This is a genomic window from Hydrogenophaga sp. R2 (assembly GCF_049843595.1).
Taxonomy (GTDB): Bacteria; Pseudomonadota; Gammaproteobacteria; order Burkholderiales; family Burkholderiaceae_C; genus Hydrogenophaga.
The window spans coordinates 1-112,220 of record NZ_JBBHZN010000001.1 but is presented as its reverse complement, the minus strand read 5'-3'; the positions used below and the strand labels follow the sequence as shown (position 1 = coordinate 112,220).

The 112,220-nt window shown below is 68.9% G+C and carries 105 protein-coding genes, 2 tRNA genes, 2 pseudogenes and 1 riboswitch (1 of these 110 running past the window's edge); of the genes and pseudogenes, 52 read left to right on the top strand and 57 right to left on the bottom strand.

The window, feature by feature from the left end; translation table 11 throughout:
- The 4 genes in view from purF to folC are tightly spaced (at most 58 nt apart) and all read right to left on the bottom strand, a layout consistent with a single transcriptional unit that may run on beyond the window.
- Positions 1–616: the 5' end (the start) of an amidophosphoribosyltransferase gene (purF, locus tag WD026_RS00545; protein ID WP_425721683.1), read on the bottom strand. Its footprint begins 887 nt before the window's first position; the window shows 616 of its 1,503 coding nt (coding positions 1–616); the start codon lies at positions 614–616; its stop codon lies beyond the left edge, outside the window.
- A 21-nt stretch (positions 617–637) separates the two neighbouring features.
- On the bottom strand, positions 638–1,123 hold the full coding sequence (locus tag WD026_RS00540; protein WP_425721681.1) for a CvpA family protein: 486 nt from the start codon (positions 1,121–1,123) through the stop codon (positions 638–640).
- Between the two features lie 7 nt (positions 1,124–1,130).
- Positions 1,131–1,868 (bottom strand): SPOR domain-containing protein, encoded by a 738-nt coding sequence (locus WD026_RS00535; RefSeq protein WP_425721679.1) that lies wholly within the window; start codon positions 1,866–1,868, stop codon positions 1,131–1,133.
- 58 nt (positions 1,869–1,926) lie between these two features.
- The gene (gene folC / locus WD026_RS00530) at positions 1,927–3,288 is read right to left on the bottom strand and encodes a bifunctional tetrahydrofolate synthase/dihydrofolate synthase (protein WP_425721677.1); all 1,362 of its coding nucleotides are present in this window, start codon (positions 3,286–3,288) and stop codon (positions 1,927–1,929) included.
- A gap of 57 nt (positions 3,289–3,345) precedes the next feature.
- On the opposite strand from folC, the gene WD026_RS00525 reads away from it, so the two are divergent.
- The 3 genes from WD026_RS00525 to argG are packed head-to-tail and all read left to right on the top strand — an operon-like array spanning position 3,346 to position 5,436.
- Positions 3,346–3,708: an ArsC family reductase gene (locus WD026_RS00525; RefSeq protein ID WP_425721675.1), complete on the top strand. Its 363-nt coding sequence runs from the start codon at positions 3,346–3,348 to the stop codon at positions 3,706–3,708.
- Between the two features lie 54 nt (positions 3,709–3,762).
- Positions 3,763–4,080 (top strand): pyrimidine/purine nucleoside phosphorylase, encoded by a 318-nt coding sequence (locus tag WD026_RS00520; protein ID WP_425721673.1) that lies wholly within the window; start codon positions 3,763–3,765, stop codon positions 4,078–4,080.
- A 15-nt stretch (positions 4,081–4,095) separates the two neighbouring features.
- A complete protein-coding gene (gene argG / locus WD026_RS00515; protein WP_425721671.1) occupies positions 4,096–5,436 on the top strand; it encodes an argininosuccinate synthase in 1,341 nt (446 codons plus the stop codon).
- A gap of 441 nt (positions 5,437–5,877) precedes the next feature.
- Here argG and murB read toward each other — a convergent pair whose 3' ends face one another.
- Positions 5,878–6,930: a UDP-N-acetylmuramate dehydrogenase gene (murB, locus tag WD026_RS00510; protein WP_425721669.1), complete on the bottom strand. Its 1,053-nt coding sequence runs from the start codon at positions 6,928–6,930 to the stop codon at positions 5,878–5,880.
- Between the two features lie 88 nt (positions 6,931–7,018).
- On the opposite strand from murB, the gene WD026_RS00505 reads away from it, so the two are divergent.
- Positions 7,019–7,504, top strand: a complete 486-nt coding sequence (locus WD026_RS00505; protein ID WP_425721667.1) for a YajQ family cyclic di-GMP-binding protein — start codon at positions 7,019–7,021, stop codon at positions 7,502–7,504.
- 7 nt (positions 7,505–7,511) lie between these two features.
- Entirely contained in the window at positions 7,512–8,171 is a 660-nt protein-coding gene (locus tag WD026_RS00500; protein WP_425721665.1) for a retropepsin-like aspartic protease family protein, read from the top strand.
- 5 nt (positions 8,172–8,176) lie between these two features.
- Here the strand turns inward: WD026_RS00500 and WD026_RS00495 are convergent, their stop codons facing one another.
- From WD026_RS00495 to WD026_RS00480, 4 genes are read right to left on the bottom strand one after another with little or no spacing between them, the layout of a single operon-like run.
- On the bottom strand, positions 8,177–8,542 hold the full coding sequence (locus tag WD026_RS00495) for a RidA family protein (RefSeq protein WP_425721663.1): 366 nt from the start codon (positions 8,540–8,542) through the stop codon (positions 8,177–8,179).
- Between the two features lie 4 nt (positions 8,543–8,546).
- Positions 8,547–9,176 (bottom strand): glycerol-3-phosphate 1-O-acyltransferase PlsY, encoded by a 630-nt coding sequence (plsY, locus tag WD026_RS00490; RefSeq protein WP_425721661.1) that lies wholly within the window; start codon positions 9,174–9,176, stop codon positions 8,547–8,549.
- 60 nt (positions 9,177–9,236) lie between these two features.
- Positions 9,237–9,728 (bottom strand): aminoacyl-tRNA deacylase, encoded by a 492-nt coding sequence (locus WD026_RS00485; protein WP_425721659.1) that lies wholly within the window; start codon positions 9,726–9,728, stop codon positions 9,237–9,239.
- Between the two features lie 15 nt (positions 9,729–9,743).
- A complete protein-coding gene (locus WD026_RS00480) occupies positions 9,744–10,796 on the bottom strand; it encodes an aldo/keto reductase (protein ID WP_425721657.1) in 1,053 nt (350 codons plus the stop codon).
- A gap of 123 nt (positions 10,797–10,919) precedes the next feature.
- Here WD026_RS00480 and WD026_RS00475 point away from each other — a divergent pair, with 123 nt between their 5' ends.
- Positions 10,920–11,609 (top strand): OmpA family protein, encoded by a 690-nt coding sequence (locus tag WD026_RS00475; RefSeq protein ID WP_425721655.1) that lies wholly within the window; start codon positions 10,920–10,922, stop codon positions 11,607–11,609.
- Here the strand turns inward: WD026_RS00475 and WD026_RS00470 are convergent.
- Entirely contained in the window at positions 11,600–13,327 is a 1,728-nt protein-coding gene (locus WD026_RS00470; protein ID WP_425721653.1) for an acyl-CoA synthetase, read from the bottom strand. The two genes, WD026_RS00475 and WD026_RS00470, sit on opposite strands and share 10 nt — an antisense overlap.
- A 35-nt stretch (positions 13,328–13,362) precedes the next feature.
- Between WD026_RS00470 and WD026_RS00465 the strand changes: the two genes are divergently transcribed.
- From WD026_RS00465 to WD026_RS00425, 9 genes are all read left to right on the top strand, one after another.
- A complete protein-coding gene (locus WD026_RS00465) occupies positions 13,363–14,277 on the top strand; it encodes an alpha/beta fold hydrolase (protein WP_425721651.1) in 915 nt (304 codons plus the stop codon).
- 78 nt (positions 14,278–14,355) lie between these two features.
- On the top strand, positions 14,356–14,886 hold the full coding sequence (locus WD026_RS00460; protein ID WP_425721649.1) for a hypothetical protein: 531 nt from the start codon (positions 14,356–14,358) through the stop codon (positions 14,884–14,886).
- Between the two features lie 69 nt (positions 14,887–14,955).
- Positions 14,956–16,060 (top strand): peptide chain release factor 2 gene (prfB, locus tag WD026_RS00455; protein WP_425721647.1). Its coding sequence is split into 2 segments (ribosomal slippage): positions 14,956–15,036 and positions 15,038–16,060, totalling 1,104 coding nucleotides; the frame shifts between segments, so codons are not numbered across the junction.
- Between the two features lie 2 nt (positions 16,061–16,062).
- Entirely contained in the window at positions 16,063–18,735 is a 2,673-nt protein-coding gene (pepN, locus tag WD026_RS00450) for an aminopeptidase N (protein WP_425721645.1), read from the top strand.
- Positions 18,736–18,746: 11 nt separating this feature from the next.
- Positions 18,747–19,754 carry a class 1 fructose-bisphosphatase gene (locus WD026_RS00445; protein WP_425721643.1) on the top strand — a complete coding sequence of 336 codons (1,008 nt, stop codon included), beginning with the start codon at positions 18,747–18,749 and terminating at the stop codon, positions 19,752–19,754.
- 40 nt (positions 19,755–19,794) lie between these two features.
- Positions 19,795–19,870 (top strand) — tRNA-Thr (locus tag WD026_RS00440).
- 117 nt (positions 19,871–19,987) lie between these two features.
- The gene (locus WD026_RS00435) at positions 19,988–20,578 is read left to right on the top strand and encodes an NUDIX hydrolase (RefSeq protein WP_425721641.1); all 591 of its coding nucleotides are present in this window, start codon (positions 19,988–19,990) and stop codon (positions 20,576–20,578) included.
- Between the two features lie 84 nt (positions 20,579–20,662).
- A complete protein-coding gene (locus WD026_RS00430; protein ID WP_425721639.1) occupies positions 20,663–21,598 on the top strand; it encodes a demethoxyubiquinone hydroxylase family protein in 936 nt (311 codons plus the stop codon).
- An 18-nt stretch (positions 21,599–21,616) separates the two neighbouring features.
- On the top strand, positions 21,617–22,021 hold the full coding sequence (locus WD026_RS00425; protein ID WP_425721637.1) for a DUF4149 domain-containing protein: 405 nt from the start codon (positions 21,617–21,619) through the stop codon (positions 22,019–22,021).
- Here WD026_RS00425 and WD026_RS00420 read toward each other — a convergent pair.
- On the bottom strand, positions 21,957–22,382 hold the full coding sequence (locus WD026_RS00420) for a dihydroneopterin aldolase (RefSeq protein ID WP_425721635.1): 426 nt from the start codon (positions 22,380–22,382) through the stop codon (positions 21,957–21,959). The genes WD026_RS00425 and WD026_RS00420 overlap by 65 nt on opposite strands.
- 210 nt (positions 22,383–22,592) lie before the next feature.
- Between WD026_RS00420 and WD026_RS00415 the strand changes: the two genes are divergently transcribed.
- Positions 22,593–23,636 (top strand): porin, encoded by a 1,044-nt coding sequence (locus tag WD026_RS00415; protein WP_425721633.1) that lies wholly within the window; start codon positions 22,593–22,595, stop codon positions 23,634–23,636.
- 255 nt (positions 23,637–23,891) lie between these two features.
- On the top strand, positions 23,892–24,965 hold the full coding sequence (locus tag WD026_RS00410) for a porin (protein WP_425721631.1): 1,074 nt from the start codon (positions 23,892–23,894) through the stop codon (positions 24,963–24,965).
- Between the two features lie 76 nt (positions 24,966–25,041).
- On the opposite strand, the gene soxB is transcribed toward WD026_RS00410, so the two are convergent.
- From soxB to soxC, 7 genes are all read right to left on the bottom strand, one after another.
- Positions 25,042–26,763: a thiosulfohydrolase SoxB gene (gene soxB / locus WD026_RS00405; RefSeq protein WP_425721629.1), complete on the bottom strand. Its 1,722-nt coding sequence runs from the start codon at positions 26,761–26,763 to the stop codon at positions 25,042–25,044.
- 82 nt (positions 26,764–26,845) lie between these two features.
- Complete coding sequence (gene soxX, locus WD026_RS00400; RefSeq protein WP_425723171.1) at positions 26,846–27,457, bottom strand: sulfur oxidation c-type cytochrome SoxX; 612 nt, start codon at positions 27,455–27,457, stop codon at positions 26,846–26,848.
- A gap of 58 nt (positions 27,458–27,515) precedes the next feature.
- Positions 27,516–28,322 (bottom strand): sulfur oxidation c-type cytochrome SoxA, encoded by an 807-nt coding sequence (soxA, locus tag WD026_RS00395; RefSeq protein WP_425721627.1) that lies wholly within the window; start codon positions 28,320–28,322, stop codon positions 27,516–27,518.
- A 135-nt stretch (positions 28,323–28,457) separates the two neighbouring features.
- Positions 28,458–28,769 carry a thiosulfate oxidation carrier complex protein SoxZ gene (gene soxZ / locus WD026_RS00390; protein WP_425721625.1) on the bottom strand — a complete coding sequence of 104 codons (312 nt, stop codon included), beginning with the start codon at positions 28,767–28,769 and terminating at the stop codon, positions 28,458–28,460.
- Positions 28,770–28,821: 52 nt separating this feature from the next.
- Positions 28,822–29,277, bottom strand: coding sequence for a thiosulfate oxidation carrier protein SoxY (soxY, locus tag WD026_RS00385; protein WP_425721623.1), 456 nt, complete (start codon positions 29,275–29,277; stop codon positions 28,822–28,824).
- Between the two features lie 102 nt (positions 29,278–29,379).
- Complete coding sequence (locus WD026_RS00380) at positions 29,380–30,447, bottom strand: c-type cytochrome (protein ID WP_425721621.1); 1,068 nt, start codon at positions 30,445–30,447, stop codon at positions 29,380–29,382.
- Complete coding sequence (gene soxC, locus WD026_RS00375) at positions 30,447–31,787, bottom strand: sulfite dehydrogenase (RefSeq protein WP_425721619.1); 1,341 nt, start codon at positions 31,785–31,787, stop codon at positions 30,447–30,449. Before soxC ends, WD026_RS00380 begins: the two co-directional genes overlap by 1 nt.
- Positions 31,788–31,997: 210 nt before the next feature.
- On the opposite strand from soxC, the gene WD026_RS00370 reads away from it, so the two are divergent.
- The gene (locus WD026_RS00370) at positions 31,998–32,300 is read left to right on the top strand and encodes a c-type cytochrome (protein WP_425721617.1); all 303 of its coding nucleotides are present in this window, start codon (positions 31,998–32,000) and stop codon (positions 32,298–32,300) included.
- Positions 32,301–32,311: 11 nt separating this feature from the next.
- The gene (locus WD026_RS00365) at positions 32,312–33,589 is read left to right on the top strand and encodes an FCSD flavin-binding domain-containing protein (RefSeq protein WP_425721615.1); all 1,278 of its coding nucleotides are present in this window, start codon (positions 32,312–32,314) and stop codon (positions 33,587–33,589) included.
- Between the two features lie 15 nt (positions 33,590–33,604).
- Here the strand turns inward: WD026_RS00365 and WD026_RS00360 are convergent, their stop codons facing one another.
- A complete protein-coding gene (locus WD026_RS00360; RefSeq protein ID WP_425721613.1) occupies positions 33,605–34,669 on the bottom strand; it encodes a hypothetical protein in 1,065 nt (354 codons plus the stop codon).
- Between the two features lie 451 nt (positions 34,670–35,120).
- On the opposite strand from WD026_RS00360, the gene WD026_RS00355 reads away from it, so the two are divergent.
- Positions 35,121–36,343 (top strand): IS3 family transposase gene (locus WD026_RS00355; RefSeq protein ID WP_425721611.1). Its coding sequence is split into 2 segments (ribosomal slippage): positions 35,121–35,388 and positions 35,388–36,343, totalling 1,224 coding nucleotides; the frame shifts between segments, so codons are not numbered across the junction.
- Between the two features lie 376 nt (positions 36,344–36,719).
- On the opposite strand, the gene gph is transcribed toward WD026_RS00355, so the two are convergent.
- Genes gph through WD026_RS00325 form a run of 6 tightly spaced genes read right to left on the bottom strand, consistent with a single transcriptional unit; the run spans position 36,720 to position 42,327 of the window.
- Positions 36,720–37,391, bottom strand: coding sequence for a phosphoglycolate phosphatase (gph, locus tag WD026_RS00350; RefSeq protein ID WP_425721609.1), 672 nt, complete (start codon positions 37,389–37,391; stop codon positions 36,720–36,722).
- Positions 37,388–38,272: a phosphoribulokinase gene (locus WD026_RS00345; RefSeq protein WP_425721607.1), complete on the bottom strand. Its 885-nt coding sequence runs from the start codon at positions 38,270–38,272 to the stop codon at positions 37,388–37,390. Before WD026_RS00345 ends, gph begins: the two co-directional genes overlap by 4 nt.
- A 20-nt stretch (positions 38,273–38,292) precedes the next feature.
- Positions 38,293–39,378 carry a class 1 fructose-bisphosphatase gene (locus WD026_RS00340; RefSeq protein WP_425721605.1) on the bottom strand — a complete coding sequence of 362 codons (1,086 nt, stop codon included), beginning with the start codon at positions 39,376–39,378 and terminating at the stop codon, positions 38,293–38,295.
- A 34-nt stretch (positions 39,379–39,412) separates the two neighbouring features.
- Positions 39,413–40,375 carry a CbbX protein gene (cbbX, locus tag WD026_RS00335; RefSeq protein WP_425721603.1) on the bottom strand — a complete coding sequence of 321 codons (963 nt, stop codon included), beginning with the start codon at positions 40,373–40,375 and terminating at the stop codon, positions 39,413–39,415.
- On the bottom strand, positions 40,372–40,818 hold the full coding sequence (locus WD026_RS00330) for a ribulose bisphosphate carboxylase small subunit (protein WP_425721601.1): 447 nt from the start codon (positions 40,816–40,818) through the stop codon (positions 40,372–40,374). The genes cbbX and WD026_RS00330 overlap by 4 nt, the downstream gene beginning before the upstream one ends.
- A gap of 24 nt (positions 40,819–40,842) precedes the next feature.
- On the bottom strand, positions 40,843–42,327 hold the full coding sequence (locus WD026_RS00325) for a form I ribulose bisphosphate carboxylase large subunit (RefSeq protein ID WP_425721599.1): 1,485 nt from the start codon (positions 42,325–42,327) through the stop codon (positions 40,843–40,845).
- A 118-nt stretch (positions 42,328–42,445) separates the two neighbouring features.
- On the opposite strand from WD026_RS00325, the gene WD026_RS00320 reads away from it, so the two are divergent.
- Positions 42,446–43,375 (top strand): LysR family transcriptional regulator, encoded by a 930-nt coding sequence (locus WD026_RS00320; RefSeq protein ID WP_425721597.1) that lies wholly within the window; start codon positions 42,446–42,448, stop codon positions 43,373–43,375.
- Here WD026_RS00320 and WD026_RS00315 read toward each other — a convergent pair whose 3' ends face one another.
- Positions 43,376–44,098: an HAD-IA family hydrolase gene (locus WD026_RS00315; RefSeq protein ID WP_425721595.1), complete on the bottom strand. Its 723-nt coding sequence runs from the start codon at positions 44,096–44,098 to the stop codon at positions 43,376–43,378.
- A 145-nt stretch (positions 44,099–44,243) separates the two neighbouring features.
- On the opposite strand from WD026_RS00315, the gene WD026_RS00310 reads away from it, so the two are divergent.
- On the top strand, positions 44,244–44,462 hold the full coding sequence (locus WD026_RS00310) for a SlyX family protein (RefSeq protein ID WP_425721593.1): 219 nt from the start codon (positions 44,244–44,246) through the stop codon (positions 44,460–44,462).
- 27 nt (positions 44,463–44,489) lie between these two features.
- Here the strand turns inward: WD026_RS00310 and WD026_RS00305 are convergent, their stop codons facing one another.
- Complete coding sequence (locus WD026_RS00305; RefSeq protein ID WP_425721591.1) at positions 44,490–45,752, bottom strand: DUF5666 domain-containing protein; 1,263 nt, start codon at positions 45,750–45,752, stop codon at positions 44,490–44,492.
- Entirely contained in the window at positions 45,749–46,618 is an 870-nt protein-coding gene (locus WD026_RS00300; protein WP_425721589.1) for a DUF6502 family protein, read from the bottom strand. Before WD026_RS00300 ends, WD026_RS00305 begins: the two co-directional genes overlap by 4 nt.
- Positions 46,619–46,740: 122 nt before the next feature.
- Between WD026_RS00300 and WD026_RS00295 the strand changes: the two genes are divergently transcribed.
- A complete protein-coding gene (locus tag WD026_RS00295) occupies positions 46,741–47,178 on the top strand; it encodes a hypothetical protein (RefSeq protein ID WP_425721587.1) in 438 nt (145 codons plus the stop codon).
- Between the two features lie 10 nt (positions 47,179–47,188).
- Here WD026_RS00295 and WD026_RS00290 read toward each other — a convergent pair whose 3' ends face one another.
- Entirely contained in the window at positions 47,189–48,499 is a 1,311-nt protein-coding gene (locus WD026_RS00290; protein ID WP_425721585.1) for a hemolysin family protein, read from the bottom strand.
- Positions 48,500–48,508: 9 nt separating this feature from the next.
- Between WD026_RS00290 and WD026_RS00285 the strand changes: the two genes are divergently transcribed.
- Entirely contained in the window at positions 48,509–49,345 is an 837-nt protein-coding gene (locus WD026_RS00285; protein ID WP_425721583.1) for a symmetrical bis(5'-nucleosyl)-tetraphosphatase, read from the top strand.
- A 3-nt stretch (positions 49,346–49,348) separates the two neighbouring features.
- On the opposite strand, the gene WD026_RS00280 is transcribed toward WD026_RS00285, so the two are convergent.
- The 3 genes from WD026_RS00280 to dcd form a co-directional block, all read right to left on the bottom strand.
- A complete protein-coding gene (locus tag WD026_RS00280; RefSeq protein ID WP_425721581.1) occupies positions 49,349–50,842 on the bottom strand; it encodes a DEAD/DEAH box helicase in 1,494 nt (497 codons plus the stop codon).
- Between the two features lie 41 nt (positions 50,843–50,883).
- Entirely contained in the window at positions 50,884–51,978 is a 1,095-nt protein-coding gene (locus WD026_RS00275; RefSeq protein WP_425721579.1) for a fatty acid desaturase, read from the bottom strand.
- Positions 51,979–52,039: 61 nt separating this feature from the next.
- Positions 52,040–52,606, bottom strand: a complete 567-nt coding sequence (gene dcd, locus WD026_RS00270) for a dCTP deaminase (RefSeq protein WP_086119858.1) — start codon at positions 52,604–52,606, stop codon at positions 52,040–52,042.
- A gap of 94 nt (positions 52,607–52,700) precedes the next feature.
- Here dcd and WD026_RS00265 point away from each other — a divergent pair, with 94 nt between their 5' ends.
- Genes WD026_RS00265 through WD026_RS00255 form a run of 3 tightly spaced genes read left to right on the top strand, consistent with a single transcriptional unit; the run spans position 52,701 to position 55,673 of the window.
- The gene (locus WD026_RS00265) at positions 52,701–53,285 is read left to right on the top strand and encodes a GbsR/MarR family transcriptional regulator (protein WP_425723170.1); all 585 of its coding nucleotides are present in this window, start codon (positions 52,701–52,703) and stop codon (positions 53,283–53,285) included.
- 28 nt (positions 53,286–53,313) lie between these two features.
- A complete protein-coding gene (locus tag WD026_RS00260) occupies positions 53,314–54,672 on the top strand; it encodes a cytochrome ubiquinol oxidase subunit I (RefSeq protein WP_425721577.1) in 1,359 nt (452 codons plus the stop codon).
- Between the two features lie 2 nt (positions 54,673–54,674).
- Positions 54,675–55,673 carry a cytochrome d ubiquinol oxidase subunit II gene (locus WD026_RS00255; RefSeq protein ID WP_425721575.1) on the top strand — a complete coding sequence of 333 codons (999 nt, stop codon included), beginning with the start codon at positions 54,675–54,677 and terminating at the stop codon, positions 55,671–55,673.
- A 4-nt stretch (positions 55,674–55,677) separates the two neighbouring features.
- Here WD026_RS00255 and WD026_RS00250 read toward each other — a convergent pair whose 3' ends face one another.
- From WD026_RS00250 to WD026_RS00220, 7 genes are all read right to left on the bottom strand, one after another.
- Positions 55,678–55,869 (bottom strand): hypothetical protein, encoded by a 192-nt coding sequence (locus WD026_RS00250; protein WP_425721573.1) that lies wholly within the window; start codon positions 55,867–55,869, stop codon positions 55,678–55,680.
- A gap of 31 nt (positions 55,870–55,900) precedes the next feature.
- Positions 55,901–56,377 (bottom strand): type III secretion system chaperone, encoded by a 477-nt coding sequence (locus WD026_RS00245; protein WP_425721571.1) that lies wholly within the window; start codon positions 56,375–56,377, stop codon positions 55,901–55,903.
- Positions 56,378–56,463: 86 nt separating this feature from the next.
- On the bottom strand, positions 56,464–57,744 hold the full coding sequence (guaD, locus tag WD026_RS00240) for a guanine deaminase (RefSeq protein ID WP_425721569.1): 1,281 nt from the start codon (positions 57,742–57,744) through the stop codon (positions 56,464–56,466).
- A gap of 75 nt (positions 57,745–57,819) precedes the next feature.
- Entirely contained in the window at positions 57,820–58,965 is a 1,146-nt protein-coding gene (locus WD026_RS00235; RefSeq protein WP_425721567.1) for a BMP family ABC transporter substrate-binding protein, read from the bottom strand.
- Positions 58,966–59,018: 53 nt separating this feature from the next.
- The gene (locus WD026_RS00230) at positions 59,019–59,939 is read right to left on the bottom strand and encodes an ABC transporter permease (protein WP_425721565.1); all 921 of its coding nucleotides are present in this window, start codon (positions 59,937–59,939) and stop codon (positions 59,019–59,021) included.
- Between the two features lie 4 nt (positions 59,940–59,943).
- Entirely contained in the window at positions 59,944–61,002 is a 1,059-nt protein-coding gene (locus WD026_RS00225) for an ABC transporter permease (protein WP_425721563.1), read from the bottom strand.
- Positions 60,989–62,545 carry an ABC transporter ATP-binding protein gene (locus WD026_RS00220; protein ID WP_425721561.1) on the bottom strand — a complete coding sequence of 519 codons (1,557 nt, stop codon included), beginning with the start codon at positions 62,543–62,545 and terminating at the stop codon, positions 60,989–60,991. Before WD026_RS00220 ends, WD026_RS00225 begins: the two co-directional genes overlap by 14 nt.
- Before the next feature lie 201 nt (positions 62,546–62,746).
- Between WD026_RS00220 and WD026_RS00215 the strand changes: the two genes are divergently transcribed.
- On the top strand, positions 62,747–64,729 hold the full coding sequence (locus WD026_RS00215; protein ID WP_425721559.1) for a hybrid sensor histidine kinase/response regulator: 1,983 nt from the start codon (positions 62,747–62,749) through the stop codon (positions 64,727–64,729).
- Here the strand turns inward: WD026_RS00215 and WD026_RS00210 are convergent, their stop codons facing one another.
- A complete protein-coding gene (locus tag WD026_RS00210; RefSeq protein WP_425721556.1) occupies positions 64,730–65,410 on the bottom strand; it encodes a Fe2+-dependent dioxygenase in 681 nt (226 codons plus the stop codon). It abuts the gene before it with no gap.
- A gap of 8 nt (positions 65,411–65,418) precedes the next feature.
- Positions 65,419–67,656 carry a TonB-dependent receptor gene (locus WD026_RS00205; RefSeq protein ID WP_425721554.1) on the bottom strand — a complete coding sequence of 746 codons (2,238 nt, stop codon included), beginning with the start codon at positions 67,654–67,656 and terminating at the stop codon, positions 65,419–65,421.
- A gap of 156 nt (positions 67,657–67,812) precedes the next feature.
- On the opposite strand from WD026_RS00205, the gene WD026_RS00200 reads away from it, so the two are divergent.
- The 11 genes and pseudogenes from WD026_RS00200 (at position 67,813) to WD026_RS00150 (ending at position 77,460) form a co-directional block, all read left to right on the top strand.
- Positions 67,813–68,517, top strand: a complete 705-nt coding sequence (locus WD026_RS00200) for a PepSY domain-containing protein (RefSeq protein WP_425721552.1) — start codon at positions 67,813–67,815, stop codon at positions 68,515–68,517.
- The gene (locus tag WD026_RS00195) at positions 68,514–69,218 is read left to right on the top strand and encodes a response regulator transcription factor (RefSeq protein ID WP_425721550.1); all 705 of its coding nucleotides are present in this window, start codon (positions 68,514–68,516) and stop codon (positions 69,216–69,218) included. The genes WD026_RS00200 and WD026_RS00195 overlap by 4 nt, the downstream gene beginning before the upstream one ends.
- Positions 69,196–70,530, top strand: a complete 1,335-nt coding sequence (locus tag WD026_RS00190; RefSeq protein ID WP_425721548.1) for a sensor histidine kinase — start codon at positions 69,196–69,198, stop codon at positions 70,528–70,530. Before WD026_RS00195 ends, WD026_RS00190 begins: the two co-directional genes overlap by 23 nt.
- Before the next feature lie 9 nt (positions 70,531–70,539).
- Positions 70,540–70,650: riboswitch (TPP riboswitch) on the top strand.
- A gap of 103 nt (positions 70,651–70,753) precedes the next feature.
- On the top strand, positions 70,754–72,661 hold the full coding sequence (gene thiC / locus WD026_RS00185) for a phosphomethylpyrimidine synthase ThiC (protein ID WP_425721546.1): 1,908 nt from the start codon (positions 70,754–70,756) through the stop codon (positions 72,659–72,661).
- 3 nt (positions 72,662–72,664) lie between these two features.
- Positions 72,665–73,780, top strand: coding sequence for an FAD-dependent oxidoreductase (locus tag WD026_RS00180; RefSeq protein WP_425721544.1), 1,116 nt, complete (start codon positions 72,665–72,667; stop codon positions 73,778–73,780).
- The gene (gene thiS / locus WD026_RS00175; RefSeq protein ID WP_425721542.1) at positions 73,777–74,001 is read left to right on the top strand and encodes a sulfur carrier protein ThiS; all 225 of its coding nucleotides are present in this window, start codon (positions 73,777–73,779) and stop codon (positions 73,999–74,001) included. The genes WD026_RS00180 and thiS overlap by 4 nt, the downstream gene beginning before the upstream one ends.
- Before the next feature lie 2 nt (positions 74,002–74,003).
- A complete protein-coding gene (locus WD026_RS00170) occupies positions 74,004–74,825 on the top strand; it encodes a thiazole synthase (protein WP_425721540.1) in 822 nt (273 codons plus the stop codon).
- Between the two features lie 4 nt (positions 74,826–74,829).
- Entirely contained in the window at positions 74,830–76,416 is a 1,587-nt protein-coding gene (gene thiD, locus WD026_RS00165; RefSeq protein WP_425721538.1) for a bifunctional hydroxymethylpyrimidine kinase/phosphomethylpyrimidine kinase, read from the top strand.
- Positions 76,417–76,428: 12 nt separating this feature from the next.
- Positions 76,429–76,656 (top strand): annotated as a pseudogene (locus tag WD026_RS00160) (DUF1653 domain-containing protein); the annotation flags it as partial.
- Positions 76,636–76,890 carry an oxidoreductase-like domain-containing protein gene (locus WD026_RS00155; protein ID WP_425723169.1) on the top strand — a complete coding sequence of 85 codons (255 nt, stop codon included), beginning with the start codon at positions 76,636–76,638 and terminating at the stop codon, positions 76,888–76,890. The pseudogene WD026_RS00160 and the gene WD026_RS00155, both read left to right, overlap by 21 nt.
- 108 nt (positions 76,891–76,998) lie before the next feature.
- The gene (locus WD026_RS00150; RefSeq protein WP_425721536.1) at positions 76,999–77,460 is read left to right on the top strand and encodes a type III secretion system chaperone; all 462 of its coding nucleotides are present in this window, start codon (positions 76,999–77,001) and stop codon (positions 77,458–77,460) included.
- A gap of 7 nt (positions 77,461–77,467) precedes the next feature.
- Here WD026_RS00150 and WD026_RS00145 read toward each other — a convergent pair whose 3' ends face one another.
- The 3 genes from WD026_RS00145 to WD026_RS00135 are packed head-to-tail and all read right to left on the bottom strand — an operon-like array spanning position 77,468 to position 80,433.
- On the bottom strand, positions 77,468–78,544 hold the full coding sequence (locus tag WD026_RS00145; protein WP_425721534.1) for a PA0069 family radical SAM protein: 1,077 nt from the start codon (positions 78,542–78,544) through the stop codon (positions 77,468–77,470).
- A gap of 47 nt (positions 78,545–78,591) precedes the next feature.
- Positions 78,592–79,917, bottom strand: a complete 1,326-nt coding sequence (locus WD026_RS00140; protein ID WP_425721532.1) for a glycerate kinase type-2 family protein — start codon at positions 79,915–79,917, stop codon at positions 78,592–78,594.
- Positions 79,918–79,947: 30 nt separating this feature from the next.
- A complete protein-coding gene (locus WD026_RS00135) occupies positions 79,948–80,433 on the bottom strand; it encodes an Lrp/AsnC family transcriptional regulator (RefSeq protein WP_425721530.1) in 486 nt (161 codons plus the stop codon).
- 70 nt (positions 80,434–80,503) lie between these two features.
- Here WD026_RS00135 and WD026_RS00130 point away from each other — a divergent pair, with 70 nt between their 5' ends.
- A complete protein-coding gene (locus tag WD026_RS00130) occupies positions 80,504–81,454 on the top strand; it encodes an EamA family transporter (RefSeq protein WP_425721528.1) in 951 nt (316 codons plus the stop codon).
- Here the strand turns inward: WD026_RS00130 and WD026_RS00125 are convergent, their stop codons facing one another.
- The 6 genes from WD026_RS00125 to WD026_RS00100 are packed head-to-tail and all read right to left on the bottom strand — an operon-like array spanning position 81,455 to position 88,725.
- Positions 81,455–82,150: an alpha/beta hydrolase gene (locus WD026_RS00125; protein ID WP_425721526.1), complete on the bottom strand. Its 696-nt coding sequence runs from the start codon at positions 82,148–82,150 to the stop codon at positions 81,455–81,457.
- Positions 82,151–82,160: 10 nt separating this feature from the next.
- Complete coding sequence (locus WD026_RS00120) at positions 82,161–83,462, bottom strand: TRAP transporter large permease (RefSeq protein WP_425721524.1); 1,302 nt, start codon at positions 83,460–83,462, stop codon at positions 82,161–82,163.
- Positions 83,452–83,958 (bottom strand): TRAP transporter small permease, encoded by a 507-nt coding sequence (locus WD026_RS00115; protein ID WP_425721522.1) that lies wholly within the window; start codon positions 83,956–83,958, stop codon positions 83,452–83,454. The genes WD026_RS00120 and WD026_RS00115 overlap by 11 nt, the downstream gene beginning before the upstream one ends.
- A complete protein-coding gene (locus WD026_RS00110) occupies positions 83,958–84,998 on the bottom strand; it encodes a TRAP transporter substrate-binding protein (protein WP_425721520.1) in 1,041 nt (346 codons plus the stop codon). Before WD026_RS00110 ends, WD026_RS00115 begins: the two co-directional genes overlap by 1 nt.
- A gap of 46 nt (positions 84,999–85,044) precedes the next feature.
- Complete coding sequence (locus WD026_RS00105; protein WP_425721518.1) at positions 85,045–86,574, bottom strand: DUF6537 domain-containing protein; 1,530 nt, start codon at positions 86,572–86,574, stop codon at positions 85,045–85,047.
- 3 nt (positions 86,575–86,577) lie between these two features.
- Entirely contained in the window at positions 86,578–88,725 is a 2,148-nt protein-coding gene (locus tag WD026_RS00100; RefSeq protein WP_425721516.1) for a thiamine pyrophosphate-dependent enzyme, read from the bottom strand.
- A 119-nt stretch (positions 88,726–88,844) separates the two neighbouring features.
- Here WD026_RS00100 and WD026_RS00095 point away from each other — a divergent pair, with 119 nt between their 5' ends.
- From WD026_RS00095 to WD026_RS00085, 3 genes and pseudogenes are all read left to right on the top strand, one after another.
- Positions 88,845–89,789: a LysR family transcriptional regulator gene (locus tag WD026_RS00095; RefSeq protein ID WP_425721514.1), complete on the top strand. Its 945-nt coding sequence runs from the start codon at positions 88,845–88,847 to the stop codon at positions 89,787–89,789.
- A 16-nt stretch (positions 89,790–89,805) separates the two neighbouring features.
- Positions 89,806–90,645, top strand: a complete 840-nt coding sequence (locus tag WD026_RS00090; RefSeq protein ID WP_425721512.1) for a 2-keto-4-pentenoate hydratase — start codon at positions 89,806–89,808, stop codon at positions 90,643–90,645.
- 136 nt (positions 90,646–90,781) lie between these two features.
- A pseudogene (locus tag WD026_RS00085) lies at positions 90,782–91,945 on the top strand (AMP-binding protein); the annotation flags it as partial.
- A 610-nt stretch (positions 91,946–92,555) separates the two neighbouring features.
- Here WD026_RS00085 and WD026_RS00080 read toward each other — a convergent pair.
- Together WD026_RS00080 and WD026_RS00075 are read right to left on the bottom strand one after the other, a co-directional pair.
- Positions 92,556–92,864: an H-NS family nucleoid-associated regulatory protein gene (locus tag WD026_RS00080; RefSeq protein WP_086119831.1), complete on the bottom strand. Its 309-nt coding sequence runs from the start codon at positions 92,862–92,864 to the stop codon at positions 92,556–92,558.
- A gap of 106 nt (positions 92,865–92,970) precedes the next feature.
- Positions 92,971–93,948: an RluA family pseudouridine synthase gene (locus WD026_RS00075; protein ID WP_425721509.1), complete on the bottom strand. Its 978-nt coding sequence runs from the start codon at positions 93,946–93,948 to the stop codon at positions 92,971–92,973.
- Between the two features lie 604 nt (positions 93,949–94,552).
- On the opposite strand from WD026_RS00075, the gene WD026_RS00070 reads away from it, so the two are divergent.
- Positions 94,553–97,519, top strand: a complete 2,967-nt coding sequence (locus WD026_RS00070) for an Rne/Rng family ribonuclease (RefSeq protein ID WP_425721507.1) — start codon at positions 94,553–94,555, stop codon at positions 97,517–97,519.
- 74 nt (positions 97,520–97,593) lie between these two features.
- On the opposite strand, the gene WD026_RS00065 is transcribed toward WD026_RS00070, so the two are convergent.
- The 4 genes from WD026_RS00065 to hemC are packed head-to-tail and all read right to left on the bottom strand — an operon-like array spanning position 97,594 to position 101,861.
- Positions 97,594–98,889, bottom strand: coding sequence for a heme biosynthesis protein HemY (locus WD026_RS00065; RefSeq protein WP_425721505.1), 1,296 nt, complete (start codon positions 98,887–98,889; stop codon positions 97,594–97,596).
- Positions 98,889–100,034 carry a uroporphyrinogen-III C-methyltransferase gene (locus tag WD026_RS00060; RefSeq protein WP_425721503.1) on the bottom strand — a complete coding sequence of 382 codons (1,146 nt, stop codon included), beginning with the start codon at positions 100,032–100,034 and terminating at the stop codon, positions 98,889–98,891. Before WD026_RS00060 ends, WD026_RS00065 begins: the two co-directional genes overlap by 1 nt.
- Positions 100,031–100,894 (bottom strand): uroporphyrinogen-III synthase, encoded by an 864-nt coding sequence (locus WD026_RS00055; RefSeq protein WP_425721501.1) that lies wholly within the window; start codon positions 100,892–100,894, stop codon positions 100,031–100,033. The genes WD026_RS00060 and WD026_RS00055 overlap by 4 nt, the downstream gene beginning before the upstream one ends.
- 4 nt (positions 100,895–100,898) lie before the next feature.
- A complete protein-coding gene (hemC, locus tag WD026_RS00050) occupies positions 100,899–101,861 on the bottom strand; it encodes a hydroxymethylbilane synthase (RefSeq protein ID WP_425721499.1) in 963 nt (320 codons plus the stop codon).
- A gap of 76 nt (positions 101,862–101,937) precedes the next feature.
- Between hemC and ppc the strand changes: the two genes are divergently transcribed.
- From ppc to WD026_RS00015, 7 genes are all read left to right on the top strand, one after another.
- Complete coding sequence (gene ppc, locus WD026_RS00045; protein ID WP_425721497.1) at positions 101,938–104,793, top strand: phosphoenolpyruvate carboxylase; 2,856 nt, start codon at positions 101,938–101,940, stop codon at positions 104,791–104,793.
- 39 nt (positions 104,794–104,832) lie between these two features.
- Complete coding sequence (locus WD026_RS00040; protein ID WP_425721495.1) at positions 104,833–105,687, top strand: 3',5'-nucleoside bisphosphate phosphatase; 855 nt, start codon at positions 104,833–104,835, stop codon at positions 105,685–105,687.
- A complete protein-coding gene (locus tag WD026_RS00035; protein WP_425721493.1) occupies positions 105,687–106,592 on the top strand; it encodes a DMT family transporter in 906 nt (301 codons plus the stop codon). The genes WD026_RS00040 and WD026_RS00035 overlap by 1 nt, the downstream gene beginning before the upstream one ends.
- A 9-nt stretch (positions 106,593–106,601) precedes the next feature.
- On the top strand, positions 106,602–107,237 hold the full coding sequence (locus tag WD026_RS00030) for an L-threonylcarbamoyladenylate synthase (protein WP_425721491.1): 636 nt from the start codon (positions 106,602–106,604) through the stop codon (positions 107,235–107,237).
- 26 nt (positions 107,238–107,263) lie between these two features.
- Positions 107,264–107,932 carry a site-2 protease family protein gene (locus WD026_RS00025; protein ID WP_425721489.1) on the top strand — a complete coding sequence of 223 codons (669 nt, stop codon included), beginning with the start codon at positions 107,264–107,266 and terminating at the stop codon, positions 107,930–107,932.
- A gap of 20 nt (positions 107,933–107,952) precedes the next feature.
- Entirely contained in the window at positions 107,953–109,245 is a 1,293-nt protein-coding gene (locus WD026_RS00020) for a tryptophan--tRNA ligase (RefSeq protein ID WP_425721487.1), read from the top strand.
- A gap of 149 nt (positions 109,246–109,394) precedes the next feature.
- Positions 109,395–109,991 (top strand): LuxR C-terminal-related transcriptional regulator, encoded by a 597-nt coding sequence (locus WD026_RS00015; RefSeq protein WP_425721485.1) that lies wholly within the window; start codon positions 109,395–109,397, stop codon positions 109,989–109,991.
- Between the two features lie 27 nt (positions 109,992–110,018).
- Here WD026_RS00015 and WD026_RS00010 read toward each other — a convergent pair whose 3' ends face one another.
- Complete coding sequence (locus WD026_RS00010; protein ID WP_425721483.1) at positions 110,019–111,467, bottom strand: sensor histidine kinase; 1,449 nt, start codon at positions 111,465–111,467, stop codon at positions 110,019–110,021.
- 103 nt (positions 111,468–111,570) lie between these two features.
- Here WD026_RS00010 and WD026_RS00005 point away from each other — a divergent pair.
- Positions 111,571–111,662 (top strand) — tRNA-Ser (locus tag WD026_RS00005).
- Positions 111,663–112,220: the final 558 nt, after the last annotated feature.

The following is a 112,220-nucleotide window of genomic DNA, read 5'->3' as shown; positions in this document are numbered from 1 at the left end:
CGCTGGCCAGCATCACGCTGCCGCCCTGGCGGCCCAGGCACAGCGGCCGGATGCCGTAGGGGTCGCGGAAGGCCAGCAGGCCATGGCCGGCGATCAGCGCCACCACCGCATACGAGCCGCGCACCCGCTGGTGCACGCCGCGCACCGCGGCAAACACGTCGGCCGGCTTGAGGGTGAGGCCGCGGGTGACCTTCTCCAGCTCGTGCGCCAGCACGTTGAGCAGCACTTCGGAGTCGCTCTCGGTGTTGATGTGGCGGTGGTCGGTCTGGAACAGCTCCTGCTTGAGCGCATGGGCGTTGGTCAGGTTGCCGTTGTGCACCAGCACCAGGCCGAACGGCGCATTCACGTAGAAGGGCTGGGCCTCTTCCTCGCTGAAGGCATTGCCGGCGGTGGGGTAGCGCACCTGGCCCAGGCCGCAGTTGCCCGGCAGCGAGCGCATGTTGCGGGTGCGGAAGACGTCGCGCACCATGCCCTTGGCCTTGTGCATGAAGAACTTGCGCCCCTGCTGCGTGACGATGCCGGCCGCGTCCTGGCCACGGTGCTGCAGGAGCAGCAGCGCGTCATAGATGAGCTGATTGACCGGGTCCTGGCTGACCACACCCACGATTCCACACATGACGGATCCTTCGAAAAATCTTTACGGTATGTAGGCCGCCACGGTCTGTGGCAGCAGCGGGCGCAGTTCGTGCAGGGTGGCCGACAGCAGGCGTCCACCTTGTGACTCGGTCCACCAGACCGCGTCGTGCTGGCCCAGCATGTTGACCACCAGGGCCAGGGCCAGCAGCAGCACCGCACCACGGGCCAGACCGAAGCCGCCGCCCAGGATGCGGTCCACCGGGCGCAGGCCCACGCTGGAGACGGCCTTCTGCACCAGCCAGGCCACCAGCCCGCCGGCAAACACCACGACGATGAACACCAGCACGAAACCGATGGCCAGCCGCAGGTGTTCGGACAGGCTGTCGGCCGGCAGCCACGCGGCCACCTCGGCGGCATAGATGGGCGAGAGCACGAAAGCCGCCACCCAGCCCGCCACCACGATCACCTCGTACATCAGCCCCCGCCACAGTCCGATCAGGACCGACAGCAGCAGGATCAGCAGCATGACGATATCGAGGGCGACCATGGCAGCCTCAGAGCGTGAGCACGGCGGCCGGCAGGCCGAGCGCCTTGATGCGCGCCGCGGCCTTCTCGGCCTCGGCCCGGTTGTCGAACGGACCGACCCGCACCCGGGTGCGCTTGCCCTCGGGCAGCGTGGCCGTGTGCACATAGGTCTTCAGGCCGGCCTTCTCCAGCTTCTGGCGCACGTCGCGCACGCGGTCGTCTTCGGCGTACGCACCCACCTGCACCACCAGGCGGGCAGATGCGGTGGCAGCGGCGCTGGCCGACTTGGGATCGGCCTGGCCCTTGAGCAGGGCTTCGGCGCGGGCGGCGTCGGTGGGAGCCGGGCGGGCCGGGGCGGGTGCCGCAGGCTCGGACCTGGGCGCCTCGGCCTTCACCGGATCCGGCCTGGGCGCCTCGGCTTTGGGCGGCTCCACCTTGGCGGCTTCGGCCTTGGGCGCGTCGGCCTCCTCGGTGATCATGGGGAGCTTGCCGCCGGAGGCCGCGGCCGGTGCGGCGGCAGGCGCAGCCGGTGCAGGCGCTGCCGCCGGGGCCTTGGCCGCTGGCGAGGGCGTGTTGCGCGCCGGGATCTCGATGGGGATGTCCACCGGGATGGGGCGCGGCTGGGTGTCGAACAGCAGGGGGAAACCGATGACGCCGACCGCCACCAGCACGCTGGCGCCGATCAGGCGGTGGCGTGCGCGGCGGCGCACCGCATCGATGGTGGGGGTGGGGGCACTGCCTGCGGAGCCGGAGCGGGGGTTGACCATGCGGTGGGGGACCAATTCGCCATCAACGGCTGGCGGTGGCACGGGGCTGGCCGGGGCATCAGCCCTTCAGGTGCTTGGCGGCCAGCCGGGGCACCCCGTTCTGCAGCACGCCGCCCACCGTGTGGAAGGAACCAAAGACCACGATTCTATCAGCGGGGTCTGCCGCAGCCACGGCAGCGGCCAGGGCGGCGCGGGGGTCCGGGAAGGTGCCGGCCACCTTCGCCGCCGGGCCGGGGCGGCCCTGGATGGCCGAGGCCACCACGCGCGAGAGCTCGCTGGCCGGCAAGGCGCGCGGCAAGGGCAGATCGGTGACGTACCAGTGGTCGATCAGCGGGGCGACCCGTTCGATCATGGCGGTCAGGTCCTTGTCGGCCATGGCGCCGAACACCGCGTGGGTACCGGGGTAGAAGCCCATGGCGTCCAGGTTTTCGGCCAGGGCGGCCACCGAATGGGGGTTGTGGGCCACGTCCAGCACCAGGGTGGGGTTGCCGGGCACGATCTGGAAGCGGCCGGGCAGCTCCACCAGCGCCAGGCCGGTGCGCACCGCCTGGGCGGTGACCGGCAGGCGCGGGCGCAGCGCCTCGATGGCGGCCAGCACGCCCGACGCGTTGACCAGCTGGTTGGCCCCCCGCAGGGCCGGGTACGCCAGGCCCGGGTGGCGCCGGCCGCCCCGGTTGGGGTGGGTGGCCCAGCCCCACTGCTGCTGGTCGCCAGCGAAGTGGAAGTCCAGCCCCACGCGCCAGAGGTCGGCGCCGATCTCCAGCGCGCGGTCGAGCACGCTCTGCGGCGGCATGGGGTCGCTCACCACGACCGGGCGGCCGGTGCGCATGATGCCGGCCTTCTCGCGGCCGATGGATTCGCGGTCCGGCCCCAGCAGGGCCATGTGGTCCAGCGCGATGCAGGTGATGACGGCGCAGTCGGTGTCGATGATGTTCACCGCGTCCAGCCGGCCACCCAGCCCCACTTCCAGAATGGCCACATCGATGCCGGCGCGCGAGAGCGTGCGCAGGATGGCCAGGGTGGTGAATTCAAAATAGGTCAGGCTGATCTCGGGCTGGTCGTCGCCCTGGCCCCGCCGGGCCTGCTCCACCTCGGCCATGGCCGGCGCCAGCTCGGCGGCATCGACCGGGCGGCCATCGATGCGGCAACGCTCCTCGAAATGCACCAGGTGGGGCGAGGTGTAGAGGCCGGTGCGGTAACCGGCCTGGCCGTAGATGGCTTCCAGCATGGCGCAGGTGCTGCCCTTGCCGTTGGTACCGGCCACGGTGATGACCGGGCACGGCAGCTTCAGATCCATGCGGCGGGCCACGGCCTGCACGCGCTCCAGGCCCATGTCGATGGCCTGCGGGTGCAGGCGTTCGGCGTGGGCCAGCCAGTCGGCCAGGGTGACGGGGTGGTCGGGAACGGGGATGTGGAGCATGGGCAGAATTGTCCCATCGGCACGGAACGCGCCCGGGCGTCGGGGACAATCCGGGGCATGACGTCTTCCGCCTCCCCCACCACGGTGTTCGGCATTCCGAACTGCGACACGGTCAAGAAGGCACGCGCCTGGCTGCAGGCCCAGGGCGTGGACCACAGCTTCCACGACTTCAAGAAACAGGGCGTCCCGCCCGAGGCGCTGGACCGCTGGCTGGCCTCGGCCGGCTGGGAAGTGCTGGTCAACCGCAAGGGCACCACCTGGCGCGGCCTGGACGAATCGCTGCGCGCCGGCGTGACCGATGCCGCCTCCGCGCGCGCCCTGCTGCTGGCCCATGCCAGCGTGATCAAGCGGCCGGTGGTGGAGTGGGCCGATGGCCGCATCACCGTGGGCTTCGACCCGGCGGCCTGGGCGGCTGCCTAAAATCGTGGGTTTCGCCCCCTCCCAACCCGCCCCCAACCGCCACCCCCAGCCCCCATGAGCACCACCCAATTCAGCGGCGTGACCGTCGCCACCCAGGCCAATGTGTACTTCGACGGCAAGTGCGTGAGCCACGGCATCACCCTGGCCGACGGCACCAAGAAGTCGGTCGGCGTGATCCTGCCCGCCACCCTGACCTTCAACACCGGCGCCCCGGAAATCATGGAATGCGTGGCCGGCTCGTGCGAGTACCTGCTGGCCGGCAGCAGCACCTGGGTGAAAAGCAGCGCCGGCGAGCAGTTCGCCGTGCCCGGCAACAGCAGCTTCCAGATCCGCGTGACCGAGCCCTACCACTACATCTGCCACTTCGGCTGATCCACGGACCCGACCATGGCCACCATCCTCCAGAACCTCCCCCTGCAACAGAAAGTCGGCATCGCCTTCTCCGGCGGTCTCGACACCAGCGCCGCGCTGCTCTGGATGAAGCAGAAGGGTGCCATCCCCTACGCCTACACCGCCAACCTGGGCCAGCCCGACGAGCCGGACTACGACGAGATCCCGCGCAAGGCCCTGGCCTACGGCGCAGAGAAGGCCCGCCTGATCGACTGCCGCAGCCAGCTGGCCCACGAAGGCATTGCCGCCCTGCAGTGCGGCGCCTTCCACATCAGCACCGCCGGCGTGACCTACTTCAACACCACGCCGCTGGGCCGCGCCGTGACCGGCACCATGCTGGTGGCGGCCATGAAGGAAGACGACGTCAACATCTGGGGTGACGGTTCCACCTTCAAGGGCAACGACATCGAGCGCTTCTACCGCTACGGCCTGCTGACCAACCCCAGCCTGAAGATCTACAAGCCCTGGCTGGACCAGCGCTTCATCGACGAGCTGGGCGGCCGCGCCGAGATGAGCGCCTTCATGACGGCCAACGGCTTCGGCTACAAGATGAGCGCCGAAAAGGCCTACAGCACCGACAGCAACATGCTGGGCGCCACCCACGAGGCCAAGGACCTGGAACACCTGAACTCGGGCATCCGCATCGTCAATCCCATCATGGGCGTGCCGTTCTGGCGCGAGGACTGCGTGGTCAAGGCCGAAGAGGTGGCGGTGCGCTTCGAGGAAGGCCAGCCGGTCGCCCTGAACGGCCAGACCTTCGACAACCCGGTCGACCTGATCATGAAGGCCAACGAGATCGGTGGCCGCCACGGTCTGGGCATGAGCGACCAGATCGAGAACCGCATCATCGAGGCCAAGAGCCGCGGCATCTACGAGGCCCCCGGCCTGGCGCTGCTGTTCATTGCCTACGAGCGCCTGGTGACCGGCATCCACAACGAGGACACCATCGAGCAGTACCGCATCAACGGCCTGAAGCTGGGCCGCCTGCTGTACCAGGGCCGCTGGTTCGACCCGCAATCGATCATGCTGCGCGAGACGGCCCAGCGCTGGGTGGCCCGCGCCATCACCGGCGAGGTGACCATCGAGCTGCGCCGTGGCAACGACTACAGCATCCTCAACACCGACAGCCCGAACCTGACCTACGCGCCGGAGCGCCTGAGCATGGAGAAGGTGGAAGACGCGCCGTTCTCGCCGCTGGACCGCATCGGCCAGCTGACCATGCGCAACCTGGACATCACCGACACGCGCGGCAAGCTGGGCATTTATGCCAAGAGCGGCCTGCTGTCGCTGGGCGAAGGCGCGCAGATGCTCAAGCTGGAGGGTGGCAAGGGGGACTGAACTCCCCCGTTTGCTCCGAAAGGCCGCTCTGTTGGGCGGCCTTTTTTGTGGGCGTTCGTGGTGTCTGGCGGGCGGGGTGGCCGGTGGGGGCCTGGGCTATGGCCCACCTCGCGGGCGGCTGCTCGGGTGTTCATCTATTGCTTCATGAACACCGTGGTGGGAACGCTTGCTCTGTGGCAGCCGCGAATGGGGCCGGCGCCCAGGCCCCCACCGGCCACCCCGCTGAAGTAAAGCTGGCACACCAGCGGTCGCGTACCACCATCGCATGGACGGGCTGGGGCGGGTGCCGGTCCGCCGGCCCCATTCGCGGCTGCCACAGAGTCGGCGGACCCACGCAGCGTTGACGAAGAAACACCAGAGTACCCGGGCAGCCGCCCGCGAGGTGGGCCAGAGGCCCGGCACCCGCCCCAGCCCGTCAGAAGCAGCCGACGCAAAACAGATTCAGATCACCACCGGCTCAGGCTCCAGCCGGATCCCGAAGCGCTCGTACACGCTGGTCTGAATGGCCCCCGCCAGCGTCATCACCTCACCGCCCGTGGCGCCGCCCCGGTTCACCAGCACCAGCGCCTGCCTCTCGTACACCCCCGCATTGCCCACCCCCCGGCCCTTCCAGCCGCAGGCGTCGATCAGCCAGCCCGCCGCCAGCTTCACCGTGCCGTCCGGCATGGGGTAATGCACCACACGCGGCTCGCGGGCAATGATGTCGGCGCACTGCTCCGGCGTGACCGTGGGGTTCTTGAAGAAGCTGCCGGCATTGCCGATGACCGCCGGGTCCGGCAGCTTGGCGCGGCGGATGTCCACCACCCAGTCGAACAACGTGCGGGCGTCGGGCGATGCGATGCCCGTCTCGGCCATGCGGCGCTCGATGTCGGCATAACCCAGCACCGGCTGCCAGGGCTTGGGCAGCCAGAAGCGCACCCGGGTGATCAGGGCGCGGCCGGCCAGGCCCAGGCTGCGGGCATCGGCCGGCGCGTGTTTGAACACCGAGTCGCGGTAACCGAAGCCGCACTGCGCGGCATCCAGCGTGAAGGGCTCGCCGGTGTGCAGATCGACCGCGTCCAGCGAATGAAAACGGTCCTGCAGCTCCACCCCGTAGGCACCGATGTTCTGCACCGGCGAGGCGCCCACGGTACCCGGGATGAGCGCCATGTTCTCCAGCCCGGGCCAGCCCTGCTCGATGGTCCATTGCACGAAGCTGTGCCAGTTCTCGCCGGCACCGGCCTCCACCAGCCAGCCTTTGTCGGTCTCGCGCAGCAGGTGGCGGCCGGCGATCTCGACCTTGAGCACCAGCGGGCGCACGTCGCCGGTGATGACCAGGTTGCTGCCGCCGCCCAGCACGAAGGGCGGGTGGTCGGCGGTGAGGGCGGGCCACTGTGGATCGGCCCGCAGGTCGGCAATGTCGGCCTCGCTGCGGATGCGCGCCAGGTGCAGCGCGCGGGCCACGATGCCGAAGGTGTTGTGGGGCTGCAGGGGCACCTGCTTCTCGACTATCATCCGCCGATTCTCTCACCCGGGCCGCCGCGTCCGGCCCGGCCGCCACCGCCTGCGGCCCTTCCGAAGACCCTTTTTCCCGCCCACCACCATGCCTTCTTTCGACACCGTTCTCGAAGCCGATTTCGTCGAGGTCAAGAACGCCATCGACCAGGTCTCCCGAGAGATCGGCACCCGCTTCGACTTCAAGGGCACCAGCGCCGCCATCGAGCTCAAGGACAAGGAGATCACGCTGTTCGGCGACGCCGATTTCCAGCTGCAGCAGATCGACGATGTGCTGCGCAACAAGCTGGCCAAGCGCAATGTGGACGTGCGTTTCCTCGACGTGGGCAAGGTCGAGAAGGTGGGGGGCGACAAGGTGAAGCAGGTGGTCAAGGTGCGCAACGGCATCGCCACCGAGGACGGCAAGAAGATCCAGCAGGTCATCAAGGGCAGCAAGCTCAAGGTGCAGGCCGCCATCCAGGGCGATGCGGTGCGCGTGACCGGCGCCAAGCGCGACGACCTGCAGGCCGCCATGGCCCTGATCCGCAGCGAGCTGAAGGACCTGCCGCTGTCGTTCAACAATTTCCGCGACTGACCTCCCCATGCACCGCCCTGCCCTGCCGACCCTGCTGCTCGTGGCGGCCATGGGCCTGGGCTTGGCTGGTGCGGCCGTGGCCCAGCAGGTGTCCATCGGTGGTGTGTCGGGGTCGCGTGCCTTGCTCATCGTGGACGGTGGCGCGCCCCGCTTCGTGGCGGCCGGACAGTCCCACCAGGGCGTCAAGCTGCTGCGGGTGGACGGCGATACCGCCACGGTGGAGATCGAAGGGCGCCGCCAGACCCTGCGGGTGGGCGAAGCGCCGGTCAGCCTGGGCGGCGGCGGCGCACCGCAGGGCAGTGGCCGCGTGGTGATGACCGCCGACAGCCGAGGCCACTTCTCGCCGGCTGGCCAGATCAACGGCCGCGCAGTGCAGTTCCTGGTCGACACCGGAGCCACCGAGGTCATCCTCAGCGAGAGCGAAGCGAAGCGCATCAACCTCGACTTCGCCAAGGGTCAGCGCGTGACGGTGTCCACCGCCAATGGCCAGGTGAATGGCCACCGCATACAGCTCGATTCGGTGCGGGTGGGCGAGGCGCAGATCTTCGGCGTGAGCGCCATCGTGCTGCCGCAGCCCATGCCCTCGGTGCTGCTGGGCAACAGCTTCCTCAACCGCTTCCAGATGCAGCGCACCAACGACCAGCTCACGCTGGACCGGCGCTACTGAAACCTTCAGGCCACCGCGGCGGTGACCACGATCTCGATGCGCCAGGCTGGATCGGCCAGTGCGGCCTGCACCGTGGCCCGGGGTGGCGCCGCGCCGGGCACCACCCAGGCGTCCCACACCGCGTTCATGGCGCCGATGTCTGTGATGTCGGCCAGATAGATCTGCGCCCGCAGGATGCGCGACTTGTCGCTGCCGCACTCGATCAGACGCTGCTCCACCTGCGCCAGCACGTCGGCGGTCTGGCCGGCGATGTCGGCATCGCCCCGCTCCGGCACCATGCCGGCCAGGTAGACGACGCCCTGGAACACGGCGGCCTCGCTGTAGCGTTGGGCCATGCCGACGCGGTGGATGTAGCGCTGGGGTGAGCTCATGACTTCACTTCTTTTTGGCGCCCAGGCGGCTCTCGGTGCCGGCGAGCAGGCGGTTGATGTTCTCGGCATGGCGCCAGATCAGCAGCACGCCCATGACGGCCAGGGCCAGCACCATGACGCCCGGCGCCTCCCAGGCCACACCCCGGCCCAGCAGGAAATAGGCGGGTGCAAACACCGCCGTGACGATGGCCGCCAGCGACGAGTAGCGGAAGAAGTACGCCACGATGACCCAGGTGGCCAGCGAGGCCAGACCCAGCCAGGGGTTGAAGGCCAGGATGACGCCGGCCGCCGTGGCCACGCCCTTGCCGCCCTGGAAGCGGAAGAACACCGGGAACAGGTGGCCCAGGAAGGCCGCCAGGCCCACCAGCGCCACCGTGCCGGCGCCCAGACCCCAGGGCTCGCCCCAGCCCTGCACCAGCACCACCGGCAGCCAGCCCTTGAAGGCATCGAGCACCAGCGTCAGCACGGCCGCCTTGCGGTTGCCCGAACGCAGCACATTGGTGGCGCCAGGGTTCTTGCTGCCATAGGTGCGCGGATCGTTCAGGCCCATGAGGCGGCTCACCAGCACGGCGAACGACAACGAACCGATCAGGTAGCTGGCCACGGTGGCCAGCAACGGGTAGAGGAAGTCCAAGGAAATGCTCCGAAGCGGTCAGGGCAGCGGGGCCCGGAAGATGCGGTCTGTTCTGGCGGCTTATTCTGCCAGCGCGCACTGCACCGGCCGGGCACCCAGCGGGCCCGACAGCACGGCCGGATCGATGCCCACCAGAAAACCGCGCCGCCCGCCATTGATCCAGATGCGGGGCAAGGTCAGCACGGTCGCTTCCACGTACACCGGCATGTCGCGGCGCAGGCCGAAGGGCGAGGTGCCGCCCACCAGGTATCCGCTGTGGCGGTTGGCCACCTCGGGCTTGCAGGGCTCGATGGAGCGGACAGCCACCTGCCGGGCCAGGTTCTTGGTGGACACGGTGCGGTTGCCGTGCATGAGGATGGCCAGCGGCTTCGCGTCCTGGTCCTGCATGATCAAGGTCTTGACCACGGCAAACGGGTCCAGGCCCAGTACCTGCGCGCTGTGCTGGGCGCCGCCATGCTCCAGGTACTCGTAGGGATGCTCGGTGTAGGCCACGCCGTGGGCCTTGAGCCAGGCGGTGGCCGGGGTCTCGCTGACGTGGACCTTCTTGCCCATGGAAGAACGGTCAGGTCACTGCGCCGGGTCGCGCAGCTCCCAGCGGATCTGGTCGATGGCGGCCAGCAGTTCGGGCGAGAGCTGCACATCCCAGGCGTCGATGCATTCGTCGAGCTGGGACAGGCTGGTCACGCCGATGATGGTGCTGGCCACGCGCCAGTTGCGGTAGCAGAAGGCCAGTGCCAGCTGGGCCGGCGTGAGGCCATGTTCACGCGCCAGGGCGTTGTAGCGGCGGGCGGCGGTCAGCGATTCCGGGCGGCCCCAGCGCTGCTTGCGCATCGACTCGAAGATCGCCATGCGGCCGTGATCGCCCACCAGGCCGGTCTCGTCGTACTTGCCTGAGAGCAGACCAAAGCCCAGCGGCGAGTACGCCAGCAGCGACACGCCCAGGCGGTGGCAGGTCTCGTCCAGCGCGTTCTCGTACGACCGGTTGATCAGGCAGTACGGGTTCTGCACCGTGGCCACGCGCGGCAGGCCGCGCTGGTCCGCCAGGCGCACGAACTCGTGCACGCCCCAGGGCGACTCGTTGGACAGGCCCACGGCGCGCACCTTGCCGGCCTTGACCAGCGTGTCCAGGGCATCGAGCTGCTCGTCGATGGCCGCGCAGGCGCGGTCCTTGGACGGGTCGAAGTACAGGTTGCCGAACACCGGCACGTTGCGCGCCGGCCAGTGCAGCTGATAGAGATCGATCACCTCGGTCTGCAGGCGTCTGAGGCTGCCGTCGCAGGCGGCCACGATCTCGGCCTTGGTCAGGCCGGACTGGTCGCCCCGGATCCAGGGCATGCCGCGCGACGGACCGGCCACCTTGGTGGCCAGCACGATGCGCTGGCGCATGCCGGGGCGCGATGCCAGCCAGCGGCCGATGATGGTCTCGGTGGCACCACAGGTCTCGGCGCGGGCCGGCACCGGGTACATCTCGGCGGCGTCCAGGAAGTCGATGCCGCGCTCCACGGCGCGGTCGAGGATGCGGTGGGCGTCCGCCTCGGCGACCTGTTCGCCGAAGGTCATGGTGCCCAGGCAGATGGGCGATGCACGCAGCGGGCTCTGGCCCAGGGGGATGGGTGTCATGGAAAGATTTTGTAACGGTGCAGCGGGGCCAGCCCGGGATTTCTGACGAAGCGGATACAGAGGCGATACCGGTCAGGGGTATAAGTTTAGGTCCGCGCGAACAACGACCTTCAAGGAGAACCCATGAACCGCACCCAATCCCTGTCTGCCCGCCTGTCCCGCCCGACCCTGGGTGTCGTGGCCGTGGCGCTGGTCCTGTCCGGCTGCGCCAACATGAGCGAGACCCAGTCCGATTCGGCCAAGGGCGCCGGCATCGGTGCACTGGCCGGCGCCGTGCTGGGCGGCCTCACCGGCGGATCGAAAGGGGCCACGCAGGGCGCGGTGATCGGTGCCGGCGCTGGCGCACTGGGCGGCTACATCTGGTCGACCCGCATGCAGGAACAGAAGAAGGCCATGGAACAGGCCACGCAAGGCACCGGCATCGGCGTGAGCCAGACCGCCGACAACCGCCTCAAGCTCGATGTGCCGGCCGATGCCGGCTTCGCCGTGGGCCGCTCGGCCATCAGCCCCACGCTGGCCGGCGTGCTCAACCAGTTTGCCGGCACGCTGCAGCAGAACCAGGTGACGCAGGTCACCATCGTGGGCCACACCGACAACACCGGCAGCGACGCCATCAACAACCCGCTGTCGGTGGACCGGGCCAACGCCACCCGCGACTACCTGGTGGGCCGGGGCGTATCGGCCGCGCGCTTCACCACCGACGGCCGTGGCTCGCGCGAGCCGGTGGCCGACAACAGCAGCGCCACCGGCCGCGCCGCCAACCGCCGGGTCGAGATCTACGTGGCCGAGCCGGCCAACACCGCTCAGCGCTGAGCCTGACGCGCCCGCTCCTCTTCCTGCAGGCGCAGCACCCGGCGCTGCACCTTGCCGGTGGTGGTCATGGGCAGGGCGTCGATGAACTCGATCTCCTTGGGGTACTCGTAGGGCGCGAGCTGCCCCTTCACATGCGCCTGCAGCGAGGCCACCAGCGCCGGGTTGCCGGTGTGGCCCGGCGCCAGCACCACATAGGCCTTGACCACCGCGCCGCGCTCGGCGTCGGGCTTGGGCACCACCGCGGCGTTGGCCACGGCCGGGTGCTTGACCAGGCAGTTCTCGATCTCGCTCGGGCCGATGCGGTAGCCGGCGGCCTTGAACACGTCGTCGCTGCGGCCCTGGTACCAGAGGTAGCCGTCGGCGTCCTGCACCGCCAGGTCGCCGGTGCGGCACCAGCTGCTGGCCGGGTCGCCGGTGAACTTGCCCCGGGTGGCATGCTCGTTCTTCCAGTAGCCCAGGAAGAACACCGGGTCGGGGTCGCCGTGCACGTCGAGGCGGTGCACCGCCACGTCGCCCGGCGTTCCCGGCGGGCATTCGCGGCCCTCGTCGTCGATGACGGCCACCCGGTGGCCCGGGTAGGCTTTGCCCATGCTGCCGGCCCGCGCCGGGTAGAGCCGGTCGCAGTTGCCGACGATGTAGTTGATCTCGGTCTGGCCGAACATCTCGTTGACCACCACGCCCAGCTGCTCGCGGCAGTAGGCGAACACCGCATCGCCCACCGCCTCGCCGGCGCTCATGATGGCCTCGAGCCGGAAGCGGAACTGCTTCGATGGTTCAGGGAAGGCCTTCATCATGGCCTTGAGCGCGGTGGGGAACAGGAAGGTGTGGGTCACGCCATGGCGTTCGATCAGTTCGAAGGCCATCTGCGGGCCGAAGCGGCCGTTGTGGGCCACGATGGGCCGGCCGAAGTACAGCGTGGGCAGCAGCGCGTCCATGAGGCCACCGGTCCAGGCCCAGTCGGCCGGCGACCAGAAGACGGCCTTCGAGGGCTGGCGGGCATCGAAGGGATCGAAGCCGAACCAGTTCTGGCTGCACACGAAGCCGGTGAGGTTGCCGATGAGCGCACGGTGCGGGATGAGCGCGCCCTTGGGGTTGCCGGTGGTGCCGCTGGTGTAGATGAGCACGGCCGGGTCGTCGGCATGGGTGGCCACCAGGTCGAAGCGGTCATGGGCCTGGTCGCACAGGGCTCGCCAGTCGAGCACGCCGCCGTCGGCCGGCGCATCCACGCTGATCACACGGCGCAGCAGCGGGCTCTCCCCCGCCACCGCCTGAATGCCGGGCAGCGTGCCGGCGTCGCACAGCGCCACCACCGCCTCGCTGTCGTGCAGGCGGTACGACAGCGCCTCCGGGCCGAACAGCTGCGACAGCGGCATGCCCACCGCGCCCATCTGCAGCACCGCCATGTAGGCCACGGCGGTCTCGAAGCGCTGCGGCAGCACGATGGCCACCCGGTCGCCCCGGCGCACGCCCAGCGAGGCCAGCACATTGGACAACCGGTTGGCCTGGGCCTGCAGGTCGGCGTAGGTGAAGGCGCGGTCGGGCTGGCCGGGGGCGGTGTCGATCACCGCCGTGGCACGGGCGCGTGTCGGGTCGGCCGCCCAGCGCCGCGAACACACCTCGGCCATGTTGAACATCGCCGGCACCTGCCAGCCGAAGCGGCTGTGCAGGGCATGGTGCAGGTCGGGGCGCGGGGTGTCGCTGCCTTGACGTGGGGGCATCGTGTGTCTCCGTGGGCGTCTCTATGATCGGTCGAATGTACCAAGCACGACGCCCCTCCCGCAGCGAATTCCGGCCGGTTCGCGGCCTGTCCTATCACCTGCGCGTCTGGGGTGAACCCGACCCCCACACCCCGCCGCTGGTGCTGGTGCACGGCTGGATGGACGTGGGCGCATCGTGGCAGTTCATGGTGGATGCGCTGTCGCAGGACCGCTGGATCGTGGCCCCCGACTGGCGCGGTTTCGGACTGACGCGGCGCGACGGCCCGCCGGTGGACAGCTACTGGTTCCCCGACTACCTGGGCGATCTGGATGCCCTGCTCGATGACCTGTCGCCGCAGCAGCCGGTGGACCTGGTGGGCCACAGCATGGGTGGCAACGTGGCCACCATCTATGCCGGGGTGCGACCGGCCCGGGTGCGCCGCCTGGTCAACCTGGAGGGCTTCGGCATGCCCGCCACCCGGGCCGCGCAGGCGCCGGGACGCTACGCCCAGTGGCTCGACGAGATCCGCGACTGCCGCCAGGGCAGCAAGGGCCTGCAGACCTACGACGATGTGCACGGCGTGGCCCGCCGTCTCATGAAGACCAACCCGCGCCTGCCGGCCGACAAGGCCGAATGGCTGGCCCGCCACTGGGCCGCACCGGACGCGCAAGGCCGCTGGACCATCCTGGGTGACGCCGCCCACAAGGTGGTGAGTGCCTACCTGTACCGGGCCGACGAGGCGGTGGCGGTGTACGAACGCATCACGGCGCCCACCCTGTCGGTGACCGCCAACGACGACAGCCTGGCCCTGTGGTGGAAAGACCGCTACACCCTGGCCGACTACCGCGAACGCATCCGCCACATCCCGCAGCTGCAGGAGACCGAGCTGCCCGACTGCGGGCACATGCTGCACCACGATCAGCCGGCCGAACTGGCGCGGCGGGTGGAGGCTTTTCTGGCAGACGTCTGAGGCGGGCTGAAACACCTGGTTGCCGCTTGCCGGCGGACGCACACAAAAGCCTTAAGTCTGGGCAGGCACACTCGCGCGATGCCCTCCATCCAACGCACCCTCTCCTCCCTGGTGGCCCTGGCGGCCCTGGCCGCCGCTCCGCTGGCCCACGCCGGCGCGTCCGACACCCTGTGCCCGGGCCTCGGCGATGACGCCGAACCCACCCGCCCGAAGTACGAGCTGTTCTATTCCCCCTACACCCACCACTGGACCTACTCGCCCGAGCACCGCACGGTCCATGCGCTGAGCCTGAGCCGCCGGCTGGAGAACGGCCGCTTCTGCGGCTTCAGCCTGTTCAACAACTCCTTCGGTCAGCCTTCGGCCTATGTGTTCGTGGGCAAGGAATGGGAGGGCCTGCTGTCCTCGGTGCCACAGCTCAGCCTGGGCGTGAGCGCCGGCATCATCTATGGCTATGTGGGCCGCTACAAGGACAAGGTGCCCCTGAACGTGGGGGGCTTTGCGCCGGTGGTCATCCCCTCGGCCAGCTGGCGCCTGACCGACCGGGCCGCGCTGCAGGTGCAGCTGCTGGGCACGGCGGCCATCATGGTGGGCGGCACCTGGCGGTTCTGACCCGCTGCGTGGGGCGGCGGGGGCGTGAGAAAATCTCGCCTTTACCCAGAACACCGCAGGAAGAACGCCATGGAAGCCGAACGCAGCAACGCCATCCGAAGCCAGCTCGAAGACCTGACCGCACGGGTCGTCGAACTCCGGAGGTATCTTTGACTACGATGCCAAGGCCCTGAAACTCTCCGAGGTCTCCAGCGCGCTGGAAGACCCGACCGTCTGGGACAACCCCAAACGCGCCCAGGAACTGGGCAAGGAAAAGAAGTCGCTCGAAGACGTGGTGGTCGTGCTCGACCGCCTCACGCGTGAGCTGGCCGACAACCTCGAGCTGTTCGAGATGTCGGCCGCCGACGGCGACGACGCCGGCCTGGAAACCATCGAGGCCGAATCCGCGAACCTCAAGGCCGATGTCGAGAAGCTCGAATTCCGCCGGATGTTCAACAACCCGGCCGATCCGCTGAACTGCTTCGTCGACATCCAGGCCGGTGCCGGCGGCACCGAGGCCTGCGACTGGGCCAGCATGCTGCTGCGCCAGTACCTGAAGTACGCCGAACGCAAGGGCTTCAAGGCCACGGTGGAGGACGAGACCGCGGGCGACACCGCCGGCATCAAGAGCGCCACCATCAAGATCGAGGGCGAGTACGCCTTCGGCCTGCTGCGCACCGAGACCGGCGTGCACCGCCTGGTGCGCAAGAGCCCGTTCGACAGCTCGGGCGGTCGCCACACCAGCTTCGCCTCGCTGTTCGTCTACCCCGAGATCGACGACTCGATCGAAATCAACATCAACCCGGCCGACGTGCGCGTGGACACCTTCCGCGCCAGCGGAGCCGGTGGTCAGCACATCAACAAGACCGACTCGGCGGTGCGCCTGACCCACATCCCCACCGGCATCGTGGTGCAGTGCCAGGACGGCCGCAGCCAGCACAGCAACCGCGACGTCGCCTGGCAGCGCCTGCGTTCGCGCCTGTACGACTTCGAGATGCGCAAGCGCATGGAAGAACAGCAGAAGCTGGAAGACACCAAGACCGATGTGGGCTGGGGTCACCAGATCCGCTCCTATGTGCTCGACCAGAGCCGCATCAAGGACCTGCGTACCAACGTCGAGATCTCCAACACCCAGAAGGTGCTGGACGGCGATCTCGATCCCTTCATCGAAGCCTCCCTCAAGCAAGGGGTTTGAACATGATGTCCCTCCGTGAAGGCCCCAGCACCCTGGTGCGCCGCGAAGACTACGCCCCCCCGGCGTACTGGATCGACACCGTCGAACTCAGCTTCGACCTCGACCCGGTCAAGACCCGCGTGCTCAACCGCATGCGCCTGCGCCGCAACACCGCCGTGGCCGCCCAGCCGCTGCGGCTGGACGGTGAAGACCTCAACCTGGCCCGCGTGCTGGTCAATGGCGCCGGCTGCTCCTTCCGCATGGACGGTGGCCAGCTGGTGCTGGACAACCTGCCGGAGGGCGAGGCGCCCTTCGACCTGGAAATCTTCACCACCTGCGCGCCCGAGAAGAACACCCAGCTCATGGGCCTGTACGTGAGCCAGGGCACCTTCTTCACCCAGTGCGAGGCCGAGGGCTTCCGCCGCATCACCTACTTCCTGGACCGGCCGGACGTGATGGCCAGCTACACCGTGACGCTGCGCGCCGACAAGGCCCGTTACCCGGTGCTGCTGTCCAACGGCAACCTGGTCGACAGCGGCGAGCTGGACGATGGCCGTCACTTCGCCAAGTGGGTCGACCCGCACCGCAAGCCCTGCTACCTGTTCGCCCTGGTGGCCGGCAACCTGGTGGCGCGCGAGCAGCGCATCGTCTCGCGCAGCGGCACCGAACACCTGCTGCAGGTCTTCGTGCGCCCCGGCGACATGGACAAGACCGAACACGCCATGAATTCGCTCATGGCCAGCGTGGCCTGGGACGAGGCCCGTTTCGGCCTGCCGCTCGATCTGGAACGCTTCATGATCGTGGCCACGGCCGACTTCAACATGGGCGCCATGGAGAACAAGGGCCTGAACATCTTCAACACGAAGTACGTTCTGGCCAACAGCGCCACCGCCACCGACACCGACTTTGCGAACATCGAATCGGTGGTGGGCCACGAGTACTTCCACAACTGGACCGGCAACCGCGTGACCTGCCGCGACTGGTTCCAGCTCTCCCTCAAGGAAGGCCTGACCGTCTTCCGCGACCAGGAATTCAGCATGGACCTGTGCGCCGATCCGTCGGCGCGCGCGGTCAAGCGCATCGAGGACGTGCGCGTGCTGCGCACCGCCCAGTTCCCCGAGGACGCCGGCCCCATGGCCCACCCGGTGCGGCCCGACCAGTACGTGGAGATCAACAATTTCTACACGGTCACGGTCTACGAGAAGGGCGCCGAGGTCGTGCGCATGATGCAGACCCTCGTGGGACGCGATGGCTTTGCCAAGGGCATGAAGCTCTACTTCGAGCGCCACGACGGCCAGGCCGTCACCTGCGACGACTTCGCCCAGGCGATTGCCGACGCCAACCCCGACAGCACCCTGGCCCGCCTGCTGCCCCAGTTCAAGCGCTGGTACAGCCAGGCCGGCACGCCGCGCGTGAAGGTGCGCAGCGAGTGGAACGCCGCCGAGGGCAGCTACACCCTGCACTTCGCGCAGTCCTGCCCGCCCACGCCGGGCGCGGCGCTCAAGCAGCCCTTCGTCATTCCGGTGGCCGTGGGCCTGCTGGACGCCGACGGCCGCGACCTGCCGCTGACCGCCGAGCAGCGCCTGTTCGTGCTGACCGAGGCCGAGCAGAGCCTGCGCATCGACGGTCTGGCGGCCGAGCCGGTACCCTCGCTGCTGCGCGGCTTCTCGGCCCCGGTGGTGCTGGAACACGACTACACCGACGCGCAGCTGCTGGCCCTGCTGGCCCACGACAGCGACCCGTTCAACCGCTGGGAAGCGGGTCAGCGCCTGGTGCTGCGCCGCGCACTCGCGGCCATCGGCACGCCCGGCCCGGTCAATCCCATGCCGCTGGACCGCGCCGTCATCGACGCCCTGCGCGCCGTGCTGCGCCACGACAGCCTGGACGCCGCCTTCAAGGAACTGGTGCTCACCTTCCCGAGCGAGACCTACATGTCCGAGCAGCTCGATGTGGTCGACCCGCAGCGGGTGCACGCGGTGCGTGAGGCCATGCGCCAGCAACTGGCCACCGCCCTGTACGACGACTGGGTCTGGGCGCTCGACGCCCACAACGACAACGGGGGTTACCGCCCCGACCCGCGCAGCGCCGGCCGCCGCGCCCTGTGCGGCCTGGCCCTGACCATGCTGTGCCTGAGCGCCCGCGCCAGTGGCGACACCGTGTGGCCCGGCAAGACCTACCAGCGCTTCAAGGACGCCGGCAACATGACCGACCGCTTCAATGCGCTCTCGGCCCTGGTGATCAGCGACAGCCCGCTGGCGGCCGACGCCCTCACCCGCTTCCACACCCTGTTCCGCCACGAAGCCCTGGTGCTGGACAAGTGGTTCGCGCTGCAGGCCGGTGCGCCCGACCGGGGCGGCAACATCCTGCCGGCGGTGCGCCAGCTGCTCAACCACCCGGACTTCTCGCTGCGCAACCCCAACCGGGCCCGCAGCGTGATCTTCAGCTACTGCAGCGCCAACCCCGGCGCATTCCACCGCATGGATGCCGCCGGCTACGTGTTCTGGAGCGACCGAGTCATCGAGATCGACCGCTTCAACCCGCAGGTGGCCGCCCGCCTGGCACGCGCCCTGGACCGCTGGAAGAAGCTGGCCGAGCCCTACCGCAGCGCCGCCCGCGAGGCCATTGCCCGCGTGGCCGCGCAGACCGAACTCAGCAACGATGTGCGCGAGGTGGTCACCCGCGCGCTGGCCGACTGAAAGCCCACCCCATGAGCAAGAAGATTTCCCTCACCCGCTACCTGGTCGAACAGCAACGCGTCGACGGCAAGATCCCCGCCGAGCTGCGCCTGCTGCTTGAAGTGGTGGCCCGCGCCTGCAAGACCATCAGCCAGGCCGTCAACAAGGGCGACCTGGGCGGCGTGCTCGGCTCGGCCGACTCCGAGAACGTGCAGGGCGAAGTGCAGAAGCAGCTCGACATCATCGCCAACGAGGTGCTGATCGAGGCCAACGAATGGGGCGGCCATCTGGCTGCCATGGCCAGCGAAGAGATGGAGGGCATCTACCTGGTGCCCAACCGCTACCCGCAGGGCGAGTACCTGCTGCTGTTCGACCCGCTCGATGGCTCCAGCAACATCGACGTGAACGTGAGCATCGGCACCATCTTCAGCGTGCTGAAAAAGCCCGACGGCACCAGCGGCGTGAGCGAGCAGGACTTCCTGCAGCCCGGCGCCCAGCAGGTGGCGGCCGGCTACTGCGTGTACGGCCCGCAGACCACCCTGGTGCTGACCGTGGGCGACGGCGTGGCCATGTTCACCCTGGACCGCGAGCAGGGCTCGTTCGTGCTCACCCGCGAGAACGTGCAGATCCCGCCCGACACCAAGGAATTCGCCATCAACATGAGCAACATGCGCCACTGGGACGCCCCGGTGAAGCGGTATGTGGACGAATGCCTGGCCGGCAAGGAAGGCCCGCGCGGCAAGGACTTCAACATGCGCTGGATCGCCAGCATGGTGGCCGACGTGCACCGCATCCTCACCCGTGGCGGCATCTTCATGTACCCCTGGGACAAGCGCGAACCCGAGAAGGCCGGCAAGCTGCGCCTGATGTACGAGGCCAACCCCATGGGCTGGCTGGTGGAACAGGCTGGCGGCGCCGCCACCAACGGCCGCCAGCGCATCCTGGACATCGTGCCGACCAAGCTGCACGAACGCGTGAGCGTGATCCTGGGTTCGCGCAACGAGGTCGAGCGGGTCACCGGCTACCACCTGGAGCGCTGAGCCTGCCCGGGCAGGGTGGCTGGCTATAATCTCGGGCTGTGCCGGAATAGCTCAGTCGGTAGAGCAGCTCATTCGTAATGAGAAGGTCGGGGGTTCGATTCCTCTTTCCGGCACCAAGTAAATCAATGACTTAGCCCAGCTTAACCCGCTGGGCTTTTTTCATGGGCTCGGACTTGTCATCGGTCCTGCGTATGCTGGGTGCGTCCGCATCCGTCGCACCCACCGCCTTGCCCATGCCCGCCACCGCCCTGCTTCGAGCCGCCTTCATCGGCTTTGGCCTGCTGGCCCTGGTGGGCCCGTGGGCGGCCGCTGCGGCGCAGGCCGGGCCGCCCGCCGGCATTGCGGCGTACGCTTGCCGCGAGGGTTCGGCCCTGCACCTGCTGGCCTTCGATCCGGCGCCCGGCCGACAGGCCTGGGGTCATCTCGGGGGACAGGCCGAGGCCGGAGAAACCCCGGCCCGCACCGCGCTGCGGGAGTTCCACGAAGAGTCCAACTGCGCCTTCGGCGATCTGTCGGGCGTGCAGGCCGATCTGGTGGGGCCCTCGGTGGCGCCCGGGCGCTCGGGCTTTCACACCTATGGGCTGAGGCTGCCCTTCGTGCCGGCGGCGCAGATCGCTCAGCCGCGGCGCTGCGCCGATGTGGAGCGCAACCAGTGGGTCTGGGTGGACCACGACGAACTGCAGCAGGCGCTGGACTCGCCACAGGTGGTGCTGAAGACCGCCGACGGCGAGCCTTCGCAGGTCGTGTTGTGGAATGCGGCGCGCCTGGCCCTGCTGCAGGCCCGGCGGGACGGGGTTCTGCCGGTCCGGGACCCCTGCCGCTGATGCGGCCAAGGCAGCTGGCGGCCGTATTTCCCCAGTAACCCGACGCCCGCACGGGGCACCGGCTTGCCCTAGCATCCGCCCCGCATGAATGCCCGCCACCCCACCACCGATGACACGCTGACCGTGCTGTACGACGGCGGCTGCCCGCTGTGCCGGCGCGAGATCGCCCATGTGCAGGGACTGGCGCAGCGGCAGGGCGATGCCGCCCTGTGCTTCGTGGACATCAGCCAGACCACCGACCCCGCACTGCAGGCCGAACAGCAGCGCCTGCTGGCGCGCTTTCATGTGCAGCGGGCAGACGGTTCGCGCCTGGACGGCGCCGCCGCCTTCGCCGCCATGTGGGCACGACTGCCCGGCTGGCGCTGGCTGGCCCGCCTCTCGCGCCTGCCCGGCATGCTGTGGCTGATGGAGCGGTCGTACAACGGCTTTCTGCGGGTGCGGCCGACGCTGCAATCGCTGGCGCGGCGGATAGAGCCGCCGGCCGAGGTCAACGGACCGGGCTGGTCGCCGCACCTGGTGCGCGAGCTGCGCTCCGACCATGCGGGCGAGACCGGTGCGGTGGAAATTTATCGGGGCATCGCCGCCGTGGCCCGCTGGCGTGGCGATGCCGAACTGCTGGCATTCGCCGAGCGCCACGGCGCCACCGAATCCGAACATCTGCGGCTCATCGAAGGCTGGTTGCCCCCGACGCAACGCAGCCGTCTGCTGGGCCCCTGGCGGCTGGCCGGCTGGCTCACCGGCGCCCTGCCGGCGCTGGCGGGGCGGCGCGCGGTTTACGGGACGATTGCGGCGGTGGAAACCTTCGTCGACCACCACTACCAGCAGCAGATCGACCACATCCGCCAGCACGGTGGCCCGGACGGGCTGCTGCCCTTGCTGCTTCAATGCCAGGCCGACGAATGCCACCACCGCGACGAGGCCGCTGCACTGGCAGGTACAGCCCCCTGGCCGCTGCGCCTGTGGTGCCGCATCGTGGGCAGCGGATCGGCCGCTGCCGTGGTGCTGGCCCGCCGCATCTGACCCCCAACCCCGCCCACCATGCTCGACATCGCTGCTGTCCTGGTCGTTGCGCTGCTGTTTGGCGGCATGACGCTCTATTCCTTCGGCTTCGCCGCCTTCCTGTTCACCGCCCTGCCCATGCCGCAGGCGCGGTCCACCATCCGCGCAGCCTTCCCGCACTTCTACCTGTTCGTGCTGGGCACCGCGGCGATCGGGGCGGCCTTGTGCGTGGGCACCGACCGTTTCTCTGCCGTGCTGCTGGCCACCATCGCCATCACCGTGGTGCCCACCCGCCAGCTGCTCATGCCGGCCATCAACGTCGCCACCGATGCCGGCGAGAAAAAGCGCTTCGCATGGCTGCACGGCGCATCGGTGTTGATCACCCTGGCGCACATCGGTCTGGCCGGCTGGGTGCTGGCACGCTTCGCCATCGGTCCAGCGTAGGACCATCCACCGCCACGCGAACCCCCAGCGAACCCGACCCCTGCCGCACCGGCGTCTTGCGCAGCCCGATCTCCAGGGCCAGCACATCCGGGTATGCCGCACACGCCTGCACGATGCGGGTCATGAGGCGCTCCTGCGTCTCGTAGTGGCCGTCGCGGGCCAGCCGGTCGATCTCCACCACCAGCGGGTCGTAGTCGAAGACCCGGTCCATGCCGTCGGCATCGATGAGCACCTGCTCCGGGCGGATCACCAGCGTGAGGTCCAGCCAGTGGTGATCGGGCACCGTGTCGTCCGGGCCGTAAGTGCCGATGTCGGCTTCGATGCGCAGGTCGCGCAGCTCGATGGTGCTGTGCGTGTTCATGCGAGATGGCGGGCGCCAACCAATGTGTCAGACATATGAAAAGAAGCCGGGGGCATGAAGGGTGTCGTAAATCAGTGAATACCCCGTCTATTTTTTCCTCAACGACAAAATGTCCCGCGTGATTGGGGAAAATACCCTCCGTCCCCCTGCACGGTGCAGGAGACGAAGGCCTAGCGGCCTTGACCTCATTCCACACGGAGTCACATCCTCATGAAAAAGAGCCTGATTGCTCTGGCCGTTCTGGCCGCTTCCGGCGCCGCCATGGCGCAATCTTCCGTCACCGTTTACGGCCGTCTGGACGCATCGGTGGGTTCTGCCAAGGTGGGCGCCCCCGGCGCTGCCCTGACCAGCAACACCCAGATGTTCGCCAACAACCTGACCACCAGCCGCATCGGCTTCCGTGGTACCGAAGACCTGGGCGGTGGCCTGAGCGCCCTGTTCATCATCGAGACCGGCTTCGCTCCCGATGCACCGGCCGCCACCACCCTGGGTGACCGCGCTGCCGTGGTCGGCCTGTCCGGTGGCTTCGGCACCATCAAGCTGGGCCGTCACGACACCTCGTTCGACGACATCCGCGATCTGTCGGTGAGCAGCAACCTGTGGGACTCCACCCACCTGGCCTCCACCGAAACCATCGTGGGCGCCGGTGCCAACGGTGCCGTTCCCGCATCGCTGGGCGTCGGCCAGCTGGCCGACTACGGTGACCGCGCCAACAACCAGATCCGCTACGAGTCGCCCTCGTTCAGCGGCTTCACCTTCGGCGCCAGCTACGGTTTCGGCGAAGCCACCAAGCCCGCCAAGAGCGACGTGACCGCCTTCAACGTGCGCTACAAGGCCGGCGCCCTGGATGTCGGCTACGGCTACCAGGAAAACAAGAACATCAGCGCCGCGCTGGTGGACACCACCCTCGAGTACAACACCCTGGCCGCCGCCTACAACTTCGGCTCCTTCCGCGTCTCTGGCGGCTGGAACCAGGCCAAGAACCAGACCCAACGCAAGTCCAACACCTACAGCATCGGTGTGAACGTTCCGGTCAACGCGCTTGATTTCTCCCTGGGCTACAGCACCGCCAAGGCCAAGCAGGCAGGCGCCACCTTCGAAAAGGGTGATGCCTTCTCCGCCGGCGTGACCTACTCGCTGTCCAAGCGCACCCGCCTGTACGCAGCTCTGACCAACGGCGACATCGAGAACGCCGCTGGCGTGAAAGTGCGTCAGCGCGACATCTACGCCGTGGGCGTGACCCACACCTTCTGATCCTGACGGACCGGAACCCCGGTTCTTCAAGGCTCGTTGAAGCCCTCCGGCCGCAAGGCCGGGGGGCTTTTTTCATGGCCGCCGGGCAGGTGGGATTCCGGCATCGCACCGGAGTGTTGCGTCGATACCAAAAATGCACTGTACCCACCACGGTACCGCCGTTGAGGGGTTTCGATACTGCGCCAGCCGCGCGGCAAGGTGCCTGCGGTGCATGCATGCCGACCGGCATGACACAACCTCTGGAGTAACCCGGTAATGAACAGCAAGCAACTGATTGCAGTGGCCGCCATGGCCCTGTCGGGCGCCGCGATGGCGCAATCCTCGGTCACGGTCTATGGCCGCCTGGACGCTTCCATCGGCTCGGCCAAGGTCGGCAACATCACCAACGGTGCCGGCCCGGCCAACGTGACCCAGATGTTCTCGAACAACATCACCACCAGCCGCCTGGGCTTCCGTGGCACCGAAGATCTGGGTGGTGGCTTGAGTGCGCTGTTCATCATCGAGACCGGTTTCAGCCCTGATGCGCCCGGACAAACCGTTCTGGGTGACCGCGCTGCTGTCGTGGGTCTGTCCGGTGGCTTCGGCACTATCAAGCTCGGTCGTCACGATACGTCGTTCGACGACATCCGCGACTTGATGGTCAGCAGCAACCTGTGGGATTCAGGCAACTTGGCGTCTACCGAGACCGTTCTGAGCACCGGCGCCACTACCACAAATGGCGTCGGCGGCCTGCGTGACTACGGCGACCGTGCGAACAACCAGGTCCGATACGAATCGCCCTCGTTCAGCGGTCTGACCTTTGGCGTGAGCTACGGATTCGACGAAGAGGCGTCGCCCGTCAAGAAGGACGTGGTGGCCTACAACCTTCGCTACAAGGCAGGCAATCTTGATGTAGGTGTAGCCTATCAGGAAAACAGCCAGGCCGGGTTCAATGCCACCACCCCGGCCAACAGCTACCTGATCACCGACGACCTCAAGTACACCACCGTTGCTGCCGCGTACAACTTCGGCTTGTTCCGTGTCTCGGGCGGCTGGAACCAGGCCAAGGAGGTCAATGTTGCAACCCCGGTCAAAGCCAACACCTACACGGTGGGCGTGAACGTGCCGGTGGAAGCATGGGACTTCTCGGTCGGGTACAGCACCGCCAAAGCCAAACGCGCGGGTGCAGCCTTCGAAAAAGGCAGCGCCTTCTCTGTGGGCGCCACCTACTCGCTGTCCAAGCGCACCCGCGCCTATGCAGCGCTCACCAATGGCGACATCAAGGACGCAGCCGGCACCAAGATTCGCCAGCGCGACATCTACGCCCTGGGCCTGATCCACACCTTCTGACGCAGGCTTGAGGCGACCCGCCACCTGCGGGCGATTCGAGGCAAAGCCCGCCAGCCCACAAGGCCGGCGGGCTTTTTCATGCCAGCCCCGGGTTGCCCTTCATGCCGTCGATGCGGGGGCTGTTGATACGCACGCCCTTGACCACTTTCTTCTCGCGCAGGTAGCCGGCCACCACGTCCCAGATGGGTTCGCCCTGGGCGCCTTCCTGCACCGACGCCCAGCCGGCCACCTTGTACTTCTTGCCGGCCTCGATGGGCTTGCCCTTGAGCATCATGTTGTGGATGCGCTGGCCCATGGGCGCGGTGGGCTTGATGGTGTAGGTCATGCCGCCCACACGCACCATGTCGCCGCCCTGCTGGTAGTAGGGGTCGGGGTTGAAGATGTTGTCGGCCACGTCTTCCATGATGGTCTTGATCTGCTCGCCGCTGAACTCGTTGAGCGTGGTGGCCGGATAGGTCAGCGCCATCTGGTCCATCATGCGCTCGTAGGTGATGACGTCACCCGGCAGCAGCGACGTGCCCCAGCGCACGCCGGGCGAGAACGCGATCTCGGCGCCCTTGTTCTGCATGAGCGCGTCGCAGATGACCTGGTCCCAGGAGCCATTGAAGTTGCCGCGGCGGTAGAGCAGGTCTTCGGTGACGGCCAGCTTCTCGTCCAGCCGGGCCTTGTAGGGCGCACGCACACCGTCGATGTACGCCTGCATGGCCGCATCGGCCGGCAAGAGGTTGCTGAACACCGGCAAGAGCCGGTACTGGAAGCCCTGCACCTGGCCGCCGCGCACATCGAAGTCGAGCACGCCCAGGAACTTGCTGTTGGAGCCGGCGTTGGTGACCAGGGTCTGGCCACCGCCGTTGCGCACCACCACCGGGGCGGGCATGCCGTCGTGGGTGTGGCCACCCAGGATGGCGTCCACACCGCGCACGCGCGAGGCCATCTTGATGTCCACGTCCATGCCGTTGTGCGACAGCACGACCACCACCTTGGCACCCTCGGCGCGGGCCTGGTCGACCATCTTCTGCATGTGCTCGTCCTGGATGCCGAAGGTCCAGTCGGGCACCATGTAGCGCGGGTTGGCGATGGGCGTGTAGGGGAAGGCCTGGCCGATGACTGCCACCTTCACGCCATTCATCTCGCGCAAGGCGTAGGGCTTGAAGACGATGTCCTCGAAGTCGGTGGTCTTGATGTTCTGGGCCAGGAATTCCATGTGGCCCTTGAGATCCTTCTCGACGATCTCCTGCACCCGCCTGGCACCGAAGGTGTGCTCCCAGTGCGAGGTCATCATGTTCACGCCCAGCAGCTTGCAGGCGTCCACCATGTCCTGGGCATTGGTCCACAGCGAGGTGGCCGAACCCTGCCAGGTGTCGCCACCGTCCAGCAGTAGCGCATGCGGGCGGCTGGCACGCATATGCTTGACCAGCGTGGCCAGGTGCGCAAAGCCCCCCACCTTGCCGTAGGTGCGCGCCGCCTGGGTGAAGTCGAGGTAGCTGAAGGCGTGGGCGCTGGCGGTGCCCGGGCGGATGTTGAAGTGCTTGAGCAACTTCTCGCCCACCAGGTGCGGAGGACGGCCCACGGCGTCGGCCACGCCCAGGTTCACGCTCGGCTCGCGGAAATGGATGGGCGTGAGCTGGGCGTGGCAGTCGGTGAAGTGCAGGAAGCTGACGTTGCCGAAGGCCGGCACCTCGTACAGCTTCTCGCCGGCACCCGGCGCAGCGGCCAGCACGTCGCGATGGTCCAGGGCCATGCCGGTGGCACTGGCCACGGCCAGCATCTGCAGGAATTCACGGCGGCTCAAGCTCATGGGGTGGCCTTCTCAATCATCGATCACTGATATTTGCAGCAGAAAAAATCCCCGGGGGCGTTTGCCCACCGGGGATGGCGTGTCACTTGTTGACCGGGGACGCCGGGTCCAGCAGAAGGGCCATCACATGGCGCAGCTGGGTTTCGGTCAGGATGCCCTTGTGGCCCACGCGCGGCATCTGCGAGCAGGCGTTGTAGGCACGGGCATTCCACAGCTTGCCCCAGGTGTACTCCAGCATGGGCCTGGCGGCCGGGCTGTTCGGGTCGGTGACGCCGCGCAGCTTGCCGTACTGGTACAGGCTGGGCCCCAGGGTGCCGAAGGAGATTTCTTCCTTGCTGATCTGGTGGCAGTTGTAGCAGTTGCCTCCGTTGGCGTCTCCGGCCTTGTCGGTCCAGGTGAGGCCACGGCCGCTCTGGGCGATGGCCTCGCCCTGCTTCCAGTCGCCCAGGAACTTGCCGTCCGACGGCCACTTCACCGTCTTCATGTTGGCGTCTTCGATGGCCTTGGCCAGCTTCTCGTCCAGTGGCTTGCCTTCGATGTCGGCGGTGGCACAGGCGGCGTTGGCCTGGTCCTGGTCGAGGCGGTCCAGGGTGGCGATGCCGCGCGCCTGGAAGGACTGCTGCAGCATGGTGGCGGAGGCTTTCTCGACCTCGGCCGACGACGGGGAAAAGCTGCAGGCCGCCAGCAGCGTCATGCCGGCCAGCGATGCGGCGGTGAGAAGGGTTCGGTTGAACATCATGGGTTGTTTCCCTTCAGCGCTTGATGGCAGGCACGATGGACTCGGCCGACTTCGCATTCACGCCCATGTAGACCGACAGGGCCAGGGTGGCGTCGCTGCCGAACTTGGGCTCGGGCCAGCGCATCTGGCGGAAGCAGTCGTTCAGGCGCAGCTGCATGCCCCACATCTGCGAGTTGGACACGCGGTAGGCCGGCCAGGCGGCAAAGCCGATGCCGTCGCCCGGGTTCTTCGTAAGGTTGGGCAGGTCCTGCAGCCGGATGCGCTTGTCGTCGGCGCCGTGGCACGAAGCACACGAGAAGTCGTGCGTGCCGCCCCGCGTGAAGAACAGGCGCTTGCCGGTTTCGTACATCAGCTTTTCCTGCGCGTGGCTTTGCGGCAGGTTGAACTTCATGCCGCGCGAAGCGGTGGCCACATAAGTGGCCAGCGCGGTGACATTGGCCATCTCGCCACGGCCGAACGGGGTGCGCATGATCTCCTCGGCCTTGAAACCCTGCAGGGTTTCCATGCAGGTGATCAGGCGGGTCTCCAGGTCCTGCACACGGCCGGTGTCCTTGAAGTAACGCGGCAGCTCCACGAAGGCGCCAGCGATCACGCCCGGGCCCTTGCCCAGATCGCACTGCTCCAGCGACGCGTTCTTCGGACCCCGCTTCTGCTTCCAGAGCTCCTCGCCCTTCATCTCGAACAGCTCGGCGGGGTTGCCGTCCTGCAGCATCTCGCGGTACTTGGCGATGCCCTCGGCCGTGGACGACTGGGCCTGGACAGTGCCGGCCGCCAGAACGCCAAACAGCGCCCATGCAGCGCGTTGAAGGTTCAGTTTCATGGTTTGCCTCCTCCTTGTTGTCGGCGCCAGAGAGGCTGGCGTCGTGTGTCTCGATCCAGGGTCACCGTGGATCTGGCTCTGCCAGTCCACCGGTGACGCCCCCCTGGGGGGGTCGCGCGCAGCGCGGCGGGGGGGTCAGCTGATCACTGCTTCGTCGGTGCGCGTGTCGCCCTTGTTGTCGGTCCACTTGACCACGACCTTGTCGCCCTTGGCACCGCCCTTGAACTTGAAGGACAGGAAGGGGTTCTGGGCCACGGCGCCGCTGAACTGGGCCTGCAGCACCACCTTGCCGTTGTGGGTGGCCTGCACGTCCTTGATGTGGTGTGCCGGAATGGTGGCACCGCTGGCGTCCTTGCGGGTGCCGGTCTCCATGATGTGGGACATCAGCACGCGGACAGTGGTTTCGTCGCCGGCCACAGCGGCACGGATGCGCATCGGATCTGCCATGGGAATCTCCTGGGAATGTTCGGTGAAAGGTTCGGACTCGGAAGGCGGTGGATCAGCCGCCGCAGCCGCCGAGGGTGACCTTGGTTTCCTTGGTGGCCGAGTACAGCTTGCCGTCGGCCTTGACCACGGCGATCACGTTGGAGCTCTGGCCCATCTTGATGCGGGTCTGCACGTCGGCATTGGTGCCGGCGGGAATGGTGAAGGCCGCTGCCAGGGGCGAGGGGTTCTTCTCCACGATGATCATGATGTCGGTGGTGTTGGGCAGCTTGCTGACCGCGCCCACCGGCACCACGGCACCGTTCTCGGCGATGTCGGGGGCCACCACCGTGACCTGGTCGCTGCTGGCCGGCGTGCCGCCGATGGCCTTGAGGGCGTCACCGAGGTTCTTGGCTTCGAAGCCGGCAGCGCTGACGGCGGCCTGGGCCTGGCTCTGGGTAATGAGGCCCAGGGACACGAGGGTGGCAAAAGCGCCCGTGGACTGGAGGGCGACGCGGCGTGAGCGGTTCATGGGAGGCTCCTGTGGGAAAAAAGCGAAGGGCGAGTGTAGCGACGCGGTGGGCGGGTGGCGACTGTGGAAATTACGGGCGCACGGCGGGTGGGGACATGGACCTCAGCGCGCCCCGGCAGCGATCCAGCGGGCCAGGGCCTGCGCATCGGTGTCGGAGAGCTGGGGTTGCGCCGGCATGGGGACCGAGCCGAACACGCCGGAGCCGCCCGACTGGATCTTGCCGGCCAGGTACGTCTGGGCATCGGCACGGCCCTTGTAGCGCGCCGCAATCTCGTTGAAGCCCGGGCCCACCAGCTTGCTGGTCATGCCGTGGCAGGCGGTGCACGAGTTCTTCGACAGCAGCCCTTTCACATCAGGGCCGGTGGCGGCAGCAGCGGCCACCACCACGGGTGCAGCAGCGGCACCCTTGGGCAGGCTGGCCGGCGGCGGCTTCGTGGTGTCGGCGCCGCGCACCGGGCCGATGCCACGGTTCTGTTCAAGAATGTTGCCGTGGGCATCGCGGGCAAAGTCGGGCAGGAAGGAGCGAACGGTGGCCTCGGTGGGACAGTCCTTCATGCAGGCCACGTTCTTCACGTCGCCCTGACCGTTCACTTTCCAGAGCGGCTCGTAAAACACCATGCCGTTGCGGTTGGGCATGCGCTGCTGCACCTCGGCGATGTTCTTGTCACTCAGCGTGAAGTCGGCCGGCACCACCTCGGCCAGATTCAGGATGTAGGCCACCACGCCATACACCTCGTCGGTCTTGAGCGACTTGGGCGCGTTCCAGGGCATGGCGCGGTTGATGTAGTCCCACAGGGTGGACACGGTGGCCACCTTCATCATGGTGGTTTTCTGGGGGAAGGTGCTGCCCTCCTCCAGGTTTTTGACCCGGCCGCGGGCGATGTCGGCCTTGGTGGTGCCGCCGACGATGGGGGTGAACACCTCGTTCGATTCGCCGAAGACGCCATGGCAGGAAGCGCACTGGCTCTCCCACACCCGCTCGCCCAGCGACACGCTGCCGGCACCGGCCGGCAGACCCTTGAAGTCCGGGCGGACATCGATGTCCCAGGCCTTGATCTCGGCCTGGGTGGCCGGGCGACCCAGTTCATGCCAGGGTTGGGCCTGCGCGAATGCAGGAAGGCCGGCAGAGGATGCAACGAGTGCGATGGCAGCAAGGACGGGGCGGATCATCAGAACACCTGCACGTTGGAGACTTCGCCGTTCTCGGCCACCCGCCACGACTGGATCGCGTTCTGGTGGTAGACCGAGCGGGTGCCGCGCACCGCACGAAGCTGGTTGATCTTGGGCTGCACATAGCCGGTGCTGTCGATGGCGCGGCTCTGGAGGATGGCGGGCTTGCCGTCCCACACCCAGTCGATGTTGAAGCGCGTCAGCGCCTTGGGCAGGATGGGGCCTTCGAGCCGGGCGGTGCGCCAGTTGCGGCCGCCGTCCACGCTGACGTCCACCCGCTTGATGGCGCCCCGGCCCGACCAGGCCAGGCCGGTGACGTTGTAGTAGCCCTTGTCCAGCAGGGTCTGGCTGCCCGAGGGCGTGGTGATGACGCTCTTGCACTCCTGGATGCCGGTGTACTGGCGGTGGGTGCCGTCGGGCATGTGGTCGATGTAATGGATGGCCTCGTCCTTGGTGGCCCATTTCTGGTCGCCCACTTCCAGCCGGCGCAGGTACTTCACCCAGCTCACGCCCTGGATGCCCGGCACCACCAGGCGCAGCGGGTAGCCGTTCTCGGGTCGCAGCATCTCGCCGTTCATGGCCCAGGCCACGATGCAGTCGTCCATGGCGCGTTCGATGTCGATGGTGCGGGTCATGGACGAGCCATCGGCACCTTCGGCCAGCACGTAGCGCGCGATCTTCTTGTCGTAGCCGCACATCTCCAGCAGCGTGGACAGCAGCACGCCGGTGAACTCCGAGCAGCTCAGCATGCCGTGGGTGTACTGCACCGAGGGCAGTGCCACGTTGCCCCACTCGGGTGCCGAGTTGGCGCCGCATTCGATGAAATGGATGCGCGAGACACTGGGCAGGCGCATCAGGTCGTCCATGGTGAACACGCGCTCGCGCTTGACCATGCCATGCACCATGAGGCGGTGCTTCGAGGGATCGATGTCCCACCAGCCCTGGTGGTGGCGCTCGAAGTGCAGGCCGTTGGGCGTGATGATGCCGAACAGGCCTTGCAGCGGCGTGAAGCTCACCGAGGCCTGGTTGACCCGGGTCAGGCCCGGGCTCTGGCGGCGCTGCAGGTTCGATTCCCACTTGCTCGGCTTGCCATAGCCATCGGTGGCCACGCCCTGGCCCAGGCCGGTGGTGTGTTCGGGCAACTTGAGGATGGCGTCCTCGCCTTCGGCGCGGGCCGGCCGTGCTGCACCGGCGGCCGCTACCGCGCCGGCGCCCATGGCCAGTGCCTTGCCCATGAAGGACCGGCGAGCCTTGCGCGCTTCTTCCATGCGCGCGGCATCCAGGTGGTTTTCCGGAGCCGGCAGGATGCGGCCGATCACATGGCGGAGGTCGTCGGACACGGGGGTCTTCCTTGAAGAGGCGCTGAGGAGCGGGGGCCTGTACGGACACGCCCGTCGATGAACATGAATATATGAGTGATTGCTAATATTTGTATGGGTACAAACCCTCATCTCCAATACCCGCCTTCACGTGCATGGCCTGCCCCGGCCGGCCTGGGGTGTCTGCTACATTTTCCGAGGACCTTCCCCAACGAGATGCTGGAGACCACGATGCACACCACGTTGAAATGGCTGGCTGCGAGCACGCTGCTGGCCGCTTCCCTGGGCGCCCAAGCCCAAGTCAATCAAGTCAAGGTGTGGGCTGCGGCCTGCGCCAACTGCCACGGCACCGACGGCCGCGCCCAACAGGGTGGCTTCAACCTGGCCGGCCAGAACAAGGACGAGATGCTGGCCAAGCTGCTGGCCTACAAGAGCGGCCAGCGGCCCGCGACCATCATGCACCAGCTGACCAAGGGCTATACCGACGAGCAGCTGGCCCAGATCTCGGCCTACTTCGCCGCACAGAAACCCTGAGGAGCACCACCATGAAACGCCGTCAATTCGTCCAGACGCTGGGTGCCGGTTCCGCCGTGGCGGGCCTGGGTCTGCTGGGAGGCTGCGCCAGCACCGGTGGCAGCAGCGCCAAGGTGGTGGTCATCGGTGGCGGCTATGCCGGCGCCACCGCCGCCAAGTACGTGCGCATGTTCTCCGACTACCAGATCGACGTGACGCTGGTCGAGCCCAACGCCATGTTCGTGTCCTGCCCCATCTCCAACCTGGTGGTGGGCGGTCACAAGACCATGGCCGACATCACCACCCCGTACGACAACCTGAGCAAGCGCCACGGCGTGCGCCTGGTGCGCGACCGGGTGGACAGCATCGACGCCACCAAGCGCACCGTCAAGCTGGCCGGCGGCGCCGAGCTGCCCTACGACCGCCTGATCGTCTCGCCCGGCATCGACTTCCTCAATGACATCCCGGGCCTGAACAAGCCCGGCGCCCAGGACAAGGTGCTGCATGCCTGGAAGGCCGGCCCGCAGACCGCCGCCCTGCGCGCCCAGCTCGAAGCCATGCCCGACGGTGGCGTGTACGCCATGTCGATCCCCCTGGCCCCGTACCGTTGCCCGCCCGGCCCTTACGAGCGCGCCTGCATGGTGGCCAGCTACTTCAAGCAGGCCAAGCCGCGCAGCAAGGTGGTGATCTTCGACGCCAACGACGACATCACCTCCAAGAAGGGCCTGTTCATGAAGGCCTGGGACGAGCACTACAAGGGCATGATCGACTACCGCCCCAAGCACAAGGTGGTCGATGTGGACGTGGCCACCAACACCCTGAAGTTCGAGTTCAACGACGACTTCAAGGCTGCCGTGCTCAACGTCATCCCGAACCAGAGCGCCGGCAGCATCGCGGTGAAGACCGGTCTGGCCACCGCCAACAACCGCTGGTGCGAGGTGGACTTCCTGACCTTCGAATCCAAGGCCCAGAAGAACATCCACGTGCTGGGCGACGCCATCCAGGTGGCACCGCTCATGCCCAAGTCGGGCCACATGGCCAACCAGCATGGCAAGACCTGTGCGGCCGCCGTGGTGTCGCTGCTGCAGGGCAAGGAGCCGCCGGCCCTGCCGATCTATGCCAACACCTGCTACAGCTTCGTCACCGCCACCGACGTGGTGCACGTGGCCAGCGTGCACCGCTACGACGCCGAGAAGAAGACCATGCTGACCGTGCCCGGCTCGGGCGGCCTGTCGGCATCGGCCAGCGCCCTGGAAGGCCAGTACGCCATGGCCTGGGCGCGCAACATCTGGGCCGACACCCTGGCATGAAAGCCCCCTGGCAGCTCAGACCTGGTCTGAGTTGCCAGGGGCCAGCGGCGTCAACTGCTTGAAGAAGGGCGACGCCACCGACTGAGGGGTGCGGGCGTTCCAGTACCCCACCCACCGGTTGTAGTTCTGCCGGTTCAGTTGGGCCAGGGTCTGGCCGGCCCACCGCACGTCTGCAACCGACGAATCGTCATCCACCCCCAAGACAAAACGGGTCAGCTCGCTCGGAATGTTGCCGAGGGGGGAAGCGGAGTGGCGAACCATTTCGTTCGCGATGGACTCCGGAATGCTCTTGGCGAGGATCAGCCGCTTCCAGTCTTTATCCGCCTCGGGGTCAAAACTTGCCCATGAATCCAACCCATGGAAAACCAGGGAGGACAGGCGCGGGTGGGCGTCAATGGCAACGAGCAGATCGGAACGCACATCGTGAGCACTTGGCGCGCCCTGCTCCCCAGAGGAGCGGGCGAGTTCGTAATCGGAAATGTCCAGGACCAGGCGCTGCAAGCCGTCAATACGGTTCAACACCCCAGTGATGGCCTCGACTGGCGCACTGTCCCTTTCCCACTCGTCACAGCCCAGCTTGACGTGCAGCGAATGTATCGGCGCCGACTCCGAGAGTTCTTCCAGCATCGCTGTCTGGATCGATATGTCGACCTCGTCATCCGAGATCCATTCATCCGAGAATCCCGGTCTGCCCCTGTCTCCCGTTGAGGTCATGTGAAGATTGAAGGGCTCTGTTCGGGAGTTCAGGGCATCGCCCAGCATCCGACAGAAGTCCCGATAGCCTTCAATCTTCCCCAACTTCACTGTCACACAACCCGGGATACGGGCGACGAATTCGAAGAAGGTTTTCAGACCGTCATCCCAGGAGTGCAGTGTCTGCTCGCATGGATCCCAGGTAAGCCAGTCCGCCAGAACAATGGTGGCAATTGGGGGCGGGTTCTCTACCCATCTCCGCCACTGGGTCGACCCCACGAGGAAGCGGAGGTCATCAGACATCATGGACTTGATGACCAGCGTCTGCAGGTCCTTCAGGCCATCCAGCGCGTCGATGACCGTCGACAGGCAGTCGCCAGGGATCATCAATTTCTCCAGGTGAGGTGAACTCTTGATCAAGCTAGCCAATTCGCTATCACCCAGACACTTCAGACCACTGCAGTCCAGAACCTGCAGACCCCTTCGGTCCCACCATTGCCTATGGTCAGCCCCGTATGCCAGTTCGGCCCAGGCCTCCTGATTCAGATCGCATCCTCGGAAACCCAACTCTCGCAAACCAGGGTGGGCCATCAAGTAATTCAAACCCAACTCTCGCAAACCGAGGAGACACGGAAAAGGATGTTCATCGCAGTCCTCCGGCTTATGGCGTGGCCACTCGAGTTGAATCACGCAGTCAAGAAAAAGAATGGCCGGCAAGGCCACTCCCTCCGGAAGACATCTGCAAAAGGCCAACACCTCCTCGGTGTGGAGTTGGAGTTGGAGTTGGAGTTGACCCGGTTCTGTGGACACATCATTCTTTGTGTTCAAGGAGCCGCAAATGTCCAAGGTCAGACCGCCGTACCCGGCGGAGTTCAGACAGCAGATGGTCGAGCTGGTGCGTGCCGGGCGCACGCCGGCCGAACTCTCGCGCGAGTTCAACGTCACCGCGCAGTCCATCACCAACTGGGTCGGCCAGGCCGCCATCGACAGTGGCAAGCCGTTGCCCGGCAAGGAAGGCTTGAGCACGGCTGAGCGCGAGGAGCTCAGCCGGCTGCGCCGCCAGGTTCGCCAACTGCAGCAAGAGCGCGACATCCTGGCAAAGGCTACGGCCTGGTTTGCCGGTCGCAGCGATGCGACTTCGACGAAGTCTTCGGACTCGTGATGGCGAACCAGGCCGACTTCCCCGTGCGCACCATGTGCCGTGTCCTGGGCGTCTCTGCCAGCGGCTTCTATGCCTGGCGCGAGCGCGCTCCTTCCCAACGCAGCATCACCAACGCGGTGATGACCGAGCGCATCCGCCAGATTCACAAGGACTCCTACGAGTCCTACGGCATGCCGCGTGTGCGCGCCGAGCTCATCGAGCAAGGCGTTTGCATCAGCCGCCAGCGCGTGGCGCGTCTCATGCGAACAGCGGGCATCCGGGGCATCAGCCGCCGCCGGGGCTTCACCGTGACCACGCGGCGAGACAAACGTGACTCGCCGGCTCACGACCTGGTCAAGCGCCAGTTCCGGGCCAGTGGCCCCAATCAGCTCTGGGTAGCCGACATGACCTACGTGCCCACCTGGACAGGGTTCCTGTACCTGGCGGTGGTCATCGATGTGTGGAGCCGGCGTGTGGTGGGTTGGTCCATGGGCGAGCGCATGACGGCCGAGCTGGTGCTCTCGGCACTCAACATGGCGCTGACCCAGCGCAAGCCGCAAGCCGTCATCCATCACAGCGACCAAGGCAGCCAGTACACCAGCCTGGCCTTCGGCGAGCGCTGCCGTCAGATGGGCGTTCGCCCTTCGATGGGCACCGTGGGCGATGCCTACGACAACGCGATGGCCGAGAGCTTCTTCGCCAGCCTGGAGGCTGAGCTCATTGAGCGCCACAGCTTCGAGTCCAAGGCGCAGGCCCGCATGGCCGTCTTCACCTGGATTGAGGGTTGGTACAACCCCAGGCGCCGCCACAGCGGCCTTGGCTACCTCTCACCCCTGAACTTTGAAAGGAGCCAGCAGACCCGATTCAATGCGCCCGAGCATGACCCACAGCATGCTGACGGGACACCTCAGATGGTTTGAGAATCAAACCAGAAACCGTCCACCGGACCGGGTCAACTCCACCTGGGTGAAGTACGCCTGCCTTGCAACTGGTGTCGCGACCGAAGTTGCAAGGTCTGTATGGGATGCATCCGTTCCGTTTGAATGATGGGGCGCCACCGAACCGGGGGGCACACCCGTTCGGCCAGAAGTTGAAAAACTGAACATGGTTGGGGAGAAGAAAAGTGGCCGCCCAAAACGCTGCCGCCTGCGTGCAGCGCACCCTGACAGTTCCACCCCTTCAGCCGATGCCTCGCCAGCCATGCCGGCAGAGCGCCCGCAGGGGCAGAACTGCCACTCGGTCACCATCCGCAGCCCAAGCGCTGCACCACCGGTCTGCCTTCAGGCAATGGTGATGTCAGCCCGTCAGCGCGGACACATCCGCAATGACGCGGTCGGGGCTGCTGGCCTCGATCGGGCTGCCCATGTTGTAGCCATAGGGCAGTGCCCACACCGCAATGCCGCCGTTGCGGGCGGTGGCCACGTCGATGGACGAATCCCCCACGAACAGGGCGCGTTCGGGCGCGACATTGAACTCGCGCAGGCAGTGGTGGATGGCGGCGGGGTCGGGCTTTTTCACCGGCAGCGTGTCGCCGCTGATCACGCGGTCCAACATCGGCATCAGGCGGTGCGCGTCCAGCACGGTGCGGGTGTAGCGGTCTTCCTTGTTGGTCACCACCGCCAGCTTCACGCCCTGTGCGCGCAGTTCGGTCAGCGTCTCGCGCACCTGCGGGTACAGGTGGCTGCGCGTGCCGCAGCGGGCCAGGTAATGCCGGGCAAAGACGGCCTCGATGCCGGAGAAGTCGGCGCTGTGCCGCACCGCGTTGCTGGACGTGCCGTCGCACCAGGCCAGCGCCTGGATGAGCAGCTCGCGGGTACCATGGCCGATCCAGTCGTTCACCTGCTGCTGCGTGACCGACGCCTTGCCCACGGCGGCCAGCGTGTCGTTGACGGCATCAGCGATCTCGGGGGCGGTCTCGATGAGGGTGCCGTCCAGGTCGAACAGCACCAGGTCGAAGCGCCGCGTCATGCCAGGCCCAGCGCGCGCTGGCGCCGCTCCATCATGCGCCAGATGAAGGGCGTGAAGATGAGCTGCATGGCCAGTTCCATCTTGCCGCCGGGCACCACGATGGTGTTGGCGCGGCTCATCCACGACCCGTTGATCATGTTGAGCAGGTACTGGAAGTCGATGCCCTTGGGCTTGGCAAAACGGATGACCACCATGCTCTCGTCGGCGGTGGGCACGTCGCGCGACACGAAGGGGTTGGAGGTGTCCACCACCGGCACACGCTGGAAGTTCACATGCGTGTGCTGGAACTGCGGGCAGATGTAGTTCACGTAGTCGGGCATGCGGCGCAGGATGGTGTCGGTCACGGCCTCGGCGCTGTAGCCGCGCAGGTGCTTGTCTCGCCAGAGCTTCTGGATCCACTCCAGGTTGATGACCGGCACCACACCCACCAGCAGGTCGGGGTAACGGGCCACGTTCACCTCGGGCGTGACCACGGCGCCGTGCAGGCCTTCGTAGAACAGCATGGCGGTGTCGGGCGGCAGCGGCTCCCACTCTGTGAAGGTGCCGGGCTCCTGACCATAGGGCGCGGCCTCCTCGGCGTTGTGCAGGTACTTGCGGCTGCGGCCCCGGCCGGTGGCGGCGTAGTCGCGGAACAGGGTCTCGATCTCCTCGAACAGGTTGGCCTCGGCGCCGAAGTGGCTGAAGTTCATGTCGCCGGCGGCTTCGGCCTCGGCCATGCGCTGCTTCATGGCCTTGCGGTCGAAGCGGTGGTAGCTGTCGCCCTCGACGATGGCGGCGCTCACGCCCTCGCGCCGGAAGATGTTCTCGAAGGTGCGGGTGACGGTGGAGGTGCCGGCACCGCTGGAGCCGGTGATGGCGATGATGGGATGGCGTTCGGACATGGGTGGCCTTGGGCGATGGATCAGGCCGCGTCGCGGAACAGGCTGCGTTCGGCGAACAGCGGGTTGCTGTCTTTCCAGGACAGCGGCTCGGCGTGGTAACGCTCGATGCGCTCCACCTCGCTGCGCGAGCCGAACACCAGCCCGATGCGCTGGTGCAGCGAAGTGGGCTGCACCGTGAGCATGGGCTCGCGACCGGTGCTGGCGCGGCCACCGGCCTGCTCCATCAGGAAGGCGATCGGATTGGCCTCGTAGAGCAGGCGCAGCCGCCCGGCGCGGGACGGGTCCTTGCTGTCGCGCGGGTACAGGAACACGCCGCCGCGCATGAGGATGCGGTGCGCCTCGGCCACCATGCTGGCGATCCAGCGCATGTTGAAGTCCTTGCCGCGCACGCCGCTGCGCCCGGCCATGCATTCATCCACATAGCGCTTGACCGGCGCCTCCCAGAAGCGGCTGTTGGACGCGTTGATGGCGAACTCGTGCGTCTCTTCAGGAATGCGGATGAGCGGGTGGGTGAGCTTGAACTCGCCCAGGTTGGGGTCCAGCGTGAAGCCGTACACGCCGCTGCCCACCGTGAGCACCAGCATGGTGGTGGGGCCGTAGATGGCGTAGCCGGCGGCCACCTGCTGCACGCCGGGCTGCAGGAAATCGTCCACCGTCACGTCGCGGCCGGTGGCCAGCACGTCGGCCGGCGCGCGCAGCACGCTGAAGATGCTGCCCACCGACACGTTCACGTCGATGTTGCTAGACCCGTCGAGCGGGTCGAACACCAGCAGGTACTTGCCGCGCGGGAACTCGCGCGGCATGGGCCAGGGCAGCTCCATCTCCTCGGATGCCATGCCCGCCAGATGCCCGCCCCACTCGGTGGCGCGGATGAACATGTCGTTGCTCAGCACATCGAGTTTCTGCTGGGTCTCGCCCTGGACATTGGTGCTGCCGTGCGAACCCAGGATGTCGCCCAGGGCGCCGAAGGACACGCTGCGGGCAATGGCCTTGCAGGCCAGCGCCACGTTCAGGATGAGCGCGTTGAAGTCGCCACTGGCCTCGGGGTAACGGCGGCGTTCCTCGATGAGGAACTGGGTCAGGGTGGAGCGGCGGGAGAGCGGCATGGCAATGGACTCGGATCGTCGGGAAGGTGGGGAATCAGGGGGCGCCCACCGGCAGGGTGAACACGCGGCTGGCGCGGATGTCTTCCGGCATCAGCGTGACCAGGTCGTCTTCGGTCAGGGCACGGTCGCGGTCGGCGAACAGGCGGCTGGCCTGGCGCAGGCGGATGCGGTCCAGCGCATTGCGCACGCTGCGGGCGTTGGCGAAATGCGGCTGGGCCTGGCGACGCTGCAGGTACTCGGCAAAGGCCTCGCGGGCGCCGGGGGCCAGGCGGTAGTTCATGGCATCGAGCATGCGGTCGCCAATGGCCATCAGTTCCCCGTGGGCGTAGTCGGGGAAGTCCAGGTGGTGGGCCACGCGGCTGCTCATGCCCGGGTTGCTCTGGAAGAAGGTGTCCATGCGGTCCTTGTAGCCGGCCAGGATGACCACCAGGTCGTCGCGCTGGTTCTCCATGACCTGCAGCAGGATCTCGATGGCCTCCTGCCCGTAGTCGCGCTCGTTCTCGGGCTTGTAGAGGTAGTAGGCCTCGTCGATGAACAGCACGCCGCCCATGGCCTTCTTGAGCACCTCGCGGGTCTTGGGCGCGGTATGGCCGATGTACTGGCCCACCAGGTCGTCGCGCGTGACGGCCACCAGGTGGCCTTTGCGCACATAGCCCAGCCGGTGCAGGATGGTCGCCATGCGCAGCGCCACCGTGGTCTTGCCGGTGCCGGGGTTGCCGGTGAAGCACATGTGCAGCGACGGCGTCTGGGCCTGCAGGCCGTAGCCCATGCGCAGCCAGTCGATCACCAGCAGTGCGGCAATGTCGCGGATGCGCTGCTTGACCGGCTGTAGCCCCACCAGTTCGGCATCCAGCTCGGCCAGCACCGGCTCCACCTGGCTGTGGGCCAGCACCTCGCCCACGGTGCGCGGCGCGGACCGTGGCTCGGGCCGGCTGGGGGCGGGCGCCGCCTCGGCTTCGGCCGCCTGCGCACCGGGAATGGCATACAGCATGTTCATGCCGGGCCACCGTAGCGCTGGGCCTCGGGCTTGTCCGTGGCATAGCTGTGGATGGTGTAGCGGATCTGGCGGCCGTCGGCCTCCTGGCGCACCAGGCCGAAGCCGGGTTCGGTGGTGGGCCGGTTCACCATGAAGCTCATGGCAATGCTCTCGATGCCGCGCGTGCTGTCGAAGGCCATGAGGCGGATGTAGTGCTGCGGGAAGGTCTGGCGGCAGCTCGCCAGCTCCACCATCACGCCGGCGGCATCCTGCAGGTCGAACATGGGCATGCCGAACATCTCCCAGTAGGTGTTGCGTGGATGCGGGTCGTCGGTGTATTCGATGCTCCAGGCGTAGCCGCGCCCCAGGCCGTAGTCGATCTGGGCGCGGATCTCGGCGTCGGTGAGGTCGGGCAGGAAGCTGAACTGGCCCTGGGTCACGCGGCCGGTGGGGTTGGTCATCATGGCGGTGGCTCCTTTCGATTCCGTTCAGGCCACCGAGGGCGTGACGGCGTAGTCCGAGGTGTCGGTGGGCGTGTAGTTGAAGCTGATGTCGCCCCAGGTGTCGAGCGCCTGTTTCAGCGGCGTGCAGAAACGGGCGGCGGCCTTCAGGATGTCGGGGCCTTCGTTGATGATGTCGCGCCCTTCGTTGCGCGCCTTCACCATGCACTCCAGCGCCACCCGGTTGGCCACGCCACCGGCCTGGATGCCCGCGGGGTGGCCGATGGTGCCGCCGCCGAACTGCAGCACCACGTCGTCACCGAAGAGGTGCAGCAGCTGGTGCATCTGGCCGGCATGGATGCCGCCGCTGGCCACCGGCATCACCTTCTTCAGGTCGCACCAGTCCTGGTCGAAATGCAGGCCGCGCGGCAGGTCCTGGCGGGTGTAGGCATCCCGGCAGACGTTGTAGTAGCCCTGCACCGTGAGCGGATCGCCTTCGAGCTTTCCCACCGCGGTGCCGGTGTGCATGTGGTCCACGCCGGCCAGGCGCAGCCACTTGGCGATCACGCGGAAGCTCACGCCGTGGTTCTTCTGCCGGGTGTAGGTGCCGTGGCCCGCGCGGTGCAGGTGCAGGATCATGTCGTTGCGGCGGCACCATTCGCCCAGGCTCTGGATGCAGGGCCAGCCGACGATGAGGTCGATCATCACGATCACGCTGCCCAGGCTCTTGGCGAACTCGGCGCGCTCGTAGATGGCTTCCATGGTGCCGGCGGTCACGTTCAGGTAGCTGCCTTTCACCTCGCCAGTGGCCGCACTCGCCTTGTTCACGCCGTCCATCACGTACAGGAAGCGGTCGCGCCAGTGCATGAAAGGCTGCGAGTTGATGTTCTCGTCGTCCTTCATGAAGTCCAGCCCGCCCTTCAGGCCCTCGTAGATCACGCGGCCATAGTTGCGGGCCGACAGGCCCAGCTTGGGCTTGGTGGTGGCGCCCAGCAGCGGGCGACCGAACTTGTCCAGGCGCTCGCGCTCGACGATCAGGCCGGTGGGCGGGCCCTTGAAGGTCTTCACATAGGCCACCGGAATCTGGATGTCCTCCAGCCGCGCGGCCTTCAGGGGCTTGAAGCTGAACACGTTGCCGATCAGGCTGGCCGTCATGTTGGCGATCGAGCCTTCCTCGAACAGGATGATGTCGTAGGCCACCCAGGCAAAGTACTCGCCCGGACGGCCCGGCACCGGCTCCACCTGGAAGCATTTGGCGCGGTAGTTCTCGCAGGCGGTCAGGCGGTCGGTCCAGACCACGGTCCAGGTGGCGGTGCTGCTCTCGCCGGCCACGGCGGCACCTGCCTCGATCGGGTCCACGCCGTCCTGCGGCGTGATGCGGAACAGGCACACGGTGTCGGTGGCGCTGGGCTGGTAATCGGGCACCCAGTAGCCCATCTGGCGGTACTTGAGCACGCCGGCGCTGTAGCGCTTCTTGCTGTCGGTGATCTGGGTGGCGTCGGCCCTCAGGCCCGCGTCGACGGGTGCATTCATGGTGTCTCCTGGTGAGCGCCGCCGCCGGGATCGGGTCAGCACGGGTGCCATGGTGGGGTGGCACTGCTATAAAGGCCAGTCAAACTTTGTTGGCTTTCGATTCAGGAAAGGCTGAACCATGAACCTGAGCTTCAGGCAGTTGCGGGTCTTCCTGGAAGTGGCCCAACGGGGTGGCATCACGGCCGCCGCCAACGCCCTGCACCTCACACCACCGGCGGTGTCGATGCAGATCAAGGAACTGGAAAACCAGGTCGGGCTGCTGCTGTTCGACCGCCAGGGCCGCACCCTCACCCTGTCCACCGCCGGCGAATACTTCGTGGTGCATGCCAAGCGCATGCTGGGCGCCCTGCGCGACGCCGACAACGCCATGGCCCGCTTCAAAAAGCTCGAACACGGCCTGCTCACCGTGGGCATGGTGAGCACGGCCAAGTACTTCGTGCCGCGCCTGCTGGCGCTGTTCCGCGAGGAGCATCCGGGCATCGAGGTGCGGCTGACGGTCGCCAACAACCGCGAGGCGCTCATGGCGCAGATGGAGGCCGGCGAGGTCGATCTGTCCATCATGGGCCGGCCGCCGCCGGAGCTGTCCACCCGCAGCGAGGCCTTTGCCGCCCACCCGCTGGTGTTCGTGGCGCCACCGGGGCATCCGCTCATGCGCATCGGCCACCCGCCGCTCAAGGCGCTGGCGGGTTACCCCTTCATCGTGCGGGAACAGGGCTCTGGCACCCGCAGCGCCATGGAGAGTTTTTTTGCCGAGGACCGCTTCGAGCCGCAGATCACCATGGAGATGAGCAGCAACGAGGCCATCAAGCAGGCGGTGATGGCCGACATGGGCATCAGCTTCCTGTCGCTGCACACGGTGGGGCTGGAGCTGCGGCTGGGCCTGCTGCAGCGGCTGGATGTGGAGGGCACGCCGGTCATGCGCACCTGGCATGTGGTGCACCTGCAGAGCAAGGTGCTGTCACCGGCGGCCGAGGCCTTCCGCTACTTCGTCATCGAGCGCGGCGAGGCCCTGCTGGTGGAGCACGACACGCCGCTGCTCAAACCCTGATCAGGCGGCCACCGCCTGGCCCGCATGCCAGGCGCGCAGGTCGGCCACGGTCACGCCGTCCAGGTCGGGCAGCACGCGCAGGGCGCCATCGAACACATGGTGGCCGCTGAAGGCGGTCGGGGTGATCACCGTCTGCAGGCCGGCGGCCCGTGCCGCCAGCAGGCCATTGCGCGAATCCTCGAAGGCCAGGCAGCGCCCGGCCGGCATGTCCAGCTCGCGCAGCACCTGCAGATACACCTGTGGGTTGGGCTTCTTCACCGGGGCCGACGAGGCATCGCCCACGGCAGCAAAGTGGGTGCGCCAGTCCGGCCCCATGGCCGCGCGCAGCAGGGCCGCAATGTTGACCGGCGAGGTGGTGGTGGCAATGGCCAGCTGCAGACCGGCGCCCAGTGCTTCCTCGATCAGGGCCAGCACGCCGGGGCGCAGGCTCACCCGGCCCTCGAGCACCGCGCTCTCGTAGTACGCGGTCTTGATCTCGTGCAGCCGCTCGATGCGGGTGCGCACGGCACCGTGGTCGAGCTCGCGCAGCTCGGGGTAGCGCTCGTTCCAGAAGTGCAGCATGCGCTCCTTGCCGCCCGAGATCTCCAGCAGGTCGCGGTAACGGGCCTCGTCCCAATGCCAGTCCATGCCCTCCTCGGTGAAGGCATGGTTGAAGGCCTCCAGGTGCACACGCTCGGTATCGGCCAGGGTGCCGTCGACGTCGAAGATCAGGGCTTGCAGCATGGTGGGGCCTTTCGGTGACCGGCGTGCCGGCGGATGGAACAGCCGGCCAATGTAGGTCGCCGGCGACCCCAGGGGAATTCAGGAAAAGTACAGAAGGGCTTCAGCTTTTGCTGAACATGCCTGCGCCACGGTGTCCAATACGGCCATGAGCACGCCAGACCCCCTTGAACAGCGCCTGATCGATCTGGAGATCCGGTTCAGCTACGCCGACGACCTGCTGGACGCCCTCAATGCGCAGGTGGCCCGGCAGCAGGACCAGATCGACCGCCTCATGGCCGAAGTGGCCGAACTGCGCCGGCGCCGCGAAGACGAACCCGGCGGGGGCTTTCGCAGCCTGCGCGACGAACTGCCGCCGCACTACTGAGCGCCGGCCCGGGCTCGGCGGCCACCGTCACTTGCCGCCGCGTCCCCGGCCCTTGCCGCCGCCGGATGACCCCGACGAGCCGGACGAACCCGAACTGCCGCTGTCGCCCCCCGAGCTGCCGGAGCTGCCGCCGTCGTCACCGCCGCCGTCGCTGCCACGGCCCCGCCGGCCGCCACCGTCGTCACCGCCCCGCTCGCCACTGCTGCGGGCGCCGCGCCCGCTCTCGCGGCCCAGGTAGAGCTCGTCCACCCGCCAGCGTCCGTCGTCGCCCCGGCGCACCTTGACCTGCACCGGGCGGCCCGGCTGCAGCGCCTCCAGCGTTCCGCCGAACACCCGGGTGCTGGCCTGCAGCTCCACCTGCTCGTAGCCCAGCTGCACCACCGAGCCCTGGCGGGCCTGCACATAGCCCTGCAGCACCGCCTGCGCCGTGGTCTCGCCGATGGCACGGCGGATGGGCTGCACATCGACCTGGCTGGCCGCCAGCTGCTGACCGTCCCAGCGGCCGGCCACCAGCACCTCGTCGCCGGACAGGGCCAGCGGCGCACCCGGCGGCATCACCACCCGGGTGCCGGCCACCCGCACCTGCCCCTGGGCGTCGCGGGACAGACGGCCCAGCACCTGCGCGCGCGGCTCGGGGCCGGTCCAGCGGGCCAGGGCAGACGCGCGGACCTCGTCGTTCGATCCCCGGTGACCGCTGATGCGCACCCAGTCGCCGGGCGCAAGCCCGGCGGCGTCCGACGCGCTGAGCAGCACCACCCGCTGGCCCAGGGCCGTGAGTTCGCGCCGGGCCACATCCACCGTCTCGACCGGCGCGACCAGCGTGTCGATCACCTCGATGCGGCGGGCCGCCAGCTCGCGGCCCGAACCGGTGGCTGCAATGGCCACCAGCTGCCCCACCGCCAGCTCACGCGGCCCCACCGGCACGCCGTCCCGGCGCAACTGGGTGTCGGGCTGCAGCTCCACTTCCACCCCGTTGACGCAGACACTGGCAAAACCGGTCACCACCCCCACGATGCCGGTGCCACCCAGCCCGGGCGGGCCGGCATCCGCGCTGCGGCCGGTGCCGCCGATGCCGCCGCCTTCACCGGGCCGGGCGGCCGCCACCGCGCCGGTGCCGCCCATGCCACCGGGTGCGGCCAGAGCCGGGTTGGTCTGCGATGGCGCCACGCAGGCCGGCGCCGGGCGCGGCGCGGTCGGGTCGGCGCCCAGGCGCAGCCATGGCGCATCGATGGCAGCGCAGCCCGACAAGACAAGGGCGCACAGCAGCAAGGCAGATCGTTGGCCGGTCATCGCGGTGCTCCATCGGCCGGGGCATCGACCGTTTCGCTGAAGAAGTACACACCCAGCGTGAAGCGCTCCTGCGCCGGCGGGTGGTTCGGGTCGGCGGGGTCGTGGGCGGCCTGCAGGCGCTGCACCTCGTCATTGAGCACCAGCAGGGCCTGCATGCCCTGGGCGCGGGCCAGCTCGCGCAGCACCGCAACGTCGGCAGCGGTCAGGCCATCGGCATGCACGCAGCGGTCGAAATGCGGTTCGCCCCCGAGCAGGTTGTGCGTGGCGGCGGCCACATGGTCGTGCAGCTGGTGCACGAAGTAGTGCAGCTTCTCGCCCTCGTCGGCCGAAGGAACCAGGGCCTGCGGCTGCAGACAGACACGGTCCTGCTCGTCCAGCACCACCAGCCCCCGGTCCAGCCATTCGTCCAGCAGCACGCGGGGGCGGATGTCGGTGCTGATGCCGGCCACCAGCGCCTCGAAGGAGCGTTCGCCGCCGTCGCTGGCCAGCCGGGGCAGGGGCAAGGGCTGACCGCGCCGGTTGCGCCAGGCGGCATCGCCCACCCAGCGGGCAAACACCTGCGCCGTCAGCGGCACCGGAGCCGGCTGGGCCTGCGCCGGATCAATGCCGCGCAGCCGGCTCACATCCTTGCGGTGCACGCCGCTGAGAAGGGACACGCGGCTGTCGGTGGGCGGCTTGCCGTCGATGCGGAAGTCGGCATCGGCCACCTCCACGAAGAGCCCCTTGAGCAGATCGGCCAGGTAGGGGTAGGTGATGCCGCGCGCCACCATCAGCCGCACCAGCGGGCGCAGCAGCCGGCGCAGCCCGGCCGTGAGGGCGGCGGGAGGCTGGGGCGTGGACGGCGGATCGGGCGGGCGGGCTGACATCTGGACACGATGGTAACGCGGTACGTGGGAAAAAAACCCACAAAAACATTGACGTGGGAATTTTTCCCACAGATACTGAGTTCGTGGGAAAAATTCCCACACATCAACACAAGGAGCCATCCATGAAGACGTCGCGCCGCCCCCTGCTGGGAACCCTCATCACCGTACTCGTCCTGTCCCTCGGGTCGGGCATTGCACTGGCCAAGAACGGCGGCTCCGGCGGGGGGTCCGGTGGCGGCTCAGGCGGCGGCTCGGGTGGATCGGGCAGCAGCTCCGGCGGCGGCAAGGGCGGCAGCAGCTCCTCGTCGTCGTCTTCGTCGGGCGGGCACGGTCATGGCCATGGCCATGGCCGGGGTGGCGATGGCGCCGGTGACGGCGGGGGCGAAGGCGGTCACGGCCAGGGCCGTGGCCGCGGTCGGGGTGGCGACGACGGCGGCACCGCCGACGGTGGTGGCCGCAACCGGGGCGCCGACGATGGCGGTCGCACCCGAGGCGCAGACGACGGCGCCGGTGCCTCGCGCCGGGCACGCGGTTCGGACGACGGCCCGAACCACCGTTGATGGATCCCGCTCAGCCGTCGCCGTCGCTGCCGGCGTCGTCGGTGGCCAGCGGGGTGATCAGCACCCGCTCGATGCGGCGGCCGGCCAGCTCGGTCACCTCGAAGCGCCAGCCGGCGCAGTCGATGGCCTCGCCTTGCGCCAGCAGGGCGCCGGCCACCGTCTGCATCAAGCCGGCCACGGTGTTGTAGCGGCCCCGGTCCTCGTCCGGCAGTTCGTCGATGTCGAGCCGGGCCTTGAGCTCGGCCACCGGCATGGCGCCGTCCACCAGCCAGGCACCGTCCTCGCGGCGGGTGGCCCAGGCGTCCACCGGGGTCTCGGGCTTGAGCTCGCCGGTGATGGCCTCCAGCATGTCCAGGGGCGTGAGCAGGCCCTGCACCACGCCGTACTCGTCCACCACGAACACCATGCGGGTCGCGCGTGAGCGGAACTGCTCCAGCAGCTCCATACCGCTGAGGGTCTCGGGCACAAAGACCGCGGGCTGCACATGGCCGGCGATGGCATCCGTCACGCCTTCGGCCTGCAGGGCCAGCAGGCGCGGCAGGTGCACCACACCCACCACGTCGTCCAGACCGCCCCGACACACCGGGTACCAGGAGTGGCCGGTGGCCCAGGCCTTCTGCACCGCCTGATCGATGGTGTCCTGCGCATCCAGCCATTCGATGTCGGAGGCCGGGATCATGATGGAGGTGAGCTGGCGGTCGTCGAGCTGGAACACGTTGCGTACCATCTGGTGCTCGTGCTCCTCGATGATGCCGGCGTCCACGCCCTCCTCCAGACTGGCGTTGATCTCTTCCTCGGTCACGTGCTGCACGGCGTTGGTGTCGATGCGCAGCAGCTTGAGCACCCACTGCGTGGTGTGGGTGAGCAGCCACACGAAGGGCTTGGCGCCTTGGGCCACCCAGGCCATGGGGCGGGACACGAAGCGCGATACCGCTTCCGGGTACAGCTGACCGATGCGTTTGGGCACCAGCTCGCCGAACACGATGGTGATGAAGGTGATGACCACCACCACCACGGCCGTGGCCACGATGCCGGCCGTGCCTTCGGTCATGCCCATGCCCTGCAGCCACAGGCCCAGGTCGTCGCTGAAGGCGGCCTCGCCCACGATGCCGTTGAGCATGCCGATGGAGGTGATGCCCACCTGCACCGAAGACAGGAACTGCGTGGGGTTGTCCATCAGGTCCAGCGCGGTCTGGGCACCCTTGTCGCCGGCCTCGGCCATGGCCGCCAGGCGGGCCTTGCGGCTGGACGCCAGCGCCAGCTCCGACATGGCGAAGGCGCCATTGAGCACGGTCAGAAAGGCAATGAGCAGGAAATCCATAATCGGGCGATGGCTGTTTACGTGATCGGTGATGTGCAGGGCTGCGACGGTGCGCTGGGCCGGCTGCTGGACGAAGTGGGGTTCTCGGCGAGCCGGGACACCGCGTATGTGCTGGGCGATCTGGTCAACCGGGGCCCGCAGTCGCTGGCCACGGTGCGACGCCTGATGGCCCTGGGCAGTTCCGCCCACTGCCTGCTGGGCAACCACGACCTGCACCTGCTGGCGGTGTCGCAGGGCATCCGCCCGCCGCACCGCAGCGACACGGTGGACGACATCCTGCAATCACCCGACCGCCCTGCCCTGCTGGACTGGCTGCTGCAGCGGCCGCTGGCCCTGCAGGCCCACGGCTGGCTCATGGTGCATGCCGGGGTGCTGCCGGACTGGGACGCGGCAAAGACGCTCGCGCTGGCCGCCGAACTGGAGCAGGTGCTGCGCGGCCCCGACTGGGCCGGCTTCCTGCGCGAGATGTACGGCAACACACCGGACCGGTGGTCCGACGGTCTGCGCGGCAGCGACCGGCTGCGGGTGATCGTGAACGCGCTCACCCGGCTGCGTTTCTGCACGGCGGACGGCGTGATGGAGTTCAAGACCAAGGACAGCGCCGGCGCCGCACCCGAGGGCTTCATGCCCTGGTTCGATGTGCCCGGGCGGCGCAGCGCCTCCGAGCGGATTGCGTTCGGGCACTGGTCCACGCTGGGTGCGGTGGACCGGCCGGGCCTGCTGGCGCTGGACACCGGCTGTGTCTGGGGGGGATGTCTGACGGCGGCCCGCCTGGGCGGCGGGGGCTCTTCGGTGGAACGCATCTCGGTTCGCTGCGAACAGGCGGCGAAGCCCGGCAAGGGCTGAGGATCAGCCGGTCTGCCCGTCCGGGGCAGCGGCATCGTTGCCCGATGCCACCGGCTCCGGCTCGGCCGGGGGTGGGCTGCGGAACAGCGCCGGCACCTTGCGGCGGGTCTTGATGTTGGGGGACAGCCGTGCCGGCTGCTTCTGCGCGGTTTCCCACGGGGCCGGCGCAGCGGCCGCGCCGGCGGGCTCGTAGGGCTTGTCGAACAGCGGGTCGGACGGCGGACGCGGTGCGCGCACCGGACGCGTCGGCGCTGCACGCGGCTCGCGCGACTCGCGTGGGGCGCGGTCCTCGCGGTCGCCCTCGCGCTGCCAGGCCCGCTGGCCGTCGTTGAAGCGGCCGGCCGGGCGGCGGTCGGCCTCCAGCTCCAGGGCTTCGAGCTCGAACTTGCGGCCCAGCAGCTTCTCGATGTCGGCCATCTGGCGGGCATCGCGTCCGCTCACGAAGGAGACGGCCAGACCCGAGGCGCCGGCACGGCCGGTGCGGCCGATGCGGTGCACATAGTCTTCGGCGTTGAACGGGATGTCGATGTTGAACACCGCCGGCACGTCCTTGATGTCCAGGCCGCGGGCGGCCACGTCGGTGCAGATCAGCAGGTCGACCGCACCCGACTTGAAGGCCTCCAGCGCCTTGAGGCGTTCGTCCTGGCTCTTGTCGCCGTGCAGCGCCGTGGTGTTGAGACCGTCGCGCTCCAGGGCGCGGGCCAGCCGGGCGCAGCCCAGCTTGCTGTTGACGAACACGAAGGCCTGCTTGATGCCGCGTTCACGCACGATCTGGCGCAGCACGGCGCGCTTGTCGTCTTCGTCCACCCGGTAGAAATGCTGCTCCACCGTGGACGCCGTGGCGTTGGAACGGGCCACCTCGACCGTGATCGGGTCCTGCAGGTAGCTGTTGGCCAGGCGCTTGATCTCGGGCGAGAAGGTGGCCGAGAACAGCAGCGTGGTGCGCTGCTTGGGCAGGTACGACAGGATGCGCTGCAGGTCGGGCAGGAAACCGATGTCGAGCATGCGGTCGGCCTCGTCCAGCACCACGTACTCGACCTGGTTGAGCACCGCGTTCTTGGCCTCGATGTGGTCGAGCAGACGGCCCGGCGTGGCCACCAGCACCTCCACGCCCTTCTTGAGTTCGGCGGTCTGGGGCTTCATGTCCATGCCGCCGAACACCACCGTGCTGCGCAGCTGGGTGTACTTGGCATAGAGCTTGATCTGCTCGGCCACCTGGTCGGCCAGCTCACGGGTGGGCAGCAGCACCAGGGCGCGCACCGGGTGGCGGGCCGGGGAGGTGGAGGCGTTCTCGTGCTTGAGCAGGCGCTGCAGCAGCGGCAGGGAGAAGGCGGCCGTCTTGCCGGTGCCGGTCTGGGCCGCACCCATCACGTCGCGGCCGGTCAGCACGTGCGGAATGGCCTGCGCCTGGATGGGCGTCATGCTCTCGTAGCCCATTTCGGCCACGGCGCGCGCCAGGGAGGGCGACAGGTTCAGTTCGGAAAAGGATTGGGTCATTGCGGTCGGAGTTAGCCCCGTATTGTCGCACCGCAGGGTTTTCAGATCGAATTCGCGGCAGAACCGGTCCGTTGCCCCCCGAAATCCGTCCAGCACTGGCGCTCGAAGTCGTACAGCTTGCAGCGTCGTGCGGTGTCGAAGTACCAGCGCCAGGAAAAGCGCTGCACCACGATGCGGCCCGGCAGCGTCTGCTCCAGCAGCTGCTGGGCACCCTGCAGCCGGTAGAGCGGGATGCTCATGTCCACGTGGTGGGCGGTGTGTTCCATGATGTGGTGCATCAGCGCGCCGATGCGCCACGGAAACACCAGGTGCACCGTGGTCGACACGAAGGGCGCGGCACGGCCCCAGGCGGCCTTGTCGTCGTGCCACTGCACCGCCGTGTGGGTGTGGTGCACGTACACCACGAAACCGATCATGGCGTTCCAGAACACGAAGGGCACCACGAAGCCGTAACCCAGCATGGGCAGCACCGGCCGGCCCAGCGCCAGCGCGGCCGCCACCAGGCCGCCCACCCACAGCACGCCCGCCGCCAGCGCCAGCGAGCTGTCGAGCCAGAACTCGCGCCGGCGGGTGGCCATCCGTGCCCGGCTGGGGAAAAACATGCGCAGCCACCACATCTCGACGAAGTAGTACAGCGCCGGGCCCCACCCGCTGCGGTAGACGCGCTCCAGCCAGCGGCGTGCCGGGCCGAGCGCCAGGTACTCGGCGCGGGTGAGCGGCGCCCACACGAAATCCACGCCCTTGAGGTTGGTGTAGCCGTGGTGCACCACGTTGTGCCCCACCTCCCACAGGCTGTAGGGGGTGAGCGACGGCAGGAAGGCCAGCCGGCCCAGCCAGCGGTTCAGGCGCCGGTGCGGCGTGAAGCTCTGGTGGCAGGCGTCGTGGCCGATGATGAACAGCCGCCCGATCATGAAGCCCATGGCCAGACCGCACAGCAGACGGGCCCAGGACGCCTCCAGCAGGACCGTGCCGGCCAGCAGCGCGGCGTACAGCAGGAGATCGGTGAACAGCAGCCCCAGGGCCAGCAGGGTGCGGCGGTCGGCCCAGGGCGTGAGCCAGCCGCGGATCACCTTGCGGTGGGGCAGCGGCTGGTCGGAGGGAACGGCGGCGGGCAGGGGCGGGGGCAGCATCGACATGGGCCGGCATGCTAGGCGCCGGCCGCCCCGGTTGGCTTGACGCAGGTCAAGCCCTGTCGAATCAGGCCTTGGGCAGCGTCACGCCCACCTGGCCCTGGTACTTGCCGCCGCGGTCCTTGTAGGACACGTCGCACACCTCGTCGCTCTCGAAGAACAGCACCTGGGCACAGCCCTCGCCGGCATAGATCTTGGCCGGCAGCGGCGTGGTGTTGGAGAACTCCAGCGTCACATAGCCTTCCCATTCCGGCTCGAACGGGGTCACGTTGACGATGATGCCGCAGCGGGCATAGGTGCTCTTGCCCAGGCAGATGGTCAGCACGTTGCGCGGGATGCGGAAGTACTCCACCGTGCGGGCCAGCGCAAAGCTGTTGGGCGGGATGATGCAGACGTCGCTGTGGATGTCCACGAAGCTCTTCTCGTCGAAGTTCTTGGGGTCCACCACCGTGCTGTGGATGTTGGTGAACACCTTGAATTCGGGCGCGCAGCGGATGTCGTAGCCGTAGCTGCTGGTGCCGTAACTGATCACCTTGCGACCGTCCACCTGCCGCACCTGGTTGGGCTCGAAGGGCTCGATGAGGCCGTGCTGCTCGGCCATGCGGCGGATCCAGAGGTCGCTTTTGATGCTCATGGGCGGCGATTGTAGGGGGGCGTCGGAGCACCCAAAACCTTCTGAATTTTCAGTCTTTACTGAAAATTCAGCCATGACCGGTATCATGCCGGCCATGTCGCTACAAGACCAGCTTCCGCCCCTGAACCGCGAGTTCGTGGCCCATTTCGGCGAAATGGGCAGCAAGTGGGGCATCAACCGCACCGTGGGGCAGATCTATGCCTTGCTCTACATCTCGCCCCAGGCCCTGTGCGCCGACGAGATCGCCGAGACCCTGGGGTTCTCGCGGTCCAACGTGAGCATGGGCCTGAAGGAGCTGCAGGCCTGGCGCCTGGTGCGCTTGCGCCACCAGCCCGGTGACCGGCGCGAGTTCTTCGAGGCGCCGGCCGATGTGTGGGAAATCTTCCGGGTGCTGGCCGAGGAGCGCCGCCGGCGCGAGATCGAGCCCACGCTCTCGATGCTGCGCACCGCGCTGCTGGAAACCCCCAAGACCGAGGCCGAGCAGCACGCCCAGAACCGCATGCGCGAAATGCACGACCTGATCGACCGGCTCATGACCTGGTTCGACGACGTGCAGAAGCTCGCCCCCGAGACCGCCCTGCAGCTCATGGGCATGGGCGCGACCGTGACCCGCGTGCTTGAACTCAAGGACCGCCTGACCGGCCGGTCGTCCCGCCAGAACCCGCCTGCCGCCGCCTGAACGTTTCACTGCCTTCCGGAGCCCCGCCATGGACGCCCTCATCCTGTCGCGCATGCAGTTCGCGGCCAACATCAGCTTCCACATCCTGTTCCCGACCATCACCATCGCGCTGTGCTGGTTCCTGCTGTTCTTCCGCCTGCGCTTCGTGCAGACGCACGACCCGGCCTGGGAAGAGGCCTACTACTTCTGGACCAAGGTGTTCGCGCTGACCTTCGCCCTGGGCGTGGTCTCGGGCATCGTCATGAGCTTCCAGTTCGGCACCAACTGGCCGGGCTTCATGGAGAAGACCGGCAACATCGCCGGCCCGCTGCTGGGCTATGAGGTGCTGACCGCGTTCTTCCTGGAGGCCAGCTTCCTGGGGATCATGCTGTTCGGCCGTGGCCGGGTGAGCGAACGGGTGCACCTGATCGCCACCTTCCTGGTGGCCTTCGGCACCACCATGTCGGCCTTCTGGATCCTGAGCCTGAACTCCTGGATGCAGACCCCGGCGGGTTTCGAGATCGTCAATGGCGAGTTCATCCCGACCGACTGGCTGGCGGTCATCTTCAACCCGTCCTTCCCGTACCGGTTCGCGCACAAGCTGCTGGCCTCCACGCTGACCGCGTCCTTCCTGATCGCCGGCCTGTGCGCCTGGCAGTTGCTCAAGGGCAGCGCCACCCGCGGCACCCACAAGGCCATGCGCTCGGCCGTGGCGGTGGCCGTGGTGGCCATGCCGCTGCAGTTCCTGGCCGGTGACATGCACGGCCTGAACACGCTGGAGCACCAGCCGGCCAAGGTGGCCGCCATGGAAGGCATCTGGGAGACCGAGCGCGGCGCCCCGCTGACGCTGTTCGGCATCCCCGACAGCGAGGAAGGCACCACCCACTACGCCATCAAGATCCCCAAGCTCGCCAGCCTGATCCTCACGCACGACCTGAACGGCGAGATCAAGGGCATCAACGAGTTCAAGGACTCGGCGCCGCCGGTGGGCCCGGTGTTCTGGGGCTTCCGGGTGATGGTGGGTGTGGGCACGCTCATGATGCTGGTGGCCGCCGTGGCCGCATGGCAGCTGTGGAAGCGCCGGCGTGAGGCGCAGGTGCAGCTGCCCCGCCCGGTGCTGTGGAGCCTGGCCGGCATGACCTTTTCCGGCTGGGTGGCCACGCTGGCCGGCTGGTACGTGACCGAGATCGGCCGCCAGCCCTACATCGTGTACGGCGCCCTGCGCACCAGCGAGGTGGCCACCAGCGTGCCGCCACCCATGATCGCGCTCACCCTGACCGCCTATGTGATCGTCTACGGCCTGCTGCTGGTGACGTACATCGGTGTGCTCAAGTACATGGCCGAGAACCCGGTCAAGCACGCGCCGGTGCCGGTGACCGGTGCCGACCTCGGCAAGGCGGGGGTGTGACCATGAGCTGGGCCGAACTGCTTCCGCTGATCTTCCTCGCCGTCATGGGGCTGGCGCTGCTGGCCTATGTGGTGCTCGACGGCTACGACCTGGGCGTGGGCCTGCTGCTGCCGCTGGCCAGTGACGACCAGAAGGACACCATGATTGCCAGCATCGGCCCGTTCTGGGACGCCAACGAGACCTGGCTGGTGCTGGGTGTGGGTGTGCTGCTGGTGGCGTTCCCGCATGCGCACGGGCTGGTGCTGCAGGCCCTGTACCTGCCGGTGGCCATCATGCTGATCGGCCTGATCCTGCGGGGTGTGGCCTTCGACTTCCGGGTCAAGGCGCCGCTGCAGTACAAGGCCTTCTGGAACAAGGCGTTCTTTGGCGGCTCGCTGCTGGCCAGTGCGTCGCAGGGCTGGATGCTGGGCAGCTACATCACCGGCTTCGACCCGGGTTCGCTGGGCCTGGCCTTCAGCCTGGGCATCGCCGTCACCCTGCCGGCGGCCTACACCCTGCTGGGCGCCGGCTGGCTGATCATGAAGACCGAGGGCGCCCTGCAGGAGCGCGCCGTGTTCTGGGCGCGGCGGGTGCTGTGGCCCATGGGCGCCGCGCTGGTGGGCATCTCGGCGGCCACACCGCTGGTCAACCCGGCCGTGGTGGCCAAATGGTTCAGCTTCCCCATCGTGTTTGCGCTGCTTCCGGTGCCGCTGATGTGCGCGGTGGCCTTCTTTGCCGTGCGCTGGGTGGTGACCCGGCCCTCGGTGGTGAAGGCCGGCTATGGCTGGGTGGTGTTCGCCGCCACGGTGCTGATCTTCGTGCTGGCCTTCTTCGGCCTGTCGTACAGCATCTACCCCGACATCGTGATCGGCCGCATGACGGTGTGGCAGGCCGCCATCGGCACCGCATCGCTCAACGTGATCTTCGTGGGCGTGGCCATCACGCTGCCGGTGATCGTCCTGTACACCGCCTTCATGTACAAGGTCTTCTGGGGCAAGGCCAAGGCGCTGAGCTACCAGTGAGGCGTCAGGACAGGTCGACCTGACGGACCAGTTCGGCACTGGCCTGCATCTGGGTCCGATGGATCGACACGGCGGCACTCAGCCGGGGGATGGCACCGGGGTTGCGCGCGACCAGCACGCGGCCGACCGCGGTCGCCATCGGCCCGTCGGTGTGGATCCTGGGTTGAAGACGCATCGAGAGAGCCGGATTGCGCATGAATGCCTCCAGTGGTTTGAAGAGCGGTTGATCAGACCCGTTCGAAGCGGGCGTCGAGCACCACGGCTTCTTCAGGGCGTTCGCGGGTCTGCAGGAAGTACCACCATGCATGCGCGGCCCCCTGGATGTCGAGCACCGTGCGACGCAAGGCGTCACGGTCCAGGCCTTCGATGCGCTGCTGGCCCTTGAGCACGATCTGCTGACCGCTGAGCACGATGCTGCTCACCACCTCGTCCTGGGTGGCCAGCCAGGCATTGACCCGCAGCACGGTCTCGAACACCTCCAGCCGCTGGTCGGGCGGCACGTCGCCCAGGGCCATGCTGAAGACGAGCCGGTCGGGCTCGGGCAGGGCGTCGACCAGCAGGATGTCGCCCCCTTCGAAGGCCACGCCCCAGGACGCCGGAAACTCGGCGGTGGCCTCGTGGAAGGTGATGGCTTCGATGGTGGGCAGCTCCTGCGCCAGGGCAGTCCACAGGGCATCGATGCGTTGGGAGGCTTGAGGCGACACGGGCAGCTCCGTCGACGGAACGAGATGCTGTTGTGTGACCGGAGCACGCTGCGCGGTTCCGGGCCCTCGTCGCCGACAACCTGCCGTCAGGGCACGGCCAGCACGACCCGTTCCACCGCCCGCTCATCGCCCAGCACGATGAATGCGAACAGCAGCTCCTCCAGGCTGTCGGCTTGTGCCGTGCGTCGAGCCAGCAGCGGCGTGGCCTGGGGGTTCAGCACCACGAAGTCGGCCTCGTGCCCGGGCATGAGGTTGCCCACCACCCCCGGCAGCCCCAGCGCCTGCGCAGCACCGGCCGTGTGCAGCCACCACAGGTGCGACGGCGCCAGGCTCTCGCCCGGTTTGGTCTGCCCCTCGCGGCCCACGGTGTAGGCCGCCAGCATGGTGTGAAAAGGCGAGAAGCTGGTGCCACCACCCACGTCGCTGGCCAGGCCGTGGCGCATGCCGGCGGCGCGGGCGGCGGCAAAGTCGAAGAAGCCGCTGCCCAGGAACAGGTTGCTGGTGGGGCTGGCGGCCGCGGCCGCGCCGCTGGATGCCATCAGCGCACGGTCGGTGGCGTCCAGGTGGATGCAGTGGGCATACACGGCCCTCTCCCGCAGCAGGCCGAAGCCGGCATACACATCGAGGTAGCTGCGTGCCTGCGGGTACAGCTCGGTCACCCAGCGCACCTCGTCGCGGTTCTCGGCCACGTGGGACTGCACCCACACGTCGGCATGGCGCGCCGCCAGCTCACCCGCACCGCGCAGCTGCACGTCGGTGCTGGTGGGCGCAAAACGCGGCGTGATGGCGTAGCCCAGCCGGTCCCGGCCATGCCAGCGGCGGATCAGGGTGTCGGTGTCGATCAGGCTCTGCTCGGTGCTGTCGCGCACGCCGTCCGGGCTGTGGCGGTCCTGCAGCACCTTGCCGGTGATGAAGCGCAGGCCGCGCCGCTGCGCCTCGGCCATGGCGGCGTCCACCGAAGCCAGGTGCGAGGTGGCAAAGGTCAGCGCGGTGGTCACGCCATGGCGCAGCAGCTCGTCGAAGAAGAAGCGCGCCACCTCGGCCGCGTGCGCGGGGTCGGCAAACCGGGCCTCCTGCGGGAAGGTGTAACGCTCCAGCCAGGGCAGCAGGCCCTCGGCCGGCGAGCCGATGACATCGGTCTGCGGGTAGTGCAGGTGCAGGTCGATGAAGCCGGGCGCGATCAGCCGGCCCGGCCAGTGCGTGACCAGCACATCGGGGTGGCGCCGCGACACGTCGGTGTGGCTGCCGGCATCCACCACCCGGTTCCAGCCTTCAGGACCCGGACCGACCACCAGCAGGCCGTCGGCATCGAACAGGGGCTGGCCGTGGTCGTCGAAGCGCAGCAGGGAGGCGCGGTAGGCGTGCATGGTCGGATGATGCAATCAGGTGCGCCCAAAAACAAAGGGCTGCCCGAGGGCAGCCCTGGCTCGGCGCGGTGTGCGTCAGTTGGGGACCTTGCCCTCGACGCCCTTCACGTAGAACTTGATGCCGCCCAGGAAGGCGTCGTCGGCCTTGGCGTCCTTGGCCAGCACTTCCTTGCCGTCCTGGCCGACGATGGGGCCGGTCCAGGGGTGGAAGCTGCCGTCCTTCAGGCCGGCCTTGATGGTGTCGACCTTGGCCTTGATCTCGGCCGGCACGTCTTCGGCCACCGACACCATGTCGATGGCGCCCTCTTTGTGGCCCCACCAGACACCGCCGGTGGTCCAGGTCCCTTCCAGCGCGTCCTTGACGGCCTTCACGTAGTACGGACCCCAGTTGATGACGGCCGAACCCAGGTGGGCCTTGGGGCCGTAGGCGGTCATGTCGGAATCCCAGCCGAAGGCGCGCTTGCCCATCTTCTCGGCGGTCTGCAGCACGGCCGACGAGTCGGTGTTCTGGAACAGCACGTCGGCACCGCCGTTGATCAGCGAGGTGGCGGCTTCGGTTTCCTTCGGCGGATCGAACCAGCCGTTCACCCAGACCACCTTGGTCTTGATCTTGGGGTTCACGCTCTGGGCGCCCAGGGTGAAGCTGTTGATGTTGCGGATGACTTCCGGAATCGGGATCGAGGCCACCACGCCCAGGGTGTTGGTCTTGGTCATGGCACCGGCGATCACGCCGGCCATGTAGGCGCCTTCGTAGGTGCGGCTGTCGTAGGTGCGCATGTTCTCGGCGGTCTTGTAGCCGGTGGCATGCTCGAACTTCACGTCCTTGAAGTCGGCGGCGACCTTGAGCATGGGCTCCATGTAGCCGAAGGTGGTGCCGAAGATCAGCTTGTTGCCCTGTGCGGCCATGTCGCGGATCACGCGCTCGGCGTCGGCGCTCTCGGGCACGCTCTCGACGAAGCTGGTGGACACCTTGTCGCCGAACTCGACCTCGATGGCCTTGCGGCCGTTGTCGTGGGCGAAGGTCCAGCCGCCATCACCCACCGGGCCGACGTAGGCGAAGGCGATCTTCAGCGGCTCGGGCTTGGCCGGGGCCGGGGCGGCGGCAGGGGCCGGCGCCGGTGCAGCGGCTTCTTCCTTCTTGCCGCAGCCGATCAGGGCTGCGCTGGCCAGCGCGGTCAGCGCGGCGGCTTTCATCAGGGATCGTTTGCTCAGGTCGGTCATGGAGGGGCCTTGAGGATGGGTCGGTGGATACCGGGCGGGGTGTAAACCCGGAATTATGTCCCGGGGTGGAAGGGCTTCCCGAGCGAGCCGGGCATGTTCACCCGGATCCAGGTGGGATTGCGGGAGATCAGCACCAGCACCACGATGGTCGCCAGGTAGGGCAGCATGGTCAGGAACTGGCTCGGCAGCTGCACGCCCATGCCCTGCAGGTGGAACTGCAGCATGGTCACGCCGCCGAACAGGTAGGCCCCCAGCAAGACACGTGCCGGCCGCCAGGTCGCAAAGGTGGTCAGGGCCAGCGCGATCCAGCCCTTGCCGGCGATCATGCCCTCCACCCACAGGGGGGTGTAGACGGTGGAGACATAGGCCCCGGCCAGCCCGCACAGCGCGCCACCGGCCACCACCGCCAGCAGGCGGATGCGGCGCACCGGGTAGCCCAGGGCGTGCGCCGATTCGGGGCTCTCGCCCACGCTGCGCAGCACCAGACCGGCGCGCGAGCGGTACAGGAACCAGACCAGCCCCAGGGCCAGCGCCACGCTGGCGTACACCGTGGGATGGTGGCGGAACAGGGCCGCACCGACAAAGGGAATGTCGGCCAGCACCGGAATGGCGAACACCACCTGCTCGGGCAGCTTGTGCTGCACATAGCTGGTGCCGGCAAAGGCCGAGAAGCCGGCGCCGAACAGGCTGAGCGCCAGCCCGGTGGCGTACTGGTTGGTGTTGAGCCAGATCACCAGCACACCGAAGATGGCCGCCAGCAGCGCACCGGCGCCCATGCCGGCCACAAAGCCCAGCGCCGTGCTGCCGGTGTGCACCACGGTGGCAAACCCGGCCAGGGCGGCGCACAGCATCATGCCCTCGGCGCCCAGGTTGACGATGCCGGCCTTCTCGTTGATGAGCAGGCCGAGTGCCGCGATGGCCAGCACGGTGCCGGCATTGAAGGTGGCTGCCAGCAGCAGCGCGGTCGATTCCATGGGGTCAGGCCTTTCCGAAACGCACGCGGTAGGCAATGAGCGTGTCGCAGGCCAGCAGCGCGAACAGCAGCAGCCCCTGGAACACGCCGGTGATGGACTTGGGCAGGCCCAGGCGCGACTGCGCCAGTTCACCGCCGATGTAGAACATGCTCATGAGCAGGGCCGAGAACACGATGCCCACCGGGTGCAGCCGGCCCACGAAGGCCACGATGATGGCTGCAAAGCCGTAGCCGGCCGGCACATACGGCGTGAGCTGGCCGATGGGGCCGGCCACCTCCAGCGCACCGGCCAGGCCGGCGGCGCCACCCGAGAGCAGCAGCGCCGTCCAGAGCGCCCGGCGCGAGGAGAAGCCGGCGTAACGCGCCGCCGCCGGCGCCAGACCGCCCACCGTCTGCGCGTAGCCGGCGCGGGTGCGGAACAGGAACACCCAGATGGCGGCCACGCCGGCCAGCGCCATGACCAGGCCGATGTTCACCCGCGAGCCGTCCATGAGGCGCGGCATCTGCGCCACCTTCTCGAAGGTCCTGGTCTGCGGGAAGTTGTAGCCCTGGGGGTCCTTCCAGGGGCCGTAGACCAGGTAATTGAGCACCTGCACCGCCACATAGACCAGCATCAGGCTGACCAGGATCTCGTTGGCGCTGAAGCGGTCGCGCAGCAGCGCCGTGATGCCGGCCCACAGCATGCCGCCCACCACACCGGCGAGCAGCACCGCGCCCACGATCCAGGGGCCGGTCCCCGGGCCGGCCTGCAGCGCCACGCCGCTGGCCAGCACCGCGCCGATGATGTACTGCCCCTCGGCGCCGATGTTCCATACGTTGGAGCGGAAACACACCGCCAGCCCCAGCGCAATGATGAGCAGCGGCGTGGCCTTCACCAGCAGTTCGGAGATGGCGTAGGCGTTGCGCAGCGGCTCCACGAAGAACACCTGCAGCCCCCGCACCGGGTCCTTGCCCAGGGCGGAGAACAGGATCACACCAATCACGACCGTGATCAGCAGCGCCAGCACCGGCGAGGCCAGGCTCCACCAGCGCGAGGGCTGGGGACGGGGTTCAAGCCGCAGCATGGTCCACCTCCTGCGCGGCGCCGTCCCACAGGCCGGACATCCATTCGCCGATGCGCTCCACCGTGGCCTCGGTCCGGGGCAGCGGTGGCGACAGGCGCCCCTTGGCCAGCACCTGCAGGGTGTCGGCCATCTCGAAGAGTTCGTCGAGCTCCTCGCTCACCAGCAGCACGGCGCAGCCGGCATCGCGCAGGGCCAGGATGGCGGCGCGGATCTGGGCCGCCGCGCCCACGTCCACGCCCCAGGTCGGCTGGCTGACGATGAGCAGCCGGGCGCCATCGCGGGCCCGCAGGGCCTCGATCTCGCGCCCGACGATGAACTTCTGCAGGTTGCCGCCCGAGAGCGAGCGGGCCGCCGCGTCCGGCCCGTGGGCCTTGACCTGGTAGCGTGCGATCAGGTCGGCCGCCTGCCGGCGCAGCGCGCCCATGTTCAGCCAGCCCATGGGGCCCACGGCCTCGCGGCGCGACAGCAGCAGGTTGTGCGCCAGCGACAGGGTGGGCACCGCGCCGCGGCCCAGCCGCTCTTCGGGCACGAAATGCAGGCCCAGCGCGCGCCGCTGCTGCGGGCCCAGGGTCGACACATCCCGACCGGCCAGCCGGATGCTGCCGGCCGGGGCGCGGGTGTCCTCGCCCGAGAGCGCCATGAGCAGTTCGCGCTGGCCGTTGCCGGACACGCCGGCCAGCCCCAGCACCTCGCCACCCCGCACCTGCAGGGCGATGCCGGACAGCGCGGTGCCGAACGGATCGCTGCACGGCAGGTCCAGGCCCTGCACCTGCAGCACCGGCGCGCCGGGCGTGGCCGGGTGCGCCTGCAGCGGCGGCGGCTCGGCGCCGATCATCAGGCGCGAGAGCGATGCGTTGCTCTCGGTGCGCGGGTCGCAGGTGCCGCTGACCTTGCCGCCGCGCAGCACGGTGCAGGCGGTGCACAGGCTGCGGATCTCGTGCAGCTTGTGGCTGATGTAGAGGATGCTGCAGCCCTGCGCCGCGAGCTGGCGCAGCACCTCGAACAGACGCTCCACCGCCTGCGGGGTGAGCACCGAGGTGGGTTCGTCCAGGATCAGCAGCTGCGGGCGGCCCAGCAGCGCGCGGATGATCTCCACCCGCTGCATCTCGCCCACCGACAGGGTGTGCACCGGGCGCTCGGGGTCGATGTCCAGTCCGTACTCGGCGGCCTTGGCCGCGATGCTGGCGGTCACGTCGGCCAGGGTGAGGCTGCGCTCCAGGCCCAGCCACACGTTCTCGGCCACGGTCAGCGTCTCGAACAGGCTGAAATGCTGGAACACCATGCTGATGCCCAGCGCCCGCGCCTCCTGCGGGTTGCGCACCTGCACCGGCTGCCCGTTGAACAGCACCTGCCCGGCGTCGGGCTTGACGGTGCCGTAGATGATCTTCATGAGCGTGGATTTGCCGGCGCCGTTCTCGCCGAGCACGGCATGGATCTCGCCGGGCTGCACGGTCAGGGCGACGCCGTCGTTGGCCACCACGCCGGGGTAACGCTTGGTGATGCCGTCGAGCCGCAGGCGCGGAACAGGGGTGTGCGGTGTCATGGGGTGTGCGGGGGAAGCGACGGGCGGCTGGGCGCCCGGCGAAGCCGGGCAATGTAACACCCCACCGGGCAGGGCATACGGCCAGGGGCCCTGTCGCACAAAAACCGCCAAAAACACCCGGACATCGCACGCCCGGATACCCGTATCTGTAACACAATGAAGCGACGTGCCGCCACGCGCCACCGGCGCAGAGAGGACGATGTGTCCGCCTTCCTTGGCGCCGACCCTGGCGCCTTCGGCTCCTTTGCCGACCACCTGCCGGGGGCGTTCTTCCGCTCCCGCACCACACCCGATGGCCAGCGGCGGCTGGAGTACATGTCGCGCGGGTGTGTGGACGTGTGGGAAAAATCCCTGGAAGAGCTGGAGGCCGACATGACCTCCCTGTGGACCATGGTGGACCCGGCCGATCTGCCGGCCATGAAGGCCAGCATCGACGAGTGCGTGGCCACCGGTCGGGACTGGGACTGGGAATGGCGCATCTGCACACCATCGGGTCGGCGCAAATGGCTGCACGGGCTGGGTCGGGTGCAGCACGCCCCGGGCGGGGACATCATCTGGCACGTCTTCGTGGTGGACCAGACCGACAACCGGGTGGCACGGCAACGGCTGCGCGAGAGCGAGGACCGGCTGCGCCAGCTGATCGAGGGCATTCCTAACGTGGCCGTTCAGGGCTACGACGCCGACCTGATCTGCCGCTTCTGGAACAGCGCGTCGGAACGCCTGTACGGCTACAGCCGCGCCGAGGCGGTGGGTGCCAGCCTGCTCGATCTGATCATCCCCGAGGCCATGCGCCCCATGGTGGTCCAGGCGGTGGACACCATGCTGCGCTCCGGCCAGGCCATACCCAGCGAGACGCTCACGCTGCGCGCCCGCGACGGCTCGCCGGTGCAGGTGCATTCGGGCCATGTGCTGGTGGAAGTGCCGGGGCAGGCCCCCATGTTCTTCTGCATCGACTTCGACCTGTCGGAGCGGCTGGCCGCCGAAGCCACCCAGCGCGCCCTCACCGAACAGCTGCAGCAGGCCCAGAAGATGGAAGCGCTGGGCACCCTGGCCGGCGGCATCGCGCACGACTTCAACAACATCGTGGCGGCCATCCTGGGCAACGCCGAACTGGCCCTGGGCGACGTGCCCGTCGACTCCCCCGCCCACGTGAGCCTGAGCGAGATCCGCAAGGCGGCGCGCCGGGCACGCTCCCTGGTGCAGCAGATCCTCACCTTCGCGCGGCGCCAGGCCCAGGGCCGGACCGCGCTCGACCCCGGCGAGGTGCTGCGCGAGACCCACGGCATCCTGCGGTCCACGCTGCCGCCGGGGGTGCAGCTGCGTTTCTCGGTGCCGACCGAGCTGCCGGTGGTGCTGGGCAATGCCACCCAGCTGGCCCAGGTGTTCCTGAACCTGGTCACCAACGCGATCCAGGCCGCCCAGGGGCGGGACGGTGCCGAGGTGGTGCTGCAGGCCTCCGCCTGTGCCGGCCCGCCCGGTGCACCCGAGGGCAGCGTGGAGGTGATGGTGCCGCCCGACAGGACCCTGCGCCCCGGCCTGAAGGTGGAGGTGCACGACAACGGCCACGGCATCGACCCGGCCGCCCTGGGCCGCCTGTTCGAGCCCTTCTATTCCACCAAGCCCACCGGCCAGGGCTCGGGGCTGGGGCTGTCGGTGGTGCACGGCGTGCTGATGGAGCACGGCGCCAGCCTGCAGCTGCGCTCCCGCCCCGGCGAGGGCACCAGCTTCGTGCTGTGGCTGCCCGCCACGACCGAACGCCCGGTGCCCGCCGACGAAACCGTCCAGCCCGCGCTTCAGCCCTGCGGCCAGAGCCACACCCTGCTGTATGTGGACGACGACCAGGCGCTGATATCGGTCATGTCGCGCATGCTGGCCCGCCAGGGCTATGTGGTGGAGTCGCTGGACAACCCCCAGGAGGCCATCGACCGGCTGCGCGAACCCGGGCGCCGACCGGACGTGGTGATCGTGGACTACAACATGCCGCAGATGTCGGGCATCTCGCTGGCGCGGGCCATCCGCACCCTGGATGCACGGCTGCCCATCATCCTGACCTCGGGGCATGTGACCGACGAACTGCGCGAGCAGGCGCGGGCGGCCGGCATCGACCACGTCATCGAAAAGCCCGACACCAGCCGCGAACTGGCCGGGCTGATCGCCGGTCTGGCCAGCCGGCACGCCGGCTGATCAGCACACCGACCAGCGACGCACCAGGTTGTTGTACAGCCCGGTCAGGCGCACCAGGGCGGGATCGGCCTCACCGTGGCGCCGCCGCAGGTCCATCAGGGCCTGGTCCATCTCCCACAGGTGGCGGCGGCATTCGGCGTCCTGCACCGCACTCTGAAGGAACAGATAGCAGGCCAGGCGCTCGCCCCGGGTGACCGGCGTGACTTCGTGGATCGATCCCGACGGGTAGATCACCAGGCTGCCCGCCGGCAGCTTCACCCGGTGGCTGCCGTAGGTGTCCTCGATATGCAGCTCGCCACCGTCGTAATCGGCCGGGTCGCTCAGGAACAGCGTGGCCGAGATGTCGGTGCGAAGCAGGCTGCCGTCCGGCAGGTATCGCAGCGTGCTGTCGGCATGCCAGCCGTAGTGGCTGTGCTCGGGCGTGTAGCGGTTGAACTGCGGCGGCACCACCTTGTGCGGCAGTGCCGCCGACAGCAGCAGCGGTGAGCGGTTGAGCGCCCGCATGACCAGCCGCCGAAGTTCGGGCAGCGGGCCGAAGTCCTCCGGCAGCTGCTGGTTGCGCTTGGCCAGGAGTGCCTGCGGGCCGGCACTCAGGCCGCTGGCCCAGGGGGCCTGGGTCAGCAGCGCACGCACCGCCGAGAGTTCGTCCGCCGACAGGATGGCGTCGAAGGTCACCAGCATGGTCGACCTCAGAAGTCGTGACGCAGGGTCACGATGAACTGCCGGCCCGGGCCGGGAATGCCTTGCCCGCCGCCTTCTGCCAGCTGCTGGATGTAGCGCTTGTCGAAGGCATTGAACAGGTTCAGGCGCACCTGGGTCTTGGGGGAGAACTTGTAGGTGGCGTACAGATCGGCCACGGTGTACGCCGGGATGCGTACCACCCGGTTGGCGTTGCCCGCCGGCGGCGACGGCTCCACACCGCTGGTCTGTTCCGACACATGTTGCAGACCGCCACCCAGGGTCCACTGCGGTGTGACGTCGTAGGTGGTGAACAGGTTGAAGGTGTGCTGCGGCGTGCCGCCCAGCCCCTGGCCAACCGCGAACGGGTTGGTCGGTGCAGCGGTCACCTTCGAATCCAGGTAGGTGTAACCGCCATAGAGCTTCCAGCGCTTGCTCAGGTTGCCCGCGGCCAGCACCTCGAAACCGTTGATGTGGTACTCCACATTGGGGATGGTCACCGCACCCGGCACGGCGGCCGGGAATCGCCCCTCGGTGGTCTCGGTGCGGAACACCGCCATGTTCAGGTCCAGGTCGGAACCGATGTCCCACTTGGCGCCCAGCTCGATGGCCTGCACTTTCTCCGGCGGGGTGTTGAAGGTCGGGCCGACCACCGCTTCGGTGGCACCGCCGCCGGCCAGCTGCACCTGGTTGCGGTCGAAACTGCCGGAGATGTTGTACGCATTGCCGTAGGCCGCGTACAACGAGGTGTCGGGCCTCAGCTTGTAGACCAGGCCGGTGCTCCAGCTGAACTCGGTGTCCTTGCGCACATGGTCGGTGTTGTTGGCCGCCAGCGCGCCGGTGAAACCGCGCCGGTTGGCCTCGGCCCGCACGCTGTCCCAGCGCCCGCCCAGGCTCAGCTCCCAGCGGTCGGACAACTTCATGGTGTCCAGCGCATAGATGCCCAGCTCCTCGGTCTGGAAGCTGTAGACCGTGCCGTCGTACACCGGCGTGGCCGCACCCAGCACCCGCAGGGCCGGGTTGTAGAGCGAGGTGCTGGGGCCCTGGGTGTCGCGGCGGCGGCGGTTCTCGTAGGTGTAGCGGGCCACTTCCACGCCGGTGACCATGTCGTGCTGGACAGACCCGGTGGAAAAGCTCCACAGCAGGTCGGTCTGGTTGTTGAAGCCGTCGTCGGTCTGGTCGCGCGGCTTGGTGTCACCGCGCGCGGTGGTCAGGTTGACGATGCGCGGCGACGAGGTGATGGAGTCGTTCTTCACCTGGCTGATGCGGGTCTGGTTGCGCAGCACCAGGCCGTTCCCGAAACTGTGCTGCACCGACAGCCCGACCTGGTTCACGGTGACCTTCTTGTAGTCGTCCAGGTGGCCGTAAAAGTTGTCGAAGTCCAGCCCGGGCGGCAGCACACCGCCGTTGCCCAGCACATTGGTGCGGTCCAGCGGAAGGCCGGCATCGGGCAGGTCGTCCTGGCGGGTGTGCAGGAAGTCGGCGGTGATCTGGGTCGGGCCCTTGAAGCCCCAGGTGTAAGCGGCGTACAGGCCGTAGCGGCTCTCCTCCGCCACGTCGCGCCCCGGCTTGTCGCTCTGGTGGCGCATGAGGTTGATGCGCACCGCACTGTCGTCGTCGATCGGGCGGTTCAGGTCGGCGGTGGCGCGGAAGTAGCTGTCGGTGCCCACGCTGATCTCGGCCCGGTTGAAGGCCTCCAGGCTGGGCTTCTTGGTGACGAAGTTGATGGTGCCGCCGGCCGATCCCCGACCCGAGAAGGCCGAGTTCGGCCCCTTCACCACCTCCAGCTGATCGATGTAGAACGGGTCGCGGAAGTAGTTGCCCAGGTCGCGCGTGCCGTTCACATTCAGGTCGTCGCGGGCATTGAAGCCCCGGATCTTGAGCTGGTCGCCACCGGGCGGATTGCCCTCGCCGGCCTGCAGGCTGATGCCCGGAATGTTGCGCAGCGCGTCCTTGATGGAAGTGACGTTCTGCTCCTCCAGCAGGTCACTGGGCAGCACGCTGATGATGCGCGGGGTGTCCTTGAGATCGCGGGTGTACTTGATGCTGTCCATCTGCTGGCCCCGGAAATCGATGACTCGCACCTCCTCCAGCACCGAGCCTGCCGTCGCGGTCGGAGCGGGTACGGGGTTGGCGGTCTGGGCCAGGGCTGAGCCGGCCAGGCTGGCTGCGGCCAGGGCGACGGCGCGGGGGCGCAGGCGGTGAACACGGCGCGGTGCCACCGCGAAAGAAGCAAAGGACGAAGTCATGATTTCCCTTATGAATACAAAACGTGATGCGAATTGTTCGCATCCATATTATTAATTCAGATTTAACTCTTGACGCGATTGACGGTCTTTTGCCTAGGGACATCCCCAGCCGGTTTCACGCAGGAAGCCCCACCCCGCCGGGTATTCTTGCGACCCATGCGACTGCCATTCAGCCTGCTGCTTGCCCTGTCCTGCCTGGCGGCCCACGCCGGCGAGCAGGACGTGGTGCGCCGCGACGTGGAGGCCGGCCGGCTCAAGCCGCTGGCCGACATCCTGCAATCGGTGCAGGCCAGCCACCCCGGACGTCTGCTGGACGTTCAGCTGGTGCCGGGACCGGCCGGCCAGCGCTGGTATGTGCTGCGCCTGATGCAGAAGGACGGCTCGCGCACCGAGGTGCATGTGGACGCCGTCACCGGCCAGGAGGTGGCCACCCCCGCGCGGCGACCGGCCGGCGTGCTGTCCATGACCGAACTGCTGCGGCGCGCCGACGCCCTGCGCGGCGCCACCGTGCTGGAGATCGAGCTCGAATCGGCGCCGGACCAGCGCGCGGTGTACGAGGTGCGCGTGCTGCAGGCCAGCGGCCAGCGCCAGGTGCTGCGGCTGGATGCATACAGTGGCGCGACGCTGGACCTGCCGGTACCCGACCGCAGCGCGGTCGGGCGGCTCATGCCCCTGGCCAGCCTGCTGGAGCCGCTGGAGGCGCGCTATGCCGCCCGCGCGACCGAGCTGGAGTTGCGCCGCGAGCCGTCCGGCCGCCTGTACTACGACATGGCCCTGCTCACGGCGCAGGGTCGCCGCCTGACGCTGCTGGTGGATGCCACCACCGGCCAGATCATCAACGACACCGAGCCTCGCCGATGAAAGTATTGCTGGTGGAAGACGATGTGGCGCTGGCGCGCGGCATGAGCGAGGCCATGTCGCGCGAGGGCATGGTGGTGGAACACTGCCACGACGGCCCCTCGGCGCTGCAACGGGTGCACGACACGGGCGCGCCGGGCGCACCGGGTGCGGTGGACGTGGCCGTGCTCGACCTGGGCCTGCCGGGGCTGGACGGCCTGTCGGTGCTGCGCCAGTGGCGTTCGCGCGGCCGCAGCTTTTCGGTGCTGGTGCTCACCGCGCGGGGGCGCTGGAGCGACAAGCTCGAAGCCTTCCAGGCCGGTGCCGACGACTACCTCACCAAGCCCTTCCTGATGGAAGAAGTGGTCACCCGGCTGCGGGTGCTGCAGCGCCGCCAGGTGGGCCTGCCTCGCCCGGTGGTGCACCAGGGCCCGCTGAGCTACGACACCGTGGCCGCCACCTTCAGCCTGGACGGCCAGCCACTGGTCCTCACGGCGCAGGAGCAGCGCATCCTGGCCCATCTCATCACCCGCCCGGGCGCCCTGGTCACCCGCGACGAACTGGTGCGCCATGTGTATGCCCGCGACTTCGATCCGGACTCCAACAGCCTGGACGTGCTGATCGGCCGCATCCGCCGCAAGCTCGCCCCCCACGCCCTCATCCACACCGAGCGCGGGCGCGGCTACCGGCTGCAGCACGACCATGCCGGCCCCACGCCGGACTGAGCGGCTCAGCCTGGCCGGGCGCCTGACGGTGCTGGGCCTGCTGGCCGCGCTGCTGTGCTCGGGGGCCGCGGGCTGGTGGCTGCGCACCGAGCTGCACACCGTGGTGCTGCGCAGCCTGGAGGGCGAGCTGGCCGACCGGGCCGAACGCATCGAGGCCGAGCTGGTGGCCGACGGCCGCCTGAACGACCCCAGTTTCAGCAGCCAGCTGCTGGAGTTCAACGCCATCTTCTCGGGCTGGTACTGGACCATCGACCACCAGGGCGGGCAGCTGCGTTCGCGCTCGCTGTGGGACGCCACCCTGGCCGTGCCGCGCGACACCGCCGTGCCGGGGCGCTCCGGGCTGCTGCTGCAGGCCCACGGGCCGCGCCAGGAGCGCCTGCTGGTGCTGGAGCAGGACATCGATGCGCTGGGCATGCCGGCCACGCTGCGGGTGTTCGGGCCGATGGACCAGGTGCTGGTCGACCTGGACCGCATCGACCGGGTGCTGCTGCTGGCCCAGGTGCTGTTCCTGCTGGCCGTGGCGGTGGCCACCCGGGTGCAGGCGCGGCTGGGCCTGCGCCCCCTGCAGCGGCTGCAGCGCAGCCTGGGGGCGGTGCGCGAGGGGCGCCAGAAGGCGGTGTCGGACGAACCGGGCTTCGGCCCCGACCTGGACCCGCTGGCCCGCACGCTGGATGCGGTGCTGGAGCGCAACGCCCGGGTGGTGGAACGCGCCCGCCACCAGGCCGCCGACCTCAGCCACGCACTCAAGAAGCCACTGGCCGTGCTCTCGCTCGAAGCGCAGCGCAGCGCACCCGACCCGGCCGCGCTGCAGGCCCAGACCCGCGCCATGGAACGCGTGATCGACCGCCACCTGGCGCGCCTGGCCAGCGGGGCCGGCAGCGTGGAACGCACCGATGCCGGCGCTGCCGTGCGCCAGGTGCTCGCGCTGGTGCAGCGGCTGCACGCGCCACGGGGCCTGGCCTGGACCCTGCAGGCGGACGACGGGGTTTTCTGGAACGGATCGCCGGCCGACCTGGAGGAGATGCTGGGCAACCTGCTGGACAACGCCGGCAAGTGGGCCCGCAGCGCGGTCACCGTGGCGGTGACGCCGGCCGAGGGCGGCATCGTCGTGCGCATCGAGGACGACGGCCCCGGCCTGCCACCGCAGGCCCGCGACGCGGCGCTGCAGCGCGGCCAGCGTTTCGACCAGCAGGCCGAAGGCCATGGTCTGGGACTGGCCATCGTGAGCGACATTGCCGACACCTACGGCGGCAGTCTGAGCCTGGAAACCGCCCCGGCCGGCGGGCTTTGTGCGGTGCTGCAGCTGCCCTGAACTACACTTCGCCTCGCTCCGGGGTGCACGGACCGCAAGGTCCGGCGCTGAGACGGCATCTGCCGAACCCGTGAACTTGATCCGGTCAGTACCGGCGTAAGAAGAGCGCATGCCCTCCCGGGCATGTGGATGTGGTCCCGTCTGCGCGACGGGCCGCTCCACGGTCGGGCGGGTGGACCTCCGGAGCACCTTTGCCACCGCGTCGTCCACCCAGGAGCCCACCATGAACGCACCCGACCGCTTCCCCGTCGATGGCCCCGCCATCAGTCGCGAGCCCTTCCCGCAGTCCCGCAAGATCTTCGTGCCTGGCCAGCAGCCCGGCGTGCAGGTGCCCATGCGCGAGATCGCGCTCACCAACGGCGAACAGGTGGTGGTGTATGACACCTCCGGCCCCTACACCGACCCGTCGGTGAACATCGATGTGCGGCGGGGCCTGCCGCCGGTGCGGGCAGCCTGGGTCAACGCGCGCGGCGACACCGAAGCCTATGCCGGGCGCACGCCCCAGCAGCTCGACGACGGCGTGCGCGGCGAAGCACCCGACGCAGTGCAGCTGCAGCGCATGGCCGCCCTGCGCGAACAGGCCGCCGGTCTGCAACGCACCCCGCGCCGCGCCCGCAGCGGCGCCAACGTGACCCAGATGCACTACGCACGCCAGGGCATCGTCACGCCGGAGATGGAGTACATCGCCATCCGCGAGAACGGCCGGCGCGAATGGATGCAGCAGTACCTGGGCGATACCGCCCGCGAGGCTCGCTTGCGCGGCGACCCGCGCGGCGCGAGCATCCCCGATGTCATCACCCCCGAGTTCGTGCGCGACGAGGTGGCACGCGGCCGGGCCGTGATCCCGGCCAACATCAACCACACCGAGCTGGAGCCCATGGTCATCGGCCGCAACTTCAAGGTGAAGATCAACGCCAACATCGGCAACTCGGCGGTCACCTCCAGCATCGAGGAAGAGGTGGAAAAGCTGGTCTGGTCCATCCGCTGGGGTGGCGACACGGTCATGGACCTGTCCACCGGCCGCCACATCCACACCACGCGCGACTGGATCGTGCGCAACAGCCCGGTGCCCATCGGCACCGTACCCATCTACCAGGCACTCGAAAAGGTGGGTGGCGTCGCCGAAGACCTGAGCTGGCCGCTGTTCCGCGACACGCTGATCGAACAGGCCGAACAGGGGGTGGACTACTTCACCATCCATGCCGGGCTGCGGCTGGCCTTCATCCACCTCACCGCGAACCGGCGCACCGGCATCGTCAGCCGGGGCGGCTCCATCCTGGCCAAGTGGTGCATTGCCCACCACCGCGAGAACTTCCTGCACACGCACTTCGAAGAGATCTGCGAGATCATGAAGGCCTACGACGTGACCTTCTCGCTGGGTGACGGCCTGCGACCCGGCTCGCAGGCGGATGCCAACGACGAAGCCCAGTTCGCCGAACTGCGCACCCTGGGCGAGCTCACACAGATCGCCTGGAAGCACGATGTGCAGACCATGATCGAAGGCCCCGGCCATGTGCCCATGCACCTGATCCAGGCCAACATGGACGAGCAGCTCAAGCACTGCCACGAGGCACCCTTCTACACGCTGGGGCCGCTCACCATGGACATCGCCCCGGGCTACGACCACATCGCCAGCGCCATCGGCGCGGCCATGATCGGCTGGATGGGCACGGCCATGCTGTGCTACGTCACGCCCAAGGAACACCTGGGCCTGCCCGACCGCGACGATGTGAAGCAAGGCATCGTGGCGTACCGCATCGCAGCCCATGCCGCCGACCTGGCCAAGGGCCACCCTGGTGCCCGCGCCCGCGACGACGCCATGAGCCAGGCCCGATTCGAGTTCCGCTGGCGCGACCAGTTCGCCCTGGGCCTGGACCCGATGACGGCCGAGGCCTACCACGACGAAACGCTGCCCAAGGACGCCTCCAAGGAAGCGCACTTCTGCAGCATGTGCGGCCCCAAGTTCTGCTCCATGAAAATCACCCAGGACGTGCGCGACTACGCGGCTGCCAAGGGTCTGAGCGAACAGCAGGCGCTGAGCGACGGCATGGCGGCCAAGAGCGCCGAATTCCGGGCGGCTGGCGGCGAGTTTTACGTGCCGGTCGGTTCGATCACCCCGCGCAAGGACTGAACCATGGCCCGCATCGGCATTGCCGGCGCCGGCGTGCTGGGCCGGTTGCTGGCCTGGCAGCTGGCGCGCACCGGCCATGAGGTGTGTGTGGTCGATCCGGCGGCCGGGCCACAGGCACCGCCGCTATCGGCCTCGGGCGCAGGGGCCGTGTCGTCCGCGCAGCGGGCCGCCGGCTTCACCGCCGCCGGCATGCTCAGCCCGCTGGCCGAACTCGACCATGCCGATGACCGTATCGCGGCCCTGGGCTGGCGTTCCTTGCCCCTGTGGGCGGCGGTGGCCGAGGCCCTGCCGGCCAACCCACCGCTGCTGCGCTGCCACGGCAGCCTGCTGCTGGCCCACCGCAGCGACCTGGGCAGCGCGCAACGCGTGCTGGCCCGGCTGCAGGCCTCCGCCGGCAAGGATGCAGCGCAGGCCCTGAGCGCCGATGCCCTGCGGGCGCTGGAGCCGGCGCTGGCCAGCGGCCTGCAGGGCTGGCTGCTGCCGGGCGAAGGCCAGGTCATGCCGCGCGAGCTGCTGCAGGCGCTGGCCGAACACGCCGCGGGCGTGCAGTGGCACTGGGGCCGGCAGGCCACCGAGGTGCACCCGGGCGCCATCACCCTGGACGACGGCACCACCCTGCCCTGCGACCTGGCCATCGACGTGCGTGGCCTCGGCGCACGCAGCACCGGCCTCACGCTGCGCGGCGTGCGCGGCGAGATCCTGTGGCTGCACGCGCCCGGTGGGGTGCTGCACCGGCCTGTGCGGCTGCTGCACCCACGCCACCGCATCTACCTGGTGCCCCGACCCGGCGATGTGGTGGCGGTGGGCGCCAGCGAGATCGAGAGTGAGGACCGTTCCCCCATCAGCCTGCGCACCGCCGTAGAGCTGATGAGCGCGGCCCACAGCGTACTGCCCGAACTGGCCGAGGCCCGGTTGCTGCACCACGACACCCATCTGCGTCCGGCCACGCCCGACCACCTTCCGCATCTGCATCACCAGAGCGGCCTGCTGCAGATCAATGGTCTGTTCCGCCACGGCTGGCTGATCGCCCCGGCACTGGTACAGGACGCCCTGTGCATGGCCGGGTTGAGCACCGACGCGCTGCAGCCGGTCCATCCATCCGAAGGAGTCCCCGCATGAACCACCCTGCCCCTGCATTCAACACCGTCGAACTCGACGGCCATCCGCACACCGTGCCCGCCGGCACCACGCTGGCCGATCTGCTGGCCCTGCATGGCACGCCGCCCGATGCGGTGGCCACCGCCGTCAACCAGCGCTTCGTGCCGCGCACCGCGCGGGCCGGCACGGTGCTGGCGGCCGGCGACCGCGTCACCACCTTTGAAGCCATCACCGGAGGCTGACCATGCACCTCGACGATACGCCGCCCCGCGCCGACACCCCCTGGACGGTGTACGGCACCGCACTGCACAGCCGCCTGCTGCTGGGCACCGCCGGCTACCCCTCGCCCGCCGTGCTGGAGGTGGCCCTGCGCGCGGCCGGCACGCAGGTGGTCACCGTGGGCCTGCGCCGGGTGCTGGCCGGCGGTGGCGACAACGGCTTCATCGGCCAGCTGCTGCCCGGCCTGCGCGAGCGCGGCGCGCACCTGCTGCCCAATACCGCCGGCTGCCGCAGCGCCCGCGAGGCCGTTGCACTGGCCCACATGGCGCGCGAGCTGTACGGCACGCACTGGATCAAGCTGGAAGTGGTGGGCGACGAACACACCCTGCAGCCCGACCCCTGGGGCACGCTGGATGCCGCCGCCGAACTGGTGCGCGAGGGCTTTGCGGTGTTCCCCTACTGCACCGACGACCTGGTGAGCTGCCAGCGCCTGCTGGACGCCGGCTGCGAGGTGCTCATGCCGTGGGGGGCGCCCATCGGCTCCGGCCAAGGCCTGCTCAACCCGTGGGCCCTGCGCACGCTTCGCGAGCGGCTGCCCGATGCCACGCTTATCGTCGATGCCGGCATCGGCACCCCCAGCCATGCGGCACAGGCACTGGAGATGGGCTTCGACGCGGTGCTGCTCAATTCGGCCGTGGCCCAGGCCCGCGATCCGGTGGGCATGGCCCGGGCCTTTGCCCACGCGGTAAAGGCCGGGCGCCTGGCCTTCCAGAGCGGCACCCTGACGCCCCAGGCCATGGCCGTGGCCAGCACGCCGGTGGTCGGACGCCCGATGCTGATCGGATGACGCCATGAACCACCCACAGAACCCCTCGCCCACCGTGATCTGGAGCGTGGCTGGCCACGACAGCGGCGGCGGTGCCGGCCTGTCGGCCGACCAGCGCGCGGCCGATGCTTTTGGTGTGCATCTGTGCCCGGTACTGGCCGCCATCACCGCCCAGAGCACAACGGCAGTCACCCGCGTGGCAGCGGTCCCTGCCGATCTGTTCGAAGCCCAGCTCGACACGCTGCAGGCAGACCTGCCACCACGCGCGATCAAGACCGGCCTGCTGGGCGACCCCGACCAGGTGCAGGCGCTGGCCCGGCGCATCGACCGGCTGCGCGAACAAGGCCCGCTGCCGGTGGTGGTGGATCCGGTGCTGCGGGCCACCACCGGCGCCACCCTGGCCGACGACGCGCTCCGGCAAGCCCTGGTGCGCTGGCTGCTGCCCAGGGCCAGCCTGGCCACCCCCAACCGGCGCGAAGCGCTGGCCTTGCTCGGATTACCGCAGACCGATGCCACACCGGCCCCCGCACTCGCGGCTTCACTGCGGGCGCTGGGCGGCGAAGCCGTGCTGATCACCGGCGGCGACGACGGGGGTGATCTGTCGTGCGACTGGCTGGACACGCCACACGCCCGGGGCTGGCTGGCCCTGCCCCGGCTGGACACGCCGCACAACCATGGCACCGGCTGCACACTGGCCAGTGGCGCAGCAGCCGCCATGGCACTCGGCTGGGTGGGCACCGATGCCGCCGTGCTGGGCAAAATGTTGGCCACTCAAGCACTGCGCCACGCCCGGGCCGTAGGCCGCGGCGCCGGCCCGGTGATCGCCACCCGCGGTTTCGGCAGCGATCCCTCGCTGCTGCCGGTGCTCTCCATCGGCGACACCCTGCCACCGTGGGCCACCACGCCGGCCGGGACCACAGAGCGCCCGCAGGGCGTGTACGCCATCGTCGATACCGCTGAACGGGCGGAAGCCTGCATCGCCGGCGGCGCCGCCATGGTGCAGCTGCGCATCAAGACCGACGACGGCACCGCGGCACCCGAGCATCTGCGCGCCGAGCTGACCCGGGCCATCGCGGCCGGGCAGCGCAGCGGCGTGCCGGTGGTCATCAACGACCACTGGCGGCTGGCGCTGGAACTGGGTGCCGCGGCCCTGCACCTGGGCCAGGAGGATCTGCTCGCGCTGGACGCCGCCGACCACCACACCCTGGCACGGGCGCGCGCGGCCGGCGTGTCGCTGGGGCTGAGCTCGCACAGCCTGTGGGAGCTGTGCCGCGCGCGCTCCATGCAGCCGGACCTGATCGCCTGCGGTCCGGTATGGCCGACCACCACCAAGGCCATGCCGTGGCAGCCCCAGGGGCTGGACAACCTGGCCTGGTGGGCGCACATGGCGGGCACTGCTGTGGTGGGGATCGGCGGGGTGCTCACCCACGATCAGCTGGCGCAGGTGGCGCGCAGCGGTGCAGCAATGGGCTGCGTGGTGCGCGGGCTGGGCGACGACCCGGCACGCAGCCTGACCGAATGGTCGGCTGCCTGGGCACAGGGACGACTCGCAGCCCCGCTGCCGCTGCCTGCGCTGCCGCACCCGACGCTGGGGCAGAATCCGCCGGCCTGATACTGCCCCACCATGACCGACCACGACCTGCCCCCGCTCCAGCCCACGCCGCCCGGTCTGTACCGCCACTACAAGGGCGGCTGGTACGAGGTGATCGACACCGTGCGCTGCAGCGAGACCCTGCAGGGCATGACGCTGTACCGGGCGCTGTATGGCGGCTTCGGCCTGTGGGTGCGCCCGGCCGCCATGTTCGGCGAGACCGCCGAGTTCGAAGGCCGGGTGCAGCCCCGCTTCGTGCGCCACGACCTGGCCCGCCTGCAGACCACCGACCTGCCCGGTGCCCGCGCCCTGGTGGCCCACCTGCGGGGTCGGGCACAGCGCCAGGGCATCGACATCGATACCGAACTGCGGCCCCCGCCGCCCGAGCCCACCACCTGCTGCGGGCGCGGCTGCAACGGCTGCGTGTGGGAGGGCTTCCATGCCGCCCTGGGCCATTGGCGCGACGAAGTGCTGCCCAGGCTGGCGCCGGGCTGACGACAGGAATTCATCATGGCTGGACGGGGGGGTGGGCGGGAACCGCCGTCGACCGGGCGGTGACCCATGGACGGCGAGCCCGCCGATCCACCAGGGAGAGACCGAACCATGTCCTGCCAGCCCCTTTCACTGCCCCAGCCCGAACAGCTGCTGACCGAGCTGCTGGCCGTCGCGCCGCGGGTGCGCCTCAGCCCCACCCCCCAGGCCCACGAGTGGCAGCTGCAGCACGGCCCGTGCGCCATCCGGCTGCGTTGGCTGAACAACCCGATCCGCATCGAAATGGCCCTGCAGGCCGGTGAACTGCCGGCCGATGCACCGGTGGCGGTCTACCAGGCCCTGCTGGCCTACAACGGCCGGGCCGGGCTCGGCCGCAACCTGCGGGTGGGCACCGAAGGCGCCGGCCAGACGCTGTACGTGTTGTCGGACCAACCGGCCGGTCAGTGCTCGGCGGCCGAGCTGCAGGCCGCGCTGCTCGACCTGGTCGACGCGGCCCAGAGCGTGCAGATCTGGCTGCATGTGCAGCTCGACCGGGAGCTCGCCACCGCCGACGAGGCCTTGGCCATCCACTGAAACCGCTTCAGAACAGCCGCCCCTGCGCTGCGCTGCTGGCGGCGCTGAAGCGCTGTGTGTCCAGGGCCACCCGCTCGGTGGAGTGACCCAGGCGCCGGCACGCCCGCACAAAGCGCTGGCGCAGCAGGTCGGACCACAGGCCCTGGCCTTTCATGCGGTGGGCAAAGTCGGCGTCGTAATCGCGTCCGCCGTGCAGGTCCTGCACCCGGGCCATGACGCGCTCTGCCCGATCGGGCAGGTGCACCGACAGCCATTGCCGGAACAGCGGCGACAGCTCCCAGGGCAGGCGCAGCACCTGGTAGAAGGCCCGGCTGGCGCCGGCCTCGCGGGCCGCCTCGAGCACCTGTTCCATGTCGTCGTTCACGAACGGTATCTGCGGCGACACGCTCACGCCCACCGGTATGCCGGCCTCGGCCAGGGTGCGTATGGTGCGCAGGCGCCGGTGCGGTGCCGCGGCCCGGGGCTCCAGCGCACGGGCCAGCGAGGCGTCCAGCGTGGTGATGGTCACGTACACCGCCGCCAGCCCCTGCCCGGCCATGGAGGCCAGCAGGTCGATGTCGCGCTCCACGCCGCTGCCCTTGGTGACGATGGCCACCGGGTGCCGGGCCTGCGACAGGACCTCCAGCACGCTGCGGGTCAGGCGCAGTTCGCGCTCGATCGGCTGGTAGGCGTCGGTCACTGTGCCCAGGGCCAGCAGATCGGCCTGGTGGCGCGGGCGCGCCAGTTCGCGGCGCAGCACCTCGGCCAGGCCGCGCTTGGCGATCAGCCGGGTCTCGAAATCCAGCCCCGGCGAGAGGTTGAGGTAGCTGTGGGTCGGCCGGGCGTAACAGTAGATGCAGCCGTGCTCGCAGCCCCGGTACGGGTTGAGGCCGTAGCGGAAACCGATGTCGGGCGAGTCGTTGCGGGTGATGGCGCTGCGCGCGTCTTCCCAGGTGACGCTGGTGGCCGGCGGCGGGAGCGCCGGGCGGTCGGTCTCGGGCCAGCCGTCGTCGAAGGCTTCGCGGGCGTGGGCGGCAAACCGGTGCGGCTGCCAGCTGGCCGCGCCGCGCCCCTTGTGGATGTGGATGCCGTGAACCGTGCCCATGGCGCCTCCGGATACTGTGTATTCGTACAGTATACGGAAGCGCGTGCTCAGACGATCAGGATGGCCCGGAAATCGTTGACGTTGGTGTGGGTGGGGCCGGTCACCACCAGATCGTCCAGGGCCTGGAAGAAGCCGTGGGCATCGTTGCGGGCCAGGTGGTCGGTCACCTTCAGGCCCCGGGCCGCGGCGCGCTCCAGCGTGGTGGGATCGACCCGCGCACCGGCGTTCTCCTCCATGCCGTCGATGCCGTCGGTGTCGGCCGCCAGCGCCCAGATGCGCGGATGCCCGGCCAGCGACTGCACCAGGCCCAGGCAGAACTCGCCGGCCCGGCCGCCCTTGCCGCGGGTCTGGCCCGGCGGCAGCGGCCGCACGGTGACGGTGGTCTCGCCGCCGGTGAGCAGCACGCAGGGCGCCTGGAACGCGCTGCGGCCCATGGCCACCGAGCGGGCCAGGGCCGCATGCACCTTGCCGACCTCGCGCGATTCGCCTTCCACCTCGTCGCTCAGCACATGGGCCTGCAGGCCCATGGAGCGGGCGAGTTCGGCCGCGGCTTCCAGGCTCTGCTGCGGGGTGGCGATCATGCGCACCTCCTGGCCGGCAAAGCGCGGATCGTCCGGCTTGGGCGACTCCAGTGCACCGGCTTCCAGCTGCGCCCGCACCGCCGGCGGCAGCGCGATGCCGTAGCGATCCAGGATGGCCAGCGCGCCGGCGCAAGTGGTGGCGTCGGGCACGGTGGGGCCGCTGGCGATCACGCTGGGGTCGTCGCCCGGCACGTCGCTGATGGTCAGGGTGATCATGCGGGCCGGGGCACACAGCGTGGCCAGGCGACCGCCCTTGATGCGCGAGAGGTGCTTGCGCACCGTGTTCATCTCGCCGATGTGGGCGCCGCATTCCAGCAGCTCGCGGTTGATGCGCTGCTTGTCCTGCAGGGTCAGGCCTTCGCACGGCAGGGTCAGCAGGGCCGAGCCACCACCGGAGATCAGGCACAGCACCAGGTCGTCTTCGGTCAGGCCCTGCACGGCGGCCAGGATGCGCGCAGCCGCCGCCATGCCGGCCTCGTCCGGCACCGGGTGCGAGGCCTCCAACACCTCGATGCGCTGCGGCAGTCCGGCCGGACGCGGCGGTGTGTGGTGGTAGCGGGTGACGACCAGGCCGGAGAGCGGCGCATCCGCCGGCCACAAGGCCTCCACCGCCTGGGCCATGGCGCCACCGGCCTTGCCGGCACCAATCACCACGGTGCGCCCGCGCGGCGGTGGCGGCAGGTGCGCACCCAGGGTGTGCAGGGGCAGGGCCCGCTGCACGGCGGCATCGAACAGGCGGCGCAGCAGGTCGGCGGGGGCGATATCGCGGAAGGGGGTGGGGGCGGAAGTCATATGACGATTGTGCCGTCCCCGAACCGTCGGTCAGGCGGCCGACTCGGGGCCGGCCGGCAGGCGCAGCGGCCGCTCCTCGAACTCGGTGTTGAGCACCACGGTGCTGGTGGTGCGGGCCACGCCGGGGATGGCCTTGATCTGGTAGAGCACATCTTCCAGCGCGCGCGCATGGGTGGTGCGGATCTTGGCCAGGAAGTCGTACTCGCCGGCCACGCTGTGCAGCTCCAGCACCTCGGGCATGTCGCGCAGGCGGGGGGCCACGTCGCGGCAGTGCACGCCGCCGTCGTTGCGGATGGCCACGAAGGCGGTGAAGCGCAGGCCGACCTGGTCCGGGTCGACCCGCAGCGAAAAACGCTCGATGACGCCGCGCTCCACCATCTTCTTGACCCGCTCGTGCACGGCGGCGGTGGACAACCCCACCTCGGAAGCCACATCGCCGTAAGAACGTCGGCTGTCCTGGCTGAGCGCCGTCAGAATTCCGGCGTCGATCTCGTCGAGCTGAAAATTTGCTTGCATATGGATGTGATTCCGTTGAAAATTCGGCCCATCGACCCTGAACCGAACAATTTTCAGTCATTCGACCGTCATGCCGTCCATTTTCAATGCAAACCCCGAATCCGGCCAGTCCTGGCGGCTCATGGCCGCCCTGCTGACGGTCTACATCGTCTGGGGCACCACCTACTTCGCGCTGGACCTGGGCATGCAGACGCTGCCGCCGCTGCTCATGAACGGCACCCGCTTCCTGGTGGCCGGGCTGGTGATGCTGGCCATCGCCCGCTGGCAGGGCCTGCCCTGGCCGACCCGGCAGGAGTGGCAGGCCAGCGCCCTGATCGGCGGGCTGATGGTGTTTGCCGCCATGGGGCTGGTGATGCTGGCGCAGCGGCTGGGCATCGGCTCGGGCCTGATGGCCACGGTGGTCACCACCATGCCCATGTGGCTGGCGCTGTGGACCCGCTGGGGCGGCGAGAAGGTGCCGCTGACCAGCTGGGTGGGCCTTGTGCTGGGAGCCGGCGGCGCCCTGCTGCTGGCCCTGGAAGGCGACTTCTCCACCACCCTGCTCGGCACCCTGTGTGCCTTCGGTGCCCCGCTGGCCTGGAGCATCGGCTCGTATGCCTCGCGCCGCCTGAAGCTGCCGGCACCGGCCATGGCCTCGGGCGCGCAGTGGCTGCTGGGCGGCTTGATGGGCACGGTGGCGGCGCTGGTGCTGGAGCCGGCCACGCGCCAGTTCAGCCTGTCGCAGGTCAGCACCACCTCGGCCCTGGCCTGGCTGTACCTGCTGGTGGCCGGCACCCTGGTCACGCTCAACGCCTACCTGTGGCTGCTCAAGAACACCAGCGCGGCGCTGGCCGGCAGCTACTCCTTCGTGAACCCGGTGGTGGCCCTGGCGGTGGGCGTGGGCCTGGGTGGCGAGAGCCTGACCGGCTGGGTCTTTGTCGCCCTGCCCTTGATCGGACTCGCCCTGGCACTCATCCTGTACGGCCGCGACCTGGTGGCCTGGCTGCAGCGCCTGCGGCCCGGGCGGACCGTGTCGCCGTGATCAGGCCGACAGCACCGTCAACAGCCAGCGGTTGAGGTCGGCCACCTCCTCGGGGCACACGCTGTGCTCCATGGGGTAGGTGTGCCACTGCACCGCATAGCCCAGCGCCGAGAGCGCATCGCGCGTGGCCTCGCCGCGTGCGGGCACCACCACATCGTCCTCGGTGCCGTGGGCCAGGAACACCGGCACGTCGCGGTTGGCGGCGCTCGCCTCGGCGGCCAGGCGGTCCGCCAGCGGCAGGTAACCCGACAGGCCGGCCAGCCCGGCCAGCCGCTGCGGCGAACGCAGGCCGGTCATGAGCGTCATGGCGCAGCCTTGCGAAAAGCCCATCAGCACGATGCGGCGCGAGGGCACACCGCGCCCGATCTCGCGGTCGATGAGCTGCTGCACCCAGCCGGCGGCCTCGCGCAGGCCGGGCTCGTCCTCTCGGCGCGGCTGTGCGGCATCGGCCGGCGGCGGGAAGATGTCGTACCAGGCCGGCATGGGGTAGCCGTTGTTCAGGCTCACCGGTCGCACGGGCGCACTGGGGAAGACATAACGCACGGCGCCCACGGCCGACAGGTCCAGCTCGCGGGCGATGGGCACGAAGTCGTTGCCGTCGGCGCCCAGCCCGTGCAGCACGATGATGCTGGCGGCCACCGGCGCGCCTTCGGGGCCGGTCTGGCCTTCGAGGATGTTGAGCGGGATGGGATTCATCCCGTCGAGGTTACTGCACGAAGCCGGGCAGCCAGAGCGACAGGCCGGGGAAGGCGCACAGGATGACCAGCCGCACCACGTCCACCGCAATGAAGGGCATGGTGCCCCGGTAGATGGAGCCCAGCGGCACGTCGCGCGCGATCGAGTTGATGACGAACACGTTCATGCCCACCGGCGGGCAGATCATGCCGAAGGTCACCGCCATCACCACGATCACGCCGAACCACACCGGGTCGAAACCGAGCTGCATCATGGCCGGGAAGACGATGGGCACGGTCAGCAGGATCATGGCCAGCTCGTCCATCACCGCACCCAGCACCAGGTAGCCCACCATGACCAGCGCCAGCACGCCGTAGGCGCCCACCGGCAGGTGCACCAGCCAGTCCACCGCGTGCTGGGTGAACTGCGTGATGGTGAGGAAGTAGCCGAACAGGTAGGCCCCCATCACGATCATCATGATGGCCGACGACACCCGCAGCGCGTCCACCAGCGAGGCCCGGATGCGCTGCCAGCCCAGCCGCCCGCGCAGCATGCCGATGAGCAGCGTGCCCACTGCGCCCACGCCGGCTGCTTCCTGCACCGTGAAGATGCCGCCGTAGATGCCGCCCAGCACGAACACGAACAGCAGCACCACCGCCCACAATGGCTGTAGGGACCGCCAGCGCTCACCCCAGCCGTGCACCGCGCCGCGCGGCAGGGCCTCGGGCCGCAGGCGGGCCACCACGGCCACCACCCCACAGTAGAAGGCCACCGCCATCAGCCCGGGCACGATGCCGGCGGCGAAAAGCTTGGTGATGTCGGTCTCGGTCATGATGCCGTAGAGCACCATGATCACCGAGGGCGGGATCATGATGCCCAGGGTGCCGCCGGCGGCGATCAGCCCGGCCGAAAAGCCCGGGCTGTAGCCGGCCCGGCGCATCTCGGGCAGGGCCACCTGGGTCATGGTCGCAGCCGTGGCCACCGACGAACCGTTGATGGCCGAGAAGCCGCCACAGGCCGCGATCGACGCCAGCGCCAGCCCGCCCCGGCGGTGGCCCAGCCAGGCCCGCCCGGCCGCGAACAGCTCGTTGCTCATGCCCGACTGCGAGGCAAACGCCCCCATCAGGATGAACATGGGGATGACGCTGAGGTTGTAGTCGGTCAGCACCGACAGCGGCACATTGGCCAGCAGGTTCAGGGCCGGCTTGATGCCCGAGAGCAGCGCAAAGCCGCCCACGCCCGCAATGCCCATGGCCACGCCGATGGGCACCCGCAGGGCCATCATGGCGAACATGCCGACGAAGCCCAGCAGGGCCACCAGATCACGCTCCATGCTGACCTCCGCCCAGACCATCGTCCAGCGGCTCGGGGCTCGCCGCGCGGCCCTGCCACACCTGCACCAGGCGCACCGCGCCCAGCAGCACCGCCACCGTGGCGCCCACCGCCGCCACGCTGTAGAACCACTGCAGCGGCAGCCGCAGGTCCATGGTGCCCTGGCTGCCGGTGCCGGCCACCTTGACCCACACCATCCAGGCCAGCGGGGCCAGGAAGGCCACGGTGATCAACGTGGCCACCAGGTCCACCCGGCGCCGCCCGCGCGGCCCCAGGTGTTCCCACACGATGTCCACGGCGATGTGGCTGCCGTACCAGGTGGCCAGCGCGATGCCCCAGAAGATGGCGATGCCCTGCAGCATCTGCGAGCCGTCGAACCAGTCCGGGATCTGCATGCTCAGCGTGTAGCGCAGCAGCACGTTGCCGGCGGTCAGCACCGCAATGAGCAGCAGGAAGACGGCGGCCACCGTCTCGGTGGCGGAGAGCAGCCGCTTCATCAGTTCAGGGCCTTGCGGTCGGAGAGCTCCTTGCGCAGGTCGTCCAGCGCGGCCTTGCCGGGCACGCCGGCCGCATCGGCGGCACGGACCCAGTTGGTGTAGATGGGCTCGACCGCCTTCTTCCAGACATCGAGCTGCGCGGCCGAGACCGGCACGATGGTGTGGCCGGGCATGGCGGCCAGCTTGGCCTGGCCGGCGTCTTCCTCGTCGCCCCAGGCCGCACCCACCTTGCCGGCCCAGTCGTTGTTGCAGTGGTCGTCGATCACCTTCTTCTGGCCGGCGGCCAGCTTGTCGTACCAGCCCTTGTTGAGCACCCACACGAAGTTGGAGGTGTACAGGCGCATGTCGCTGTGGTGGGTGACGGCCTTGTCGATGCCGAAGGAGATGATGGAGTTCCAGGGGAAGGTGATGGCGTCGGCCAGGCCCTTCTGCAGCGCGTCGCGCGCCTCGGGCGCCGAGACCTGCACGTTGGTCGCACCCAGCAGGCTCATGGTCTGGGCCACGGTGCCGTTGGCCGAACGGATCTTCATGCCCTTGAGCTGGCCCGGCTCGGTGATGGGCTTCTTGGCGTGGAAGGTGCCCACGTGCACATGCACCATGCACAGGCGCACGTCCTTCATCTCGTTGGCGGCGTGCTTGCGGTACCACTGGTCCAGACCGGCCGAGCCGGGACCCGGCCGGGCAATCAGGAAGGGCAGTTCACCGGCGGCCACCAGCGGGAAGCGGCCAGCCTGGTAACCGGGGTTGACCCAGGTCATGTCGGCAATGCCGTCACGCGCCATGTCGTAGTGGTCGGCGGCCTTGCCCAGCTGCTGCGCCGGGAACAGCGCCACCTTGATGGTGCCCTTGGACGCCGCTTCCACCGATTTGGCCCACGGCTCGAAGCCCAGCCGGGACAGCGGGTGCGTGGCCGGCAGCCAGTGGGCGAACTTCAGTTCGACCGGCTTGTCCTGGGCCTGGGCGCCCAGGGCGGCCAGGCCGAGTGCGGCGGCGGCCACCAGGCGCAGCGGGCGCAGGCGGGGGGTGTGGCGGTGGGTCATGGTGTGTCTCCTCGTTGGTGGTGGTGGTCCTGTGGCGCGGTGGCCATCAGGGCGGGCTGGCAGCGGAGCGCTCGGACGGCGCCTTGGCCGCCCAGAATACCGGACGGGCTGCGGGTGATGGCTGGAAGGCCGCGTTCAGGCGGCCCTCAGGATCGGCCAGCGTGGCCCGCAGCGCCTGCTGCAGGGCCAGGGCGGCGGCCTCGGGATCGGTCTGTCCGGACAGGGCGGTCCCCACATGGGTGGCCCACAGCCGGGCGTAGTTCTGGCGGCCACGCGCCTGCGTCTCGCCGTAACCCTTGAGCACCTGCGGCATGCCCGCCAGCTGCAGGGCCAGGGCCGGCGAGCGCGGCAGCCAGTGGTGCAGCGCGGCCAGCCAGGCGGCCATGGCCTCGTGCTCCTGATGAAAGCGCAGCGAGCGCGGCCGCCAGGTGCGCAGCGCGGCCAGCCCGCGCAGCATCAGGAAGCCCCACAGGCTGGTGGAGCGGATGTGCAGGCCCAGGTGGCGACCCATCCAGCCGCGGCGCTGCGCGGTCTGCAGCAGGCGATGGCCCAGCGGCGCCGGCAGCACGGCAGCCAGCTCGTCGATGCCGGGCTTGAAATGCTCGGTGATGCGCACCAGCTCGCCCTCGCGGGCGGCGGCTTCCTGCCGCACCCGGTCGAAGCGGCTGCGGCGCGACTTGAGCTCGGCCACCCGGATCACGTCCTCGAAGCACATCCACAGCGCGAGCTGGCGCACCGCCTCGTCCAGCGAGGCCGAGGCCGCCGGGCCGGCCGGCGCGGCCGATGCGGCCAGGGCCAGCGCGGCCTCGCGGAACCGCTCGGCATACGCCGCATCCTGGTAATCGGCACAGCGGGCAGCGCCCAGCTCGATCAGCTGTTCGAGGGCCGGCGTCATGGCCACGGGGGCCGCTGCGGGAACGGCGGGGCCTTCACCGGCGGCGTCGAAGGCCGCCGCAAACCCGGCCAGGCTGGCCTCCACGCCCTTGCCCGAGCGGCGGATGACCGACTCGCAGACCTCGCGCGACCACGGCAGCACGCCGGCACCGGCCAGCGCACCGAACATCACCGCCGACACCACGGTGCCGCTGCGCACGGTCAGGGCCTCCATGTCGAACAGCACGGCGCGGCGGGCCAGCGCGGTGGCGGCCGCCATCAGGCGCTGCGGGTCCTGGCGGCCGTCGGCCATGTGCATCTTCTCCACCGTGGTGTAGACCCGGTGGGTGGACGAGAGCAGCGTCGTGCGGCCAGTGACGAAGCCCCGCTCGACCATGCGCGCGGCCTCCAGCAGCTCGCTGGCCACCACCACGTCCACGCAGCCGGGCACCGGCGTGAGGCTGAACACCGGCGCGCGGCCGTCGGCAGCGGGCTGGCGCATCAGCTCGATGTAGTAGCTGGTGGCGCCGGTGCGCTGGGCCACACCGGGCACCGAGGTGGCCTGCACCGGCAGGCCCTGATCGAGGGCGCAGCGCACCAGCCAGTCGGCCAGCACCCCGCCACCCTCGCCGCCCAGGGCAGCGATCAGGATGCCCAGGGGCAGGTCGGGGCGTGGGGCATGAAGGGAATCGGAGGGGCTCATGGCTCAGGCCGGCTGCAGCAGGCCGATGAAGAAACGGTTGAGGCGGTCGGTCAGGCGGTCCCACCAGGACGGGTGGGCGATGACGTCGATGCGGTGGAACGAGGGGCACAGCACGGCGGCATCGGCCACCTCGCCGCACAGGCCGCAGCCCACGCAGCCGTTGGTGACGTGCGCCACCGGCTCGCGCCGCAACGGATCGGTGGAGGGCCGCACCGTGAGCGTGGGGCAACCCGAGAGCCGGATGCAGGAGTGGTCGCCGGTGCAGGTGTCTTCGTCCACGCCGTAGCGCACCCGCACCGTGCGCAGACCCTGGCGCAGCCGCTCGGCACGGATGGGTTTGAGGCGGCGCTGGCGTTCCAGCTGGCACTCGCCTTCGGCGATGACCACCTTGAGCCCGTTGAACGGGCTGCCCAGCGCCTCGCGCAACACGTCGCGCACCCGCGAGACCCGGTAGTTGTGCACCGTGCGGATCCACTTCACGCCCATGCCGCGCAGCGTGTTCTCGATGGTCATCTCGCCGGCGGTGGCACTCGACCCTTCGGCCACCCGCTTGGCTTCGGACGCCGGGGTGGAGATGGTCTCCTGCGTGCCGGTGGCCGAGGTGTAGCCGTTCTTCATGATGACCAGCACGCCGTCGCCCTGGTTGAGCAGGGCCGAGCTCACGCCCGAGAGCAGGCCGTTGTGCCAGAAGCCGCCGTCGCCCATGATGGCCACCGGCCGGCGCGCCGAGAAGTTCTTCACCGCCGCGCTCGAGGCCATGCTCATGCCGTAGCCGAGGATGGAGTTGCCCAGCGAGAACGGCTCGAAGGTGGCAAACGAATGGCAGCCGATGTCGGTGGAAATGTGCAGCCGGCCGACGTCGCGCTCCACCAGCTTGATGGCCGCAAACACCGGGCGCTCCGGGCAGCCGGTGCAGAAGTTGGGCGGACGCGCCGGCACCGGGTCGGCCAGCAGCTCGCGGGCCTGGCGGCGCACCTCGGCGAGTTCCTGCGCATAGCGCCGGGCCGGGGCCAGGTCGGTCTGCGGCAAGTGGCGGTCCACGAAGGCGCTGATGCCCTGCAGCAGCACCTCGGTGGTGTACTCGCCGCCCATGGGCAGCAGGTCCTTGCCGTGCAGCCGGGTGCTCAGGCCGGCCCGGCCCAGCCGGGTGGCGATGTCCTGCTCGATGAACTCGGGCTGCCCCTCCTCCACCACCAGCACGGCGGTCTTGTCGGCGCAGAAGCGCTCGATCTGGGCCGGCACCAGCGGGTACACCACATTGAGCACCAGCAGGGGAATGTCGGTGTGGCCATGGGCGTCGGCCAGGCCCGCCTGCTGCAGCGCACGGAGGGTGGCGTTGTACAGGCCGCCCTGCACGATCAGGCCGACGCTGCGGTGGCGGCCGTCGAACCACTCGTTGAGCCCGGCGTCCTCGATGTACTGCTGCGCTGCCGGCATGCGCACCTCGTACTTGAGCTTCTCGTGGCGGAAGGTGGCCGGCGGGTGGGCCAGCCGGTCGTAGCTGAACGAGGCCGCTTCCTGCTGCAGCGCCCGGCCCGAGATGGCCGGGGCGATGTTGTCGCGGGCCTCGAAGCTGCCACGCACATGGCAGGCGCGGATGCGCAGCTCCATCATCACCGGCGTGTTCGATGCCTCGGACAGCCGGAACCCCTCCTCGACCATGCGCACGATGGTGGGCAGGTGCGGGCGCGGGTCCATGAGCCACAGCGCCGACTTCATGGCGAAGGCGTGGGTGCGCTCCTGGATGACGCTGGCGCCCTCGCCGTAGTCCTCGCCGACCACGATGAGCGCGCCGCCCATCACGCCGGGCGAGGCCAGATTGGACAGCGCGTCGGATGCCACGTTGGTGCCCACCACCGACTTCCAGGTCACGGCGCCGCGCACCGGGTACATGATGGACGCGCCCAGCATGGCAGCGGCCGAGCTCTCGTTGGTGCAGGCCTCCACATGCACGCCCAGCTCGTCCAGGTACGGACGGGCCTGCACCATGACATCGAGCAGGTGCGAGATGGGCGAACCCTGGTAGCCGCCCACATAGGTCACGCCGGACTGCAGCAGTGCCTTGGTCACGGCCAGGATGCCTTCGCCGTGGAAGGTCTCGCCGTCACCCAGCTTGAGGGCCTCGATCTCCTGTCGGAATGAGCGTTCCAATCGCCTGTCTCCTTGTTCTGGCCCGCAATCTAGGGGGGCGACCGACATGAAGCAAATGGATTGATCGGATGGTGCACATTCATGGAATGGATAATTCGGGTCAACCCTGAGGAGTGTTCATGAACTTCCGCCAGCTCGATCTCAACCTGCTGCGCGTGCTGTGCGCCATCCACCGCACCGGCTCGGTGACCGCCGCCGGCAAGGCGCTGGCGCTGTCGCAGCCCGCCACCAGCAACGCGCTGGCACGCCTGCGTGAACACTTCCGCGACGATCTCTTCGTGCGCTCGCCCGCCGGCCTGCAGCCCACCCGGCTGTGCGAGCGCGTGGCGCCGGAGGTGCAGACCCAGCTGCAGCTGCTCGAAGCCACCGTGACCGGGCGCGAAGACTTCGATCCGGCCCTCAGCGACACCCGCTGGCGGCTTTCGCTGTCCGACCTGGGCGAGATGATGTTCCTGCCCCCGCTGGCCGCCGCGCTGCGCCGCCATGCGCCCCACGGCCGCCTGACCAACATCTCGGTGGCGGCCGACGACGTGCCGGCCGCACTCGAATCGCGCGAGATCGATTTCGCCATCGGCATCCTGCAGCCGCAGCACCGGGGCGTGCATGCCGACCTGCTGTTCCGCGAGCACTATGTGGCGCTCACCTCGGCGCGCTGGCAGCCGGCGTCCGGCCGGGTGGGCCGCACGCTCAGCGCGCAGCAGCTGGCGCAGGCCTCGCTGGTGGTGGCCTCGCCCACCGCCACCTTTCATGGCAGCGTGGAGCGCATGCTGCAACGGCTGAAACTGGCCGACCGCGTGGTGCTGCGGGCCCGCCATTTCGGCGCCTTGCCGGAGCTCGCCCTGAGCACCGACCTGCTGACCATCGTGCCGCAGATGTACGCCGACATGATCGGCCAGCGGCGCGACCTGCGGGTGTGGAACCTGCCCCGGGCCGCCGCGCCCTCCTACGAGGTGCGGCTGGTCTGGCATGCCAGCACCGCCCGCGACCCGGCGCAGCAATGGATCCGGACCCAGGTGCACGAGCTGTTCGGGCGCGGCCGGACCAGCGCTGCGCGACCGGTCTGAACCTATGATCCCGGCCATGTCGTATACCCATGCCCCCACCCCGGCCGCCCTGGATGCGGCCGGACTGCTGCGCCACCACGATGCCGGAACGCCCTGGCCCGAGCCCCAGGCGCCACACATCCCGGGCGGCCTGCGTGGCGCATACGACCTGGCCCTCCAGGTCCGCGCCCTGCGCGTGGCTCGCGGGGAGCAACCCCGCGGCCTGAAGATCGGCTTCACCAACCGGGGCATCTGGGCCCGCTACAACGTCTTCGCGCCCATCTGGGGCACGGTCTACGACAGCGGCCTGAGCCACAGCGGGCCCGACGGCCACGGGGTCCTGTCACTGGCCGGCACCTGCCAGCCCCGCATCGAGCCCGAGGCGGTGTTCGGCCTGCGCCGCGACGTGTCGGCCACCGACGGCCTCGATGCGCTGTTCGATGCCATCGACTGGGTCGCCCCGGGTTTTGAGGTGGTGCAGTCGCACCTGCCGGGCTGGGTGTTCGAGGCGGCCGACACCGTGGCCGACGGCGCCCTGCACGCGCGGCTGCTGGTGGGCCGGCCGGTGCCCGTGCGTTCGGTGGCCCCGGATGCCGCCGGGCTGCAGGCGGCGCTGGCCGCGTGCCGGGTGCGGCTGCAGCGCGACGGCCGGACCATCGACGAGGGCTGCGGCAGCGCCGTGCTCGACGACCCGCTTTCGGCCCTGCGCCATGTGGTGCAGGCCCTGGCCGACCAGCCCGGCGCGCCGACCCTGCGGGCGGGCGACGTCATCACCACCGGCACCTGGACCGACGCCTGGCCGGTGGAGCCGGGCCAGACCTGGCAGGCGGACTTCGACGCGCCGCTGACCCCGCTGACGGTCCGCTTCACCGCCTGAAGCCCCGCACCGGGCGGGGCTTTCTGGGGAGCCCTCTCCAATCGCGAAGTTCCCCGGGGAAAACCCACTGAATAGAACGACCGTTCGTAGGTAGATTGCAGGGCTGACCTTCATCACCCACAGGAGTACCTGCTTCATGAGTTCCGTCGCCCCTGACCTGCTGGCGCTTCAACGCCTCTACCACTGGGAATCCACCGCCCCGCAACGCGTGTCCATGACGCAGCCCATGGGGAACGGTGTGGTGCAGGACTTCACCTGGGGCCAGGTGGCCGATCAGGTCCGCCGCATGGCCGCCCACCTGCAGTCCCAGGGCTGGGAGCCGGGTTCGCGCGTGGCCATCCTGTCCAAGAACTGTGCCTGGTGGATGATGTCCGACCTGGCCATCTGGATGGCGGGCTACGTGTCGGTGCCGCTCTACCCCACGCTGGCACCCGACACCATCCGCCAGATCCTCAGCCACAGCGGTGCCAAGGCCTGTTTCGTGGGCAAGCTCGATGGCTGGGAAGGCATGAAGCCCGGCGTGCCGGCCGACATGCCCTGCATCAGCTACCCGCTCTCGCCGAAGGACGCCATCGACAGCTATCCCGGCTGGGACAGCCTCTGCAGCAAGGCCGCCCCGCTGCAGGGCCACCCGGTGCGCGACGGTGACGAGCTCTGCACCCTGATCTACACCTCCGGCACCACCGGCATGCCCAAGGGCGTGATGCACAGCTTTGCCAACTTCGCCTGGGCGCTCGACAAGGGCCTGGGCCGCATCCCGCTCACCGGCAGCGACCGCATGCTGTCCTACCTGCCGCTGGCCCACGTGGTGGAACGCATGCTGGTGGAGCACGGCTGGCTGCGCACCGGCATGCATGTGTTCTTTGCCGAATCGCTCGACACCTTTGCCGCCGACCTGCAGCGGGCCCGGCCCACGGTGTTCTTCTCGGTGCCGCGCCTGTGGGTCAAGTTCCAGCAGGGCATCCACCACAAGATGCCCGATGCCAAGCTGCAGAAGCTGCTGGGCCTGCCCATCATCGGTGGCCTGGTGCGCCGCAAGATCCAGAAGGCCCTCGGCCTGGACCAGTGCAAGTTCGCCGCCGGTGGCGCCGCACCCATGCCGGTGTCGCTGCTCAACTGGTACGAGCGCCTGGGCATCCGCATCAACGAGGGCTACGGCATGACCGAGAACCTGGCGCTCTCGCACATCACCGTGGCGGGCCAGGACCAGAAGGGCACCGTCGGCCCGGTGTACGACGGCGTGGAGCAACGCATCGACCCGCAGACCGGCGAGATCCAGATGCGCAGCCGCGCGCTGATGATGGGCTACTACCTGGAGCCGGAAAAGACCCGCGAGGTCTTCACCGAAGACGGCTGGCTCAAGACCGGCGACAAGGGCAGCATCGACACCAAGGGTTGCCTGCGCATCACCGGCCGCGTGAAGGACCTGTTCAAGACCGGCAAGGGCAAGTACGTGGCGCCCTCGCCCATCGAGGACCGGCTGATGATGCACCCGGCGGTGGAGGCCTGCGTGGTCACCGGGGCCAACCTGGGCCAGCCGCTGGGCATCGTGATGCTCAACCCCGACGCCGCCGCCTCGGTGGCCGATCCGGGTGCCCGCGCCGAGCTGGAAACCTCGCTGGCCGCCCACCGCAAGGCGGTGAACGCCGCGCTGGACCCGCACGAGCAGATGCAGGCCCTCATCGTGGTGACCCAGCCCTGGACGGTGGACAACGACATGATCACGCCCACCTTCAAGGTCAAGCGCAACCGCATCGAGGACGTGTACGGCCGCCACTACGAAAACTGGGAAGCCAGCGGCAAGCCGGTGATCTGGTTCAAGGACTGAGCGATCCGTCCGCCCAGCAAAAAGCCCGCCGATGGCGGGCTTTTTTGTGGCTCGGGCCCGGCTGGCGGGCCGGGGCAGCAGCTCAGATGCGGTAGTCCTCGATGCTCTTGCCCGCGGCCAGCACGGCACGCACCCATTCCGGCTTGCGGCCCGGACCACCGGCCCACAATTCGCCGTTCGGGCCCTTGTATTTGGCCGGGGCAGCCGATTTGGATTTGCCGGGTTTCTTGGCCGAAGGCGCTGCACCGCCGAGATCGGCCACGGTAATGCCGTATTGCTTCATCTTGCCCTTGATGTCGGCAATCACGCCGGCAATCTCGGCCTTGCGGGCCTGCTCGGCCTGGGCCATCAGGGATTGGGCTTGCGCCATCAGTTCGGAATAGGTGGGCATGGGAAGCATTCCTTTCAAGGACCGCCACAGCGGACAGACAGAAGAAAACCGGGACCGAATTCAGGACCACCAGGGATCGATCCGGACCGGCTGTCGCGCATTGTAATCACATCGGCGGCGCCGGCAGCCAGGAAACGAGTTCTTCCGGCAATTCAGCCTGCAATTCCATCGATTGACCACCCACCGGGTGGTTCAATCGCAAACGCCAGGCATGCAGGAACATCCGACGGCAGCCGTGGCGGCCCAATTCCCGGTTGAGATCGAAATCGCCGTATTTGTCATCACCCAGAATGGGATGGCCGGCCGAGGCCAGATGCACCCGGATCTGGTGGGTGCGTCCGGTCTTGATGGTGACCTCCAGCAAGGTGGCGCCCTGCGGGCATCCGGGCAGGACGGGAATGCGCCGCGCCACGCGCACCAATGTGAGCGCATGCTGACCATCAGGATCTTCCGGCGTGGTGACCCGCACCCGGCGTTCTCCATCGGGCAACAGGAATTTGTGCAACGGTGCATCCAGCCGGTTCAGCCGCGCCGGCCAATCGCCGCGCACCAGTGCCAGATAGGTCTTGCCGGTTTCACGCGCACGGAACTGGTCCTGCAATTGCTTGAGCGCACTCTTCTTCTTGGCAATCAGCAGCAATCCGCTGGTTTCGCGATCGAGCCGGTGCACCAATTCCAGCAATCGGGCGTCGGGGCGGCTGCGGCGCAATTGCTCGATGACGCCGAAACTCACGCCACTGCCGCCGTGCACCGCCACGCCGGCGGGTTTGTCGATGGCGATGAAGGCATCGTCCTCGTGCACCACCCGGAATTCGCGGGCCGGCACGGCGGCCGCGGCCTTGATCTCGGGCTGGGCGGAAAGGCGCAATGGCGGAATTCGAAGGATGTCGCCGGCCTGGACGCGGTCATCGGCCGACACGCGGCCCTTGTTGCGGCGCACCTCGCCCGACCGGATGATCCGGTAGATGTGCGTCTTGGGCACGCCCTTGAGCTCGCGCATCAGGAAATTGTCGAGGCGCTGGCCGCTGGATTCCTCATCCACGGTGATGAGGCGGGCGGCGGTGGGCGGGGCGGATTCGGCCAAGGCAAATGAGCCACCACGGCGGCAGTGGCATGTCTATAATGCAGAGCGCCCGCAGTGTGCTGTAAGTGATTGATTCGCCTTGAGTTTAAGGCAGAGCAACCACCCGGAGCATGCACCGGTCCCCCGCTGCCGATGCCGGTGGCCGGGCACCGGCGGGCAGGATGCCATCCCGCATCACCCGTGCAAGGCGGCGGCCCGCTCATCCCGTTGATGATCGCGCCCCACGTCTGAGCGGTGGCCGCTGCGGGCGAAACTGCTGAAGACACTCGAACCCGATACGGAATACCCCAATCGCCCAGCCTGCCCATGGTTCCCATGCGGCTGGACGAGGATGAAACGACAACCGCAGCGCTGGCCGGAAACCTGTCCATGAGACCCCACCGTCCTCCCCTGCGCCCCGACATCCACGCGCCTACGCCCTGACCCGGCGGTTCGACGCGGCGCCCTGTGCGTCCGCCCGGATGACATCCCCCGATCCCTCGGGTCAACGGCTCTCCGGCAATTCCTCCCCCTGTTCGCGCGACCTTCCGCAGCTTCACGGCAAAGCGGCGTCGCAGGCTTTTTCCTGCGCGCCCTGGTGTGTTGTTACGAAGGAAACGCCAACATGAAGCGCATGCTCATCAATGCCACGCAGGCCGAAGAACGCCGCCTGGCCATCGTCGACGGACAGAAGCTCCTCGACTACGAAATCGAGATCGAAGGGCGCGAACAGCGCAAGGGCAACATCTACAAGGCGGTGGTCACCCGCGTGGAGCCCTCGCTGGAGGCCTGCTTCGTGGATTACGGCGAAGACCGCCACGGCTTCCTGCCGTTCAAGGAAATTTCCCGCCAGTACTTCCAGGGCAATGCATCGCCCTCGCAGGCCCGCATCCAGGACGTGATCCGCGAAGGCCAGGAACTGCTGGTGCAGGTGGAAAAGGAAGAGCGCGGCAACAAGGGCGCGGCCCTGACCACCTTCGTGAGCCTGGCCGGCCGCTACGTGGTGCTGATGCCCAACAATCCGCGCGGTGGCGGCGTGAGCCGTCGCATCGAGGGCGAGGACCGCCAGGAACTCAAGGCCGCACTCGACCAGCTCGAGTACCCCAACGGCATGAGCATCATCGCCCGCACCGCCGGCATCGGCCGTGACGCGGCCGAGCTGCAGTGGGACCTGAACTACCTGCTCAAGCTGTGGAACGCCATCGACGGCGCGGCCAAGGGCGCCAAGGGCGCCTTCCTGATCTACCAGGAATCCAGCCTGGTGATCCGCGCCATCCGCGACTACTTCAACAGCGACATCGGCGAGATCCTGATCGACACCGATGACATCTTCGAGCAGGCGCACCAGTTCATGAGCCACGTGATGCCGGAACACGGCCATCGCGTGAAGCGCTACCGCGACGATGCCCCGCTGTTCTCGCGCTTCCAGATCGAGCACCAGATCGAGACCGCCTACAGCCGCACCGTGCAGCTGCCCAGCGGCGGCGCCATCGTGATCGACCAGACCGAAGCCCTGGTGGCGGTGGACGTCAACTCGGCCCGCGCCATCAAGGGCGGCGACATCGAGGAAACCGCCACCCGCACCAACCTGGAAGCCGCCGACGAAGTGGCCCGCCAGGCCCGCCTGCGCGACCTGGGCGGCCTGATCGTGATCGACTTCATCGACATGGAGGAGAGCAAGAACCGCCGCGAGGTCGAGAACCGCCTGCGCGATGCCCTGCGCCAGGACCGCGCCCGGGTGCAGTTCGGCTCCATCAGCAAGTTCGGCCTGCTCGAGATGAGCCGCCAGCGTCTGAAGCCCATGCTCAGCGAAGGCGCCTCCATCCCCTGCCCGCGCTGCGGTGGCTCCGGCCACATCCGCGACACCGAATCGTCGGCGCTGCAGATCCTGCGCATCATCCAGGAAGAGTCGCTCAAGGACAGCACCGCCGCCGTGCTGGTGCAGGTGCCGGTCGAGGTGGCCAGCTTCCTGCTCAACGAGAAGCGCACCGAGATCACCAAGATCGAACTCAAGCAGCGCATCAGCGTGCTGCTGGTGCCCAACAAGTCCCTGGACACCCCGCACTACAAGCTCGAGCGCATCAAGCACGACGACCCGCGCCTGGACAACCTGGACGCCAGCTACAAGCTGGCCGACGAGGTCGAGGACGTGGCCGCCGTGACCCGCCGCAGCCAGGAACGCACCAACAAGCAGGAGCCGGTCATCAAGGGCGTGCTGCCCGACGGGCCGGCCCCGGTGGCCGCACCCAAGCCGGCCGCTGCCGCGCCGGTGGCTGCTGCACCGGTGGTCGCGCCGGCCCCGGCCGCGCCTGCGGCCGCCCCGGTGGCCGCCAGCCCCGGCTTCTTCGGCTGGCTCAAGTCGCTGTTCGGCGGCAGCCCGGCAGCCGCTCCGGCCCCGGTGGCCCCGGCACCGGCCGCCCCCGCAGCCGACAAGGCCGAGGGCCGCGATGGCCGCCGTGACGGCCGTGGCCGAGGCGGCCGTGGTGGCGAACGCAACGGCGAGCGCGGTGAACGTGGCGACCGTGGGCAACGCGATGGCCAGCGCCAGAACAACGGTCAGCGCGCCGCGCAGGGCGAGGGTCGCGACGCCCGCCCGTTGGAAGGCCGCGAGAACAACCGTGGTGAGCGTGGCGAAGGCCGTAACAACGATGGTCGCCGTGGTGGCGAGCGGGGCGAGCGGGGTGAACGGGGTGAGCGCAGTGAGCGTGGCGGTGAAGGCCGCCGTGACGGTCGTCGCGACGGCCGCCGTGACGCTCCGGCCACCGAAGGCATCGAAGCCCAGACCGGCGTGAACAACGCGGTGGCGGTCGACAACGCCCCCGCCGCCGAAGGCCAGGAACCGCAGCGCCGTGGGCGCGGTGGCCGGGGTGGCGAGCGCCGCCGGCAGGATGCCGACACCGCCACCACCGATGCATCCCAGGTCGTTGCCGACGGCAGCGCACCGCAGGACGGCCAGGTGGAGACGTCCGAGGCCGGTGAGGCCCGTGCACCGCGTGAGCGCCGGGGTCGTGACCGTTACGGCCGTGACCGCCGCCAGGGCGGCCAGCGCGAAGACGGCGATGCCTCGGCCCCGTCGAGCGACGCGGGCAACACCGGCGATGCAGCCGAAGCGGTGGCCAGCGAGGCCCCGGTGCGCAGCTACTTCACCCAGCCGGCCGCTGCCCCCGCAGCCCCGGTGACGGCCGAGGAAGCCGCCCCTGCTGAAGCACCGGCTGCACCGGAGCGCCGTGAGCGCGCCGAACGCAGCGAGCGGGCACCGCGCCGCGCCAGCGAATCGACTGCAGCCAACGCAGCCGCCGTGGCCGCACCCGTGGCCCCGGCACCGGCCGCCCCCAAGGGCATGCCCAAGGTGCAGCCCTTCGAACTGCCCCTGAACGACCTCGACGCCGTGGCCCGCGCCAGTGGTCTGGAGTGGGTCAATTCGGACGCCGCCAAGGTGGCCCAGGTGCAGGCAGCGATCGCCGCCGAGCCGCGTCCGGTGCATGTGCCGCGTGAGCCCAAGCCGCCGGTGGTGATCGACGAGGGTCCGCTGATCCTGGTCGAGACCCGCAAGGACCTGCGCGAGATGACGCTGCCCTTCGAAGCCCGCTGAGGGATTCGAATGCCACAGAAAAGCCGACCCCAGGGTCGGCTTTTTTCATGGGATTCGCCGCGAGCGCAGCGTGGTCAGTCGATCTGTGCTGCCGCCTTCCAGGCCGCCTGGGCGGCGGCCTCGTCGCCCCGCTCTTCGGCCAGCCGGGCCAGCGAACGCCAGGTGCGGCGCAGCAGCACCGGGTCGCTCAGGCCATGGCGGGCCTGGCCCAGCAGCTGGGCCGCCTTGCCCCAGAGCTGGCGCTGCATGCAGGCCTGGCCGGCCAGGTACTGCAGGCAGGCGTTGCCGGGTCGCTGGCGCTGGCGCTGCTCCAGCGCCGCCAGGCCGGCCGCGTCCAGGCTGGCCAGACCGGGTTCCAGGGTGCTCACCATCAGGTGCTGCTGGGTGCTGCTGAGCTGGTCGAAGCCGGTCCACAGGGGCTCCAGCCATTCACGGACCTGCTGGTGCAACAGGGCCGGATCGGCCGCAGCGGCCACCAGGGCGCCGGCCCGGCGGGCTGCGGCCAGGGCGATGTCGGGGGTCTGGCGCTCGGTGGCGTCCAGGCCGTCCCAGACCTTCTGGAGCTGGGCCAGATCGTGGGCTTCGCGCAGGGCATCGAGCAACAGGCTGCGGATGACGCTGCGGGCGGCATCGGGCGAGAAGGCCCGGTGCTTGGCCAGCAACCGGGCGGCATCCAGGGCATCGGCGGTGGCATGGCCCAGCTGGGCCATGCGCAGCTTCAGGCGCACCGCCTGGATGCGGCGCGTGGTGCGCTGCGGCAGGTCGGCAAAGCGGGCGCGGGCGGCAGCGGCATCGCGGTCTTCCAGCGCCCAATGCACCGCGCGCAGCATGGCGCCTTCGGTGGCCTCGGGGGCGCTGCGCTGCAGCCCCGGCTGCAGTGCCGCCTGCAGGAACCGGTCGCGCTGGTCCTTGTTCTGCAGCGACTGCGCACTCTCGGCCACCATCAGGTGGGCCAGCACCATCCACTGATCGCGCCGGGGCCAGTCGGCCGCCGAGGGTTGCTGCAGCACCTCCACCGCATGGCGGGCTGCCATCTGCGCCCGCACGAAACGACCGGCCAGCTGGTGCGAGAGCGCGTCCAGGATGGACGACACCACGGCGCGTTCGGCCTGCAGGCGCCGCCAGCGACGGGCCTGCACCGGCAGGTCGCGCAGCAGCGCAAACGCCCGCAGCGCCAGGTGCACCAGCAGGAACAGCGCGATGCCGCCGAACAGGAACAGGTTGAAGGAGATGTCGTAGCGCAGCGGCGGCCAGAACAGGGTGACGCTGGCGTTGTTGTCGCCCATGAGCAGCGCGGCGGCCACGGCCAGGGCGGTGAGGCCCAGCAGCCAGAACACGCTGCGCATGGCGCCGGTCTGTCGGCTGCGCATCAACGCCCCCCGGCGGCGACCGCCAGGGCCGCCAGCGTTTCGTCCGGACGCGGCATGGGGCTGCCCGCCAGGTCCTTGCGCAGCCGGCCCAGCGTGGTGCTGGCGGCAGCCACCGGCGCGGCCGCGGTGTCGAAGTAGCGCTCGATCAAGGTCTCGATGGCGATCACGTCCACCTGGGCCGCCGACATGTTGCGGGCGGTCACGGCCAGGCGCGCATTGAGCAGCCGCAGCTTGATGTTCTCGCGCAGGAAGAAGGACTGCTCCGGCGCCAGCAAGGCGGCTTCCGGGTGGTCGATGCGGGTGACCCGGACCAGGTCGCGGGCGCTGTCCAGCGCATCGGTGCCGACCTGACGCCACAGGCCGGTCCACCACCGGGCCACGGCCTCGCGCCAGCCCGTCGGCGGCTCCGCGCCGGCTTCGGGGTCGTCCTTGGCGGGGGGCGCAGCGGCCGCTGCCGCTGCCGTTGCGGCTGGCGTGGCGGGTGCGGGCAGCTTCGAGCGGCGCAGCCCCACCTCGTTGAGCAGGGGCCAGTTGTCGACCTGGCGGCTGAGGTCGTCGAGCTGCAGGGCCAGCGCAGGAATGTCGGCCAGCGGGGTGGACTGCAGCCGTTCGATATCGCGCGCAATGGCGCGCTGCACCGGATTCAGCCGGGGCTGGGCCGAGCGGGCGATGCGCTGGTCGGCCGCCTTGAGCGCGGTCAGCAGCGGCTGGGCGCTGCCGGTGAGCTGGGCCTGCTGCACCGCCAGGCGCACGGCGGAATCCAGGTCCTGGATCAGGTTGTCGTCGCGCGAGCGCGAGAGCGAGAGCATCAGCTCCTCGAGCTGGGTGCGCTGCAGGCTGACCTCGGACAGCCGCACCTCGGCCACGGTCAGACGGGCCTGCAGCTCCTGGGCCAGCTCGTCGGAGCGGGCCGCCTGGGCCTGGGCCTTGGCCACCTGCTCGGCGGTTTCGCGGGCGCGTTCGGCCAGTTCGACCTGGGTGGTGGACAGCTTCTGCCACTGCAGGCCGGCAAAGGCCAGGGCGCCCACGGCCAGCACCAGCGCCAGCGCCGGCAGGCCGATGCCGGCCGAGGGCGTGGAAGGACGCTCGGTCCGTTCGGGTCGGGCGGGCATCTCGGTGGCGGGGGTCGGGTCGGTGGCGCTCATGATGGTTCTGCCAGGGATTCTAGGACGCGCAACACCTCGGGCAGCACCGGCCGGGCCTGCACCACGCGGCCAAAACCGTGGGCCTGTGCTGCCTCGGCAATGCGGGGATGGGTGACCACCGCGCAGGCGCCGGACCAGTCGATGCCGGTGGCGAGGCCCGGCAGGGCCGCCACCGCTTCAGAGGCACTGAGCAGCCAGACCGATCCCGGTGCACTCAGGCTGCGCAGCCGCTGCAGTGCCGGGGTGTCGAACACGGCGGGGCGGCGTTCGTAGGCCACGCACACGTCCACCAGGGCGCCGGCCTCGCGGCAGCGGGCGATGAGCCAGTCGCGACCATGGCCGGCCAGCCCCCCTTCGGGCGCGTCGGCCTGGCCATCGGAGCGGCCGCGCACCACCAGGATGCGCTTGCCCGGTCCCACCTGCGACCGCACCACCGGCCACAGGTGCTCGGAGTCGAACTGCGCGGCATCGGTCGGCGGGCTGTCGATGCGGTCGGCCGGCAGCCCCAGGGTCTGCAGCACATGGGCCAGCACCCGCGCCGTGCCCGGTCCGGGCGACCAGAAGCGGGTGGTGGCGTCGGGTGGCGGGCCGGCCCGGTCGGCCGAGGCCATGAAGCGCTGCACCGCCGAACCGCTGACGAACATCACCGCGTCGCAGGCCGGCCAGTGCAGCCGCCAGTGCGCCAGCGCATGGCGCAAGGCGGGTTCCTGCGGATCGCCGATGTGCAGCAGCGGCCAGGCCTGCGCGGACCAGCCCCGGGCACGCAGCACCTCGACCCAGGCACTGGCCTCGGGTTCGGGGCGCGTCACCACCACCGGGCCGAGCCGGCTGGTGGCGGGCCCGGGCCGGGGATCGGTCATGGCCTCAGGCCTCCTTGATGACGGGACGGGCGCCCGCCTGCTGCAAGGCCTGGGCCACGCGCTGGCCCAGCGCCTCGGCGTCCGCCAGGCTGTGGACCGTGGCCTTTGATGCGGTCTGCACCAGGCGCGCGTCGCCGTCCGGGTCGCCCCAGGCGGCCTGCAGCTGCAGCTGGCCCTCGGCGGTCCAGTCGGCATGGGCCGCCAGCGGCATGGAGCAGCTGCCGCCCATGGCGCGGGAGACGGTGCGCTCCGCCGCCACGCGCAGCCAGGTGGGCATGTGCACCAGCGGGCTCAGGGCGGCGACCAGTTCGGGGCGGCCGGCACGGATCTCGATGCCCAGCGCGCCCTGGCCGGCGGCCGGCAGCGAGGTGGTGGTGTCGAAGATGGCGCGGATGCGGCCTTCCAGGCCCAGGCGCTTGAGGCCGGCAGCCGCCAGCACGATGGCGTGGTACTGGCCTTCGTCGAGCTTGCGCAGGCGGGTGTCGAGGTTGCCGCGCAGGGGTTCGATGCGCACGTCGGTGCGGCCCAGCGCATCCAGGGCGGCGCGCAGCAGCACCACCCGGCGCAGGCTGGAGGTGCCCACCACACCACCCTGCGGCAGATCGGCCAGGCCGCTGCAATGCGGCGAGACCCAGGCATCGCGCGGGTCTTCGCGCTCCATGACGCAGGCCAGCTCGAAGCCGGGCGGCAGGTCCATGGGCACGTCCTTGAGCGAGTGCACCGCGATGTCGGCACGGCCGTCGTCCAGCGCGGTTTCCAGCTCCTTCACGAACAGGCCCTTGCCACCGACCTTGGACAGGCTGCGGTCCAGGATCTGGTCGCCCAGCGTGGTCATGCCCAGCAGCGTGACGCTGTGGCCCTGGGCCTGGAGCAGGGCCTTCACATGCTCGGCCTGCCACAGGGCCAGACGGCTCTCGCGGGTGGCGATGGTGATGGCCAGGGGGGCGGCGGACGTGGCAGGCGGCATGGCTGACGGGAAGCTGGCGCCCTGCAGACCGAGGGCGTTTGGGGCACCCGGCAGAGCCCGGGCAAAGGTCGATCGGATGCTAGCATGGCCCACCGCCCGTCCCGACCCCGCGCCCCGCGCGCTTCCCACCCTCAGAGCCATGAGCCGAACGCCCGCGCGCCGCGCCGCCACGCCCTCTTCCGCGTCCAAGGACCAGCCCCTGATCGACGACATCCGGCTGCTGGGCCGCATGCTCGGCGACGTGATCCGCGAACAGGAAGGCGAAGGCGCCTATGCGCTGATCGAACAGATCCGCCAGCTCTCGGTGGCCTTCCGCCGGCACGACGACGCATCGGCCGACAAGGCGCTCAAGAAGCTGCTCAAGGGGCTGTCCAGCGACCAGACGGTCAGCGTGATCCGGGCCTTCACCTACTTCAGCCACCTGGCCAACCTGGCCGAGGACCGGCACCACATCCGCCGCCGCGCGGTGCACGAGCGGGCCGGCGCGCAGCAGCAGGGCAGCCTGGGCCTGGCGCTGGAGCGGCTGCGCAAGGCCGGGGTGGAACCGCAGGCGGTGGCCACCGCACTGACCCAGGCGCATGTGTCGCCGGTGCTCACCGCCCACCCCACTGAAGTGCAGCGCAAGAGCATCCTGGATGCCGAACGCGCCATCGCCCGCCTGCTGGCCGAGCGCGACAGCGCCTCGCCGCGCGAACAGGCCGACATCGACCGCCAGATCCGCGCCCGCATCACCCAGCTGTGGCAGACCCGGCTGCTGCGCTTCACCAAGCTCACCGTGGCCGACGAGATCGAGAACGCGCTGAGCTACTACGAGACCACCTTCCTGGAGCAGATCCCGCGCCTGTACCGCGAGCTGGAAGACGGGCTGGGCCAGCCGGTGGCGCCCTTCCTGCGCATGGGCCAGTGGATCGGCGGCGACCGCGACGGCAACCCCAACGTGACCGCCGAGACCCTGGAACTCGCGCTGAAGAGCCAGGCCGAGATGGTGCTGCGCCACCACCTGACCCAGGTGCACCTGCTGGGTGGCGAGCTGTCGGTCTCGGCCATGCTCTCGGGCGTGACCCCGGCCATGCAGGCGCTGGCCGAACGCTCGCCCGACACCAACGCCCACCGCCAGGACGAGCCCTACCGGCGCGCACTCACCGGCGTCTACGCCCGCCTGGCGGCCACGCTGCAGGCGCTCACCGGCACCGAGGCGGCACGCCATGCGGTAGCACCCCAGCACCCGTACGCATCGGCCGACGAGTTCCTGGCCGACCTGCGCACCATCGAGACCTCGCTGCACGCCCACCACGGTGAGGCCATGGTGGAGGCGCGGCTGCGGCCGCTGATCCGCTCGGTGGAGGTGTTCGGCTTTCATCTGGCCACGCTGGACCTGCGGCAAAGCTCCGACCAGCACGAGCGCGTGGTGGCCGATCTGCTGGCCCACGCCCGCATCGAGCCCGACTACAGCGCCCTCGACGAAGCGGCCCGCCAGGCCCTGCTGCTGCGGGTGCTGAACGACGCCCGACCGCTGCGCGTGCCCGGCGCGGCCTACAGCGAGCACACGCTGGGCGAGCTGGCCATCTTCGAAACCGCCCGCAGCGGGCGCGAGCGCTTCGGCCCGCACGCCATCCGCCACGCCATCATCAGCCACACCGAGACGGTGAGCGACCTGCTGGAAGTGCTGGTGCTGCAGAAGGAATGCGGCCTGCTGCGCGGCACGCTCGACCACGACGCGCAGGCCGACCTGATCGTGGTGCCGCTGTTCGAGACCATCGAAGACCTGCGCCAGGCCTCCCCCATCATGCAGGCCTACTACGACCTGCCCGGCATCCGGGCCATGGTGCAGCGTGGCCGCAGCGCCGGCTACCACGAGCAGGACGTGATGCTGGGCTACTCCGACAGCAACAAGGACGGCGGCATCTTCACCAGCAACTGGGAGCTCTACCGCGCCGAGATGGCGCTGGTGAAGCTGTTCGACGGCAGCCCCATCCGCCTGCGCATGTTCCATGGTCGGGGCGGCACGGTGGGCCGGGGCGGTGGCCCCAGCTACCAGGCCATCCTGGCGCAGCCCCCGGGCACGGTGCGTGGCCAGATCCGCCTGACCGAACAGGGCGAGGTGATCGGCTCCAAGTACGCCAACCCCGACATCGGCCGGCGCAACCTGGAAACCCTGGTGGCCGCCACGCTGGAAGCCACCCTGCTGCCCACCGCCAGGCCCGCACCGAAGCGCTTCCTGGACGCCGCCGATGCGCTGTCGCGGTCCAGCATGGCGGCCTACCGGGCGCTGGTGTACGACACGCCGCGCTTTGCCGAGTACTTCTTCTCGGCCACGCCCATCCGCGAGATCGCCGAACTCAACATCGGCTCGCGGCCCGCGTCGCGCAAGGCCAACCAGCGCATCGAAGACCTGCGCGCCATCCCCTGGGGCTTCAGCTGGGGCCAGTGCCGGCTCACGCTGCCGGGCTGGTACGGCTTCGGCTCGGCGGTGCAGGCCTTTCTGGACCAGCAGGGCGCCGCCGGGCGCGAGGCCCAGCTGAACCTGCTGCGGCAGATGGTGCGGCAATGGCCCTTCTTTGCCACCCTGCTCTCCAACATGGACATGGTGCTGGCCAAGAGCGATCTGGCCCTGGCCTCGCTGTACGCCGAACTGGTGGAAGACAAACGCCTGCGCCGCCAGGTGTTCGGCGCCATCGAGTCCGAATGGCACCGCACCGCCGAGGCGCTGGCGCTCATCACCGGCGAGGCCGACCGGCTGGCCGGCAACGCGGCCCTGCAGCGCTCCATCCGCCACCGCTTCCCCTACATCGACCCGCTGCACCACCTGCAGGTCGAACTGATCCGGCGCTGGCGCACCCATGCCCGGCCGAGCGACCGGGACGACAAGGTCAAGCGCGGCATCCACATCGCCATCAACGGCATCGCGGCCGGCCTGCGCAACACCGGCTGACACCCCCAGGGGTGATGGCTCGCCGCCTACAATGGGGCGGTGGACATCCTGACCAACGCCGACCTGCATTGCCACTCCGTCGTCTCCGACGGCACGCTCACGCCCGAGGCCCTGGCCGAACGCGCCAAGGCCAACGGGGTGGAGCTGTGGGCCCTGACCGACCACGACGAGCTGGGCGGCCAGGCCCGCGCCATGGCCGCAGCCCGCGCCGTGGGCCTGCCCTACCTGACCGGCGCCGAAATCTCGGTGTCCTTCCTGGACATCACGGTGCACATCGTCGGCCTGGGCATGGACCCGGAACACCCCGAGCTGGTGGCCGGCCTGCGCGCCACCCGCGGCGGCCGCGAACAGCGGGCCCGCGAGATGGCGGACGACCTGGCCCGCGTGGGCATCAAGGGTGCCTTTGAAGGCGCGCTGCGCTACGTGGGCAACCCCGACCTGATCTCGCGCTCCCACTTTGCCCGCCACCTGGTCGACAGCGGCGTGTGCAAGGACATCCCCGAGGTGTTCCGCAAGTACCTCACCGAAGGCAAGCCCGGCTTCGTGCCGCACCGCTGGGCGCAGCTGGGTGATGCGGTGCGCTGGATCACGGGCGCCGGCGGCGTGGCCGTCATTGCCCACCCGGGCCGCTACGCGCTCACCCCCACGCAGGAATACGCGCTGTTCACCGAGTTCAAGGGCCACGGCGGCCAGGCCTGCGAGGTGGTCACCGGTGCCCACAACGCGCAGGACGTGGTCAAGTACACCGGCTTCTGCGCCGAGTTCGGCCTGGCCGCCTCGCGCGGCAGCGATTTCCACAGCCCCGACGAAAGCCACACCGACCTGGGTCGCCTGCCCGACCTGCCCGGCCACCTGACGCCGGTGTGGTCGCTGCTCTCCTCCCGCGTCCACTGATGTCGGACCCACTGCAGGCATCGGGCGCACGGGCGCTCACCGGCATCGCCTTTCTGGTCACCGCCACCGCCTGCTTCGCGGTGCTCGACACCACCGTCAAGTACGTCGGGGCCTTCATTCCGGTGCTGGTGGCGGTGTGGTTCCGCTACATGTTCCAGGCGGTGCTGGTGTCGGCCGTGATGCTGCCGCTGCGCGGGCGCAGCCTGCTCCGAACCGACCACCCACGATTCCAGCTGCTGCGCGGCTGCCTTCTGCTGCTGGTGAGCGTGTTGTCCTTCCTGAGCGTGCAGTACATGCCGGTGGGCGAGTTCACCGCCATCGTCATGATCTCGCCGCTGGTGGTCACACTGCTGGCTGCCCTCTTCCTGCACGAACGCGTCACGCCCATGCGCTGGGTGCTGGTGGTGGGCGGTTTTGCCGGGGCGCTCATGGTGGTGCAGCCCGGGGGCGGCGTGGTGGGCTGGGCCAGCCTGCTGCCGCTGGTGATGGTGCTGCTGTATGCGGCCTTCCAGATCCTGACCAGCCGCATGGCCCGCACCGAAGACCCCATGACCATGCACTTCTACACCGGCTGGGTGGGGGCGGCACTGTCCACCGCCATCCTGCCGCTGGTGTGGCAGGCCATCCCGGATGCGCGCACCTTCTGGCTGCTGTGCCTGGTGGGGCTGATGGGCAGCATCGGTCACTTCCTGCTGATCCTGGCCTTTGCCCGCACCCCGGCGGCCACGCTCACCCCGTTCCTGTATGCCCAGATCGGTTTTGCCATGCTGTGCGGCTGGGCGGTGTTCGGCCATGTGCCCGGCCCGCTGGAGCTGGCCGGCATCGGCCTGATCGTGCTGTGCGGCGCCACCGCCAGCGTGCTGGCCTCGCGCGCAAGGCAGCCGGTGGAACCGCCCGAACCCTGAGGGGGCCTCATGTCGCAGTTGTTCAGTGTCCATCCCGAGAACCCGCAGGCCCGGCTGCTGAAGCAGGCGGTGCAGCTGCTGCAGGGCGGCGGCGTGCTGGCCGTGCCCACCGACTCCAGCTATGCGCTGGTCTGCCACCTGGACGACAAGGCCGCGGTCGACCGGCTGCGCCGCATCCGTCAGGTGGACGACCGCCACCACCTCACCCTGCTGTGCCGCGACCTGAGCGAACTCGCCAGCTATGCCAAGGTGGACAACCGCCAGTACCGGCTGCTCAAGGTGGCCACGCCCGGGGCCTACACCTTCATCCTGGAGGCCAGCAAGGAAGTGCCGCGCCGGGTGAGCCACCCCTCGCGCAAGACCATCGGCCTGCGCGTGCCCGACCACGCCGCCCTGCGCGCCCTGCTGGAGCTGCACGGCACGCCGCTGCTGGCCACCACCCTCATCCTGCCCGGCGATGACGGCCCGCTGAACGACCCGGAAGACATCCGCGAACGCCTGCAGCACGAACTGGCCGGGGTGATCGATGCCGGCGCCTGCGCGCTGGAGCCCACCACCGTCATCGACCTCACCCCCATGGGCACCGGTGGCGAGCCCGAGGTGCTGCGCCAGGGACAGGGCGAACTCTCCCGCCTCGGGCTCTGAGCGGCCGGCTCTGGGACAATCCGCCGATGGACCTTGCCCTCATCATCCAGACGGTCACGCTCTACGCGATACCGGTGCTGTTCGCCATCACGCTGCACGAGGCGGCGCACGGCTATGCGGCGCGCCACTTCGGCGACCCCACGGCCCACCTGCTGGGCCGCATCACGGTCAACCCGGTCAAGCACATCGACCCGGTGGGCACCATCGCCATGCCGCTGCTGCTGTACTTCGCCACGGCCGGCGCCTTCCTGTTCGGCTACGCCAAGCCGGTGCCGGTGAATTTCGGGCGGCTGCGCAACCCCAAGCGCGACATGATCTGGGTCGCTCTGGCCGGCCCGGGGGCCAACCTGGTCCAGGCCATCGGCTGGCTGGTGCTGCTGTACGCCCTCATCGGCACGGGCATCGATGAACGCTTCTGGCTGCAGATGTGCCGGGCCGGCGTCACGGTGAACCTGGTGATGTTCGCCTTCAACCTGTTCCCGCTGCCGCCGCTGGACGGTGGCCGCATTCTGGTGGGTCTGCTGCCCTGGCGCCAGGCCGAGATGCTGTCGCGGGTGGAGCCCTTCGGCTTCTTCATCGTGCTGGCGCTGGTGGTGTCGGGCCTGGTGGGCAGCTACTGGCTGCGCCCCCTGATGGACCTCACGCTCTCGGCCATCGAACTGCTGCTCACCCCGCTGCGCCTGCTCCTGACCTGACCCCTTCCGACGATCTCCCCATGCAACCTGTGCGCGTCCTCACCGGCATCACCACCTCCGGCACCCCCCACCTGGGCAACTACGTGGGCGCCATCCGCCCCACCGTGCGGGCCAGCCGGCTGGCCGACGTGGAGAGCTTCTACTTCCTGGCCGACTACCACGCCCTCATCAAGACCGGCGATCCGGCCCGGGTACAGCGCTCCACCCTGGAGATTGCCGCCACCTGGCTGGCCTGCGGCCTCGACCCCGAGAAGGTCACCTTCTACCGCCAGTCCGACATCCCCGAGATCCCCGAACTCTGCTGGCTGCTTACCTGCGTGACCGGCAAGGGCCTGCTGAACCGGGCGCATGCCTACAAGGCCTCGGTGGACAAGAACACCGCCGCCGGCACCGAACCGGACGACGGCGTCACCGCCGGCCTGTTCATGTACCCGGTGCTCATGGCGGCCGACATCCTGATGTTCAACGCCCACCAGGTGCCGGTGGGCCGCGACCAGGTGCAGCACATCGAGATGGCGCGCGACATCGCATCGAGCTTCAACCACCTGTACGGCGAGCACTTCACCCTGCCGGAGGCCGCCATCGAGGCGCATGTGGCCACCCTGCCCGGGCTGGACGGCCGCAAGATGAGCAAGAGCTACGACAACACCATCCCGCTCTTTGTGCCCCGCGAGCAGCTGCGCAAGCTCATCATGGGCATCGTGACCGACTCGCGCCTGCCGGGCGAGCCCAAGTCCACCGACGGCTCGGCCCTGTTCCAGCTCTACCAGGCCTTCGCCACCGAGGCCGAGACGGCCGACCTGGCCCGCGCCTATGCCGACGGCATTGCCTGGGGCGAGGCCAAGGAACGCCTGTTCGAGCGCCTGGACCGCGAGATCGCGCCGATGCGGGCGGTCTACGACGAACTCATGAAGGACCCGGGCCGGATCGAGGCCGTGCTCAAGGCCGGTGCGGCCAAGGCCCGGGCCACCGCCACGCCCTTCACGGCCCGGCTGCGCCACGCCGTGGGGCTGCGCCCGCTGGACCAGGTGGCCGAGGTGCGCAAGACCAAGGGCGCCAAGGCGGCAGGACCGGTGTTCAAGCAATACCGGGAATCGGACGGCCGGTTCCACTTCAAGCTGACCGACGCCAAGGGCACGGTGCTGCTGCAGAGCCGGGGCTTCGAGGCACCGCGCGATGCCGCCCAGGCCATGGCCCGCATCCAGGCCGAAGGCCTGGCGGCGGTGGCCGCCCTGCAGGACCGCCTGGAGCCATCCCCCGATCCGGCGGCGCTCGCGTCGGCGCTGGACGCGCTGGCCACCCCCGCCGGGTGATGTCACCCGAAATGGGGACTCCGCTGGTAACCTGTTCCCCTTTGTGAGAAATAGGGATGTATCCCGGGTTTTATATGACCACCATCGGGTCGTAAAAGGACCACAATCCGGCTATTCCGACCACTGACCTTCTGACGACAGCGCCCGCCATGAGCATCTTTGTTATCGACGACCACCCCCTGATGCGCGAAGCCGTGGTGATGCTGCTGCGGCGGCTGCGTGCCTCCACCCAGGTGGTGGAGCTGGAGCGGCTGGCTTCGGTCAGCAAGGCGATTGCCGAACACGGCGAACCCGAACTGGTCTGCCTGGACCTCAAGCTGCCCGACACCAATGGCGTGTCCGGCGTCCGCGAAGTGCGCCAGATGCTGCCCGACACCTCGCTCATCGTGCTGTCGGCCTCGCCCTCCTCCGATTACGAAGACCTGGCCCGCGAAGCCGGGGCCGACGCCTATGTCGAGAAATCGGCCGGCGCCGCCCAGATTGCCAAGGTGCTGCGGGAATTCCTGTCCGAAGAAGCCGGCGACGACGAGAACGCGCCCACCATCCCGGACAAGCTCTCCAAGCGGCAGAAACAGCTGCTGGTCATGCTGGACCGGGGCCTGTCCAACCGCGACATCGCCGAGCAGCTCAACATCAGTGAACACACCGTCAAGGTGCACCTGTGGCGGCTGTTCCGCCGGCTCAACGTCAAGAGCCGCTCCCAGGCCAGCCACCTGGCCCGCACCGCCGGCCTGCTCGACCTCTGAAGACCGGCGGACCTGCCGGGGCCGGCTTCAGCCGACCTCGCTGCCGCCCTTGAAAGCCCGGCCATCGTTCACCGTGGTCAGTGAACCGGGTTCCTGCTGGGTGAAGGCCGGCAGCAGCACACGGAACACGCTGCCCCGGTTGGCCTCCGAATTGAGCGAGAGCTGGTAGCCCATCAGCGAGGTGAGCTTGGAGACGATGGTCAGGCCCAGGCCCAGGCTGTCCTCGGTGCCCTGGTGCTGCGACACCCGGAAGAACTCCTGAAAGATCGCCTGCTGGTGCTCACGGGCGATGCCCACGCCGGTGTCCCAGACCTCGAACACCAGCATGTCGTCGCGATGGCGCAGCCCCAGCAGCACGCCGCCGGAATGGGTGTGGCGCAGCGCGTTGGACAGCAGGTTGCCCAGGATGCGGCGCAGCACCACCGGATCGGACCACAGCACGGTCGGCCGGGTGTGGGTGCGCAGGCGCAGGCCCTTGCTCTGGGCCACCGGCTCGAACTGCAGCTGCAGGTCGGCAAACAGCTTCTCCACATCGACATGCTGCAGGTTCACCTTGTAGTTGCCGGCATCGATGCGGGTGAGGTCGAACAGCGAGTCGAACAGCTCGTTGATGGCGCGGGTGGACTGCAGGATGCGCGGCGCGATGTCGCGGGCCATCTCGGGCTCGCTGGCCAGCCAGTCGGCGTACAGGCTCAGGGCATGCACCGGCTGGCGCAGGTCGTGCGCGGCCGAGGCCAGGAACCGGTTCTTGGTGGCCACCGCGCGCAGGGAGGCACGGGTCTGCAGGGTGAGGGAATCGATGAGTTCCTGGTTGGAGAACTGCAGTTCGAAGCTGGACCGGTGCACCTGGTGCAGCCGTGCGCCGGCCACCATCATGAGGATCCAGAACACGATCATCACGGAGCCGAACAGGATGCCTTTCTGAAGCACGTCCGGCTGATCGATGTGCAGCGCGGTCAGACCGATGACCGCCAGCAGCACCGACAGCGACAGGCTGTTGGCGTAGCTGCGGAACACCGGCAGGCAGGCGCTGAAGCCCGTCAGGTTGAGCAGCCCCTGCCCCAGCACCACCACCGCACACACGAACTGCGTGGTCACGCTGGCCTGCAGGTAGCTCAGGATCACCGGGCCGCCCCAGAGCACGGCCACCGCCGCCCAGCTCCAGCGGTACCGGTGCACGAAGTCCAGGCGCTGCGGCCCCTCCACATGGTCGTACTGCAGCCGGTACAGCCCGATCAGCCGGTAGCGGTAGGCCAGCATGGCCAGCATCAGCAGCGTCCAGACCACCAGCGCGGGGGTGTGGACCTCGCCCGCCATCAGGTACACCAGCACCGGCAGGGAGACGCTGGCCGCCAGCAGCGAGGGACCGACGTTGTCCATGAGCACGCCGATGAGCTGCGAGTCGACCCACTGGTCCCGGACTTCGGGCGATGCGGGCATGTGCTGGTAGGTGGCGGGCTGGGTATCGACGAGCATGGGCGCGGGCGGTTGTAAGGCGATTGTCGCATCGGGTCCCCCTGCCGCCCTGTGCGAGATGGCGCGGCTTTCTGTCCTGCTAGAATCCCGAGCTTCGACACGCGGAGAGATGGCAGAGTGGTCGAATGCACCGGATTCGAAATCCGGCGTACAGTTTTGGCTGTACCGAGGGTTCGAATCCCTCTCTCTCCGCCAGCGAGTCTGGAGCCCCTGCCGTGCAGGGGCTTTTTTGTTGGCTGAATGCGAGGCGGGGCGCGGGGTTGCGGGGGGCCAGGATGGTTCTCTTGGCTCTCAAAAGTACCGAAAGCGGCCCTCTTGGGCGGGCCGCGACGGGTCTTCTCTCAAATGCAGGGTTCGACCGATCCCGATATAGCCAGATCGCCACATCTGCCCGCGATGTGGTCAATGGCTCAGGTCACAGATAGTTCTACAGCCCAACCATGCACCGGTCAGTCCGTGCATCCGTTGCCTTGGGCCAAGGAACGCGCCCGAGCACTGAAGCTTAGGCAGCGCACCCAGGTCCGCACTAAAGCGGTTACCGCCATTGAGCCCAGGTGGGCGACCTCACGCTGCACGACATCAAGCCGTCATTCGCCGGTAATTTCGACAAAGGCCGAAAGGGCAGAGTTGTGAGGCCAAGCCCTTCGATTGCGTCGAAGCGATCCGCGCGCGTTACAAACGACCGAACGACTGTTTCATACTGCACGAACTCCCAGCGCTGGTCCCGCAGCACGCATCCAACTCCAGCTCCAC

Bases quoted from the DNA above. Each gene is read 5' to 3' on its own strand.
- WD026_RS00295 (WP_425721587.1), top strand. From the start codon at position 46,741: ATGAAGACGTCGCGCCGCCCCCTGCTGGGAACCCTCATCACCGTACTC.
- WD026_RS00300 (WP_425721589.1), bottom strand. From the start codon at position 46,618: ATGTCAGCCCGCCCGCCCGATCCGCCGTCCACGCCCCAGCCTCCCGCC.
- WD026_RS00035 (WP_425721493.1), top strand. From the start codon at position 105,687: ATGTCGGACCCACTGCAGGCATCGGGCGCACGGGCGCTCACCGGCATC.
- WD026_RS00500 (WP_425721665.1), top strand. From the start codon at position 7,512: ATGCACCGCCCTGCCCTGCCGACCCTGCTGCTCGTGGCGGCCATGGGC.
- WD026_RS00135 (WP_425721530.1), bottom strand. From the start codon at position 80,433: ATGCAAGCAAATTTTCAGCTCGACGAGATCGACGCCGGAATTCTGACG.
- WD026_RS00475 (WP_425721655.1), top strand. From the start codon at position 10,920: ATGAACCGCACCCAATCCCTGTCTGCCCGCCTGTCCCGCCCGACCCTG.
- WD026_RS00220 (WP_425721561.1), bottom strand. From the start codon at position 62,545: ATGACACCGCACACCCCTGTTCCGCGCCTGCGGCTCGACGGCATCACC.
- WD026_RS00210 (WP_425721556.1), bottom strand. From the start codon at position 65,410: ATGCTGGTGACCTTCGACGCCATCCTGTCGGCGGACGAACTCTCGGCG.
- WD026_RS00120 (WP_425721524.1), bottom strand. From the start codon at position 83,462: ATGGAGCGTGATCTGGTGGCCCTGCTGGGCTTCGTCGGCATGTTCGCC.
- WD026_RS00055 (WP_425721501.1), bottom strand. From the start codon at position 100,894: ATGACCGATCCCCGGCCCGGGCCCGCCACCAGCCGGCTCGGCCCGGTG.
- WD026_RS00280 (WP_425721581.1), bottom strand. From the start codon at position 50,842: ATGACCCAATCCTTTTCCGAACTGAACCTGTCGCCCTCCCTGGCGCGC.
- WD026_RS00325 (WP_425721599.1), bottom strand. From the start codon at position 42,327: ATGAATGCACCCGTCGACGCGGGCCTGAGGGCCGACGCCACCCAGATC.
- WD026_RS00065 (WP_425721505.1), bottom strand. From the start codon at position 98,889: ATGCGCAGCCGACAGACCGGCGCCATGCGCAGCGTGTTCTGGCTGCTG.
- WD026_RS00360 (WP_425721613.1), bottom strand. From the start codon at position 34,669: ATGATCCCTGGCGACTGCCTGTCGACGGTCATCGACGCGCTGGATGGC.
- WD026_RS00030 (WP_425721491.1), top strand. From the start codon at position 106,602: ATGTCGCAGTTGTTCAGTGTCCATCCCGAGAACCCGCAGGCCCGGCTG.
- WD026_RS00465 (WP_425721651.1), top strand. From the start codon at position 13,363: ATGTACCAAGCACGACGCCCCTCCCGCAGCGAATTCCGGCCGGTTCGC.
- WD026_RS00305 (WP_425721591.1), bottom strand. From the start codon at position 45,752: ATGACCGGCCAACGATCTGCCTTGCTGCTGTGCGCCCTTGTCTTGTCG.
- WD026_RS00230 (WP_425721565.1), bottom strand. From the start codon at position 59,939: ATGGAATCGACCGCGCTGCTGCTGGCAGCCACCTTCAATGCCGGCACC.
- soxB (WP_425721629.1), bottom strand. From the start codon at position 26,763: ATGAGCTTGAGCCGCCGTGAATTCCTGCAGATGCTGGCCGTGGCCAGT.
- WD026_RS00205 (WP_425721554.1), bottom strand. From the start codon at position 67,656: ATGACTTCGTCCTTTGCTTCTTTCGCGGTGGCACCGCGCCGTGTTCAC.
- WD026_RS00410 (WP_425721631.1), top strand. From the start codon at position 23,892: ATGAACAGCAAGCAACTGATTGCAGTGGCCGCCATGGCCCTGTCGGGC.
- thiC (WP_425721546.1), top strand. From the start codon at position 70,754: ATGAACGCACCCGACCGCTTCCCCGTCGATGGCCCCGCCATCAGTCGC.
- WD026_RS00290 (WP_425721585.1), bottom strand. From the start codon at position 48,499: ATGGATTTCCTGCTCATTGCCTTTCTGACCGTGCTCAATGGCGCCTTC.
- WD026_RS00470 (WP_425721653.1), bottom strand. From the start codon at position 13,327: ATGCCCCCACGTCAAGGCAGCGACACCCCGCGCCCCGACCTGCACCAT.
- WD026_RS00430 (WP_425721639.1), top strand. From the start codon at position 20,663: ATGAATGCCCGCCACCCCACCACCGATGACACGCTGACCGTGCTGTAC.
- WD026_RS00370 (WP_425721617.1), top strand. From the start codon at position 31,998: ATGCACACCACGTTGAAATGGCTGGCTGCGAGCACGCTGCTGGCCGCT.
- WD026_RS00110 (WP_425721520.1), bottom strand. From the start codon at position 84,998: ATGACCCACCGCCACACCCCCCGCCTGCGCCCGCTGCGCCTGGTGGCC.
- argG (WP_425721671.1), top strand. From the start codon at position 4,096: ATGGCCACCATCCTCCAGAACCTCCCCCTGCAACAGAAAGTCGGCATC.
- soxY (WP_425721623.1), bottom strand. From the start codon at position 29,277: ATGAACCGCTCACGCCGCGTCGCCCTCCAGTCCACGGGCGCTTTTGCC.
- WD026_RS00150 (WP_425721536.1), top strand. From the start codon at position 76,999: ATGTCCTGCCAGCCCCTTTCACTGCCCCAGCCCGAACAGCTGCTGACC.
- WD026_RS00080 (WP_086119831.1), bottom strand. From the start codon at position 92,864: ATGCCCACCTATTCCGAACTGATGGCGCAAGCCCAATCCCTGATGGCC.
- WD026_RS00380 (WP_425721621.1), bottom strand. From the start codon at position 30,447: ATGATCCGCCCCGTCCTTGCTGCCATCGCACTCGTTGCATCCTCTGCC.
- hemC (WP_425721499.1), bottom strand. From the start codon at position 101,861: ATGCCGCCTGCCACGTCCGCCGCCCCCCTGGCCATCACCATCGCCACC.
- WD026_RS00235 (WP_425721567.1), bottom strand. From the start codon at position 58,965: ATGACCGACCTGAGCAAACGATCCCTGATGAAAGCCGCCGCGCTGACC.
- WD026_RS00330 (WP_425721601.1), bottom strand. From the start codon at position 40,818: ATGATGACCAACCCCACCGGCCGCGTGACCCAGGGCCAGTTCAGCTTC.
- WD026_RS00505 (WP_425721667.1), top strand. From the start codon at position 7,019: ATGCCTTCTTTCGACACCGTTCTCGAAGCCGATTTCGTCGAGGTCAAG.
- WD026_RS00015 (WP_425721485.1), top strand. From the start codon at position 109,395: ATGAGCATCTTTGTTATCGACGACCACCCCCTGATGCGCGAAGCCGTG.
- WD026_RS00095 (WP_425721514.1), top strand. From the start codon at position 88,845: ATGAACTTCCGCCAGCTCGATCTCAACCTGCTGCGCGTGCTGTGCGCC.
- WD026_RS00310 (WP_425721593.1), top strand. From the start codon at position 44,244: ATGAGCACGCCAGACCCCCTTGAACAGCGCCTGATCGATCTGGAGATC.
- cbbX (WP_425721603.1), bottom strand. From the start codon at position 40,375: ATGAACATGCTGTATGCCATTCCCGGTGCGCAGGCGGCCGAAGCCGAG.
- WD026_RS00140 (WP_425721532.1), bottom strand. From the start codon at position 79,917: ATGACTTCCGCCCCCACCCCCTTCCGCGATATCGCCCCCGCCGACCTG.
- WD026_RS00415 (WP_425721633.1), top strand. From the start codon at position 22,593: ATGAAAAAGAGCCTGATTGCTCTGGCCGTTCTGGCCGCTTCCGGCGCC.
- WD026_RS00180 (WP_425721544.1), top strand. From the start codon at position 72,665: ATGGCCCGCATCGGCATTGCCGGCGCCGGCGTGCTGGGCCGGTTGCTG.
- WD026_RS00320 (WP_425721597.1), top strand. From the start codon at position 42,446: ATGAACCTGAGCTTCAGGCAGTTGCGGGTCTTCCTGGAAGTGGCCCAA.
- WD026_RS00115 (WP_425721522.1), bottom strand. From the start codon at position 83,958: ATGAAGCGGCTGCTCTCCGCCACCGAGACGGTGGCCGCCGTCTTCCTG.
- WD026_RS00445 (WP_425721643.1), top strand. From the start codon at position 18,747: ATGAGCAAGAAGATTTCCCTCACCCGCTACCTGGTCGAACAGCAACGC.
- dcd (WP_086119858.1), bottom strand. From the start codon at position 52,606: ATGAGCATCAAAAGCGACCTCTGGATCCGCCGCATGGCCGAGCAGCAC.
- WD026_RS00070 (WP_425721507.1), top strand. From the start codon at position 94,553: ATGAAGCGCATGCTCATCAATGCCACGCAGGCCGAAGAACGCCGCCTG.
- WD026_RS00525 (WP_425721675.1), top strand. From the start codon at position 3,346: ATGACGTCTTCCGCCTCCCCCACCACGGTGTTCGGCATTCCGAACTGC.
- soxA (WP_425721627.1), bottom strand. From the start codon at position 28,322: ATGAAACTGAACCTTCAACGCGCTGCATGGGCGCTGTTTGGCGTTCTG.
- WD026_RS00340 (WP_425721605.1), bottom strand. From the start codon at position 39,378: ATGCCGCTCTCCCGCCGCTCCACCCTGACCCAGTTCCTCATCGAGGAA.
- WD026_RS00125 (WP_425721526.1), bottom strand. From the start codon at position 82,150: ATGAATCCCATCCCGCTCAACATCCTCGAAGGCCAGACCGGCCCCGAA.
- murB (WP_425721669.1), bottom strand. From the start codon at position 6,930: ATGATAGTCGAGAAGCAGGTGCCCCTGCAGCCCCACAACACCTTCGGC.
- WD026_RS00435 (WP_425721641.1), top strand. From the start codon at position 19,988: ATGCCCGCCACCGCCCTGCTTCGAGCCGCCTTCATCGGCTTTGGCCTG.
- WD026_RS00345 (WP_425721607.1), bottom strand. From the start codon at position 38,272: ATGTCCGAACGCCATCCCATCATCGCCATCACCGGCTCCAGCGGTGCC.
- WD026_RS00540 (WP_425721681.1), bottom strand. From the start codon at position 1,123: ATGGTCGCCCTCGATATCGTCATGCTGCTGATCCTGCTGCTGTCGGTC.
- WD026_RS00170 (WP_425721540.1), top strand. From the start codon at position 74,004: ATGCACCTCGACGATACGCCGCCCCGCGCCGACACCCCCTGGACGGTG.
- WD026_RS00480 (WP_425721657.1), bottom strand. From the start codon at position 10,796: ATGACACCCATCCCCCTGGGCCAGAGCCCGCTGCGTGCATCGCCCATC.
- WD026_RS00145 (WP_425721534.1), bottom strand. From the start codon at position 78,544: ATGGGCACGGTTCACGGCATCCACATCCACAAGGGGCGCGGCGCGGCC.
- ppc (WP_425721497.1), top strand. From the start codon at position 101,938: ATGCTAGCATGGCCCACCGCCCGTCCCGACCCCGCGCCCCGCGCGCTT.
- guaD (WP_425721569.1), bottom strand. From the start codon at position 57,744: ATGCACGCCTACCGCGCCTCCCTGCTGCGCTTCGACGACCACGGCCAG.
- WD026_RS00535 (WP_425721679.1), bottom strand. From the start codon at position 1,868: ATGGTCAACCCCCGCTCCGGCTCCGCAGGCAGTGCCCCCACCCCCACC.
- WD026_RS00225 (WP_425721563.1), bottom strand. From the start codon at position 61,002: ATGCTGCGGCTTGAACCCCGTCCCCAGCCCTCGCGCTGGTGGAGCCTG.
- WD026_RS00010 (WP_425721483.1), bottom strand. From the start codon at position 111,467: ATGCTCGTCGATACCCAGCCCGCCACCTACCAGCACATGCCCGCATCG.
- WD026_RS00315 (WP_425721595.1), bottom strand. From the start codon at position 44,098: ATGCTGCAAGCCCTGATCTTCGACGTCGACGGCACCCTGGCCGATACC.
- WD026_RS00020 (WP_425721487.1), top strand. From the start codon at position 107,953: ATGCAACCTGTGCGCGTCCTCACCGGCATCACCACCTCCGGCACCCCC.
- WD026_RS00025 (WP_425721489.1), top strand. From the start codon at position 107,264: ATGGACCTTGCCCTCATCATCCAGACGGTCACGCTCTACGCGATACCG.
- gph (WP_425721609.1), bottom strand. From the start codon at position 37,391: ATGACGCGGCGCTTCGACCTGGTGCTGTTCGACCTGGACGGCACCCTC.
- WD026_RS00130 (WP_425721528.1), top strand. From the start codon at position 80,504: ATGCCGTCCATTTTCAATGCAAACCCCGAATCCGGCCAGTCCTGGCGG.
- WD026_RS00195 (WP_425721550.1), top strand. From the start codon at position 68,514: ATGAAAGTATTGCTGGTGGAAGACGATGTGGCGCTGGCGCGCGGCATG.
- WD026_RS00265 (WP_425723170.1), top strand. From the start codon at position 52,701: ATGTCGCTACAAGACCAGCTTCCGCCCCTGAACCGCGAGTTCGTGGCC.
- thiD (WP_425721538.1), top strand. From the start codon at position 74,830: ATGAACCACCCACAGAACCCCTCGCCCACCGTGATCTGGAGCGTGGCT.
- WD026_RS00200 (WP_425721552.1), top strand. From the start codon at position 67,813: ATGCGACTGCCATTCAGCCTGCTGCTTGCCCTGTCCTGCCTGGCGGCC.
- WD026_RS00285 (WP_425721583.1), top strand. From the start codon at position 48,509: ATGGCTGTTTACGTGATCGGTGATGTGCAGGGCTGCGACGGTGCGCTG.
- WD026_RS00060 (WP_425721503.1), bottom strand. From the start codon at position 100,034: ATGAGCGCCACCGACCCGACCCCCGCCACCGAGATGCCCGCCCGACCC.
- WD026_RS00420 (WP_425721635.1), bottom strand. From the start codon at position 22,382: ATGAACACGCACAGCACCATCGAGCTGCGCGACCTGCGCATCGAAGCC.
- thiS (WP_425721542.1), top strand. From the start codon at position 73,777: ATGAACCACCCTGCCCCTGCATTCAACACCGTCGAACTCGACGGCCAT.
- WD026_RS00190 (WP_425721548.1), top strand. From the start codon at position 69,196: ATGCCGGCCCCACGCCGGACTGAGCGGCTCAGCCTGGCCGGGCGCCTG.
- WD026_RS00365 (WP_425721615.1), top strand. From the start codon at position 32,312: ATGAAACGCCGTCAATTCGTCCAGACGCTGGGTGCCGGTTCCGCCGTG.
- pepN (WP_425721645.1), top strand. From the start codon at position 16,063: ATGATGTCCCTCCGTGAAGGCCCCAGCACCCTGGTGCGCCGCGAAGAC.
- WD026_RS00485 (WP_425721659.1), bottom strand. From the start codon at position 9,728: ATGGGCAAGAAGGTCCACGTCAGCGAGACCCCGGCCACCGCCTGGCTC.
- WD026_RS00255 (WP_425721575.1), top strand. From the start codon at position 54,675: ATGAGCTGGGCCGAACTGCTTCCGCTGATCTTCCTCGCCGTCATGGGG.
- WD026_RS00105 (WP_425721518.1), bottom strand. From the start codon at position 86,574: ATGAGCCCCTCCGATTCCCTTCATGCCCCACGCCCCGACCTGCCCCTG.
- WD026_RS00260 (WP_425721577.1), top strand. From the start codon at position 53,314: ATGGACGCCCTCATCCTGTCGCGCATGCAGTTCGCGGCCAACATCAGC.
- WD026_RS00460 (WP_425721649.1), top strand. From the start codon at position 14,356: ATGCCCTCCATCCAACGCACCCTCTCCTCCCTGGTGGCCCTGGCGGCC.
- WD026_RS00275 (WP_425721579.1), bottom strand. From the start codon at position 51,978: ATGTCGATGCTGCCCCCGCCCCTGCCCGCCGCCGTTCCCTCCGACCAG.
- soxZ (WP_425721625.1), bottom strand. From the start codon at position 28,769: ATGGCAGATCCGATGCGCATCCGTGCCGCTGTGGCCGGCGACGAAACC.
- WD026_RS00495 (WP_425721663.1), bottom strand. From the start codon at position 8,542: ATGAGCTCACCCCAGCGCTACATCCACCGCGTCGGCATGGCCCAACGC.
- WD026_RS00520 (WP_425721673.1), top strand. From the start codon at position 3,763: ATGAGCACCACCCAATTCAGCGGCGTGACCGTCGCCACCCAGGCCAAT.
- WD026_RS00090 (WP_425721512.1), top strand. From the start codon at position 89,806: ATGTCGTATACCCATGCCCCCACCCCGGCCGCCCTGGATGCGGCCGGA.
- WD026_RS00250 (WP_425721573.1), bottom strand. From the start codon at position 55,869: ATGCGCAATCCGGCTCTCTCGATGCGTCTTCAACCCAGGATCCACACC.
- WD026_RS00425 (WP_425721637.1), top strand. From the start codon at position 21,617: ATGCTCGACATCGCTGCTGTCCTGGTCGTTGCGCTGCTGTTTGGCGGC.
- soxX (WP_425723171.1), bottom strand. From the start codon at position 27,457: ATGACGCTGCTGGCGGCCTGCAGCTTTTCCCCGTCGTCGGCCGAGGTC.
- folC (WP_425721677.1), bottom strand. From the start codon at position 3,288: ATGCTCCACATCCCCGTTCCCGACCACCCCGTCACCCTGGCCGACTGG.